This window comes from Rhizobium sp. P2_G9 (assembly GCF_056403475.1).
Genome location: NZ_JBFUFK010000002.1, coordinates 1 through 112,771 on the forward strand (window position 1 = coordinate 1; position 112,771 = coordinate 112,771).

General features: G+C 60.5%; 106 protein-coding genes and 1 pseudogene (1 of these 107 cut by a window edge). 53 read left to right on the forward strand and 54 right to left on the reverse strand.

Annotation, left to right across the window (positions count from 1 at the left end):
• The first annotated feature begins 384 nt into the window (after positions 1-384).
• From lhpI to AC1DYF_RS01660, 4 genes are all read left to right on the forward strand, one after another.
• Complete coding sequence (gene lhpI, locus AC1DYF_RS01645; protein ID WP_477874572.1) at positions 385-1,344, forward strand: bifunctional Delta(1)-pyrroline-2-carboxylate/Delta(1)-piperideine-2-carboxylate reductase; 960 nt, start codon at positions 385-387, stop codon at positions 1,342-1,344.
• Between the two features lie 5 nt (positions 1,345-1,349).
• A complete protein-coding gene (gene hrpB / locus AC1DYF_RS01650) occupies positions 1,350-3,812 on the forward strand; it encodes an ATP-dependent helicase HrpB (protein WP_477874574.1) in 2,463 nt (820 codons plus the stop codon).
• A 31-nt stretch (positions 3,813-3,843) separates the two neighbouring features.
• Entirely contained in the window at positions 3,844-5,127 is a 1,284-nt protein-coding gene (locus tag AC1DYF_RS01655) for an ActS/PrrB/RegB family redox-sensitive histidine kinase (RefSeq protein WP_477874576.1), read from the forward strand.
• A gap of 72 nt (positions 5,128-5,199) precedes the next feature.
• The gene (locus AC1DYF_RS01660) at positions 5,200-5,769 is read left to right on the forward strand and encodes an ActR/PrrA/RegA family redox response regulator transcription factor (RefSeq protein WP_477874578.1); all 570 of its coding nucleotides are present in this window, start codon (positions 5,200-5,202) and stop codon (positions 5,767-5,769) included.
• 3 nt (positions 5,770-5,772) lie between these two features.
• On the opposite strand, the gene AC1DYF_RS01665 is transcribed toward AC1DYF_RS01660, so the two are convergent.
• Positions 5,773-6,288, reverse strand: a complete 516-nt coding sequence (locus tag AC1DYF_RS01665) for an MmcB family DNA repair protein (protein ID WP_477874580.1) — start codon at positions 6,286-6,288, stop codon at positions 5,773-5,775.
• A 183-nt stretch (positions 6,289-6,471) separates the two neighbouring features.
• Between AC1DYF_RS01665 and AC1DYF_RS01670 the strand changes: the two genes are divergently transcribed.
• Entirely contained in the window at positions 6,472-7,131 is a 660-nt protein-coding gene (locus tag AC1DYF_RS01670; protein ID WP_477874582.1) for a L,D-transpeptidase, read from the forward strand.
• 146 nt (positions 7,132-7,277) lie between these two features.
• Here AC1DYF_RS01670 and AC1DYF_RS01675 read toward each other — a convergent pair whose 3' ends face one another.
• Together AC1DYF_RS01675 and AC1DYF_RS01680 are read right to left on the reverse strand one after the other, a co-directional pair.
• Positions 7,278-9,452 (reverse strand): malate synthase G, encoded by a 2,175-nt coding sequence (locus tag AC1DYF_RS01675; protein WP_477874584.1) that lies wholly within the window; start codon positions 9,450-9,452, stop codon positions 7,278-7,280.
• 101 nt (positions 9,453-9,553) lie between these two features.
• Positions 9,554-11,551: a hydantoinase/oxoprolinase N-terminal domain-containing protein gene (locus AC1DYF_RS01680; RefSeq protein WP_477874586.1), complete on the reverse strand. Its 1,998-nt coding sequence runs from the start codon at positions 11,549-11,551 to the stop codon at positions 9,554-9,556.
• 145 nt (positions 11,552-11,696) lie between these two features.
• On the opposite strand from AC1DYF_RS01680, the gene AC1DYF_RS01685 reads away from it, so the two are divergent.
• Positions 11,697-12,245, forward strand: a complete 549-nt coding sequence (locus tag AC1DYF_RS01685; RefSeq protein WP_477874588.1) for a hypothetical protein — start codon at positions 11,697-11,699, stop codon at positions 12,243-12,245.
• Here AC1DYF_RS01685 and AC1DYF_RS01690 read toward each other — a convergent pair.
• The 5 genes from AC1DYF_RS01690 to hslV all read right to left on the reverse strand — a co-directional run bounded on the left by AC1DYF_RS01690 (position 12,211) and on the right by hslV (position 17,284).
• Positions 12,211-13,602 carry a cytochrome P450 gene (locus AC1DYF_RS01690; protein ID WP_477874590.1) on the reverse strand — a complete coding sequence of 464 codons (1,392 nt, stop codon included), beginning with the start codon at positions 13,600-13,602 and terminating at the stop codon, positions 12,211-12,213. The genes AC1DYF_RS01685 and AC1DYF_RS01690 overlap by 35 nt on opposite strands.
• A 30-nt stretch (positions 13,603-13,632) precedes the next feature.
• Positions 13,633-14,592, reverse strand: a complete 960-nt coding sequence (locus AC1DYF_RS01695) for a DUF1402 family protein (protein ID WP_477874592.1) — start codon at positions 14,590-14,592, stop codon at positions 13,633-13,635.
• Positions 14,593-14,921: 329 nt separating this feature from the next.
• The gene (hslU, locus tag AC1DYF_RS01700; RefSeq protein WP_477874594.1) at positions 14,922-16,226 is read right to left on the reverse strand and encodes an ATP-dependent protease ATPase subunit HslU; all 1,305 of its coding nucleotides are present in this window, start codon (positions 16,224-16,226) and stop codon (positions 14,922-14,924) included.
• Between the two features lie 7 nt (positions 16,227-16,233).
• The gene (locus AC1DYF_RS01705; RefSeq protein ID WP_477874596.1) at positions 16,234-16,737 is read right to left on the reverse strand and encodes a GNAT family N-acetyltransferase; all 504 of its coding nucleotides are present in this window, start codon (positions 16,735-16,737) and stop codon (positions 16,234-16,236) included.
• The gene (hslV, locus tag AC1DYF_RS01710; protein WP_477874598.1) at positions 16,727-17,284 is read right to left on the reverse strand and encodes an ATP-dependent protease subunit HslV; all 558 of its coding nucleotides are present in this window, start codon (positions 17,282-17,284) and stop codon (positions 16,727-16,729) included. Before hslV ends, AC1DYF_RS01705 begins: the two co-directional genes overlap by 11 nt.
• 158 nt (positions 17,285-17,442) lie before the next feature.
• Here hslV and hisB point away from each other — a divergent pair, with 158 nt between their 5' ends.
• Genes hisB through coaA form a run of 7 tightly spaced genes read left to right on the forward strand, consistent with a single transcriptional unit; the run spans position 17,443 to position 22,061 of the window.
• A complete protein-coding gene (hisB, locus tag AC1DYF_RS01715; RefSeq protein WP_477874600.1) occupies positions 17,443-18,048 on the forward strand; it encodes an imidazoleglycerol-phosphate dehydratase HisB in 606 nt (201 codons plus the stop codon).
• Positions 18,049-18,051: 3 nt separating this feature from the next.
• Positions 18,052-18,519, forward strand: a complete 468-nt coding sequence (locus AC1DYF_RS01720) for a DUF2628 domain-containing protein (RefSeq protein ID WP_477874602.1) — start codon at positions 18,052-18,054, stop codon at positions 18,517-18,519.
• Positions 18,519-19,169 (forward strand): imidazole glycerol phosphate synthase subunit HisH, encoded by a 651-nt coding sequence (hisH, locus tag AC1DYF_RS01725; RefSeq protein WP_477874604.1) that lies wholly within the window; start codon positions 18,519-18,521, stop codon positions 19,167-19,169. The genes AC1DYF_RS01720 and hisH overlap by 1 nt, the downstream gene beginning before the upstream one ends.
• A 1-nt stretch (position 19,170) precedes the next feature.
• Positions 19,171-19,899: a 1-(5-phosphoribosyl)-5-[(5-phosphoribosylamino)methylideneamino]imidazole-4-carboxamide isomerase gene (gene hisA / locus AC1DYF_RS01730; RefSeq protein ID WP_477874606.1), complete on the forward strand. Its 729-nt coding sequence runs from the start codon at positions 19,171-19,173 to the stop codon at positions 19,897-19,899.
• Between the two features lie 13 nt (positions 19,900-19,912).
• Positions 19,913-20,689: an imidazole glycerol phosphate synthase subunit HisF gene (gene hisF / locus AC1DYF_RS01735; protein ID WP_477874608.1), complete on the forward strand. Its 777-nt coding sequence runs from the start codon at positions 19,913-19,915 to the stop codon at positions 20,687-20,689.
• 56 nt (positions 20,690-20,745) lie between these two features.
• Positions 20,746-21,069 (forward strand): phosphoribosyl-ATP diphosphatase, encoded by a 324-nt coding sequence (locus AC1DYF_RS01740; protein ID WP_477874610.1) that lies wholly within the window; start codon positions 20,746-20,748, stop codon positions 21,067-21,069.
• Positions 21,066-22,061 (forward strand): type I pantothenate kinase, encoded by a 996-nt coding sequence (gene coaA, locus AC1DYF_RS01745; protein WP_477874612.1) that lies wholly within the window; start codon positions 21,066-21,068, stop codon positions 22,059-22,061. The genes AC1DYF_RS01740 and coaA overlap by 4 nt, the downstream gene beginning before the upstream one ends.
• Here the strand turns inward: coaA and AC1DYF_RS01750 are convergent, their stop codons facing one another.
• The 6 genes and pseudogenes from AC1DYF_RS01750 to AC1DYF_RS01775 form a co-directional block, all read right to left on the reverse strand.
• Complete coding sequence (locus tag AC1DYF_RS01750) at positions 22,062-22,679, reverse strand: alpha-ketoglutarate-dependent dioxygenase AlkB (RefSeq protein WP_477874614.1); 618 nt, start codon at positions 22,677-22,679, stop codon at positions 22,062-22,064.
• A gap of 1 nt (position 22,680) precedes the next feature.
• The gene (locus tag AC1DYF_RS01755; RefSeq protein WP_477874616.1) at positions 22,681-23,109 is read right to left on the reverse strand and encodes a hypothetical protein; all 429 of its coding nucleotides are present in this window, start codon (positions 23,107-23,109) and stop codon (positions 22,681-22,683) included.
• A 58-nt stretch (positions 23,110-23,167) separates the two neighbouring features.
• The gene (locus AC1DYF_RS01760; RefSeq protein ID WP_477874618.1) at positions 23,168-24,052 is read right to left on the reverse strand and encodes a DMT family transporter; all 885 of its coding nucleotides are present in this window, start codon (positions 24,050-24,052) and stop codon (positions 23,168-23,170) included.
• 103 nt (positions 24,053-24,155) lie between these two features.
• Positions 24,156-24,365 carry a tautomerase family protein gene (locus tag AC1DYF_RS01765; protein WP_477874620.1) on the reverse strand — a complete coding sequence of 70 codons (210 nt, stop codon included), beginning with the start codon at positions 24,363-24,365 and terminating at the stop codon, positions 24,156-24,158.
• Between the two features lie 111 nt (positions 24,366-24,476).
• Positions 24,477-24,581 (reverse strand): annotated as a pseudogene (locus tag AC1DYF_RS01770) (SDR family NAD(P)-dependent oxidoreductase); the annotation flags it as partial.
• A gap of 9 nt (positions 24,582-24,590) precedes the next feature.
• Entirely contained in the window at positions 24,591-25,331 is a 741-nt protein-coding gene (locus tag AC1DYF_RS01775; protein WP_477874622.1) for an SDR family oxidoreductase, read from the reverse strand.
• A gap of 109 nt (positions 25,332-25,440) precedes the next feature.
• Here AC1DYF_RS01775 and AC1DYF_RS01780 point away from each other — a divergent pair, with 109 nt between their 5' ends.
• Positions 25,441-26,334, forward strand: coding sequence for a LysR family transcriptional regulator (locus AC1DYF_RS01780; protein ID WP_477874624.1), 894 nt, complete (start codon positions 25,441-25,443; stop codon positions 26,332-26,334).
• Between the two features lie 39 nt (positions 26,335-26,373).
• On the opposite strand, the gene AC1DYF_RS01785 is transcribed toward AC1DYF_RS01780, so the two are convergent.
• From AC1DYF_RS01785 to AC1DYF_RS01795, 3 genes are all read right to left on the reverse strand, one after another.
• On the reverse strand, positions 26,374-27,627 hold the full coding sequence (locus tag AC1DYF_RS01785) for a class I SAM-dependent methyltransferase (protein WP_477874626.1): 1,254 nt from the start codon (positions 27,625-27,627) through the stop codon (positions 26,374-26,376).
• A 219-nt stretch (positions 27,628-27,846) separates the two neighbouring features.
• Positions 27,847-28,281 carry an alternative ribosome rescue aminoacyl-tRNA hydrolase ArfB gene (gene arfB, locus AC1DYF_RS01790; protein WP_477874628.1) on the reverse strand — a complete coding sequence of 145 codons (435 nt, stop codon included), beginning with the start codon at positions 28,279-28,281 and terminating at the stop codon, positions 27,847-27,849.
• A gap of 157 nt (positions 28,282-28,438) precedes the next feature.
• Positions 28,439-30,049, reverse strand: coding sequence for a phosphoenolpyruvate carboxykinase (locus AC1DYF_RS01795; RefSeq protein WP_477874630.1), 1,611 nt, complete (start codon positions 30,047-30,049; stop codon positions 28,439-28,441).
• Positions 30,050-30,350: 301 nt separating this feature from the next.
• On the opposite strand from AC1DYF_RS01795, the gene AC1DYF_RS01800 reads away from it, so the two are divergent.
• From AC1DYF_RS01800 to AC1DYF_RS01820, 5 genes are all read left to right on the forward strand, one after another.
• Positions 30,351-31,082, forward strand: coding sequence for a response regulator transcription factor (locus tag AC1DYF_RS01800; protein ID WP_477874632.1), 732 nt, complete (start codon positions 30,351-30,353; stop codon positions 31,080-31,082).
• 65 nt (positions 31,083-31,147) lie between these two features.
• Positions 31,148-32,941 (forward strand): stimulus-sensing domain-containing protein, encoded by a 1,794-nt coding sequence (locus tag AC1DYF_RS01805; protein WP_477874634.1) that lies wholly within the window; start codon positions 31,148-31,150, stop codon positions 32,939-32,941.
• Entirely contained in the window at positions 32,941-33,402 is a 462-nt protein-coding gene (locus tag AC1DYF_RS01810) for an HPr kinase/phosphorylase (RefSeq protein WP_477874636.1), read from the forward strand. Before AC1DYF_RS01805 ends, AC1DYF_RS01810 begins: the two co-directional genes overlap by 1 nt.
• Before the next feature lie 140 nt (positions 33,403-33,542).
• Positions 33,543-33,944: a PTS sugar transporter subunit IIA gene (locus AC1DYF_RS01815; protein ID WP_477874638.1), complete on the forward strand. Its 402-nt coding sequence runs from the start codon at positions 33,543-33,545 to the stop codon at positions 33,942-33,944.
• 26 nt (positions 33,945-33,970) lie between these two features.
• Positions 33,971-34,243, forward strand: a complete 273-nt coding sequence (locus AC1DYF_RS01820) for an HPr family phosphocarrier protein (protein ID WP_477875121.1) — start codon at positions 33,971-33,973, stop codon at positions 34,241-34,243.
• Positions 34,244-34,272: 29 nt separating this feature from the next.
• Here AC1DYF_RS01820 and AC1DYF_RS01825 read toward each other — a convergent pair whose 3' ends face one another.
• Complete coding sequence (locus AC1DYF_RS01825) at positions 34,273-34,617, reverse strand: helix-turn-helix domain-containing protein (protein ID WP_477874640.1); 345 nt, start codon at positions 34,615-34,617, stop codon at positions 34,273-34,275.
• The gene (locus tag AC1DYF_RS01830; RefSeq protein WP_477874642.1) at positions 34,614-35,003 is read right to left on the reverse strand and encodes a type II toxin-antitoxin system RelE/ParE family toxin; all 390 of its coding nucleotides are present in this window, start codon (positions 35,001-35,003) and stop codon (positions 34,614-34,616) included. Before AC1DYF_RS01830 ends, AC1DYF_RS01825 begins: the two co-directional genes overlap by 4 nt.
• A gap of 273 nt (positions 35,004-35,276) precedes the next feature.
• Between AC1DYF_RS01830 and ahcY the strand changes: the two genes are divergently transcribed.
• The 7 genes from ahcY (at position 35,277) to trxA (ending at position 48,891) form a co-directional block, all read left to right on the forward strand.
• Complete coding sequence (ahcY, locus tag AC1DYF_RS01835) at positions 35,277-36,671, forward strand: adenosylhomocysteinase (RefSeq protein ID WP_477874644.1); 1,395 nt, start codon at positions 35,277-35,279, stop codon at positions 36,669-36,671.
• A 328-nt stretch (positions 36,672-36,999) separates the two neighbouring features.
• Positions 37,000-39,516 (forward strand): ATP-binding protein, encoded by a 2,517-nt coding sequence (locus AC1DYF_RS01840; RefSeq protein WP_477874646.1) that lies wholly within the window; start codon positions 37,000-37,002, stop codon positions 39,514-39,516.
• Entirely contained in the window at positions 39,513-41,027 is a 1,515-nt protein-coding gene (tsaE, locus tag AC1DYF_RS01845; protein WP_477874648.1) for a tRNA (adenosine(37)-N6)-threonylcarbamoyltransferase complex ATPase subunit type 1 TsaE, read from the forward strand. Before AC1DYF_RS01840 ends, tsaE begins: the two co-directional genes overlap by 4 nt.
• 6 nt (positions 41,028-41,033) lie before the next feature.
• A complete protein-coding gene (locus AC1DYF_RS01850) occupies positions 41,034-41,762 on the forward strand; it encodes a nucleotidyltransferase family protein (RefSeq protein WP_477874650.1) in 729 nt (242 codons plus the stop codon).
• 3 nt (positions 41,763-41,765) lie between these two features.
• The gene (gene addB / locus AC1DYF_RS01855) at positions 41,766-44,951 is read left to right on the forward strand and encodes a double-strand break repair protein AddB (protein ID WP_477874652.1); all 3,186 of its coding nucleotides are present in this window, start codon (positions 41,766-41,768) and stop codon (positions 44,949-44,951) included.
• Complete coding sequence (addA, locus tag AC1DYF_RS01860) at positions 44,944-48,486, forward strand: double-strand break repair helicase AddA (RefSeq protein WP_477874654.1); 3,543 nt, start codon at positions 44,944-44,946, stop codon at positions 48,484-48,486. The genes addB and addA overlap by 8 nt, the downstream gene beginning before the upstream one ends.
• 84 nt (positions 48,487-48,570) lie before the next feature.
• The gene (trxA, locus tag AC1DYF_RS01865) at positions 48,571-48,891 is read left to right on the forward strand and encodes a thioredoxin (RefSeq protein ID WP_477680040.1); all 321 of its coding nucleotides are present in this window, start codon (positions 48,571-48,573) and stop codon (positions 48,889-48,891) included.
• An 81-nt stretch (positions 48,892-48,972) separates the two neighbouring features.
• On the opposite strand, the gene AC1DYF_RS01870 is transcribed toward trxA, so the two are convergent.
• From AC1DYF_RS01870 to AC1DYF_RS01915, 10 genes are all read right to left on the reverse strand, one after another.
• Entirely contained in the window at positions 48,973-50,316 is a 1,344-nt protein-coding gene (locus AC1DYF_RS01870; protein ID WP_477874656.1) for a bifunctional folylpolyglutamate synthase/dihydrofolate synthase, read from the reverse strand.
• Between the two features lie 12 nt (positions 50,317-50,328).
• A complete protein-coding gene (accD, locus tag AC1DYF_RS01875; protein WP_477874658.1) occupies positions 50,329-51,258 on the reverse strand; it encodes an acetyl-CoA carboxylase, carboxyltransferase subunit beta in 930 nt (309 codons plus the stop codon).
• Positions 51,259-51,293: 35 nt separating this feature from the next.
• Positions 51,294-52,133: a tryptophan synthase subunit alpha gene (gene trpA, locus AC1DYF_RS01880; RefSeq protein WP_477874660.1), complete on the reverse strand. Its 840-nt coding sequence runs from the start codon at positions 52,131-52,133 to the stop codon at positions 51,294-51,296.
• Positions 52,134-52,135: 2 nt separating this feature from the next.
• On the reverse strand, positions 52,136-53,356 hold the full coding sequence (trpB, locus tag AC1DYF_RS01885; protein WP_477874662.1) for a tryptophan synthase subunit beta: 1,221 nt from the start codon (positions 53,354-53,356) through the stop codon (positions 52,136-52,138).
• Positions 53,357-53,366: 10 nt separating this feature from the next.
• Positions 53,367-54,020 carry a phosphoribosylanthranilate isomerase gene (locus tag AC1DYF_RS01890; protein WP_477874664.1) on the reverse strand — a complete coding sequence of 218 codons (654 nt, stop codon included), beginning with the start codon at positions 54,018-54,020 and terminating at the stop codon, positions 53,367-53,369.
• A 74-nt stretch (positions 54,021-54,094) separates the two neighbouring features.
• Positions 54,095-54,856: a M48 family metallopeptidase gene (locus AC1DYF_RS01895; protein ID WP_477874666.1), complete on the reverse strand. Its 762-nt coding sequence runs from the start codon at positions 54,854-54,856 to the stop codon at positions 54,095-54,097.
• 56 nt (positions 54,857-54,912) lie between these two features.
• Positions 54,913-55,512, reverse strand: coding sequence for a nitroreductase family protein (locus AC1DYF_RS01900; RefSeq protein WP_477874668.1), 600 nt, complete (start codon positions 55,510-55,512; stop codon positions 54,913-54,915).
• A 13-nt stretch (positions 55,513-55,525) separates the two neighbouring features.
• Complete coding sequence (locus tag AC1DYF_RS01905; protein WP_477874670.1) at positions 55,526-55,813, reverse strand: DUF2218 domain-containing protein; 288 nt, start codon at positions 55,811-55,813, stop codon at positions 55,526-55,528.
• Between the two features lie 107 nt (positions 55,814-55,920).
• Entirely contained in the window at positions 55,921-57,009 is a 1,089-nt protein-coding gene (locus AC1DYF_RS01910) for a mannitol dehydrogenase family protein (RefSeq protein ID WP_477874672.1), read from the reverse strand.
• 11 nt (positions 57,010-57,020) lie between these two features.
• Positions 57,021-57,902, reverse strand: a complete 882-nt coding sequence (locus AC1DYF_RS01915; protein ID WP_477874674.1) for a GntR family transcriptional regulator — start codon at positions 57,900-57,902, stop codon at positions 57,021-57,023.
• 189 nt (positions 57,903-58,091) lie between these two features.
• Here AC1DYF_RS01915 and AC1DYF_RS01920 point away from each other — a divergent pair, with 189 nt between their 5' ends.
• The 3 genes from AC1DYF_RS01920 to AC1DYF_RS01930 all read left to right on the forward strand — a co-directional run bounded on the left by AC1DYF_RS01920 (position 58,092) and on the right by AC1DYF_RS01930 (position 61,248).
• Complete coding sequence (locus AC1DYF_RS01920; protein WP_477874676.1) at positions 58,092-59,111, forward strand: zinc-binding alcohol dehydrogenase family protein; 1,020 nt, start codon at positions 58,092-58,094, stop codon at positions 59,109-59,111.
• Between the two features lie 178 nt (positions 59,112-59,289).
• Positions 59,290-60,600, forward strand: a complete 1,311-nt coding sequence (locus AC1DYF_RS01925) for a polyhydroxyalkanoate depolymerase (RefSeq protein WP_477874678.1) — start codon at positions 59,290-59,292, stop codon at positions 60,598-60,600.
• Between the two features lie 192 nt (positions 60,601-60,792).
• Positions 60,793-61,248 carry a DUF2852 domain-containing protein gene (locus tag AC1DYF_RS01930; protein ID WP_477874680.1) on the forward strand — a complete coding sequence of 152 codons (456 nt, stop codon included), beginning with the start codon at positions 60,793-60,795 and terminating at the stop codon, positions 61,246-61,248.
• A gap of 194 nt (positions 61,249-61,442) precedes the next feature.
• Here the strand turns inward: AC1DYF_RS01930 and gyrB are convergent, their stop codons facing one another.
• The 5 genes from gyrB to AC1DYF_RS01955 form a co-directional block, all read right to left on the reverse strand.
• Entirely contained in the window at positions 61,443-63,890 is a 2,448-nt protein-coding gene (gene gyrB, locus AC1DYF_RS01935) for a DNA topoisomerase (ATP-hydrolyzing) subunit B (RefSeq protein ID WP_477874682.1), read from the reverse strand.
• A 137-nt stretch (positions 63,891-64,027) separates the two neighbouring features.
• Entirely contained in the window at positions 64,028-64,405 is a 378-nt protein-coding gene (locus AC1DYF_RS01940; RefSeq protein WP_477874684.1) for a helix-turn-helix domain-containing protein, read from the reverse strand.
• On the reverse strand, positions 64,402-64,965 hold the full coding sequence (locus AC1DYF_RS01945) for a Smr/MutS family protein (protein ID WP_477874686.1): 564 nt from the start codon (positions 64,963-64,965) through the stop codon (positions 64,402-64,404). The genes AC1DYF_RS01940 and AC1DYF_RS01945 overlap by 4 nt, the downstream gene beginning before the upstream one ends.
• Positions 64,955-66,067, reverse strand: coding sequence for a murein transglycosylase A (mltA, locus tag AC1DYF_RS01950; protein WP_477874688.1), 1,113 nt, complete (start codon positions 66,065-66,067; stop codon positions 64,955-64,957). Before mltA ends, AC1DYF_RS01945 begins: the two co-directional genes overlap by 11 nt.
• A gap of 6 nt (positions 66,068-66,073) precedes the next feature.
• The gene (locus AC1DYF_RS01955) at positions 66,074-66,814 is read right to left on the reverse strand and encodes a Tim44/TimA family putative adaptor protein (protein WP_477874690.1); all 741 of its coding nucleotides are present in this window, start codon (positions 66,812-66,814) and stop codon (positions 66,074-66,076) included.
• Positions 66,815-66,910: 96 nt separating this feature from the next.
• Here AC1DYF_RS01955 and AC1DYF_RS01960 point away from each other — a divergent pair, with 96 nt between their 5' ends.
• Entirely contained in the window at positions 66,911-67,390 is a 480-nt protein-coding gene (locus AC1DYF_RS01960) for an FxsA family protein (protein ID WP_477874692.1), read from the forward strand.
• A gap of 198 nt (positions 67,391-67,588) precedes the next feature.
• Positions 67,589-68,074, forward strand: coding sequence for a protein-export chaperone SecB (gene secB, locus AC1DYF_RS01965; protein WP_477874694.1), 486 nt, complete (start codon positions 67,589-67,591; stop codon positions 68,072-68,074).
• 54 nt (positions 68,075-68,128) lie between these two features.
• On the opposite strand, the gene dnaQ is transcribed toward secB, so the two are convergent.
• From dnaQ to AC1DYF_RS01990, 5 genes are read right to left on the reverse strand one after another with little or no spacing between them, the layout of a single operon-like run.
• Entirely contained in the window at positions 68,129-68,854 is a 726-nt protein-coding gene (gene dnaQ / locus AC1DYF_RS01970; RefSeq protein WP_477874696.1) for a DNA polymerase III subunit epsilon, read from the reverse strand.
• Between the two features lie 3 nt (positions 68,855-68,857).
• Complete coding sequence (coaE, locus tag AC1DYF_RS01975) at positions 68,858-69,439, reverse strand: dephospho-CoA kinase (RefSeq protein ID WP_477874698.1); 582 nt, start codon at positions 69,437-69,439, stop codon at positions 68,858-68,860.
• Position 69,440: 1 nt separating this feature from the next.
• Positions 69,441-70,301, reverse strand: a complete 861-nt coding sequence (locus tag AC1DYF_RS01980) for a shikimate dehydrogenase (protein WP_477874700.1) — start codon at positions 70,299-70,301, stop codon at positions 69,441-69,443.
• The gene (locus tag AC1DYF_RS01985; RefSeq protein WP_477874702.1) at positions 70,294-70,893 is read right to left on the reverse strand and encodes a Maf-like protein; all 600 of its coding nucleotides are present in this window, start codon (positions 70,891-70,893) and stop codon (positions 70,294-70,296) included. The genes AC1DYF_RS01980 and AC1DYF_RS01985 overlap by 8 nt, the downstream gene beginning before the upstream one ends.
• Positions 70,894-70,913: 20 nt before the next feature.
• On the reverse strand, positions 70,914-71,732 hold the full coding sequence (locus tag AC1DYF_RS01990; RefSeq protein ID WP_477874704.1) for a pyruvate, water dikinase regulatory protein: 819 nt from the start codon (positions 71,730-71,732) through the stop codon (positions 70,914-70,916).
• A gap of 400 nt (positions 71,733-72,132) precedes the next feature.
• Between AC1DYF_RS01990 and hemE the strand changes: the two genes are divergently transcribed.
• The 8 genes from hemE to AC1DYF_RS02030 all read left to right on the forward strand — a co-directional run bounded on the left by hemE (position 72,133) and on the right by AC1DYF_RS02030 (position 81,086).
• On the forward strand, positions 72,133-73,170 hold the full coding sequence (gene hemE, locus AC1DYF_RS01995) for a uroporphyrinogen decarboxylase (RefSeq protein WP_477874709.1): 1,038 nt from the start codon (positions 72,133-72,135) through the stop codon (positions 73,168-73,170).
• Positions 73,171-73,172: 2 nt separating this feature from the next.
• Positions 73,173-73,706: a protoporphyrinogen oxidase HemJ gene (hemJ, locus tag AC1DYF_RS02000; protein ID WP_477874711.1), complete on the forward strand. Its 534-nt coding sequence runs from the start codon at positions 73,173-73,175 to the stop codon at positions 73,704-73,706.
• Positions 73,707-73,887: 181 nt separating this feature from the next.
• Complete coding sequence (rho, locus tag AC1DYF_RS02005; protein ID WP_477874713.1) at positions 73,888-75,153, forward strand: transcription termination factor Rho; 1,266 nt, start codon at positions 73,888-73,890, stop codon at positions 75,151-75,153.
• 312 nt (positions 75,154-75,465) lie between these two features.
• Positions 75,466-76,797: a tRNA uridine-5-carboxymethylaminomethyl(34) synthesis GTPase MnmE gene (gene mnmE / locus AC1DYF_RS02010; RefSeq protein ID WP_477874715.1), complete on the forward strand. Its 1,332-nt coding sequence runs from the start codon at positions 75,466-75,468 to the stop codon at positions 76,795-76,797.
• A 55-nt stretch (positions 76,798-76,852) separates the two neighbouring features.
• Positions 76,853-78,721: a tRNA uridine-5-carboxymethylaminomethyl(34) synthesis enzyme MnmG gene (mnmG, locus tag AC1DYF_RS02015; RefSeq protein ID WP_477874717.1), complete on the forward strand. Its 1,869-nt coding sequence runs from the start codon at positions 76,853-76,855 to the stop codon at positions 78,719-78,721.
• Positions 78,722-78,759: 38 nt separating this feature from the next.
• Entirely contained in the window at positions 78,760-79,365 is a 606-nt protein-coding gene (rsmG, locus tag AC1DYF_RS02020) for a 16S rRNA (guanine(527)-N(7))-methyltransferase RsmG (protein WP_477874719.1), read from the forward strand.
• Positions 79,366-79,377: 12 nt separating this feature from the next.
• Positions 79,378-80,166, forward strand: coding sequence for a ParA family protein (locus AC1DYF_RS02025; RefSeq protein ID WP_477874721.1), 789 nt, complete (start codon positions 79,378-79,380; stop codon positions 80,164-80,166).
• A 35-nt stretch (positions 80,167-80,201) separates the two neighbouring features.
• Complete coding sequence (locus AC1DYF_RS02030) at positions 80,202-81,086, forward strand: ParB/RepB/Spo0J family partition protein (RefSeq protein WP_477874723.1); 885 nt, start codon at positions 80,202-80,204, stop codon at positions 81,084-81,086.
• 65 nt (positions 81,087-81,151) lie between these two features.
• On the opposite strand, the gene holA is transcribed toward AC1DYF_RS02030, so the two are convergent.
• From holA to leuS, 3 genes are read right to left on the reverse strand one after another with little or no spacing between them, the layout of a single operon-like run.
• The gene (gene holA, locus AC1DYF_RS02035) at positions 81,152-82,201 is read right to left on the reverse strand and encodes a DNA polymerase III subunit delta (RefSeq protein WP_477874725.1); all 1,050 of its coding nucleotides are present in this window, start codon (positions 82,199-82,201) and stop codon (positions 81,152-81,154) included.
• A 31-nt stretch (positions 82,202-82,232) separates the two neighbouring features.
• Positions 82,233-82,760 carry a hypothetical protein gene (locus AC1DYF_RS02040; RefSeq protein ID WP_477874727.1) on the reverse strand — a complete coding sequence of 176 codons (528 nt, stop codon included), beginning with the start codon at positions 82,758-82,760 and terminating at the stop codon, positions 82,233-82,235.
• Positions 82,747-85,377, reverse strand: a complete 2,631-nt coding sequence (gene leuS / locus AC1DYF_RS02045) for a leucine--tRNA ligase (protein ID WP_477874729.1) — start codon at positions 85,375-85,377, stop codon at positions 82,747-82,749. Before leuS ends, AC1DYF_RS02040 begins: the two co-directional genes overlap by 14 nt.
• 159 nt (positions 85,378-85,536) lie before the next feature.
• Here leuS and AC1DYF_RS02050 point away from each other — a divergent pair, with 159 nt between their 5' ends.
• Complete coding sequence (locus AC1DYF_RS02050) at positions 85,537-86,193, forward strand: YggS family pyridoxal phosphate-dependent enzyme (RefSeq protein WP_477874731.1); 657 nt, start codon at positions 85,537-85,539, stop codon at positions 86,191-86,193.
• Positions 86,194-86,200: 7 nt separating this feature from the next.
• Positions 86,201-86,725, forward strand: coding sequence for a YcxB family protein (locus AC1DYF_RS02055; RefSeq protein WP_477874733.1), 525 nt, complete (start codon positions 86,201-86,203; stop codon positions 86,723-86,725).
• 265 nt (positions 86,726-86,990) lie between these two features.
• Here AC1DYF_RS02055 and AC1DYF_RS02060 read toward each other — a convergent pair whose 3' ends face one another.
• Positions 86,991-87,956, reverse strand: a complete 966-nt coding sequence (locus tag AC1DYF_RS02060; RefSeq protein ID WP_477874735.1) for a bifunctional helix-turn-helix transcriptional regulator/GNAT family N-acetyltransferase — start codon at positions 87,954-87,956, stop codon at positions 86,991-86,993.
• A gap of 153 nt (positions 87,957-88,109) precedes the next feature.
• On the opposite strand from AC1DYF_RS02060, the gene leuB reads away from it, so the two are divergent.
• Together leuB and AC1DYF_RS02070 are read left to right on the forward strand one after the other, a co-directional pair.
• Entirely contained in the window at positions 88,110-89,219 is a 1,110-nt protein-coding gene (gene leuB / locus AC1DYF_RS02065) for a 3-isopropylmalate dehydrogenase (protein ID WP_477874737.1), read from the forward strand.
• Between the two features lie 30 nt (positions 89,220-89,249).
• A complete protein-coding gene (locus AC1DYF_RS02070; protein WP_477874739.1) occupies positions 89,250-89,984 on the forward strand; it encodes a phosphatase PAP2 family protein in 735 nt (244 codons plus the stop codon).
• A gap of 52 nt (positions 89,985-90,036) precedes the next feature.
• On the opposite strand, the gene AC1DYF_RS02075 is transcribed toward AC1DYF_RS02070, so the two are convergent.
• A complete protein-coding gene (locus AC1DYF_RS02075) occupies positions 90,037-91,911 on the reverse strand; it encodes an MFS transporter (protein ID WP_477874741.1) in 1,875 nt (624 codons plus the stop codon).
• 347 nt (positions 91,912-92,258) lie between these two features.
• On the opposite strand from AC1DYF_RS02075, the gene AC1DYF_RS02080 reads away from it, so the two are divergent.
• From AC1DYF_RS02080 to AC1DYF_RS02095, 4 genes are all read left to right on the forward strand, one after another.
• Positions 92,259-93,023: a bestrophin-like domain gene (locus AC1DYF_RS02080; RefSeq protein ID WP_477874743.1), complete on the forward strand. Its 765-nt coding sequence runs from the start codon at positions 92,259-92,261 to the stop codon at positions 93,021-93,023.
• A gap of 51 nt (positions 93,024-93,074) precedes the next feature.
• Positions 93,075-93,359 (forward strand): hypothetical protein, encoded by a 285-nt coding sequence (locus tag AC1DYF_RS02085; RefSeq protein ID WP_477874745.1) that lies wholly within the window; start codon positions 93,075-93,077, stop codon positions 93,357-93,359.
• Between the two features lie 117 nt (positions 93,360-93,476).
• Positions 93,477-94,508, forward strand: coding sequence for an aspartate-semialdehyde dehydrogenase (locus AC1DYF_RS02090; protein WP_477874747.1), 1,032 nt, complete (start codon positions 93,477-93,479; stop codon positions 94,506-94,508).
• Positions 94,509-94,642: 134 nt separating this feature from the next.
• Positions 94,643-95,476, forward strand: coding sequence for a lytic murein transglycosylase (locus tag AC1DYF_RS02095; RefSeq protein ID WP_477874749.1), 834 nt, complete (start codon positions 94,643-94,645; stop codon positions 95,474-95,476).
• 156 nt (positions 95,477-95,632) lie between these two features.
• Here AC1DYF_RS02095 and AC1DYF_RS02100 read toward each other — a convergent pair whose 3' ends face one another.
• Positions 95,633-96,307 (reverse strand): carbonic anhydrase, encoded by a 675-nt coding sequence (locus tag AC1DYF_RS02100; protein ID WP_477874751.1) that lies wholly within the window; start codon positions 96,305-96,307, stop codon positions 95,633-95,635.
• A 15-nt stretch (positions 96,308-96,322) separates the two neighbouring features.
• Positions 96,323-97,198, reverse strand: coding sequence for a pyridoxal kinase PdxY (gene pdxY / locus AC1DYF_RS02105; RefSeq protein WP_477874753.1), 876 nt, complete (start codon positions 97,196-97,198; stop codon positions 96,323-96,325).
• Between the two features lie 216 nt (positions 97,199-97,414).
• On the opposite strand from pdxY, the gene AC1DYF_RS02110 reads away from it, so the two are divergent.
• Positions 97,415-98,743, forward strand: a complete 1,329-nt coding sequence (locus AC1DYF_RS02110; protein WP_477875123.1) for an MFS transporter — start codon at positions 97,415-97,417, stop codon at positions 98,741-98,743.
• Positions 98,744-98,804: 61 nt separating this feature from the next.
• On the opposite strand, the gene purH is transcribed toward AC1DYF_RS02110, so the two are convergent.
• From purH to htpX, 4 genes are all read right to left on the reverse strand, one after another.
• Positions 98,805-100,418, reverse strand: coding sequence for a bifunctional phosphoribosylaminoimidazolecarboxamide formyltransferase/IMP cyclohydrolase (gene purH / locus AC1DYF_RS02115; RefSeq protein WP_477874755.1), 1,614 nt, complete (start codon positions 100,416-100,418; stop codon positions 98,805-98,807).
• Between the two features lie 76 nt (positions 100,419-100,494).
• Entirely contained in the window at positions 100,495-102,099 is a 1,605-nt protein-coding gene (locus tag AC1DYF_RS02120; protein ID WP_477874757.1) for a heparinase II/III family protein, read from the reverse strand.
• A 243-nt stretch (positions 102,100-102,342) separates the two neighbouring features.
• Positions 102,343-103,710, reverse strand: coding sequence for an RsmB/NOP family class I SAM-dependent RNA methyltransferase (locus tag AC1DYF_RS02125; RefSeq protein ID WP_477874759.1), 1,368 nt, complete (start codon positions 103,708-103,710; stop codon positions 102,343-102,345).
• Complete coding sequence (gene htpX, locus AC1DYF_RS02130; RefSeq protein WP_477874761.1) at positions 103,707-104,729, reverse strand: zinc metalloprotease HtpX; 1,023 nt, start codon at positions 104,727-104,729, stop codon at positions 103,707-103,709. The genes AC1DYF_RS02125 and htpX overlap by 4 nt, the downstream gene beginning before the upstream one ends.
• Positions 104,730-104,850: 121 nt before the next feature.
• On the opposite strand from htpX, the gene AC1DYF_RS02135 reads away from it, so the two are divergent.
• Positions 104,851-105,051 carry a DUF1674 domain-containing protein gene (locus AC1DYF_RS02135; protein WP_477874763.1) on the forward strand — a complete coding sequence of 67 codons (201 nt, stop codon included), beginning with the start codon at positions 104,851-104,853 and terminating at the stop codon, positions 105,049-105,051.
• Positions 105,052-105,081: 30 nt separating this feature from the next.
• Here AC1DYF_RS02135 and AC1DYF_RS02140 read toward each other — a convergent pair whose 3' ends face one another.
• Complete coding sequence (locus AC1DYF_RS02140) at positions 105,082-105,468, reverse strand: ester cyclase (RefSeq protein WP_477874765.1); 387 nt, start codon at positions 105,466-105,468, stop codon at positions 105,082-105,084.
• A 246-nt stretch (positions 105,469-105,714) separates the two neighbouring features.
• On the opposite strand from AC1DYF_RS02140, the gene AC1DYF_RS02145 reads away from it, so the two are divergent.
• Both AC1DYF_RS02145 and AC1DYF_RS02150 read left to right on the forward strand, forming a co-directional pair.
• The gene (locus AC1DYF_RS02145) at positions 105,715-106,176 is read left to right on the forward strand and encodes a thermonuclease family protein (protein WP_477874767.1); all 462 of its coding nucleotides are present in this window, start codon (positions 105,715-105,717) and stop codon (positions 106,174-106,176) included.
• Positions 106,177-106,289: 113 nt separating this feature from the next.
• Positions 106,290-106,571 carry an excalibur calcium-binding domain-containing protein gene (locus tag AC1DYF_RS02150; RefSeq protein WP_477875125.1) on the forward strand — a complete coding sequence of 94 codons (282 nt, stop codon included), beginning with the start codon at positions 106,290-106,292 and terminating at the stop codon, positions 106,569-106,571.
• On the opposite strand, the gene acs is transcribed toward AC1DYF_RS02150, so the two are convergent.
• Positions 106,543-108,495 carry an acetate--CoA ligase gene (gene acs, locus AC1DYF_RS02155; protein ID WP_477874769.1) on the reverse strand — a complete coding sequence of 651 codons (1,953 nt, stop codon included), beginning with the start codon at positions 108,493-108,495 and terminating at the stop codon, positions 106,543-106,545. The two genes, AC1DYF_RS02150 and acs, sit on opposite strands and share 29 nt — an antisense overlap.
• A 219-nt stretch (positions 108,496-108,714) precedes the next feature.
• Between acs and AC1DYF_RS02160 the strand changes: the two genes are divergently transcribed.
• Positions 108,715-109,416 (forward strand): DUF1013 domain-containing protein, encoded by a 702-nt coding sequence (locus AC1DYF_RS02160; RefSeq protein ID WP_477874771.1) that lies wholly within the window; start codon positions 108,715-108,717, stop codon positions 109,414-109,416.
• A gap of 93 nt (positions 109,417-109,509) precedes the next feature.
• Here the strand turns inward: AC1DYF_RS02160 and AC1DYF_RS02165 are convergent, their stop codons facing one another.
• Positions 109,510-109,896, reverse strand: coding sequence for an ectoine synthase (locus AC1DYF_RS02165; RefSeq protein WP_477874773.1), 387 nt, complete (start codon positions 109,894-109,896; stop codon positions 109,510-109,512).
• Positions 109,897-110,020: 124 nt separating this feature from the next.
• On the opposite strand from AC1DYF_RS02165, the gene AC1DYF_RS02170 reads away from it, so the two are divergent.
• Positions 110,021-110,908, forward strand: a complete 888-nt coding sequence (locus AC1DYF_RS02170) for a LysR substrate-binding domain-containing protein (RefSeq protein ID WP_477874775.1) — start codon at positions 110,021-110,023, stop codon at positions 110,906-110,908.
• Here the strand turns inward: AC1DYF_RS02170 and AC1DYF_RS02175 are convergent.
• Positions 110,888-112,771, reverse strand: partial view of a propionyl-CoA synthetase gene (locus tag AC1DYF_RS02175; RefSeq protein WP_477874777.1) — the 3' portion only. The gene runs 36 nt beyond the window's last position; 1,884 of the gene's 1,920 nt are visible here — the last part of the coding sequence; its start codon lies beyond the right edge, outside the window — the gene reads right to left on this strand; the stop codon is at positions 110,888-110,890. The genes AC1DYF_RS02170 and AC1DYF_RS02175 overlap by 21 nt on opposite strands.

The following is a 112,771-nucleotide window of genomic DNA, read 5'->3' on the forward strand; positions in this document are numbered from 1 at the left end:
TCCCTGCTATCCCCGGTCAAAGCATGCTCACCAATGTCTTGGTAGTCTGCTCTTAATGTAACCTCCAGCGCCACAGTCTTAACCGTTTTGCAGGAGCGAGCTCGTTGGCCGCCAGAAGCAACCGCCGCCCCGTTCGATGTGCGGGGTTATAGGCTTGGCTTTTCGGGGAGTCAACGAACTTTTTTCGAGAAAGTGGATTTTCTTTCATCCCATTGAAAATAAATGGTTATCTCTAATTTTGACGATTTCCCCACGCATCTGAGCGCAATTTTTCTCATTCGCAGACCGAAATTTATAGGACTTTTGGCTATCGGCAATGAAAGCGGTTCGCGCGGGTGCTAAATTCCGTTTCTTGACGCCGCACGAAGACGGAAGGGGACTGAAATGCTGGTGCTCGACGAGGCCGAAACCAAGAATAAGCTGCCCTTTCCTGCGCTGATCAATTCCCTGAACGCCATGTTCCGTTCCGGGGCGGCCGCGCCAGCGCGCCATCATCATGCCGTCGATGTTCCCGGCGAGCCCGCGGCGACGCTCCTCCTGATGCCGGCCTGGGTGCCGGGCCGTTATGTCGGGGTCAAACTGGTGTCGGTGTTTCCCGGCAATGTTACGCGCGGCCTGCCCTCCATCCACGGCTCCTATCTCTTGACATCGGGGGTGACCGGCGAGTTGCTGGCCGTGCTGGACGGCGGTGAGCTGACAGCGCGGCGCACCGCGGCCGCCTCCGCGCTCGCATCCCGCTATTTGTCGCGCAAGAATAGCGCTGTCATGCTGATGGTGGGGACGGGCAGGCTGTCGCTCAATCTGATCGAGGCGCATTCGGTCGTGCGGCCCATCAATAAGGTAATGATCTGGGGACGGGATGCGCAGAAGGCCCGGGAATTGGCAAACCGCGCGGCCCGGCTCGGCCTGGAGGCAACCGTGGCCGACGATCTCGCGGCTGCAGCCGCCTCGGCAGACGTCATTTCCTGCGCCACGTTATCTGAGGCCCCATTGATACAGGGTGCATGGCTGAAACCCGGAGCGCATCTCGATCTGATCGGGGCGTTCAAACCATCGATGCGGGAAAGCGATGACGAAGCGGTGAAGCGCGCCACGATCTTCGTCGATACGCGGGCCGGAACATTGTCGGAAGCGGGCGATATCATCCAACCGATCCGGGCCGGCGTTATTTCCGCCGACGATATCGCGGCGGATCTTGCTGAACTGGCCGGCGGCGCTCATGCGGGCCGTGCGCGGGAGGATGAGATCACCCTGTTCAAATCGGTTGGCGCCAGCCTTGAAGACCTGGCTGCGGCAATGCTGGCTGTCGAGCAGTACGAATACAAGGCTTCCGAGGAGCTTTGAGCCGCATGAGCCGGGACCTGCCGCATTATCCGGTTTCCGATGTGCTTGAGGCGATTGGCAACGCGCTCGAATCGGGCATTTCCGCCGTGCTCTCTGCGCCGCCGGGCGCCGGCAAGACGACGATCGTGCCGCTTCACCTGCTCGACGCGCCCTGGCGCAAGGACGGCAAGATCATTCTCCTGGAGCCGCGCCGGCTTGCGGCGCGCGCGGCGGCGAATCGCATGGCGAGCCTGCTCGGTGAAAAGACCGGCGAGACGGTCGGTTACCGGATGCGGCTTGATTCGCGAATCAGCGCCAGGACACGCATCGAAGTGGTCACCGAGGGTGTGTTCGCCCGGATGATTCTCGATGATCCGGAGCTTGCCGGCGTCGCCGGCGTGATCTTCGATGAATTCCATGAACGCTCGCTCGATGCGGATTTCGGACTTGCGCTGGCGCTCGACGTGCAGCGGGCGCTGCGCGACGATCTCCGGATTCTGGTCATGTCGGCGACGCTCGATACGGCGCGGATCGCCGAATTGATGGGCGGGGTGCCCATTGTCGAGAGCCTCGGCCGCGCCTTTCCCATCGATATCCGATACCAAGACCGTGATTCGGCCCAGCCGATCGAGGATGTGATGGCGAAGGTCATCGCCGAAGCCTATCGGAGCGAATCCGGCTCGGTTCTCGCATTCCTGCCGGGTCAGCGGGAGATCACCCGTACGGTTGAGCGGCTGGAAGGGCGATTCGGGCCGGAGACGATCATCGCGCCGCTCTTTGGCAATCTTTCCCAGGCTGAGCAGGACCAGGCGATCAAGCCGCCGCCGCAGGGACAGCGCAAGATCGTGCTGGCGACCTCGATCGCCGAAACCTCGATCACCATCGACGGCGTGCGCCTTGTCATCGACAGCGGCTTGCAGCGGCTGCCAATGTTCGAACCGGCTACGGGGATTACACGGCTCGAGACCCGGCGGGTGTCGCGCGCTTCGGCGGACCAGCGCGCTGGGCGAGCCGGACGTACGGAGCCAGGGATCGCGATCCGGCTCTGGCTTGCCGGGCAGAATGCGGCGCTGGAAGCGTTTACGCCGCCGGAAATCCTGGCGACCGATCTCTCCGGCTTCCTGCTCGACCTGGCTTCCTGGGGGGTCGGCGATCCACGCGATCTTTCCTTTCTCGRCTATCCGCCGGCGCCGGCGATTGCGGAGGCGCGCAACCTGCTGGTCTCGCTCGGAGCGCTCGACAGCAGCGGGGCGATCACCGCGGATGGACGGCTCATTCGTCATCTGGCCTTGCCGCCGCGGCTGGCGGCGATGGCGGTGTCAGCCTCACATCACGGATATGGGCTGGCGGCGTGCGAACTCGCCGTGCTGCTGACCGAGCAGGGGCTGGGCGGCACTTCGATAGACCTTGATGAACGGCTGTCGCGATTCCGCAACGAGCGTGGCGAGCGGGCCGAATCGGCAAGGCGACTGGCGAAGCGGCTTGCCGAATCACTAGCAGAAACCCGCCGTGCGGCGGAGCCGACCACAGCCGGACGGCTGCTGGTGCATGCCTTCCCGGACCGGATCGCGCTGCAACGTGGCGGGCGCGGCCGGTTCGTCATGGCCAATGGCCGCGGGGCGGAATTGCCGGAAACGGAGCGGATGGCGCGGGCAGACATGCTGGTTGTCGCCGACCTGACGGGCAGGGCAGTTGCGCAGCGGGTGCTCGCCGCCGCAGAGATTTCCCGAGCGGAAATCAAAGAGGAATTGCCGGGAGCAATCCGGCGCGAGGACCAGAGTTTTTTCGATGCCGCGAGCCGGCAGGTGCGGGCGCGGCGCGTTACACGGCTGGGCGCCATCATCTTCGACGAATCGCCTTTGGCAAGGCCGACTGGAGCAAGTGCGGAGAAGGCACTGGCAGAAGGCATAAGGCAAATCGGCATCGGCGCCCTGCCTTTTTCCAAAGCCGGCCTGCAATTGAGGGAGCGAATCGCTTTCCTGCATCGCGGGCTCGGCGAGCCCTGGCCGGATGTCGGCGACGAGGCACTCGCCGAATCGCTTGAAGAATGGCTGATGCCGTTCGTCACCGAGATAAAAGGAATGGATTCGATCGGCGCGGACGCTCTTTATGAAGGGCTGATGAGTCGCGTGCCGCACGAATTGCGCCGCGACCTTGATCGGCTGGCGCCGACACATTTCGAGTCGCCGGCCGGCAATCGCCATGCGGTCGACTATAGCGGCGGAGAGCCGGCGATTTCGATCCGGGTACAGGAGCTGTTCGGGCTCAAGGCCCATCCCTCCATCGGCGGCGGCCGCATTGCACTGCTGCTCGAACTGACTTCGCCCGCACACCGGCCGATCCAGACGACGCGCGACCTGCCCGGCTTCTGGGCCGGGTCCTGGAGAGACGTGCGGGCCGACATGCGCGGGCGGTATCCAAAACACCCCTGGCCGGAGAATCCGGCCGAGGCGCCGCCCACGACACGCGCCAAACCGCGTGGTACATAGGCGCCCGTATATAGAGTGATTGGTGAAGGCCATGGCGGTTGAGACGGCGGTGATCAAACATCCGGAGGGGCGCAAGCTCCGGCTCGAGACGTTGATTCGCCTTCGTTGGCTGGCTGTGGTGGGTCAGGCGATATCGATCTTCATTGTCGCCGTGGTACTGCAGTTCTCCATTCCCGTCGTGGCCTGCATCATCTTTATCGCGCTCCTGGCCCTGGTGAACGCCTGGCTGCAGTTCACCTATCCTTCGACATGGCGCCTCGATCCGCCAGCGGCATTGGCGCTGCTCGCCTTCGATCTCCTGCAGATCGCCGCCCTGCTTTATGTGACGGGTGGACTGACCAATCCTTTCGCCTCGCTGATTTCGGTACCGGTGATCATTTCAAGCACGGCGCAGCCGCTGCGGGACAGTCTCGGGCTCGTCCTCGTCGCCGTGCTCTGCATCACCGCGCTAGCCTTTTCCCCTTTCTCGTTGCCCTGGTATCCGGGCACGACAGTGCCGTTCGAGCCGCTGCTGCTCGCCGGCATATGGTTCGCCATCGTCTGCACCACATCCTTCGCCGCCTTTTATTCCTATCGGGTGTCGTCGGAAGCGAGCCAGCTCTCAGAGGCGCTCGCGGCGACCGAACTTGTGCTGCAAAGAGAAATGCATCTTTCCGAACTGGACGGGCTCGCAGCCGCCGCCGCCCATGAACTCGGAACGCCTCTCGCCACTATTTCGCTCGTTGCCAAAGAGATGAGCCGCGAACTGGCGCCCGGCGACCGTTTCCATGACGATGTCCAGTTGTTGATCTCGCAAAGCGAACGCTGCCGGGACATCATGAAGCGGCTCTCGACTCTCTCCTCGGGCAGCGAACAGCATATGCAGCAGATGCCGCTCTCCTCGATCATCGAGGAGGTCACGGCGCCACATCGCGAATTCGGCATCGAGATCACAGTGGTCGAGGAAAACTTGCGGGCGGGCGAGCCGGTCAGCCGCCGCAATGCCGGCATCCTCTATGGCCTGGGCAATCTGATCGAAAATGCCGTCGACTACGCCAAGACCGAAGTCACCGTGCGCGTCTATCACGACCCGGCGATCGTGCGGATCACCATCGAGGACAATGGCGAGGGCTATGCGCCGGACATCCTGCAGCGCATCGGCGAACCCTATGTCACCCGTCGCAGTCCGCAAGCCAAGGCCGGAGGCCTGGGGCTCGGCCTGTTCATCGCCAAAACGCTACTGGAACGGTCCGGAGCGGAACTCACCTTCGAAAATTCGCCGGGCGCACGCGTCACCGTGACCTGGAAGCGTGAATTTATGGATGTTTCAACCTGATTTCGGTTGGCTAACCGGGTGCCGCTCCTATATTTGTGAGCAAAACAGTCTGATTAAAAAAGGCGTATGACCATGGACGACACAGTGACCAGAACCGATTCTTTGGATGTCATCGGTGCGGATGGATCGCTGCTGCTCGTCGAGGACGATGCACCTTTCCTAAAACGGCTGGCGCGTGCGATGGAAATTCGCGGCTTCAAAGTCGAGACCGCCGAGACCGTCAGCGAGGGCGTTGCCAGGGCCAAGGCGCGGCCGCCGAAATATGCAGTTGTCGATCTGAGGCTGGGCGACGGCAGCGGGCTCGACGTGATCGAGGCGATCCGCTCTCGCCGCGACGACAGCCGTATCGTGGTGCTGACCGGCTATGGCAACATCGCCACTGCGGTGACGGCCGTGAAGCTCGGCGCGCTCGACTATCTCGCCAAGCCGGCCGATGCCGACGAAGTCTTTGCGGCGCTGACGCGCAAGGCGGGCGACAAGGTGGAACTGCCGGAGAACCCGATGTCAGCCGACCGGGTCCGCTGGGAGCATATCCAGCGCGTCTATGAAATGTGCGATCGCAATGTTTCGGAAACGGCGCGGCGGCTCAACATGCATCGCCGCACGCTGCAGCGCATTCTCGCCAAGCGCGCGCCGAAGTAGCCTTTAAAGAATATCTTCGCCACCTTCGTTCGGATTGGCAATGCCGAGCCGGTCAGCGGCCCATTCGGCATGCATCAACCTTGCGGCAGCGATGCGCGAAAAACTGAGCGTGATCGCCTTGCGCGCCGCCGGCGACAGGCGATGTTCCGGCGCATCCCGAATCATCTCCGCGCCATAGCTGTCGGAAACGAATAGCCCGCATTCTTCCGGAAAGATGTTCGCCGATACGTCCGGTAGCGTGGCGAAAAACAGCCGGTCGCAATAGGCGCGGTAATCCGGCCATTTGCGGTCGACGCGGAAATCTTCGATCGAAGATTTGATCTCGACGATCCAGATCTCGCCTTTTTCCGACAAAGTGACGATATCGGCCCGTCTGCCGTTCGACAATCCAAGCTCGGGCAAGGTCGCATGCCTCATATCATAGAGCAGACGTTGCATGCCGCGACGCACCGAGAGTGCGCGCTCAGACTGCCTTCCATCCTTGAGCGGATTGTCGCCATGAAGAGAAATGATCGCCATCGATATTCCGGGCGCTCCGAAGGCGCAAATGTTGCAAAAAAGCCATGGCGGATTTTATTGCCGCAGCGGCTGGTTTCAGCGCTTTCGCATCTGCTTGCAAATAGCAATCCGATCGAAAATAAACCTATCTCAAAGATGGGCTCCCAACCATCCTTCCTCCACCCTGCAAGCCAAGAGAATCATATGCGCATCCGCAACGCGATTACGGCATTCGGCCTACTCCTGACCATGGGCCTTGCCTCCTGCTCCACCACATCGACCTCGACAGAGACGGCAAAGGTCGAAACCGACAAGATCTTCACTGATTCTTACGGCAAGGTTACCGACGACGGCTATGCGCTGCCAGCCATTCCGATCAAGCGCGTGGACAAAAAGTACCACCGCCAGATCGTCGATTATCCGACGGACCGCAAGGCCGGCACGATCGTCGTCGATACCCACGATCGCTTCCTCTACTATATTCTGGGCAATGGTAAGGCGATGCGCTACGGCATCGGTGTCGGCAAGCAGGGTTTTGCCTGGAAGGGTGAGGCTTACGTCGCCTGGAAGCAGGAATGGCCGAACTGGCATCCGCCGGTGGAAATGGCCGCCCGCAAGCCGGAAGTGGCCAAATATGTCGAGAAGGGCATGGACCCCGGCATCACCAATCCGCTCGGCGCCCGCGCCATGTATTTGTTCGACGACAAGGGTCACGACACGCAGTTCCGCCTGCACGGCACGCCGGAATGGGCTTCGATCGGCACCGCCGCTTCGTCGGGCTGCATCCGCCTGATGAACCAGGACGTGATCGACCTCTATAACCGTGTCCGTCCGGGCAAGAATGCGCGCGTCGTGGTGATGTGATTCGCCGCAAGGCGCAGGAACGGGGCCGTCGGAGCGATCCGGCGGCCTTTTGTTTTGCCATGGTTGCTGCGGCAATGCCCTTTTCTTCCGGCGTCAGCCGAACGATGCGGACATAGACGCCATGGCCGGCGCCGAAGACGACGGCTTCATGCTTCTCGCGCCAGCTTGGCCTTCAGTTCCAGCCGCCGCTTGTGCAGCACCGGTTCGGTATAGCCGTTCGGCTGGATGCGACCTTTCATCACCAGTTCTACGGCCGCCTCGAAGGCGACCGATTGGCCGAAATGCGGCGCCATCGGCCGATAGAGCGGATCGTCGGCATTCTGCTGGTCGACCACAGCAGCCATGCGCTTCATGGTCTCGAGCACCTGTGATTCGCTGATGACGCCGTGATGCAGCCAATTGGCCATATGCTGGGCGGAAATGCGCAGGGTCGCACGGTCTTCCATCAGGCCGACATCATGGATGTCAGGTACTTTCGAGCAGCCGACACCCTGGTCGATCCAACGCACGACATAGCCTAGAATACCTTGGCAATTGTTGTCGATTTCCGCCTGGATTTCCTCCGGCGTCCAGTTCGGCCGCGGAGCGACGGGGACGCTGAGAATGTCCTGCAGCTTGGCCTTCGGGCGATCCCTGAGTTTCTCCTGGACCGCCGCAACATTGACCTTGTGATAGTGCGTGGCGTGCAGGGTGGCGGCGGTCGGCGACGGTACCCAGGCGGTGTTGGCGCCGGCGCGGGGATGGGCGATCTTCTGCTCCAGCATTGCCGCCATCAGGTCCGGCATGGCCCACATGCCCTTGCCGATCTGCGCATGACCGGACAGGCCGCATTCCAGGCCGATATCGACATTCCAGTTCTCGTAAGCCGAGATCCACGGCGCCTGTTTCATGTCGCCCTTGCGGATCATTGGCCCGGCTTCCATGGACGTGTGAATCTCATCGCCGGTGCGATCGAGGAAGCCGGTATTGATGAAAACGACACGGTCCTTTGCCGCGCGGATACATTCGCGGAGGTTGACGGTGGTGCGCCGCTCCTCGTCCATGATGCCCATCTTGATCGTGTTGGGCTGCATTTTCAGCATCTGCTCGACGCGGGTAAAGATTTCCGAGGCAAAGGCCACTTCGTCCGGTCCATGCATCTTCGGCTTGACCACGTACATCGAGCCTTCGGCGGAATTCTTGCGGCGGCCATGCAAGCCGATGTCATAGAGTGCGATCAGCGCCGTGACGCAGGCATCCATAATGCCCTCCGGCACCTCATTGCCATGCTTGTCGAGGATGGCAGGATTGGTCATGAGGTGGCCTACATTGCGCACCAGCATCAGCGAGCGGCGCTTGACCGTCATCGAACCGCCCTCCGGCGTCAGATAGTCGACATCATCGTTGAGGCTGCGGGTAAAGGTCTTGCTGCCTTTGGAGACCTGCTCGGTCAGGTCGCCTTTCATCAGGCCGAGCCAGTTGCGATAGACGACAACCTTGTCGGCGGCATCGACGGCGGCGATCGAATCCTCGCAGTCCATGATCGCGGTGATCGCCGATTCGATCCAGACATCGGAAATATGCGCCGGATCGGATTTGCCGATTTCACTTCGCGAATCGACACGGATTTCGATCAGCAGACGATGTTGGCGCAGCAGGATCTGCGACTTGGCGCGATCATTGCTGAGATAGCCGACGAACTGGTCCGGATCGCGCAAGCCGGTCTCGCCGATTTCATTGACGACGAGGAAGGCGCCGTCGCGAATCACAAGCGACGTCACCCCCTGCCAGCTGCCGCCGGCGAGCGGCACCGATTCGTCGAGGAAGCGCCGCACCCAGGCAATAACCTTGGCGCCGCGGGCGGGATTGTAGCCCTTGCCTTTCTCTGCACCGTCGTCCTCGGGGATGGCGTCCGTGCCATAGAGTGCATCGTAGAGCGAACCCCAGCGGGCATTGGCGGCGTTGAGCGCGTAACGGGCATTCATGACCGGCACGACGAGCTGCGGGCCGGCAATGCGCGAGATTTCCGGATCGACATTGTCGGTGCCGATGGCGAATGGCGCGCCTTCCGGCACAATATAGCCGATATCGCGCAGGAAGGTTTCGTAACGCGCCATGTCCGACGGAGCGCCATTCTTCCTGTACCAATCATCGAGCTTCATCTGCAGCGCGTCACGCTTCTGCAGCAGCGCGCGATTTTTCGGCTCGAGATCGTGGATGATGTCCGAGATGCTTTTGAAATAGTAATCCGGCGAGACACCGGTGCCGGGCAGCGCTTCCGTCAGGAGAAAATCATAGAGCTCCCGATCGATCTTCAAGCCGTGCTGTTCCACCGTTTCCATGACATTCATCCCTTCAAGACTATCGCCTGAAGGTGGAATATCACGGGTTTACAGTCAATGGAGCAGCACCGTGCAGGATTTGTTCCCTAGGGGAATAAATGTCAGGTGATTTTTGGCCGGCCGGATGCGGTGGCGGTGAAACGGGCTTCGACCAGCTTGCGGCTGCCCTCGATCTCCGGCGCGTCGATTTCCTCGTGAAAACGCACGACCGGTTCGTCGGCGCCGCTCAGGATCGCCATTTCGATCGCCGTTCCCCTGGCGCGGACACGGGCCAGTTCGAACGTCTGCGTCTCTCCGATCATGCGCTCGGTCTGGCCGGCACCGGAAATCACATAGATGCCCTCTTCCGGCGAGGTCACCGTCACCGTGACCGTCTGGCTGATCTCGCCGGCGACTGCGCCGATGGCATTGGCGACACCGGCATCGGCGGGAATGACCGATTCGGCGTTCAGCATGTCGGCAATGGCCGGATAATAGACATGCGCCGAGGCGCCGAGGCCGATTAAGGGACGGTCGAGCGACAGGGCAAAGTGCACCACGCCGGACTTGCGGCCGAGCGCCCGATCGACCGGCACCGAATTTGCCGGGTTCACCCCTTCAACGCCGTCCTCGGAGAGTGCTGCCTGAAGAATCACTTCGGAGGACTGCCGCGTCATCCGCTTTTCGATCTTTTCGGCGAATTCTTCCGCCGAGCCAGCAATCGGCTTGCCCGAACCATCGCGAGCGCGCGAGCCCAATTCCAGCCCCAGCCGGGCCGCTTCGGCATTCCACTGACCCTGCCGGCCAAGCACATGCATGGCATCCGACGGCGTGACGCCGCAGACATGCACGAGGCCGCGCGCCACGAGCCGATCGAGCGAAGCCTTCTGCATCGAGGTTATCAGCAGGTCGTTGAGCGCGATCGGCTTGCTGCCTATCTTTTGATAGAGCGTTTCGTCCGCCGTCGACAAGCCGCTGGCGAATCGGTCCGGCAGGCCGGAGCGGACAGCGAATCGGCCGTCATGCCGGTTGGCATGCACGGCCTTCATCTGCCGCTCCAGTGCGTCGATGATTTCGTTGCCATGCAGATGCGCGACAAGGCTGAGCGGCAGGATGCGGCGCGGGCCGAGTGTCAGAGCGCCTTCGAGGCCGCGCGTATTCACATGCACTTCCGAATCACCGCCCAAGCCATAGGTGCGCATCGCCACAGCCTGCACCATGGTGCGATAGCCGCCGACGACGGCGCCTTCCTCATCGAGACGCGGGCGACCTTCGTCGAGGATGGCCACATCGGTCGTCGTGCCGCCGATATCGGAGACCACCGCATCGTCGAGGCCGGTGAGAAAGCGCGCGCCGACCAGGCTTGCAGCCGGGCCGGAGAGAATGGTCTCGATCGGGCGCAGCCGTGCCTCGGCGGCAGAGATCAGCGCGCCATCGCCACGCACCACCATCAGCGGCGCATTGATGCCGTGCGCATGAAGAAAATCCTCCGACGAGCCGATCAGCCGGTCGATCATCGACACCAGCCGCGCATTGAGCAGGGTCGTCAGCGCCCGGCGCGGGCCACCGAGTTTCGATGAGAGTTCATGACTGCAGGTGACGGGCAGATGGGTTCTTTCGCGTAGGAATTCGCGAACACGCAGTTCATGCGCCGGATTACGGACGGCGAAATAGCCGGCGACCGCGAAAGCGGTGACGGAATTGCCGAGCGAATCGATCTGGACTTCGAGATTGTTGAGATCGAGCGGCGTCTCATGCCCATGGACATTGTGGCCGCCCGGGAGAAAAATCACAGGATCGGTGCCAAGGGCAGCCTTCAATCCATCGCGTTCCAGGTCTTGCGGGCCGAAACCGATCATGATCAGACCAACGCGACCGCCTTGACCCTCGACCAGGGCGTTGGTGGCCAGCGTGGTCGACAGCGACGCAAGGCGGATGGAAGACGGATCGGTGCCAGTCTGGGTGAGCACGTTTTCGACTGCGCCTTTGATGCCCTCGGAGAGATCGTGGCGGGTGGTCAGCGACTTGGCCCTGGCCTTTACCCCTTCTTCGGGGCTGAAGAGCACCGCATCCGTGTATGTTCCACCAGTGTCGATGCCGAGAAGAAATCGCGAAGCCACGCCGTTATACCGTTGAGAAATGCTGCAAAGGAGCAGAAAGCCTTGAAAGGACCATGCCGTCGCGGCATGGCTTAGGGGATTTCGGCAGRCAAAGCCAGACCCGGATGCGGCAGTCTAGGGTGAAAACCGACATGGGGACGACGGAATGAGACCGACGAAAACGTGGACAAGCATGGTTGCGGCAGGATTGTTGCTGGCGCTCGGCTGCCCGGCGCTGGCGCAGCAGGACAATGACGGCGACGAATATACACCGCAACTGCCGGACATGCAGATCTATAAAGCCATGCTCGATGCCAATCGTCAGCCGGGCTGGGTGCAGTTCCGCAATTTCGCCGAAAAGGAACTGATCTATTTCACCCCATTGCAGACCATGCGCTGCCGGCTGAAAGAAGTCCGCTATTCGATCAACAGCGACAAGCTCGACAAGCGCTTTCCGCTCGGCACATGCGATCCGCAGCAGCCATATAACATGCCTGATAATGACGACGACGGCAGATATACCTATCTGCAGATGAAGCCGGGCAAAGCCAAGACGATAACCGTCCAGGTCGTCTGGGAAGACGGCGCCGGCAGTGAGATCGTCACCTATCGTCCCTGTGACAATGTCGGTGAAGGAACGTGCGCCCGGATCAAGAAGATCGCCAAGCCCGAATCGAAGCTCAGCGGGCCGACACCGTCATCGCAATCCCGTTGAGCGGCTGTGTCGTCAGGCGCTGCACCGGCCAGGGCTTCGTCTCCGGCGTGACGTCGAAGCGATAGTGGTGCATCAACACGGCAAGCGCGATCACCGCTTCCTGAAGGGCGAAGGTCGCGCCGATGCAGACACGCGGGCCGGCGCCGAAAGGCAGATATTGGAAGCGATGAATCTTGTCGCGGTTTTCAGGCAGGAAGCGTTCCGGCATGAAATGCCTGGGCTTATCCCAATAAAGCGTATGGCGATGCAGCGTCCAGGGCATGACCAGCACCGATTGCCCCTTCGGCATCGTGATCGTCCGCCCATTCTCATCGGTCCAATGGTCGTCTTCGAGCGGCGCACGATTGATCGATGGTGCCGGCGGATAGAGGCGCAGGCCTTCCTCGAAGGCAGCACGTACATGCGGCATCTTGTCGAGCCAATCGACCGGCTCGGCGTCTTCCGCCAGCACCCGGTCGATTTCCTCTTCCATCAGCGTGCGAAAATGCGGGCTTTCGGCGACACAATAGAGCGTCCAGGCGAGCGCCCGGGCCGTGGTCTCATGGCCGGCGCCAATGAAAGTCAGGATATTGTCCTCGATCTCGTCATGCGTCAGCCCATCCGGACCTTCCTGTCTGAGTAGCAAAGTGAGGAAATCGTCAGGGACCGGCTTGCCGCCGTCCATATCGGCGCGCCGCATAGCCATGGTCTCCGAAACGATGCCGCGGAAACCGGTCAGCGCCTTGCGTCCGGAAATCCGGGTGAGGCGCGGGACCCAGGCCGGCGCCTGCAACAGGTCCATCGGATCGATGCGACCCATATTGTGGAGCAGCGAATCAACCCGATCGGCAAAACCTTCGGTGCCGGTGGCGATATTGCCGGAGAACAGCGTTTCGGCGAGGATTTCATAAGTCAGCTCGGTCATGCCGACGGCAATATTGATCTCGGTGCCGTCACGGGCCGGCTTTTCATAGCGCGCGAGGAATTCCTGCGATTTCTTCAGCATCTGCCCGGCAAAGCCCCGGGCGTGGCGCGGCGTGAATACCGGCGCCACGGCTCTGCGCGAGCGCTTCCAGACATCGCCTTCCGCCGTCAGCAGGCCGTCGCGCAGGATTGGCCGGAGCACCATCTGGCGGATCGGCTGCATGCCGTATTGGGCGGCATTGTCGACGAGAACATGTTTGATCAGGCCGGGATGATTGACGATGGTGGTCAGCTGGCCGAAGAATTTCGCCTGGATATAGGGCAGCGTGTAGCTCGGCTGGCCCCAGAGCTCCAGCGGATTGCGAAACACGACCTTGATGATTTCAAGCCGCGACGGCGGGATGGTGCGCGGAATGGGGGCCGGCGGTTCGAAGGGTTCGGGGCGCATATCCATCAGACTGTCCTTTCCCCTCCAAACTTGAAATTAGAGAAGCCGCCTCAACTCTTCAAGCTTGTCGTTGATCAGCCAGCCGTAATAATTCTCTTCCGGCAGGATGAGATCACCGGCTGCGCGGCCCCTGTTCTTCGCTGCAAGTGCCGCGGCACGTTCGGCCGGATCGCCGACATTGTAGAGCGTCGCCGTCACGCCCGGATTCTTGGAAACGTCCATGCCAGCGATGCGCTTGTAGTCATCGATCGACATGCGGATCGAGGCGGCCATATAGGCGAGCGATTTGTCCGGATCCATGATCGCCGAATAGACGCCCGATGCATCGCTTTCATCGAGTTTCGGATAGCCGGAAATTTTTGTGACCAGATCGGAGAGCTCAAGCGCCGTCAGCGGGTTGATCTGGCCGAGCCCAAACGTCTGGCCGGCATAGAAAGGCTGGAAGAACACGGCCGAGAAGCGGTTGTTGGGGAAGCTTTCGCCATTCACCGTCTTGCCCTGGAATTTACGCTGCCAGACATGCTCGCGGCAAGTCCAGACGGCATAAGAGCCCGACTTGCCGTTGCATTCGGCAAATTCCGGACGGGCAATGAAGTCATCGATCTTCTCGTCATTATAGGCGAAGCGGAAGGAATTGCCGGCATAGGCCGCTGCCTTGACGTAATATTGCTGCAGGCTGTCATAGACGTCGACATTATAGGTGTGTTCGCCGACCAGGGCGCCGATCATATGGATCGGGTCGATATGGTAGGCCCGCGCCGTCATCTTGATCTTGGAGACCAGGTCCGGGTCGTTGGCGAGGAGATCGCGGACCTTTTCATATTTGTGCTCGAAGGTGGTGTGGCCTGCCTTGGTGCGGCGCGACGAGGCGCCCGGGATGTCCGGCTGTTCGGCATGGCGATTGCCCGGCGGCACGATGGTGACGGCCCGGGCAGTACCGGCAATGGACGTGGCAAGGCCGATCACGGCCACGAAAGTCAGCAGCAAACGGCGCAAGATGGGAATCCGCCCTTCAAGATCATGTTCCGCGCTGCGAATGGCCCGCAATCGTGTCAAAATCAAGAGGCGGATTGTCCCATCGGGTGGGGAATGTCTTGCTGGATTGTGTGTTGCAGGACTTGGCTTAGCCCTTCGAGGCATTTCAACGGCTGCGCCGTTAAAATGCGCCTCAGGGTGAGGGCGAGTTTGGGATACGCTGGGTGCCACAAGCACACCTGCAGCAAAGGGAGATTGGGGCACCCACAGCGCCCCACACTCCCCTCACCCTAAGGCGCTTTTTCGGCGCAGCCGGAAAAGCCTCGAAGGGTCCTGCCGAAAACTCAGCCTTACAGAATATACCGCGACAGATCAGTATTCCCCGCCAGCTCGCCGACATGGCTCTGGACATAGTCCGCGTCGATCTTGACCTCGCGGTTAGCCTGGTCCGGCGCTTCGAACGAGATGTCGTCGAGCACCCGCTCCATCACCGTCTGCAGCCGACGGGCGCCGATATTCTCGACACTGTCGTTCAGCTTGACGGCGACATCCGCCAAGGCGTCGATCGCATCATCGGTGAATTCCAGCTTGACGCTTTCCGTCTCCATCAGCGCGATATACTGGCGGATCAGGCTGGCCTCTGTCTCGGTCAGGATGCGGCGGAAATCTTCCTTGGTCAGCGCCTTGAGCTCGACGCGGATCGGCAGGCGGCCCTGCAGTTCCGGCAGGAGGTCCGACGGCTTCGAGACGTGGAAGGCGCCCGAGGCGATGAACAGGATGTGATCGGTCTTGACCGGCCCGTACTTGGTCGACACCGTCGTGCCTTCGACCAGCGGCAGCAGGTCGCGCTGCACGCCCTCGCGCGAAACACCGGCGCCGACGCCGCCATCACGCGCGGCGATCTTGTCGATTTCGTCGAGGAAGACGATGCCGTCGTTCTCGGCCGAAAGCACGGCCTCGCGGTTGATCTGCTCGCTGTCGATCAGCTTGTCGGATTCATCGGCGATCAGCAGCTTGTAGCTGTCGCGCACCGTCGTCTTGACCTTCTTGGAACGGCCGCCCATGGCCTTGCCGAGAATATCGGACAGGTTGAAGACACCGACATTGCCGCCCATCATGCCCGGCAGTTCGAAACCGCCCTGTGGTGCCTGGTCGGCAACTTCGACCTCGATTTCCTTGTCGTCGAGTTCATTGTCACGCAGCTTGCGGCGGAAGGAATCGCGGGTGGCGGGCGACGCGGTGGCGCCAACCAGGGCGTCGAGCACGCGTTCCTCAGCATTCTGATGCGCCTTGGCATTGACCTCGGCGCGCTTTTTCTCGCGCACCAGGCCGATGCCAACCTCGACGAGGTCGCGGACGATCTGCTCGACATCGCGGCCGACATAACCGACTTCGGTGAATTTCGTCGCCTCGACCTTGATGAAGGGCGCGCCGGCAAGCTTGGCCAGACGGCGGGAAATCTCGGTCTTGCCGACGCCGGTCGGCCCGATCATCAAAATGTTCTTCGGCATGACCTCGTCGCGCAGATCGCCGGTCAGCTGCTGGCGGCGCCAGCGGTTGCGCAGCGCAATGGCGACGGCGCGTTTGGCTTCGTTCTGGCCGATAATGTAGCGATCGAGCTCGGAAACGATTTCTCTGGGTGTGAATGTCGTCATCTTGTTCTCATTTCGTCTCGGCATCCAGGTGCATCAGTACCACGGTGCCATATTCTGTGTTGCGAATCTCGCCTCTTGTGAAGCCTGCCTTCTCACAAGCGCGAATGGCATTGCGATTGGCCGGGTCCGGATCTGTCACGACGCGGACGGCGCCCTCGTCGAACAGTTTTCGGCAAAACGTCCGGATCAGCGCCGACCCATGGCCAAGCCCGGTCAATTCCGCCACGCCGATGAACTGGTCGATGCCGAACGTGCCGGGCGGCTGGTCCTGATACGGATGGTCTATCTCCTCATGCGGATCATAGGACTGGATGTAGCCGATCGGCCGGCCCAGGAATTCGACGATGAACGGTTTCACCGGCGAACCATCGAGGATTTCGGCAATCTCGATCACCGCGTCATCGGCATCCGGCCACCAGCGCGATACATGCGGCGTCTCCAGCCAGCTTTTGAGCATGAGCAGATCACCCTGCTCCACCGGCCGGAAATCATAGACCGCATTACTCGGCATCGAGCTTTTCGACCACCACGTTATAGTTGGTGTAGACGCAGATGTCGGCGGCGATCTGCATGGCGCGGCGGGCGATTTCCTCAGCCGACTTGTCGGTGTCCATCAGCGCACGGGCCGCGGCGAAGGCATAGTTGCCGCCCGAACCGATGGCCATCGTGCCATGCTCGGGTTCCAGCACGTCGCCATTGCCGGTGACGGCCAGGGTGATTGATTTGTCGGCGACCAGCATCATCGCCTCGAGATGGCGGAGATATTTGTCAGTGCGCCAGTCCTTGGCAAGCTCGACGCAGGCGCGCTGCAACTGGCCGGGATATTGTTCGAGCTTGGCTTCCAGCCGCTCCAGCAGCGTGAAGGCGTCGGCGGTGGCGCCGGCGAAACCGGCAATCACCTCGCCCTTGGAGAGGCGCCGCACCTTGCGGGCGTTGCCCTTCATCACGGTTTGGCCAAGCGATACCTGACCATCGCCCGCCATCACCACCTGACCGTCCTTGCGCACGGTGATGATGGTCGTGGCATGCATGGTTCCATAGGGATTGTGTTCACTCATACTTAGTTCTCTTTAATCTCTTACGCCGCGTTCAAGGCAGCCTGTTGCGGCTTATGTAATGGGATGTGATATAAATGCAATGCCGGGGATAGGTCTGGATTCTTCCTCCCCGGCCTGTTAAGGCAGCCGAGATAAACCGCCAGAAACAGGCACTTTGGATGGCAGAAACCGCCCTGACCCGCACGGCAAACGTGTCGCGCAAGACCAATGAGACGCAAGTCTCCGTCACCGTCAGTATCGACGGCACCGGCACCTCGAAGATCTCGACCGGCGTCGGCTTCTTCGACCATATGCTGGATCAGCTGTCGCGGCATTCGCTGATCGACATGGAGATCGAGGCCAAGGGCGACCTGCATGTCGACGATCACCACACGGTGGAGGATACGGGCATCGCCATCGGGCTTGCGATCGCCAAGGCGCTGGGCGACCGGCGCGGCATTACCCGCTATGCGTCGCTGGATCTTGCCATGGACGAAACGATGACGCGCGCTGCGGTCGATGTTTCCGGCCGGCCCTTCCTCGTCTGGAACGTTGTCTTCACGTCGCCAAAGATCGGCACGTTCGACACCGAACTGGTGCGCGAATTCTTCCAGGCGCTTGCCATGAACGCCGGCATCACGCTGCATATCCAAAATATCTACGGCGCCAACAATCACCACATTTCGGAAACATGCTTCAAGGCCGTGGCAAGAGTTCTGCGCACGGCGACCGAGATCGACCCGCGCCAAGCCGGCCRCATCCCGTCAACCAAGGGCACGCTCTGACACATGGCCAGTTATTACGTCCTCACCCCGCCGGGCGCCACCAACCCTGAAAAGCAGACGCTTTTCATCCGCGATGGCTTTTCCTGGCTGGCCTTCCTATTTCCGCTGCCCTGGCTGCTCGTCCGCCGGCTTTGGTTGGTTGCCGGCCTTTCCATCGTACTTTTCCTGCTTGCCGTGCTGGCTGCGGAATATTTGAATCTGGATGGCCTGCCGCTCGCCTACACCGTCGTGCTTAGCCTGTGGACCGGGCTCGAAGGCGGCCATATCCGGGCGATGGCCTTGCAGCGCCGCGGCTGGGACCTGCAGGCGAGCATTGCCGCCCAATCGATCGACGAGGCAGAGGCGGTCTATTTCGACGAACTGCCGCAAACGAGCAGCAACGGACCCGCGCCCAGCTTCTCCGGCGGATCCGGATCGCATCCGACGCATACGGTGGCGCTCGGCCTTATCGGCCCTTACGGGGGCCGTTGATGCGTGTCGCGATCATCGATTACGGTTCCGGAAACCTGCGCTCCGCCACCAAGGCCTTCGAACGGGCTTCACGTGAAACCGGCGTCGACGCCGAAATCGAGCTGACCGACAAGGCCGATCGGGTTGCCATCGCCGACCGGATCGTGTTGCCGGGCGTTGGCGCTTATGCCGATTGCCGCGCCGGGCTCAATGCCGTGCCGGGCATGGTCGAGGCGCTCTGTGACGTGGTCGAAGCCAAGGCACGGCCTTTTCTCGGCATTTGCGTCGGTATGCAGCTCATGTCTTCGCGCGGGCTGGAGAAGACCGTCACTCAAGGCCTTGGCTGGATCAAGGGCGATGTCGTGCTGATGAAGCCGTCCGACGCCGAACTCAAGATACCGCAGATCGGCTGGAATACGCTGACACTGACGCGGTCGCATGCACTGTTCGACGGCATTCCGACCGGCGAAAACGGCCTGCATGCCTATTTCGTGCATTCCTATCATCTGGCAGCCGAGAACCCGAGCGACATTGTCGCCACAGCCGACTATGGCGGGCCGGTGACGGCCTTCGTGGCGCGCGACAACATGGCCGGTGCGCAATTCCATCCAGAAAAGAGCCAGACCCTCGGGCTTCGGCTGATTGCCAATTTCCTCAAATGGGCGCCCTGACATGATCCTCTTCCCCGCCATCGATCTCAAGGATGGCCAATGCGTGCGTCTGAAGCTCGGCGATATGGGCCAGGCCACGGTCTACAATCCCGATCCGGCGGCGCAGGCGAAAGCCTTCGAGGATCAGGGTTTCGAATGGCTGCACGTCGTCGACCTCAACGGCGCTTTCGCCGGTGAAAGCGTCAATGGCGCCGCAGTTGAGGCAATCCTGAAGGCGACGAAGAATCCGGTACAGCTCGGCGGCGGCATCCGCACGCTCGATCATATCGAGGCGTGGCTGGCCAAGGGTCTTGCCCGCGTCATCCTCGGTACGATCGCCGCGCGCGATCCGGCGCTGGTGATCGAGGCCTGCAAGCGTTTCCCCGGCAAGGTCGCCGTCGGCATTGATGCCAAAGGCGGCAAGGTGGCGGTCGAGGGTTGGGCGGAAGCATCCGAGCTCGGCGTCATCGAACTCGCCAAGCGCTTCGAAGGCGCCGGCGTTGCGGCGATCATCTACACCGATATCGATAGAGACGGCATCCTGACGGGCATCAACTGGGCTTCCACTTTGGACCTTGCTCACGCCGTCTCGATTCCGGTCATTGCCTCGGGTGGTCTCGCCTCGCTCGACGACATTCGCCGCATGGCCGAGCCGGACGCGGCAATCCTTGAAGGCGCGATTTCCGGCCGCGCCCTATACGATGGTCGCATTGACCCGACAGAAGCTCTAAAGATATTGAAGGCCGTATGAGCGGAGAAGCGAGATGACACTCAAGGCCCGCGTAATCCCCTGCCTGGACGTCAAGGACGGCCGTGTCGTCAAGGGCGTGTCGTTCGTCAACCTGGTCGATGCCGGCGATCCGGTCGAGGCGGCAATCGCCTATGACGCAGCCGGGGCCGACGAGCTCTGCTTTCTCGACATTACCGCGTCTTCCGACAATCGCGAGACGATCTTCGACGTCGTCGCGCGCACTGCCGAGCGGTGCTTCATGCCGGTGACGGTCGGCGGCGGTGTCAGGGCGCTTGCCGATATCAGAAAACTGCTGCTTTGCGGCGCCGACAAGGTTTCGATCAATTCGGCGGCGGTGAAGAATCCGGATTTCGTCGCCGAAGCGGCCGACAAGTTCGGTGATCAATGCATTGTCGCCTCGCTCGACTGCAAGAAAGTGTCTGCAGAGGGTGAGGCTGACCGCTGGGAGATCTTCACTCATGGCGGGCGCAATGCCACTGGGCTCGATGCAGTCGAGTTCGCCCATGCCATGGTCAGCCGCGGCGCCGGCGAATTGCTCGTCACCTCGATGGACCAGGATGGACAGAAGAGCGGTTATGACATTGCGCTGACGCGCACCATTTCCGACGCCGTGCATGTCCCCGTCATCGCCTCCGGCGGTGTCGGCACTCTCGACCATCTGGTCGAGGGAATCACCGAAGGTCACGCCAATGCCGTGCTGGCGGCGTCGATTTTTCACTTCGGCACCTATACGGTGGGGCAGGCAAAGCGCTATATGGCGGATCGTGGCATCGCCATGCGCATAGACTAGTTTTGTGTTATGCTTTTTCGGGCAGACTGTTCGGAAAAGCATCCTAAGGACATCCGATGAGCGATTTCACGCTTGCCGATCTCGAAGCCATCGTTGCAGCCCGCGCGCAGGCATCCCCCGACGAATCCTGGACAGCCAAGCTTTTTCACGCCGGCCAGCCGAAAGCCGCCAAGAAACTTGGCGAAGAAGCCGTGGAGGCCGTGATTGCCGCGATCGCCAATGATCGCAAGAATCTCACCGACGAAGCGGCCGACCTGCTCTACCATCTTCTCGTCGTGCTGAAGATCGCGGGCATTCCGCTCTCCGACGTCATGGCCGTGCTGGAAGCGCGCACCGCTCAATCAGGCCTGACCGAAAAAGCTGCCCGGGTAAAGGCATGAACCAGGAAATCCGCCTCAGGGATCCCGGTGAACCGCTCGACCATCTGGTCGACGATGATTATTCGCCGTTCAAGTTTTTCACCGCCGAGGAATGGGCGCATTTCCGCGCCGACACGCCGCTGACGCTGTCGGCCGACGAAGTGCAACGCCTGCGCTCGCTGAACGACCCGATCGATCTCGATGAGGTCCGGCGCATCTATCTGTCGCTGTCGCGCCTGCTGTCGGCGCATGTCGAATCGTCGCAGATGCTGTTCCAGCAGCGCAAGCAGTTCCTCAATCTTTCCAACGACCAGAAGACACCGTTCATCATCGGCATTGCCGGTTCTGTGGCGGTCGGCAAATCGACCACGGCGCGTATTCTGAAAGAGCTCTTGTCGCGCTGGCCGTCGAGCCCCAAGGTCGATCTTATTACCACCGACGGTTTCCTGCAGCCCAATGCCTGGCTGCAGAAGGAAAACATGATGGACCGGAAGGGTTTTCCGGAAAGCTACAATATGCCGGCGCTGCTCAAATTCCTCTCCGCCATCAAGGCGGGGCAGGGTGATGTGCCGGCGCCGCTCTATTCGCACCTGACCTATGACGTGCTGCCGGATCAGTTCCAGGTCATCGACGTGCCGGATATCCTGATCTTCGAGGGTATCAACGTGCTGCAGGCGCGCGACCTGCCGGCCGATGGCAAGATCGTGCCGATGGTGTCGGATTTCTTCGACTTTTCGATCTATATCGACGCCGAAGAGCAGCTTATCCATCGCTGGTACGTGGCGCGGTTCATGCGGCTTAGGGAAACCGCCTTCCGCAAGCCGGAATCCTTCTTCCATCGCTATGCGACGATTTCCGAACAATCGGCGCTAGCGATCGCCGAGGGTCTTTGGGCCAATATCAACCTGAAAAACCTCAAGAAGAATATTCTTCCGACGCGGCCGCGCGCCGACCTCATCCTGCAAAAGGGCGAGAATCACCTGATAGAGAAGGTGGCGTTGAGGCGTCTCTGATTATTTGGCAAGTGTAACGCGGCGAAGCGTCAGGTTGATGCGCCCCTCGCGCTTCAGCAATGCGGACGTGCCCGGATAGATTCGGTCGACGCCGTGAAAGGCGAGCCGGTTGTCACCGCCGATAATGACGATGTCGCCGCTTTCCAGCCGGAAAGAGATTGTCCTCTCCTCTCGCCGCACACCGCCGACCCGGAAAAGGCAGGCATCGCCCAGCGAGATCGACAGGACCGGTGCGGAAGGTTCCTTCTCGTCTTTGTCCTGGTGCAGGCCCATTTTTGCTTCGGGACCGTAATAATTGACGAGACAGGCCTCCGGCTGGATGTCGGTGCCGGAGGTTTCGTTCCAGATGTCGACGAGCATTTCGGGGATCGGCGGCCACGGCAGACCTGTGACCGGGTGCGTCGGCTGGTAGCGATAGCCACGTTCCTGGTCTGTCACCCAGCCGAGCGAGCCGCAATTGGTCATCCGCACCGACATCGGCTGTCCGCTTCTTGGCATGATCGGCGTGTAAAGTGGTGCCTGTGCCACAATTTCGCGAATTACCTCGACCAACGCCTCCTGCCGGTCGCGGTCGAGATAGCCGGGAATGTGGCGGACGCCCTTGGGAAAGACCAGCATTCTATTGCTGCCCGTTGATGACGGTTTCGGGCACCTGGTAGTTCTTGATCCACGCAGTCTGCGCCGCATCCATCGGACCGATAATGTCGTCGATGTGCACCCAATGACCCCTAACGAGACGGGCCAGCCCCAGAACCGTCAACCCGTCCATGTCATCCTCCTGGCCGGCAAAGGCCGTTGTTTCCGGATCGATCGGCTTGCCGCCGGGACGCTGCGGATCGGCCATGACGAAGGCCCAGTCGCCATCGGTGCGCATGGCCTGGATATTGAATTCGACCGGTCCACGCATCTGCGCTTCGATCGCCGGCCGGATCGCATCGAGGATTGCCACTCGTTCCGCCGAGCCCTTGGCGGGCTCGTGGATTTGACCGGCAAGCGCGAGCGCAGCCGATGTCAGTGACAGAAAAATGGCGATGATCAGCCTCGGCATGACGATTCCCTCCGGCGTGATTGTTATGTCGGGCGAGTGCCTTGGCAAAGGAATTTATTCAGAGGCTGATCAATGCCGTACCGGCCACCGCCAAGGCCGCACCCAGCCAGGCCGGCGGCGCAGGTGCCTTGCCGGTGCGCAGCCAGACCATCGGCAGGATCACCACCGGCGTCATCGACGACAAGGTCGAAACGATGCCGACATTGCCATGCGCCAGCGCTGCCATCAGCAGCGACATGCCGAGGCCCGTGCCGCAGACGGCTGCGGTGACGGCGAGCAGCAGCATTTTCGGCGAAAAATTGTAAGGCTGCTTCCAGGCTTGCAACGGCAGGAAGGCAAGGAGGGTGAAGACGATCGCGGCCAGTCCTGAACGAATCGCCATGGCGGTGAACGGCTCGGCGCCTGCCGCCATGGCCGGCCGCGCAAACAGGCTGCCGAGCGCCTGGCCGAGTGCGGTGACGACGCCCAGTGCGATGCCGAACCACGGTACTTTCTCACCGGACGTCACAGCGGGATCGCTGCGGCCCGGCAAGCCGATTGCCATGATGATGCCGGCGAGAACGAGGACGATGCCGCCGCCCTGGCGCAGGCTGATCGTTTCACCGAAGACGAAATAGCCGAGCGCCAGCGCGAAAGGCGAGGTGAGCGAGAAGAGCAGCGCGGTCCGCCGCGGGCCGATCGAGTAGATGGTGGCAAAATAAGTAGTGCTGGCGATGATGATGCCGAACAGGCTGGAGCAGGCGAGATAGCTCAGCGCTTCCCATGTGATCGTCCGCCAGCCGCCGAGAACCAGTGACACAGCCGCCGTCATCAGGAAAGCGGCGGTCAACTGCCAGCGCGCCAGGCGCAGCACATGAACACGCCCCCTGAGTTCACCGATCAGCATGCCGCTGGTCGCGATGCAGGTCGCCGCAGCAATGGCGAGGATTTCGGAAAGGAACATGCAGAGTCGTCGATCGAGAAGATGATTCGCTATCGCATGAAGCCAAACGGCCGGCAAGCGCTCCCGCCGGCCGGCTGACCTGTGATATCGCTGAATGCAACAGCTATTTTGCCCGATAGGCATCAGGGATGACGAATACTTCGTCGGCGCGACCGTAGCCGCCATCCTTGACCTCCTCGATCAGCACCATCGTGTGCGGTCGGGCGGCTTCGGTGAAATAATCGACCATCATCGCCGTGGCGCGATGAACCAGTTCTTCCTTCTGGGCCTTGTTGAGCGCGCCTTCCGGCGTCTTGATATTGACGAAGGGCATGATGTTTCCTTTCCTGTTTCAGCGGGTTGGATGGAGGAGTCCGGTGAAGCCGATCCGCTCCAGGAACTGGGCGCGGACGCGGTCGGGCCGGCCGCCATGGGCGGAGAGGTCGCGCATAGAGGCATAGACCTGGTGGCCAGCCCGGGCGAGTGCGCGGGCCATCATGGCGCCAAAACCGCTTGCAGCCCCGGTCACGAGAACGATCTTCTTTTCCATGACATTACCTCAGATCACACCGCCATTGGCGCGGATCGTTTGGCCATTGACCCAGCCGCCGTCGCGGCCGGCGAGGAAGGAGACAAGGCCGGCGATATCGTCCGGCTGGCCCAGGCGGCCGAGCGGGTTCATACCGGATATCGCCTTGACCTGTTCGTCGCTCTTGCCGTTGAGGAAGAGATCGGTCTCGACGGGACCGGGTGCCACGGCATTGACGGTGATGCGGCGCGATCCGAGTTCCTTGGCGAGAATGTGGGTCATCGCTTCGACGCCGGCCTTGGTCGCGGCATAGACGCCGTAGGTCGGCTGGTAGAGGCCAACGACGCTCGAAGAGAAATTGATGATCCGGCCGCCTTCCCGCAGGCGCTTGGCACCTTCGCGCATGCCGCGGAACACGCCACCGAGATTGACGGCGACCTGGCGTTCGAAGGCGGCATCGTCGGTGTCTGCGATGCGGGACAGCTGCATCATGCCGGCATTGTTGACCAGCACGTCGGCACCGCCAAAAGTCTTCTCCGCGGCGTCGAACAGCGTGGCGATGCCATCTGCACTGCCGATGTCGGCGCCGACCGCGACGGCGCCGCCGCCTTTCGCCTCGATCTCGGCGACGACTTGATCGGCCGCGGCCTTGCCCGAGACATAGTTGACGATCACGGCAAAGCCGTCGGCGGCCAGGCGCTTGGCGATTGCGGCACCGATGCCCTTGGATGAGCCGGTGACGATGGCGGTATGTGTTTCAGTACCAGACATGATCTTGTCTCCTTGCTTCAATCTGATGAGACAAAGGTATTTGTTCACGTTGATATAGACAATCACAGGATATTTGACATCTGAATTCGGCTGTGGTGAACAATGGCATATGGACCGTCTTGACCGAATGCAGCTCTTCGTCCGCATCGTCGAACGCCGCAGTTTTGCGGCCGCCGCTGCGGATATGGCGCTGGCACGTTCCACCGCGACCGAAGTGATCAAGCAACTCGAAGCGCAGATCGGCGCACGCCTGCTCGAGCGGACGACACGGCATGTGAAGCCGACGCTCGATGGCGAGGCTTTTTACCGGCGCTGTCTGTCCATTCTTGCCGAAGTGGAAGAGGCCGAAAACATATTCCTCGATGCCCAGCCGCGTGGATTGCTCCGGATCGATGCGCATCCGCTCATGACCCGCACCTTCCTGCTGCCGCGGCTGCCGGAATTCCTGGAGCGACATCCACTGCTCGACCTGCATATCGGCCAGGGTGACCGGCTGGTGGATTTGGTGCGCGAGGGAGTCGATTGCGTGATCCGCGCCGGTGCGCTGGAGGACAGCGGCATGATCGCCCGCAAGCTCACCGATATCACGGAAATCACCTGTGCGAGCCCCAGCTATCTCGAAAAGCACGGCATGCCGACATCGCCGGACGGGCTTGAAGGACACCGAATGGTCGGCTTCATGTCGTCGCGTACAAGTGAAGTCATGCCGCTCGAATTCACCATCCGAGGCGAAACACGGCTCGTGCGCCTGCCGAGCCGAATCACCGTCAACAATTCGGATACGATGGCCGATCTCGCGCGGCTCGGCTTCGGCCTGATCCAGGCGCCGCGCTATCGGCTGGTCGAGGATTTGCGCGACGGATCGCTGATCGAGGTGTTACCGGACTATCCGCCAACGAAGACGCCACTATCGGCGCTTTACCCGCAAAACCGGCAATTGGCGCCGAGGCTCCGTGCCTTCCTGACATGGGCAGCGCAGATTTTCGCCGAGGCGGAGCTTTAGACGCTTCACAATCAGACGTGCAGCGTCAATCAAGGCGGATCAGAACATCACTTTTTCCAGAGGTTTGCGCGTCTTTTCAAACGCCAGCAGCGCTGCCTCCCGCTCGGCAATATAGWTGCGGGCATAAGGCACCGTGTCCTGGTGGCGGGCCAGCTGGATCTGGAACACAAAGAGCCGGTCATGGCGGAAGGCGACTTCCGAGACTGCGAGATAGAATTCCCACATGCGGAAAAACCGCTCGTCGTAGAGCGCGACCGCATCCGCCTTCCGGGCGACGAACCGTTCCCGCCATGCCCGGAGCGTATGAGCATAGTGCATGGGCAGGACTTCGATATCCTTGATCAGCAGTCCGGCTTTTTCGATCGCGGGCAGCACTTCGGCGATCGACGGCATATAGCCGCCAGGGAAGACGTATTTCTCGATGAACGGGTTGGTCGCGTAGTTCGGCCGCGTGCGGCCGATCGAGTGCAGCACCATGACGCCCTGCTTGTCGAGGATGGAGGCTATCTTGCTGAAGAAATGCCGGTAATTGCCGATGCCGACATGCTCGAACATGCCGACCGAGACGATGCGGTCGAAACGGCCCTCGAGGTCGCGATAGTCCCTGAGCTCGAAGCGGACCCGATTGTCAAGGCCGCGCGTCAAAGCACGGTTGCGCGCGACTTTGAGCTGTTCCTGGCTGAGCGTTATGCCGGTGACATCGACATCCGCCGCTTCGGCGAGATAAAGCGCCATGCCGCCCCAACCCGAGCCAATATCGAGAACATTCTTGCCGTCCTCCAGCAGCAGCTTGGCGGCGATGTGGCGCTTTTTGGCAAGCTGGGCTTCGGCAAGGCTGATGCCGGGCGGCTCGAAATAGGCGCAGGAATATTGCCAGTCTTCATCGAGAAAGAGGTCGAACAGCTTGGCGCTCAGATCGTAGTGATGCGAAACATTGTGAAGATTACGATTGATCGGCACGCGCGATCGGATCTGCGCTGCAGCGATGCGCGCCAGTCCGTGGGTGACCATCCTCAGCGTCGCGGCTTTCTTGATGCCGTTGCGACGCACCAGCGACAGGAAGTCGAAAATATTTCCTTCTTCGACGATGAAGCGGCCATCCATATACATTTCCCCGAGCCGTAGCGCCGGGTCGCGGCCGATCGCCCGCTCTGCTGCTGTGTCGGTGATGCGCACCACGATCGTGTCTTCCGAACCGTCGCCGAACGTCTGCGTTTCGCCAGACGCTCTGATGAGCTTCAGCGAACCCTTCCTGACGATTTTGGCGATCATTGCAGCGATATCCAAGGCCATGCTTCCCCCAAAGCTGGTGATCCCGATATGCTGGCTTCCACTTTCCATGGATGAAAGACGAGCCAGCAGCCTTAACGTGCCTGAAAAGGCAGCCTAGGACAACCGCTACCGCATGTTTCCCGAGATGAGTCCCCGTTTCAGGACAAGGTTATGCGCAAAAAACGAAGAGCGAAAGCGCGTCACTTCAATCCATAACGACGCGACGCGCTTTGGCGGTAGCTATTCGTCATCCACCTTGCCCCTTGCCTTCTTTACATCTGACCGGCCGGCCTTGGCCTTGAGGCGCCGTTCCACGGAGCCGCGGGTGGGCTTGGTCGGGCGACGCGGCGGAGGCGGCGGCTGATTGGCTTCAAGGATCAATTCCTTCAGCCGTTCGCGCGCGTCCTCGCGATTGCGGTCCTGGGAGCGGAATTTGGCGGCAAAGATGACGACCACGCCTTCCTTGGAAAGCTTGCGCCCGAAGACACGGCGGGCATTGAGCCTGACGCGTTCGGGCAGTGATGGCGAATGCAGCAGATCGAAGCGGAGCTCTACGGCGGTGGCGACCTTGTTGACGTTCTGGCCGCCCGGCCCGGACGCCAGGACGAAATTCTCCGTCAACTCCCAGCCGGCAATAGCGATATTGTCATCGATGTAGAGCGTGTCGGCGGCCATGGAAAACTCCTTGCCGCTTCCTTGCCATGAAAGGCAGCGGGCCGGAAGAGCACCGACAAGCAAAACCCGGCGTGGTCGGCGCCGGGTTTCACGTGAATCCATTCTACCATCTCGTTCGAGAGGCGGCCTCCCTCCGCCTCTCGAACGAAAGTCTGGACTATTCAGCCGCGATGCGCATGCCCGGCGCCGCGTCACGGACAGAGCCATCGACGTGGTTCTCGAACTTGGCGAAATTGGCGACGAACATGTCGACCAGCTTGCGGGCCTGAGCGTCGTAGGCAGCGCCGTCAACCCAGGTCGAGCGCGGGTCGAGGATCTTGGTCGAGACGCCCTCGACGGCAACCGGAACTTCGAAGCCGAAATTGTGGTCGCGGCGGAAGATCGCATCGTTGAGCTTGCCGGACAGGGCTGCCGTCAGCAGCGCCCGCGTGGCCTTGATCGGCATGCGTGAACCGGTGCCATAGGCACCGCCGGTCCAGCCGGTATTGACCAGCCAGCAGGTGACGCCGTGCTTGGCAATCAACGCCTTGAGCAGATTGCCGTATTCCGCCGGATGACGCGGCATGAACGGGGCACCGAAGCAGGTCGAAAAGGTTGCTTCCGGCTCGGTCACGCCCTTTTCCGTGCCGGCAACCTTGGCGGTGTAGCCGGAGAGGAAGTGATACATGGCCTGGTCCGGCGTCAGCCGGGCGATCGGCGGCATGACGCCGAAGGCGTCAGCCGTCAGCATGATGATGGTTTTCGGATGATTGCCACGGCCGCTTGCCGATGCGTTCGGAATGAAATGCAGCGGGTAGGCGGCGCGGGTATTTTCCGTCAGCGAGTTGTCAAAAAAGTCCGGCAAGCGGTTGGCATCGAGCGGCACATTTTCCAGGACCGTGCCGAAACGTTCGGTCGTGGCATAGATCTCCGGCTCGGATTCGCGCGACAGTTTGATGGTCTTGGCATAGCAGCCGCCTTCGAAATTGAAGACACCCTGCTCGCCCCAGCCATGCTCGTCATCGCCGATCAGCGTGCGGTTGGGGTCGGCCGAGAGCGTCGTCTTGCCGGTGCCGGATAGGCCGAAGAACACCGCCGTGTCGCCGTCGGCGCCCATATTGGCCGAGCAGTGCATCGGCATGACGCTCTTGGGCGGCAGCAGATAATTAAGCGCGGTGAACACCGATTTCTTCATCTCGCCGGCATAGGAGGTGCCGCCGATCAGGATCAGGCCATTGGTGAAATCGCAGGCGATCACGGTCTCCGAGCGCGTGCCGTGACGTGCCGGATCCGACTTGAAGTCGGGCAGATCGATGATCGTCAGCTTCGGCACGAAGCTTTCGAGGTTTGACCGATCGGGCCGGATCAGAAGGTTGCGGATGAACAGCGAGTGCCAGGCAAATTCGGTGACCACACGGGTGGGCAGGGCATTTTCAGGGTCGGCGCCACCGATCAGGTCCTGCACATAGAGCGATTTGCCTTTGGCATGCGCCAGCATGTCGGCTTTGAGCGTCGCGAACTGCTCCGGCGACATGGCGCGGGTATTGTCCCACCAGATCTGGCTGTCGGTGTTTTCATCGCGAACGACGTGCTTATCCTTGGGCGAACGGCCGGTATGTTGGCCGGTCAAGGCCCGGAGAGCGCCATGAGCCGTGAGCACCGCTTCGCCGTTGCGGATCGCGTCCTCATAGAGTTCCGCCTCGGAATAGTTGTAGCGAACCGACACCAGATCGATGAATCCCTGCGCTTCCAATTTGAGATCCTGGTTCGTCATTCCGAGCTCCTCCATGGCGTGTTCCTTTCCCAATGAGATAGCCGATTTGTTGAGATAGACAGAAAAATTTTAAAAATACAAGCGTTTAAAATTGGATTAAGTTAATAGTATCAATGATTTAATCGATTTAAAAAATCAGACTTAATTTTAAATCGTTTGAATCAGAGACTTAACAGATACCGCCGCCACCCAATGTCGCAGGCAAACCGCGCCAGGCAAAAACAAAGTCCAAAAGGGTTTGCCACAATTTGTTCCACGTTTATACTCATGCATGCGCCGCTGACCTCTGCGCGGACATTCGAAAATGGAGACTTTCATGGCGACAATCGCCCTGGTCGACGACGACCGGAACATCCTGACCTCGGTATCGATTGCACTTGAAGCCGAAGGCTATAAGGTCGAAACCTATACGGATGGTGCCTCGGCGCTCGACGGATTGCTGCAGCGGCCGCCGCAGCTCGCCATCTTCGACATCAAGATGCCGCGCATGGACGGCATGGAGCTGTTGCGCCGGCTCCGGCAGAAATCCGACCTGCCGGTGATCTTCCTGACGTCCAAGGACGAGGAGATCGATGAGCTGTTCGGACTGAAGATGGGCGCCGACGATTTCATCACCAAGCCGTTTTCGCAGCGCCTGCTGGTCGAGCGCGTCAAGGCGGTCATGCGCCGCGTGGCGAGCCGCGAAGCGGCAGCGGCCGGCGGTGCCATGCCTGCCAAGCCCGGCGCGGTGCAGACGAAATCGCTGGAGCGCGGCCAGCTGGTCATGGACCAGGAACGCCACACCTGCACCTGGAAGGGCATACCGGTGACGCTGACGGTGACCGAGTTTCTCATCCTGCACGCACTGGCGCTTCGGCCGGGTGTGGTGAAAAGCCGCGACGCCTTGATGGATGCGGCCTATGACGAACAGGTCTATGTTGACGACCGCACCATCGACAGCCACATCAAGCGGCTGAGGAAGAAGTTCAAGATGGCCGATGACGATTTCGACATGATCGAAACGCTGTATGGCGTCGGTTACAGGTTCCGCGAAAGCCCAGGCGCCTGATAGTATAGGCCTGATAGTATCGTGAGAGTGATTCATGCCGCCACGGCGGCAAAGGCAAGCACGCAATGACCACCGTTGCGGATGTGGAGAACATCRGGAAGCAGGATCGTCCGGCCTTGGCGAAAGCCCGGGCGCGGCGGCGTTCGCGCTTCTATCGAGGCTTTGTCTATATCCGGCGGCTGTTTGGCCATGCTCTGTTTTCCAGCCTGACGCGACAAATCCTGTTCTTCAATCTCGTCGCACTGGTCGTGCTCGTTGGCGGCATCCTTTATCTCAATCAGTTCCGTGAGGGCCTGATCGATGCCAAGGTCGAAAGCCTGCTGACCCAGGGCGAGATCATCGCCGCCGCCGTGTCGGCTTCGGCACAGGTGGATACCAATTCGATCACCATCGACCCGCAGAAACTGCTCGAGTTGCAAGCGGGGCAATCGATCACCCCGGTGCCGAGTGATGAGGACCTGGAATTTCCGATCGATCCGCAGAAGATCGCGCCAGTGCTCCGGCGCTTGATCTCGCCGACGCATACCCGGGCGCGCATCTTCGATCCCGACGGCAGCCTGATCCTCGATTCCCGCTTCCTCTATTCGCGCGGCCAAGTGCTGCGCTTCGACCTGCCGCCGGTCAGTGACGAAAAGCAGTTCAGCGACAAGTTCGCAGCCTGGTTCAACCGCCTGCTGCAGCCTTCCAACCTGCCGCTCTACAAGGAAAGCCCCGGCGGCGATGGCCTGATCTATCCGGAGGTCAAGAATGCCCTGACCGGCGTGCGCGGCGCCGTGGTACGCGTGACCGAAGGCGGTGAGTTGATCGTCTCCGTCGCCGTGCCGGTACAGCGCTTTCGCGCCGTGGTCGGCGTTCTCCTGCTCTCCACCCAGGCAGGCGACATCGACCAGATCGTGCATGGCGAGCGCCTCGCGATCATGCGGGTGTTCGGCGTCGCCACCATGGTCAATGTGATTCTGTCGCTGCTTCTGTCGTCCACCATCGCCAATCCGCTCAGGCGGCTGGCGGCGGCGGCGGTGCGGGTGCGGCGCGGCGTCAAGTCGCGCGAGGAAATCCCGGATTTTTCCTTCCGCCAGGACGAGATCGGCAATCTGTCGTCGGCCTTCCGCGACATGACCAATTCGCTCTATGACCGGATCGCCGCAATCGAAAGCTTCGCCGCCGATGTCAGTCACGAACTCAAGAACCCGCTGACCTCCCTCAGGAGCGCCGTCGAAACCTTGCCACTGGCCAAGAGCGACGATTCGAAGAAGCGGCTGATGGACATCATCCAGCACGACGTGCGGCGTCTCGACCGGCTGATCTCCGACATTTCCGACGCCTCGCGATTGGATGCCGAACTGGCCCGCACCGACGCCAAGAAACTCGAGATGGATAAATTGCTGGAGAGCCTGATCGATATTGCCAGCCAGGTGCGCTCCAAGAGCAAGAAGGTCAAGGTGACCTTCGATGTCGACCGCAAGAGTGCTGGAAAGACCGGGTTCGCGGTCACGGGCTATGAATCGCGCATCGGACAAATCATTACCAATCTGATCGAAAATGCCCGTTCTTTCGCGCCCGATCCGGGCGGGCTGATCGCCGTGAAGCTGCGCAAGGACGGCGGCAACTGCATTGTCGAAGTCAACGACAATGGTCCCGGCATCGAGGCCGAGAATATCGACCGCATCTTCGAGCGTTTCTATACCGATCGGCCCAATAGCGAAGATTTCGGCCAGAATTCCGGCCTCGGCCTGTCGATCAGCCGCCAGATCGCCGAGGCGCATGGCGGCACGCTGGTGGCCGAGAACATCTTCGATGCAGCCGGCCAGCGGATTGGCGCCCGCTTCGTGCTGACGCTGCCGGAGAAAGGCCAGGGCTGATGCCACGCCTTTTTCATGGCACCGCGCTCGTCATCGGCACGACTGGATTGATCCTTGTCGGCCCTTCCGGCAGCGGCAAATCGGGCCTCGCAGTCCGTTTGATGGCCGCGGCCAGGCGTTCGGGGCATTTTGCTGCGCTGGTCGCCGATGACCAGGTGTTCATCGACTGGGTGAATGGCCGCGCGATCGCCACCGCGCCCGAGACGATCAAAGGCATGATCGAGCTCTATGGCAGCGGCATCGGTAAAATGCCGACGACCGATCGCGCGATATTGCATCTTGCCCTGCAACCTGTGGCCGCTGATTCGGCGACCCGCATTCCGGAGGATGGCCGGCGATGGCCGCCGGGGGAGGCAGACACGCTTCCGCTCGCCTTCATCGACCGTGCCGTGACCGATCCTTTCGACCGGCTGACTGTCCTGATTTCAGGCTTTCCGATCGCCGGCTGTTTTCAACTTTGAAACAAATCGTTTCAAAATTTATAGGCAGGGACTTGAACTTCCGACTTTCCTTGCCAGAATGACCGCCGGACAGTGGACGGGGCACTGCAATTCGGTTAACAGCGCGCCCTTATATCCAGCGATGAGGAGCTGTACCGCGTATGATCGGACTGGTGCTTGTGACGCATGGGCGTCTGGCGGAGGAATTCCGCTCCGCGCTCGAACATGTGGTGGGCGCACAGAAGGCCATCGAAACGGTTTCCATCGGTCCCGAAGACGATATGGATGCGCGCCGCCAGGATATCGTCGATGCGGTCAGCAAGACGGATGACGGCAATGGCGTGATCATCCTCACCGACATGTTCGGCGGCACGCCCTCCAACCTGTCGATCTCGGCCATGTCGCGCGGCAATACCGAAGTGATCGCCGGCGTCAACCTGCCGATGCTGATCAAGCTGGCCGGCGTCAGAACCGAAAACAACATGCAGAAGGCGCTTTCGGAAGCGTCCGAAGCCGGACGGAAATATATCTATGTCGCCAGCCGCGTCCTGAGCGGTAAATGAGACCAGAGCGAGGCGCCCTGACCCGTATGACGCTGGAAAAAGAGCTCCTGATCATCAACAAACGTGGGCTGCACGCACGCGCCTCAGCCAAATTCGTCCAAACCGTCGAACCCTTCGATGCCGATATCACGGTGTCCAAGGACGGGATGACGGTGGGCGGCACCTCGATCATGGGCCTGATGATGCTGGCCGCCGGGCCTGGTTCGTCAATCATGGTCAGCGCCTCCGGCAACCAGGCGCATGAAGCGCTCACCACAATCGAGGCGCTGATCGCCGACAAGTTCGGCGAGGAGATGTGACGGCAGGGTCCCCTCGGTTACACCGCACTTCAGGCGGTGGCAGCGCTTAGGGTGATTGTTCCAGGCTCTCCGCTTTTCGGATGCGGCTTCACGACGATCTCTACGTCCTGCTCGAATGCGGTCAGCATTTGCATGAGGCGACCCACAGACCATCCCCTGAATTGGCCCCGAAGGATATGCGAAAGGTCACCCTGACTGATGCCGATAAGCTTCGCAGCGGCGGTCTGAGTGAGTTTCCGGGCTTTGATAAGCCGATGAAGCACAATCACCACCTGTGACTTAAGAAGGGTCTCCTCCGCATCCGGGAGGCCCAAATCCGCAAATATATTGCCGCTGCTCGCCTCGATAGCTACCGGCTCTTTCTCGGTTGTCATGGCTCCCGTCCTCCTTTGTTACAGTGCTCGCGATAATGCTCTTCGGCGGCCCGCAGGCGTTGCTTGACGAGGTCGATGTCAGGTTTGGGGGTTTCAGCGCCCTTTTTCGCCTTTTTCTGAAAGACGTGAAGCACATAGACCGCTTCGGCAAAGCGAATCGTGTAAACGGCCCTATAGGTGTCACTGTTGTAATCTTTGACGATTTCCAGAACCGATCGCCCACCAAAACCTTTCAACGCCTTGGCATCGATGGGCTCCTCGCCACATTGAACTCGATGGATCGCATGGCCGAAATGCTGACGCACATCCTCCGGCAAGCCTCGAATGTCCTTCGCGGCGGAGCCAACGAAGAAACATGCTTTTTGCGGCACGGTCGGCGGAATCATGAGACGATTATGGATAAATACCCATAAATGTCAACCAAGGATGAAAGATAAGTGATCATGCCGTCCCACAAGGCGAAGGTCGCCGGGATCCCACAAGGCATGAATTCATTGTGGCAGCCTGGACGCCTCATAAACACATAAAGATTTCTTTATATCATTCTTGCCTTCTCTTCCGAACGCTGGTAAAGGGCTCGCATGCCAAATTCCGGCGGGTCTTCCGCCGCTTTCCCACGCGCGATCAATCGCGGCGTGTCATCTAGCTGGAGAACAAGCATGGCCAACGACTATCTGGTTGCCGATATTGCGCTCGCCGATTTCGGCCGCAAGGAACTCAACATCGCCGAAACCGAAATGCCCGGCCTGATGTCGGCCCGCGAAGAGTTCGGCAAGACTAAGCCGCTCAAGGGCGCACGCATCACCGGTTCGCTGCACATGACCATCCAGACCGGCGTGCTGATCGAGACGCTGGTGGCGCTCGGCGCCGAAGTCCGCTGGGCCTCGTGCAACATCTTCTCGACCCAGGACCACGCTGCTGCAGCGATCGCCGCCGCCGGCATCCCGGTCTTCGCCAAGAAGGGCGAGTCGCTGATCGAATACTGGACCTATACCGATCAGATCTTCCAATGGGCCGATGGCGGCGTCTCCAACATGATCCTCGACGATGGCGGCGACGCCACGATGTATATCCTGCTCGGCGCCCGCGCCGAAGCCGGCGAGAACGTGCTGGCGAATCCCGGCTCGGAAGAAGAGGAAGTGCTCTTCGCCCAGATCAAGAAGCGCCTGGCGGCTTCGCCGGGTTGGTTCACCAAGCAGCGCGATGCTCTCAAGGGTGTCACGGAGGAGACGACGACGGGCGTGCATCGCCTCTATCAGCTGCAGGAAAAGGGCCTGCTGCCCTTCCCGGCGATCAACGTCAATGACTCGGTCACCAAGTCGAAGTTCGACAACAAGTATGGCTGCAAGGAATCGCTGGTCGACGGCATCCGCCGTGGCACCGACGTGATGATGGCCGGCAAGGTCGCCGTGGTCTGCGGTTACGGCGATGTCGGCAAGGGTTCGGCCGCCTCACTGCGTGGCGCCGGCGCCCGCGTCAAGGTCACCGAAATCGATCCGATCTGCGCGCTGCAGGCGGCTATGGACGGCTTTGAAGTCGTCCGCCTCGAAGACGTCGTCTCCAGCGCCGACATCTTCATCACCGCCACCGGCAACAAGGACGTGATCCGCATCGAGCATATGCGCGAGATGAAGGACATGGCGATCGTCGGCAATATCGGCCACTTCGACAACGAGATCCAGGTTGCGGCTCTCAGGAACCTCAAGTGGAACAATGTCAAGCCTCAGGTCGACCTGATCGAGTTCCCCAAGGGCAACCGCATGATCCTGCTCTCGGAAGGCCGCCTGCTCAATCTGGGCAACGCCACCGGCCATCCGTCCTTCGTGATGAGCGCCTCTTTCACCAACCAGGTGCTGGGCCAGATCGAACTCTTCACCAATGACGGCAAGTACACGAATCAGGTCTATGTGCTGCCCAAGCACCTGGACGAGAAAGTCGCCCGTCTACACCTTGAAAAGCTTGGCGTAAGCCTCACCGAGCTTTCGGACGACCAGGCTGACTATATCAGCGTCGAAAAAGCCGGCCCGTTCAAGGCGGAACACTACCGCTATTGATTTTCTAAAAATCGACCTACTAAATCTGGTGGCCGTGTTGTTTATGACAGCACGGCCTCTTTTTTGATCCAATCACTTTGCGAAGAAAGTCTGGCATTGTATTGTTTTTGCACATGATTCGATTGTTGCTGATTTCGGCCAAAATGCGGCTGGCGGAAAAATAAGCTTCAATCCACCGGGCTGACGTATTTGTCGTCCAAGAAAGATCATGGGTTCCCGAATGATTCTGGGGCCCCCGCCGGACATGCGGCCGGCGGAAACCGCGATCCATGGATCGGGCTGCAGCAGGCAGCATGGCAGAAGACAGGGCAGACGGGGACTGGTCTAGATGGCGGAACACAACAAGGCATTGGTGCGACGTGGAAGGGCTCGGGAGCGGAAATCCCGATCGGGCCTCTCGCTGACGCTCAAGAAGGCCTTGTTCTCGGCAAGCGCCTTGATTCCAGCGGCGGCCGAAGCGGCGGAAGTCGTTCCAGGCCGCTTTTCCTCCGTCAACATCATGGGGATCGCTGCGGCCGCCGGGCTGGTGTCGGTCTCGCTGATCGCCGCCTTCGCGCTGATGCGCAAGCGCAACGTGATGGAAAGCGAGAATCGCCAGATCCGTACCGCGCTTTTCGATGCGCGCAGCAAGATTTCCCGCTACGAATCGCTGATCGCGGACAAGAACCGTCGCATCGTCATCTGGGACGGCCAATCGAGCCAGGCCGAATTCCTCGGCCAGTTGCCGCCGGAAACCGGCGCGCCGGCCAATGACCGCGATTTCCTTGCCTTCGGGCGCTGGCTGAAGCCGCGCTCTGCCGGCGACCTGGAAAGAGCCATCGACCAGTTGCGCAGTCATGCGACCAGTTTCGACATGGTGATCGAGACGAGCCGCGACGAAGTGCTGGAGGCACAAGGACGAGTGTCCGGCGGCCGCGCCTTCGTCCGCTTCGTGGCGCTCAACAATCTGCGCGCCGAACTGGCCGAGCTGCAGATCGAGCGCGAGCAGCTGAATAGCTCGATCCGCACCTTCCAATCGCTGCTCGACGCCATAGACATGCCAAGCTGGCAGCGCGACAAGCAGGGCGCGCTCACCTGGGTAAACGAAGCCTATGGCGAAGCGGTGTCCGCCGCCAGCCCCGAAGCCGTCCTCAAGGAAAGCCGCGAACTGCTGGAGACGGTGACGCGCGAAAAGATCAAGGCGATCGCTACACCCGATAACCCGTTCCGCGACAAGGTCGGCACGGTGGTGGCCGGGAGCCGTACCTTCTACGAAGTGGTCGACGTGCGCACGCCGAACGGCTCGGCCGGCATTGCCGTCGACGTCTCGCGCTCTGAAGCCATCCGCGACGAATTGCGCCGCACGATCAAGAGCCATGCCGAAACGCTCGATATGCTGGCGACGCCGGTGGCGATCTTCGACGAGCGGCAGAGCCTGCAATATTATAATCAGGCCTTCCGCCAGCTCTGGGACCTCGATATTCCCTTCCTCGAATCCTATCCGACCCATGGCGAGCTGCTCGACAAATTGCGCAACCAGGCCAAGCTGCCGGAGCAGCTCAACTGGCGGAACTGGAAGGAAAGCGTACTTTCCGTCTATCGCGCCATCGAGCCGCACAATGACCTCTGGCACCTGCCGAATGGACAGACCTTGCGTGTCTTTGCCACGGCCCGGCCGCAGGGCGGCGCCACCTGGGTGTTCGAGAACCTGACAGAGAAGGTCGATCTCGAAACCCGTTACAACACGCTGCTCAAGGTGCAGGGCGAAACCATCGATCATCTGGCCGAAGGCGTGGCGGTGTTCACCCCCGATGGCAAGGTCACGTTCTCCAACCCCGCTTTCCGGGCGCTCTGGGGCATTACGGCGGAAGAGGCTGCGCCTGGCACGCATATTCGCGCCATCGAGACAGCCTGCCTGCCGTCTTATGAGCAGCCGGACGGTTGGAAGACGTTCACGCGCATTATCACCAGCTTCGACGACCAGCGCGCCCAGGCATCCGGCAAACTGGAGCTCAAGACCAGGCTGGTGCTCGACTATGCAGTGATCCCGCTGCCGAACGCGCAGACCATGCTGACCTTCGTCAACGTCACTGACAGCGAACTCGCCGAACGGGCGCTGAAGGAGAAGAACGAGGCCCTGCAGAAGGCCGACGAGCTCAAGAACGCCTTCGTCCAGCACGTTTCTTACGAGCTGCGCTCGCCGCTGACCAATATTATCGGTTTCACCGATCTTCTGCGCACGCAGGGCATGGACCCGCTCACCAACCGGCAGCAGGAATATCTCGACCACATTTCCAATTCGTCTTCGGTGCTGCTGACGCTGGTCAACGACATTCTTGATCTTGCAACGGTCGACGCCGGCATTATGGAACTGCATTATTCCGATGTGACGATCAACGACCTGCTCGACGAGGTGGCGATGCAGATTGCCCATCGGCTGCAGGAAAACCAGGTGACGCTGAAGATCACCGCCGATCACGATCTCGGCGTCATCCTCGCCGACCACCAGCGGCTCAAGCAGATCTTCCTGAAACTGCTCGCCAATGCGGCCAATTTCGCCCCTGACGGCAGCGCCATAGGCCTCAAATGCTGGCGCGAAGGCAGCGATTTCCTATTCACGGTCTCCGATTCCGGCCCCGGCATGGCGCCGGACATGCTGGCAAAGATTTTCGATCGCTTCGAATCCGACAGCCGCGGCGGGCGCAAGTCGGGCGTGGGCCTCGGTCTTTCGATCGTCGAAAGCTTCGTCAACCTGCATCACGGCTCGATCGAGGTCGACAGCGCACCGGGCCTCGGCACGCGCGTTACCTGCCGTATCCCGACCGGCGTGTTGTCGGCATTGTATCAGGAGAAATCCGCCGGATGACGGATTTTTCTGTATATCTGGCGGATGATGCGGCAACCGCCGCATTCGGCGAAGACCTGGCACTGACCGTCAAACCGGGGGACTGCCTGGCGTTGTCGGGCGATCTCGGCGCCGGCAAGACGGCACTCAGCCGCGCATTGATTCGCGCACTCGCCAATGATGACGACCTTGAAGTTCCAAGTCCGACCTTCACGCTGGTTCAGAGCTACGAGCTGAGAACTCCGGTCAGCCATTTCGATCTCTACCGTCTAGCGGACGAGAGTGAACTGGTCGAACTGGGCCTGGAAGAATCACTCGAAAAGGGTGTCGCGCTGATCGAATGGCCTGATCGCGCCGGCGATTCGCTGCCGAAACAATCGGTGCAAATCTCGATCATTCACGAGAATGACGGCCGGCGACTGACACTTTCGACTGGAAACCAGCGCTTCGCCGATCGGCTGAAGCGGGTCATGGCGATCCGCCGATTCCTGGAAGACCGGGGTTATCATGGCGCCCATCGGCGCTTCCTGACAGGCGATTCATCGCTCCGGGCCTATGAACGCGTCCTGACTGCCGGCGGCGAGCCCTATGTGCTGATGGATTCGCCGGCGCGCTCCAACGGTCCGCCGATCCGCGACGGCAAGCCCTATTCCCAGCTCGTGCATCTGGCAGAGAATGTCAGACCGTTTATCGCGGTTGATAAATATTTGAAAGATATCGGCCTTTCGGCACCCGCCATCTACGAGAGCGATATCGTCCAGGGCATTTTGCTGATCGAGGACCTCGGCAACGAAGGTGTGATCGATGCGGAAGGCAAACCGATTCGGGAGCGTTACGAAGAAGCGGTGCGCTGCCTGGCGGATTTCCACAAACTGCCGATGCCGGAACGATTGCCGATCGGCAATGGCGAAGACCATGTTTTGCCGAGCTTCGAGCGTTCGACGCTGAAATTCGAATGTGAGGTGCTGCTCGACTGGCATATCCCTTGGCGGCGCGGAGCGCCTGCAAGCGAGGCCGAACGCGCCGAATATCTCGATATCTGGGACCACTTGATCGATGAATTACAAAGCGTCGAGAAACAACTGGTTTTGCGTGACTACCATTCGCCGAATCTCATCTGGCTCAAGGAGCGAAAGGATTTCGACCGGATTGGCATCATTGATTTCCAGGATGCGATCATCGGTCCATCCTCCTATGACGTCATGGCGCTCAGCCAGGACGCTCGGGCGACTGTGCCGCGGCCGCTGCGCGACCGGTTGATCGAGATCTATATGGATGCGCGCGAAAAAGCCGGGCCGTTCGATCGCGACCTGTTCCTGAAATCCTATGCGATCATGTCGGCGCAGCGCGCCTGCCGCCTGAACGGCCTCTGGGTGCGGCTGATGAACCGCGATCATCTGCCCGGTTACATGCGCCATATGCCGCGCACGCTCTGGCATTTGACCATGTCTTTCGAACATCCGGTGACAGCCCCCTTGCGCGATTGGTGCAAGCGGGCTGGAATCCCGACAGCCGAATCACCGGAAACCTGAACATCCATGATTGAAAATGCGATGGTGCTGGCAGCGGGCCTCGGGACCCGCATGCGGCCAATTACCGATACGATCCCCAAGCCTCTGGTGAAGATCGCCGGCAAGCCGTTGATCGACTATGCGCTCGACCTGCTGAAGGAAGCCGGATCCAGCCGCGCCGTGGTCAATGTGCATTATCTCGCGGATCAAATGCTCGCCCATCTCCAGCATTATCCGGGTCTGGACATCCTGATTTCGGACGAGACCGCCCTACTCCTGAATTCCGGCGGCGGGCTTGCCAAGGGCCTGAAACTGCTGCCGAAAGAACCGGCCTTCGTGATGAATTCCGATCTCTTCTGGATCGGTGAAAGACCTGGCTGCGAGAGCAATTTGCGGCGACTGGCGAAACTCTTCGATTCCGCGCCGATGGATATGGCCATGCTCTGCGTCCGGCTCGAGGACACGACCGGCCATGACGGCAAGATCGATTTCTCGCTGCTGGACGATGGCCGGCTGGTGCGCTATCGGCCGGATGAGGGAGAAGGCGTGATCTATGCCGGTGCAATGGTCGTCGATCCGGCTATGTTCGACGACGCGCCGGAGGGACCGTTCAATCTCAACATCTATTTCGACAAGGCGATTGCCGCTGGCCGGCTTTTCGGCATGATTCTCGACGGCCATTGGGTGACGGCCGGTACGCCGGAAGCGATCGGTGCCGCCGAGGCCGCGGTCGAACGCTATTCGGAAAGGGTATAGAAAATGTCCGGCGGCCGCGTCTTCACCATCCCGCCCGGCGCGCCCTTCCTCAAAACCCTGGCGCGGTCACTGGCGGACGGATTGTTGATCCCGAGCTTCCGGCTGACGCCGGATAATCCGATGAGTTTGGCACGCGCGACGATCTACGTGCCGACACGGCGCGCGGCGCGGGCGCTGCGTTCCGAATTCGTCGACCTGATGGATGGCCGCTCCGCCATTCTGCCGGTCATCCGGCCGCTTGGCGAAATCGACGATGATGCCGGCTATTTCGACGAAATCCCCGATAGCAATCTCGACCTGCTGCCGCCGGTCGCGCCGCTGACACGGCTGATCGAGCTGGCGCGGCTGATCCTCATCTGGCGCAATCGGCTGCCGGACATGCTGCGCGACATCCACAATGATTCGCCGCTGGTGGCGCCGGCCAGCCCCGCCGATGCGATCTGGCTGGCGAAGGCGCTGGCCGAATTGATCGATCAGGTCGAAACCGAGGAAACCGGTTGGGAGGGGCTCGACAGGATCGAGCTCGGCGACCGGGCACTCTGGTGGCAGCTGACCGGCGAATTCCTGAAAATCGCCAGCGCCTACTGGCCGTCGCGGCTGGCGGAGCTCAACCGCTCCTCGCCGGCACTGCATCGCGGCGAGGCTATCCGCGCCGAGGCACGACGTTATGCGCGAGAGCGGACGCCGCATCCGGTGATCGTCGCCGGCTCGACCGGCTCGATCCCCGCCACCGCAGACCTGATCACGGCCATTCATGATCTCGAATGCGGCGTCGTGGTCCTACCCGGTCTCGACCAAACGATGAGCGACGCGCATTGGCAGCTTGCCGGCGCCATCCAAACCGACGGCACGACCAGCATCGACCCCGCCAGCCGCAGCCACCCGCAATATGGTCTCTTCCATCTGTTGCAGAAGCTTCGTACGTTGCGGCGCGATGTCATTGCACTCGTTGACGAACCACGGGAATTGCAGGCGCGGGGCGCCGCCGTCTCACAGGCCTTTACGCCGGCCGAAGCCGACGTCAATCATCGCCAGTGGCGTGAAGACGGAACCAAAGGCGATGCGACGCGACTGCAGGACGCCTTTGCAGACATCGCTCTGATCGAGGCCACCAATGAGCGTGAAGAGGCGCTTTCCATCGCCATCGCGCTTAAGCTCGCACTGGCCGGCAATGACCAGGCGCAGGCAGCGCTGGTGACGCCGGATCGCGATCTGGCGCGCCGCGTGACGGCCGAGCTCAAGCGTTTCGGCATCGAAGCGGACGATTCGGCCGGCACGCCACTGATCTCTTCGCATCACGGCGCGCTCGTCCAGCTCCTGCTCGAATGCGTTCTGCGGCCCGGCGATCCAGTGGCGCTGATAGGCCTGTTGAAACATCCGCTGATCCAGCTCGGCCGCAGCCGCGCCATTCTGGAAGGCGCGGTCAACCGGCTGGAAATGCTGACCATGCGTGGCGGCACAACGCTCGCCAATCCCTCGCAATTGACGCCGTTGATCGGCATTGCGATCGCGGAATTGCAGGAGAACAGGCACAAAAAGCAGTGGCAGGCGCATCTCGTCGTGCTCGATCACCTCGATGAGCTGACGCAGCTGGGTGCCACGATCGAGAAGGCAGTCGAACCGCTGGCGGCACTGCTGGCCCGCTCCGAAGACGGGCGTTCCTCCAGCCGCTTGTCCCTGAACCAGTGGGCGGAGGCGACCGGGCGGGTGCTGGAAAGTTTTTGCGCCGACGAGAGTGGCGATCTCGGCAGTCTCTGGGGCTGCGACGCCGGTCTGGCCCTTGCCAACCTGTTGCGCGACCTGATCGACACCGGCGATACGCTGGAAGCCGATGGGCCGCAATGGATTGATGCGATGACGGCGCTGATCGCCGGCATTGGCATCAGGCCGAAATCGGTCGACCATCCGCGCGTGATGATCTGGGGCACGCTGGAGGCGCGACTGCAGAGTGTCGATACACTGGTTCTCGGTGGCTTGAACGAAGGTGTCTGGCCGGGTCAGACCGCCAACAATCCCTTCCTGTCGCGGGCGATGAAGACTGAGATCGGCATGGAGCCGCCGGAGCGACGCATCGGCCAGGCGGCGCATGATTTCGTCATGGGCCTCGGCACGAAGAAGCTGGTGCTGACGCGCGCGGTACGGCAGGGCGGCGCGCCGTCGGTCGCCTCACGGTTTTTGCAGCGGCTGCTGTCGGTCGCTGGCGACGACTTCGGCAGGGTCGTGATTGCCGCGGGCGATCGTTACAAGGAGATTGCCGGCACGATCGACCTCGGGCAAGACCAGCCGTTTTCGCCGCGACCCGCGCCGACGCCCGACGCCAGTCTGCAGCCCAAGGGTTATTCCTTCAGCGAGGCTGGGCGGCTGCGGCGCGATCCCTATGCGATCTATGCGCGACGGGTCCTCAAGCTCGATCCGATGGATCCGTTCAACCAGGATCCGGGGGCACTCGAGCGAGGTAACATCTACCACGCGGTGGTCGAGCAGTTCACACGCGAAGGTATCGATCCCCGCGCCCCAAATGCTTTCGTCGCGATCCAGGAAATCGCCCAGGACGTCTTCGACCAGGCGCAGTTGCCGCTGCATATCGATGCCATCTGGAGGCCGCGCTTCATGGACATGGCGCGCGAATTCCTGACATATGAGGCGGCGCGGCGATCCGATATTATCAGCACTTCTGTCGAAATCGATGCGCGGATGGAAATGCCGGGGCTGACGGTCTCCGGCCGTGCCGACCGCATCGATATCCGCAAGGATGGCAAGGCGGATATCATCGATTACAAGACCGGGCTTTCGCCCTCGGTGAAGGAGGCAAGGTCGCTTCTCGATCCGCAGCTGTCGCTGGAGGCTGCCGCGCTCAGGGCCGGCGCTTTCAAAGGGTTGAAGGCGCTGGATACGGAAAACCTGATCTATGTGCGGTTGCGTCCCGGGCGAAATTTCAAGGCGGAACCGGTCAACAACGACAAATCCCAACGCACCCGGCCAGAGGATCGCAAATCGGCGGAGGATCTGGCCACCGAATCGATCACCCAGCTCGCCAAACTCACCGAAGCCCTGAAAACCGGCCGGGCCGGCTTCAAGTCGCGAGTCGCCCCCTTCCGCGACCGTGACTATGGCGGCGACTACGACCATCTCGCCCGCGTCGCCGAATGGTCCGCGGCGGATAGCGAGGAGGAGGCCGGCGATGAATGACACCATTCGCGACAGGCTGGCGCTGACCGCGCTGGACGAAACCACCCGGCGTCAGCGTCTTGCGTCTGGTCCTTCGCGCTCGGTCTGGGTGTCTGCCAATGCCGGGTCCGGCAAGACGCACGTGCTGACTCAGCGCGTCATCCGCCTGATGCTCGCCGGCACACGGCCATCCTCGATCCTCTGCCTCACCTATACCAAGGCAGCGGCCTCGGAAATGTCCAACCGGGTGTTCGAGCGGCTGTCGCACTGGACCTCGCTTGATGACGCGGCGCTGGCTGAGGAAATCTCCGAGATGGAAGGTGCCCGGCCGGACCGGATCAAGCTCGGCGAGGCGCGAAAACTGTTTGCCCGGGCGCTCGAATCGCCGGGCGGGTTGAAGATCCAGACAATCCACGCCTTCTGCGAAGCGCTGCTGCACCAGTTTCCACTGGAGGCCAATGTCGCCGGTCATTTCAGCGTCCTCGACGACAAGGCCGCTTCGAGCCTGCTCTCCGAGGCTCGCCGCATCCTGTTGACCGCCACACAGGCGAAAAACAATCCGGCACTGGCGAAAGCCTTCTACGACGTGCTCGGCATTGCCGATGAAAGCGGTCTCAATCGCTTGCTCAGCGACGTCATCAGTCAGCGCACGGCAATCCGCCGCTTTCTTGCCTTTGCCGCGCCGCGCGGCGGCTTTGCGACAGCGCTGGCCCAGTCGCTGGGGTTGAAGGGTGGCCAGACGCTCGAGGATATCGCCCGAAAAGCCTGGCCGCTGCCGGGCCTGGCTGCAGGTCAGGTACAGGATTATCTGGCGCTCGCCAATTCCACCGGTGGCGTCAAGGTGCAGGAAACGGCTTACAAGCTCAACCTCGCTGTGCATGAAAACGAACCGGAAAGCCGGCTGGAATTGTTGCGCTCCACTTTCCTGAAACAGGACGAGACGCCCTATGCCGATGCCAGCTTTTCAAGCGCGGCGATGCGCAAGGTCAATCCCGGTCTTTGCGATCGTGTCGCAGGTCTGCGCGACTTTATTCAGACGGTCTGGCAGGAATACAAGACATTTCGGATGTACGAGGCGACCGTCAGCGCGCTGACATTGGCCGAGCAGTTGATCGACAATTACGAACAGCTGAAGAAGGAACGCAGCTTCCTCGATTTCGAGGATTTCATTACCCGCACCGAGTCGCTGCTGAAGAAAGAGGACATCGGCCCTTGGGTGCACTATAAGCTCGACCAAGGCATTGACCATATCCTTGTCGACGAAGCGCAGGATACCAGCCCGACACAATGGCAAATTATCAACTCGCTTAGTGACGAGTTTTTTGCCGGCGCTGGTATGAGGCTGCTGACCCGAACCATGTTCGTCGTTGGCGACGAAAAGCAATCAATCTATTCATTTCAAGGCGCCCGACCTGAAAGATTCGCGCTCGAACGCCGCGCCACGGGAGAGCGTGCCAAGACAGGTGGCCAGGAATTTGAGCCGGTCAGCCTCTACGTTTCCTTCCGTTCAACCGAGGATGTGCTGACCGCCGTCGACAAGGTGTTCGAGAACCCCGACAATGCCCGCGGGCTGAGTTTTGAGCAGGAGGCGGTGGTGCACGAAACCAGCCGCCAGGGTCAGGCCGGTACAGTCGACATATGGGAGACGATCGCCGACGAGACGGAAACCGAGGAGGACGAGGACTGGCTGGCGCCGTTCGACCGGCTGCCCGAACAATCTTCCGCTGTGCGGCTGGCGCAGCGCATGGCTGCGTCTATTCAGGAAATGATCGGAAAGGCGACACTGAACACGCGAAAGGGACCGCGTGCCATCGTTGCCGGCGACATTCTTGTGCTGGTGCGCAAGCGTGACAGCTTTGCCGCGGCTCTGGCGCGCGAGCTGAAGAGCCGCCGCAATATTCCCGTTGCCGGCACCGACCGGCTGGTTCTAGCGAACCACATCGCCGTGCGCGACCTGATGTCGCTCGGCCGGTTCATTCTCCTGGTCGAGGATGATCTGTCGCTGGCGGAACTGGTGAAATCGCCGCTCTTCAATCTCGACGAAGACCGCCTTTTCGAGCTCTGCGCCAATCGGAACGCGTCCGAAAGCGTCTGGCAGAAGCTGAACCGGCTGGCAGGGACTGATCCTGTCTGGAGCTCGATGCGCGACGTGCTGGAGCGCTGGCGCCGGTCGGCACGGACGCTTCGAGTCTATGATTTCTATGCCACTTTGCTTGCCGCCGACGGTGGGCGGGCGAAATTCCTGGCTCGTTTCGGCAGCGAAGTGAGCGATGTGCTCGACGAATTCCTCAATTTCGCCCTCGATCATGAGCAGGCTGGCCTGCCGGGGCTGGCCGCCTTTATCGCCACGCTGGAACAGGATTCGCCGGAGATCAAACGCGAGCAGGACAAAGGCCGCAACGAAGTGCGGATCATGACCGTGCACGCCTCCAAGGGTCTGGAAGCGCCGGTGGTTTTCCTCGTCGACGGCAGTTCGAAACCGTTCGACAAGACGCTGCTGTCGAAGCTGCGGCTGATCGAGGATACCCGCGTGCCGGTGGCGATTCCTGTCTGGTATCCCGGCAAGGATTTTCTCAATCCGACGATCAGCGCCGATGACCTGCGTCTGGAACAAGCAGCCGAGGAAGAATATCGTCGGCTGCTCTATGTCGGCATGACACGCGCCTCGGACCGGCTGATTCTCTGCAGCTTCCGCAAGAAGCGCGATGTCGATGGCACCTGGGCGAAGATGACAGCCGCAGCGCTGAGCGGCGACGGTGCACGCTGCACGGAGGTGACGTTCCGAGCCGGTGCATTGGAATGGCAGGGCTGGAAATGGCGGCACAGCCCGGAAAGCGAGAACGTGGCGGCCGCCCCGGTCGAGGCTGTCGAGCGGAGCCAGGCGGAGCCTCCCGCAGCACTATTTTCACCGCTGCCGGCCCAGAGGCACCTGCCGAGGCCGCTTGCACCGTCCGGGGCGCATGTGATCATTGACGAGCAGGAGGGCGAGACAATCGTTCCATCCGCCTTGTTCGCCGAGAAGCAGCCGGCGGGACATGCGCAGATTCGCGGCAAGCTTATCCATCGCCTCTTGCAGACGCTCACGGAGTTCGCACCGGAAGACCGGGCGACGGCGGCAGAACGCTATTTGGCTCGCGCCGTGCCGCATTGGTCCGAGAGCGAGCAGCGGACATTGACCAACCGCGTGCTTGCAATCCTTGAGGAGCCGCAGTTCGCCGTTCTGCATGGCGAGAATTCACAGGCCGAAGTGTCGATCATGGGAATGATTCATATCGGCGGCCGTGACTATGCGGTCTCCGGCCGTATCGACCGGATGGGTGTGGATGGAGACGACGTCTTCATCCTTGACTACAAGACCAATCTGGTGCCGCCGGCGACCGCTGACGACATCCCCTTCGCGCATCGGGCGCAGCTGGCGCTCTATCGCGAGGTTTTAAAACCTATTTTTCCAGGCAAAACCGTGCATTGCCTGCTGATCTACACCGAGGGGCCACATCTTTATTCTTTGGGCGAAGCGGAACTTGGAAAAGCCCTGCTTGCTATTTCAAGCCAATGATTTACCCATTGAATATCAAGCGGCACATACACACATATTGTTGCAAGTTAGAGGCGGGCGGTGCCCGCATAGAAGGAGAGCATCATGGCAACCGTGAAAGTCGACACCAACAATTTCCAGACAGAAGTCCTCAATTCGGCCGAACCCGTGGTCGTTGATTTCTGGGCGGAATGGTGCGGCCCCTGTAAGATGATTGCTCCGGCTCTGGAAGAGATCGCCAATGAGATGAACGGCAAGGTGAAGATCGCCAAGCTCAATATCGACGACAATCCGGAGCTCGCTGCCCAGTTCGGTGTGCGCTCCATCCCGACGCTCGCGATCTTCAAGAACGGTCAGGTCGCCGACATCAAGGTCGGCGCTGCGCCGAAGACCGCGCTCAACGCCTGGATCAACGGCGCTGCCTGATTCACGTGAAACAATTCTGTGGAAAAGCTCGGTCATTGGCCGGGCTTTTTTATTGAAGGTTAACGGGAACCGGGATGGCCGCTATTCCGGCAGCGTTCCATTCTCTTCCAAAATATTACCGGCGAAATAAAGCGATCCACCAATGAGGATGCGCGGTGGCCGTTCATTTTCCTCGATCTCTGCGGAAATGTCGCTCAGCGCTGCGGCGGCTGATGCAGCCGGTGCGGCAACAAGACCGACTTCTGCCGCATCGCTCGCCAGCGCCACAGGGTCGAGACCTGAATCCGAATTGCGGATCGCCACCGTAAAGACCTTTCGCGCCAACCCCTGGAAGGCCTCGAAGTAGCCTTTTGGATCCTTGGTATTGATCATGCCGGTGATCAGATAGAGCGGCCGCGGGTCACGCTCCTCAAATGCCACCATCGCCTCTGCCACGGCGCGGCCGCCATGCGGGTTATGGCCGCCGTCGAGCCAGACTTCGGCGCCCACCGGCGCGAACGGCATGAGATCGCCGGTCTTCAGGCGCTGCAAGCGGGCCGGCCAGGAAACATTCTTCATCGCGCGCGCGACGATGTCGGTCGTCAGTCTGAAGCCAGCGCTCTTGATCGCGCGGATTGCGGCGGCGGCGTTGGCATGCTGATGCCGTCCGGGCAGCGCCGGAAGCGGCAGATCCATAAGCCCGTCCTGATCCTGATAGACCAGCCGGCCATTTTCCTCATAGGCCAGGTAATCCTGGCCATAGACTTGCAGCCGGCCTCCTGCCTTCTCGGCCGTTTCGACCAGCAGGTCCAGCGCCGCCTGCTCTTCCTGGCGACCGACGACGACCGGGCGCCCCTTTTTGATGATACCGGCCTTGGCCTTGGCGATATCGGTGATCGTTTCGCCGAGCCAGGCCTGGTGATCATAGGCAATCGGCATGATCAGCGAAACGGCAGGATCGGTGATGACATTGGTGGCGTCGAACTCGCCACCCAGCCCGACTTCGACGATCGCGGCATCGGCCGGATGTTCCGAAAACAGAATGAACAGGACCGCCGTCAGGATCTCGAAAACCGTGATCGACTGCCCGGCATTGGCCTTTTCGGCGCGCAGCACCGCATCGCACAGTTCGTCGTCGCTGACCAGCCGGCCGCTGCCATCAGGCACACCGATGCGGTAGCGCTCGTGCCAGCGCACCAGATGCGGCGAGGTATGGACATGGGCGGAAAGGCCGGAAGCTTCGATCAATGCGCGGCTGAAAGCCGTCGCGGAACCCTTGCCGTTGGTGCCGGCGACATGGATGATCGGCGGCATTCGGTCCTGCGGTCGACCGAGGTCTTCCAGCAGACGGACAATCCGGTCGAGCGACAGATCGAAACCGCGCGGATAGATGCCGAGCAGCCGCTCGATCTCCTGTTCGGCGCGGCTGGGCACGGAATTCGACATGCTTTCGTCCGATTATTCGGCAGCCAGGGCCAGGACCGGCTTGCCCGCTTCGAAGCCCTCTTCCAAATCCTGCTCGACACCCGCGCCCGGCAAGCCGGTCATCATGCGGGTGAGGCGGGCAAGCGTGCCGGGAATGTCGTGGCGCTTGATGACCATGTCGACCATGCCGTGTTCCAGCAGATATTCAGAGGTCTGGAAGCCATCCGGCAGCTTTTCGCGGATCGTCTGTTCGATGACGCGTTTGCCGGCAAAGCAGATTTCAGCGCCTGGTTCGGCGAGATGCACGTCACCCAGCATCGCGTAGGAAGCGGTGACGCCGCCGGTGGTCGGGTTGGTGAGCACGACGAAATAGGGAAGGCCGGCTTCCTTCAGCATTTCCACGGCAACCGTGGTGCGCGGCAGCTGCATCAGCGACAGGATGCCTTCCTGCATGCGGGCCCCGCCGGAAGCCGGGAAAATCACCAGCGGACAACGCTCATGAATGGCGCGCTCGAAAGCCTTGATGATCGCTTCGCCGGCGGCCATGCCGAGCGAGCCGCCCATGAAAGCGAATTCGTGGATCACGGCGACCATCTTGACGCCGCGCACCTGCCCGAGGCCGGCGAGGATCGTGTCTTCCTGGCTGGTCTTGGTGCGGCCGTCCTTCAACCGGTCGGCATAGCGCTTGGAATCGCGGAAACGAAGCGGGTCCTGCGCCACTTTCGGCTGCGGCAGGGCTTCGTAGATACCATCATCGAAAAGATCGGCCATGCGATCCTTGGCCGGCATCTTCATGTGATAGCCGGAGCCGGGAATGACATATTTGTTGGCTTCCAGCTCCTTGTGGAAGACCATTTCCCCGGTTTCGGGGCACTTGATCCAGAGGTTCTCCGGAGTCTCGACCGCAGGACGTCCGAGCATCGAGCTGATCTTCGGCCGGACGAAATTGGTAATCCAGTTCATGGCAGTGAACTCCTTTTCCGGATCATATGGCGATATTATTCGGCGGCCGCAAGGCGAGCGCTACGGACACCGGATGATAGGCCGTTAACGAAGGTGACGACCGCCTGCACCGTATCTGCGCTGGCATGACCGTCTTTATCGAGCGAAGTGGCAACCTGATTGACGATAGCGGTACCGACGACGACGCCATCGGCGGCCGCGCCGATCAGGCGGGCATGTTCAGCTGTCTTGACGCCGAAGCCGACACAGACCGGCAGGTCGGTGTGACCCTTGATGCGACGGACAGCGGAAGCGATCTTCGACGGATCAGGCAAGGCCGAGCCGGTAATACCGGTCATCGACACATAATAGACGAAGCCGGATGTGTTCGAGAGCACCTTGGGCAAGCGGCGATCGTCGGTGGTCGGTGTCGCCAGGCGGATGAAATTGATGCCCTTGGCCAGCGCCGGGATGCAGAGTTCGTCGTCCATCTCGGCCGGCAGATCGACAATGATCAAGCCGTCGATGCCGGCTTCGATCGCCTCGTCGAGGAATCTGTCGACGCCGTGGACATAGATCGGATTGTAATAACCCATCATCACCAGCGGCGTGGTCTGGTCGGCCTTGCGGAATTCGCGGGCCATATCCAGCGTTTTCACCAAGGTCTGGCCAGCCTTGAGCGCCCGCTGGCCGGCCATCTGGATCGCCGGGCCGTCGGCCATCGGGTCGGAGAAGGGTGCGCCGAGCTCGATAATGTCGGCGCCGGCGCCCGGAAGCGCCTTCATGATCGCCAAAGACGTCTCATAATCGGGATCGCCAGCCATGAAGTAGGTCACCAGAGCCGGACGGCCCTCGGCCTTCAAATCGGCGAATTTTTTGTCCATGCGTGCAGTCATTCTCAGAGCCCCATTCCCAGAATCTTGCCGACGGTAAAGATATCCTTGTCGCCGCGACCGGAGAGGTTCATCAGGATGATCTGGTCTTTATCCATTTTCGGTGCACGTTTGATCACTTCGGCAATAGCATGGCTCGGTTCCAGTGCCGGAATGATACCTTCGAGCTTGGTGAGCAATTGGAAGGCTTCAAGCGCCTCGGTGTCCATGATCGGCACATATTCGGCGCGGCCGATATCATGCAGCCAGGCATGTTCCGGACCAATGCCCGGATAGTCGAGGCCGGCGGAGATCGAATGGCCTTCGAGAATCTGGCCATCGTCATTCTGCAAGAGATAGGTGCGGTTGCCATGCAGCACGCCGGGCGAACCAGCAGTGATCGAGGCGCAGTGCTCGACGCCCTGGAGGCCGTGACCACCGGCTTCGACGCCGACGATCTTGACGCTATCGTCATCGAGGAAGGGATGGAAAATGCCGATGGCATTGGAGCCGCCGCCAACAGCCGCAATCACCATATCAGGCAGCTTGCCCTCGGCTTCCAAAAGCTGCGCCTTGGCCTCGGTGCCGATCACCGACTGGAAGTCACGCACCATTTCCGGATAGGGATGCGGGCCGGCCGCGGTGCCGATCAGGTAATAGGTGTCGTCGACATTGGTCACCCAGTCGCGCAACGCCTCGTTCATCGCGTCTTTGAGCGTGCCGTTGCCGGCCGTGACCGGCACGACCTCTGCCCCGAGCAGTTTCATGCGGAAGACGTTCGGTGACTGACGCTCGACATCGGTGGCGCCCATATACACGACGCAAGGGTAGCCGAAGCGCGCGCAAACAGTGGCCGAGGCCACACCGTGCTGGCCGGCGCCGGTTTCGGCGATGATGCGCGTCTTGCCCATCCGCTTGGCCAGCAGGATCTGGCCGATGCAATTGTTGATCTTGTGCGAACCGGTGTGGTTCAGCTCTTCGCGCTTGAAATAGATTTTCGCGCCGCCGAGGTGCTGGGTCAGGCGTTCGGCATAATAGAGCGGGCTCGGGCGGCCGATATAGTGGGCGCCAAGCGACTTCAGTTCGGCCTGGAATTCCGGGTCGGTCTTGGCCTTTTCCCATTCCGCCTGCAGATCGAGGATTAGCGGCATCAGCGTCTCGGCGACGAAACGGCCGCCGAAAATCCCGAACCGGCCGTCTTCATCGGGACCGGTTCGAAGTGTATTGGGTTTGAAGGCCTCGTTCACTGATGTCTCCCTAGGCCGCCTGCATTGCCTGGCGCACGGCGGCGAAAAATGCGTCGATCATGTTCAAATCCTTGACGCCCGGGCTCGACTCCAGGCCGGAGGAGGCGTCGATGCCCCGCGGGCGGGCGATGCGCAGTGCTTCGCCGATATTGTCCTTGTTGAGCCCGCCGGACAAAAAATAGTCGATGGACGGGTCGAGGCCGACCAACAGGTTCCAGTCGAAGGACACGCCATTGCCACCTGGAAGTTCTGAATTCTTCGGCGGTTTGGCATCGAACAGGAACCGATTGGCAATCCCGTCATAGGGCTCGATCTTCCGGAGATCGTCGGCAGTCTGGATCGACAGTGCCTTGATCACCGGCAGGCCGGTCACGGCCTTGAGGTTGAGAATGCGCTCGGGCGTTTCCCTGCCGTGCAGCTGCAGCATATCGGGGCGAAGGAGATCGATGATCTCGTCGAGATCATCGGGGTCAGCATCGACGGTAACGGAGACGATCTTGGCCTTGCCGCGCACGCGGTCGGCCAGCCGGCCGGCATCGGCGGGCTCGATATAGCGAGGGCTCTTTTCAAAGAAGATGAAGCCGATATGCGTGGCCCCGAGCGCCACCGCGCGATCGACCGCTTCCTCGGTCTTCAGCCCGCAGATTTTGATATCGAGTGTCATTTGGCCCAAGTCGCACGAAATGCCTGCGAAGTCGAGTGTTTTTGCGCCGCAAATGCGCTGACATTACGTCAGTTTCAGCTTCCGAAGTCATGGACGTGAAGCAACGCGCCGTTCCTCTTCAACCAATGCTTGGCTTCGAGCGATTGCGGGCAGAGTTTTTCGCAGATCGCCCAGAACCTGTCAGAATGGTTCATTTCGGCAAGATGGGCCACTTCGTGCGCCGCGAGATAGTCGATCACATAGGGCGGCGCCATGACGATGCGCCAGGAAAAGCTCAGGTTTCCGTCATGGGAACAGGAGCCCCAGCGGCTCTTGGTGTCCTTGAGGGTGATTGAACTGACCTTTTTGCCGATCGCGCCAGCATGGGCCGCAGAGCGTTCAGCGAGGTCCTTGCGTGCCTCCGCCTTGAGAAAATCCTTAAGGCGGCGGGAAAGATGATCTTCGGCGCCGCCAACCAGCAGCACTTTTTCACCTTCGATCTCGACCGCTTCGGTCAGGCCGCGCAGCTTGCCGGTGCGCTCGACGCGATGCGGCACGCCGCGCAGCGATACATAGCGGCCTTCGGTCAAAGCATTGTTGCGGGGAAAACGGGCGAGCTTGGTCATCAGCCAGCCCTGATGACGCGCCAGGAAATCATCGATCTCGCGCGGCTTGAGGCCGCGCGGAACGGTGAGTTTCAGGGATTGGCCGCCGGGATCGATGCGTAGCGTCAGACGACGCGCCCGCGCATCGGTCTTGATCGTCAAGGGTAGCTTGCGCCCCTCGATCTCGATCGTGCGCGTTTGCTGGGCGCCCGGCCGCTCCGGTTTCTGCAGAAAGGTCAGTCGCGAAAGCATGCGCGAGACCTAGCAGATTCGACTGCGATCATAAACGGTATTCTCGGGGCACCCGCTCAGGCCTTGAACTCGCCCTTGAAGACGATTTCCGACAAAGGCTTGCGCTGGCTTTGCACTTCGCGGCCACGAAAACGCTCCGACAGCATCTCTTTCGGCGCAAGCCGGCCAACGGCGATGGCAGCCTCGACCAGGTATTCGGACTCGGGGATACCGAGTTCGGCGCTGATCTTGTCGGCATGGATGCCGGCCATCGGGTGGGCGATATAGCCCAGCATCGTTGCTTGCAGCGTGAAGGTCTGCATCGCGGCTCCGGCATCGAGCGAATGCGTCCGGTTTGGACGCGGCTCGGAACCGTCCTTCGGCATGGTGTGAAGTTTCGACGCCACGATCACCAGAGCCGAAGCATTGACCACCCAGGCACGGTTTCCCTCGACCAGGAAGTCGAGATATTGCTCCCAATTGGCGTCATTGCGCATGGCATAGCTGAAGCGCCAGGGCTGGTGGTTGCTGGCCGACTGCGCCCAGCGGGCGGCTTCGAACATGGTGAGCAGATCGCTTTCCGGCATCGGTTCGCCCGGGAAAGAGCGCGCTGCCCAGCGTTCGAGGAAGACCGGATCAATCGGGTGATCGGCCTTGCGATTGTTGATTTCAGTCATCTCCTGCCTGCCCTTACGCCGACTTCCGCCAGGCGAATTCAAGCTCTTCGCGAAAAGCGAAACGCTTCAGGTGATCCGCCACGACCGTTTCCATCCGCTCCAGAGCGTCATCATCGGCGGTGAGTGCCAGATGCAGTTCTGCGGCGTCGGCCTGGAGGTCGAGCCGCGCGCCCGAGGGAAATTCCACCCGGCCCTTTTCCGGATCGAATTCGGTGGTCATCTTGTGGGACCAGTGCTTGCAGAGCTGTTGCAGGTAGCGGCTGGCATTTTCGGTTTTCACATCGGCACGGGCTTCAACCATCGGAGATCCTCTTTCGCAAAATCCCCCCGTATGTGGTCGAAAAACAGCCCTTCGCCAAGGTGCAATGCAGCGACAAATCGTTCACTGGATGGCGATTGGCAGCAATCTCAGCCGGCTGAGGCCAGAAGTGCCTGAAGCGCAGGCGCGCGATTGCCGGACCAAGCGAGGAATCCACCCGCGCGGCGGCGGATTTTTTCCGCATGATTGTCGGCGATATCGGCCAGGCGATGGTTGAGGAAGGGGTTTTCGAAGCGCTCGATTGTCTGCGCCACGTAGGTTTCGGCTTCGCTGCCCATGCCCATGCGGGCAAAACCGGGCACCACGTCTTCGCCATAGAGACGCGCCAGCCGTTCGCGTTGGTCCGGGATTGCCAGGATCTCTCGCACGGTCAGGTCGCGCGGCAGGTCCGATTTCAGCCAGCCGTCCGTGAGGAAAGTGTGGCCGAGATTGAGGATGAAAAGCTTGAGATGGGCGAAGGAGGAAATATCGTCGGTAACGACGATCGAGGGATGCGTGCACGGCAGGACCTGACCCGGCCGGCTCTCGATTGCCCAGAGCGCATAGGGTTCGGCCACTGCGCCGGCAGGTTCGAGCGCTTCGGAGACGATCCGATCGACGAGAGTATTGGAGAAAATCACCGAGGAATCGAGCCATTCGAGGAAGGATGGCCTGAGGCCCCAGCGTTTTGCCAGTGTCCGGACAATGTCTCCCAGCACGTCGCCGTTGCGGCTGACAAGCTCCGCCGGCAATATGGTCAGCGGTTCGCCGCCGCGGTCGAAACGATAGTAGAGCAGTTTGGCAAGCTTGCCGGGAAACGAGGCTGGAACGCTTGCCGGATAAGCGCTCTTCTCGGCGGATATGTCATATCCCTTGTCGGCGGTGTTGCAGATCACGACTTTCGCTTCGTCGCCAAAAATCCGCTCGGTCTCGTCCCAGTCGGAATGCGCCGAGATCGCCCGTTTCACCGAGGTCACAGCCGTCACCCTGTCGACCACCGCGCCATCCTGCTTGCCGCGGATATGGACTGGAAAACCCTCCGGCGACGCCAAAGCTGCAAGTCTGTGGCTACGCTCGGCCGAACCGGTCGTCTGCACGACGGTGATGCCGCCCAGCGCGTCTTCGGCCTCGCTGACGAACAAATCGGCATGGGCCTGCAGGAAACGGCTGGTACCGAACTGGAGGATGGGCGTCCGCATTGCAAGTCTCCTCAATGGGGCACGGATTGCATCAAGGTCTCGCGCGCCGAACGCAGATGGAGGCGACAGGCCTCATCGATCCTGGCCGGGTCGCGCGAGCGCAGAGCTGCGATATAGTCGAGATGTTCGCGCAGCGCCCGCTCGTTGCGAATACGCGCGAAGGCTTTGTTCCACTGGTAGTGATAGTGGAAGATGAAGGCAATGACGTCGTAGAAATCGACGACGAAACGGTTTCCCGACGCCTTGTGCACCAGGAGATGGAAGCGCTCGTCGAGCGGCGAGAAATCCTTGTAGCGGCGGTCGATATCCGCGAGCATCTCGCGATGTTCTTGTTCGATTGCCTCCAGGTCGGCCCAGGCGGGATGGCTGGCGGGCAGCATTGCAAAGGCCGCGGCCGAGYGCAATTCGAACATCTCGCGCACTTCCGTCAGTTCGAGCGCGAAGTCCATGGTGAAACCCTTGAGCACCCAATGGCTGTTCGGCCGCTTTTCAATCAGGCCGAAGCGCGAGAAACGGATCAGGAATTCGCGGACGCTGGTGGTGCCGGCGCCGATCTCGCGCGCCAGTTCCGTCTCATTGATCTGCGTGCCCGGTTCGACCTGGCCGGTGAGAATCCGGCGCATGAAGCTGCGCTCGATGATTTCATTGAGCGAGTTGGTTTCGTCGTCGGGGAAATAATCCTGGTCCTGCGGCGGGCGCAGAATGACTTTCTGCCGCTTGTCCCAGGTGATCAGCCCGGAATCGCGCATGCGCGACAGAATCGCGCGAACCGTGGTGCGGCTGATGCCGTATTTCTCTCCGAGTTCCGGCTCCGAGGGCAGGTTTTGCCTGCCATCGAGATCGCCCAGGCAGCGATTATAGGCTTCCTTGAACACTGTGTTCTGCCGAGCCATGCAGCACCTACTCCCGTCTTTTCGTTCCCTTTACGACGCGCGGCAGCGGCGCGCGTTTTGTCATTGACGGCTAATTGTATATTGTAGATAAAAGACAAAATCAAATATGCAGAATGCTGTTCGCACAGCTTGGCCCTATCCGAGGCGGACCGCAGGCCGCAAGGGATTGCCCACAAAGGAAATTTCCAAATGAAAGCAGTGATCTGCAACGCGCCTGGCGATTTGGCGGTGATCAATCGAGATGCGCCGGGCGCGCTCAGGCCCGGCGAGGTGCGGCTTGCCATCAGTCATATCGGCATTTGCGGCACGGATTATCACATCTATGAGGGCAAGCACCCCTTTCTCGAATATCCGCGTGTGATGGGACATGAGATTTCCGCGCATGTGCGCGAGGCCCAGCCTAGTTCGGCCCTTCGCGAAGGCGACCTGGTGATCGTCAATCCCTACCTCTCCTGCGGCAAGTGCATCGCCTGCCGGCGCGGCAAACCGAACTGCTGCATGGCGATCAAGGTGCTGGGCGTGCATACGGACGGCGCCTTCTGCGAAGAGATCGTGGTGCCGGAGACCAATGTCTATCCGGCCGGCAATCTCAGGCCGGAACAGGCGGCGACTGTCGAGTTTCTCGCGATCGGTGCGCACGCCGTGCGCCGCGCCGGCTCCCAGCCAGGGGCGAAGGCGCTGGTGATCGGCGCAGGCCCGATCGGGCTCGGCACGGCGTTGTTTGCCCAGATTGCCGGCTATGACGTCACGATGATGGACATGAGCGAAGAGCGGCTAGAAGTCGCTGCCGACCGTTTCGGCTTCGCCAGCGCGATCGATGCGTCTGGCGATGCGTTGAAATCAGGCATGCAGATCAGCGGCAATGAGGGTTTCGAGGCGGTTTTCGACGCCACCGGCAATGCGAGATCGATGAATGCGGCGCTGCCCTTCGTCTCGCATGGCGGCGTGCTGGTCTTCGTCAGCGTGGTCAAGGACGATATCATTTTCGCCGATCCGGAATTTCACAAGCGCGAAATGACAATGATCGGCAGCCGCAACGCCCTGAAGGCAGACTTCGAACATGTCGCGGCGTCAATCGCATCGGGTGCTATAGATACAAATAAGCTGATTACCCATCGCACCGATTTCACTGCGGTGATCGGCGATCTGCCGCGCTGGGCGCATCAAAAAACCGGGCTCATCAAGGCGGTTATCCAGGCGCAAGCTTAACGGCGCATCCTCCTGATCACGCTTTGGATTGCAATCGTCATACTTTTTGATGTTTTGCACCGAAACAGGCCATATTGTTTCTTGTCGATCAAGACGGAACTGTTACAATTTGTTTTGTGTTGAACAAATTAGCATATGTTAAATAAAGCAAAACAACGCTGGAAGTGTGCAGGCTCTAATGTTCTATCAGTTCTATGAGTGGGGCCACGCGGCAATGGCCCCCGTCCGTGCCACAGCAGAAACCATGCGGGCAGCATACAAGAATCCGTTCAATCCGATCTCCTATACTTCCTTCGGCCGCTCGATGGCGGCAGGATTGGAAGTGTTCGAGCGCGCCACGCGACGTTACGGCAAGCCGGAATTCGGCCTGGCGCAGACCGTGATCGGCGACAAGACAGTTTCGGTGCACGAAAAAGTCATCTGGTCGAAGCCGTTCTGTGATCTCCTGCATTTCGAACGTTGTCTGCCAGCCGGCCATAACAGCTACGATCCGAAAATCCTCATCGTCGCGCCGATGTCCGGCCATTATGCGACGCTGCTGCGCGGTACGGTCGAGGCGCTGTTGCCCTCCGCCGACGTCTATATCACCGACTGGAAAGACGCGCGCATGGTGCCGCTCTCCCAGGGTCTGTTCGATCTCGACAGCTATATCGACTAYACGATGGAGATGATCCGTTTCCTCGGGCCGGACACGCATGTCGTGGCCGTCTGCCAGCCTTCGGTGCCGGTTCTGGCCGCCGTGGCGCTGATGGAGGAAGCCAATGATCCCTTGTCGCCGGCATCGATGACGCTGATGGGCGGACCGATCGATACGCGCATCAACCCGACCGCCGTCAACAAGCTCGCCCAGGAGCGGCCGCTGAAATGGTTCGCCGACAATGTCGTCATGGATGTGCCATGGCCGCAGCCCGGCATGATGCGCAAGGTCTATCCAGGCTTCCTGCAGCTCTCCGGTTTCATGTCGATGAATCTCGACCGTCACATGATCGCCCACAAGGATTTCTTCGTCCATCTGGTGAAGAACAATGGCGACTCGGCGGAGAAGCATCGTGAATTCTATGACGAATATCTCGCGGTCATGGACCTGACGGCGGAGTTCTATCTGCAGACCGTCGACACCGTGTTCATCAAGCATGCGCTGCCGAAGGGCGAGATGACGCATCGTGGCCACCGGGTCGATGCGTCTAAGATCCGCCGCACGGCGCTGCTCACCGTCGAAGGCGAGAATGACGACATTTCCGGTGTCGGCCAGACGCACGCAGCGCAGACGCTTTGTTCGGGCCTGACGGAGTCGATGCGCATGCACTACCTGCAGCCGGATGTCGGGCACTATGGCGTCTTCAACGGCTCGCGCTTCCGCCGGGAAATCGCGCCGCGCATCGTTCAGTTCGCCCGCGACCATCGCCGCTCCGACGAGGTCGTCAGCAGCAATGTCGTCGCCCTGACCAAGCCGGTGCCGCGCCGCCGGACGCCCGGCGCTACGGCCTGAAGCTTCCAAACATGTCAAAGATGGCTGGCAAATCAAGGGTTTGCCAGCCTTTTCGTATGCGGAATTATCCCCGGATTATCAACGCTTTGTTCGATTTTAGCGAACGACATTCTTGAAGGTGCTGTTTTCCTTCCCACATCGATTACACCGGTTCGCACGGGGCGGCCGGGGTTACTATGAGGAAAACGACCCATGTACCGCAGCGCACTCTTACGGCCCGACTGGACGCCGGCCACCATCGGTCTGATGGTGCTCGGATTCATTGTCTTCTGGCCGCTTGGATTGGCCATGCTTGGCTACATTCTGTTCGGCGAACGCCTGCATGCTTTCAAACGTGAAGCCAATGAGAAGTTCGACGGTTTTACCCATTCCTGCCGCGGCGCCTCGCGCCAGAACGGCGGCCATTCCAGCTGGGGCCGGCACCATCATTTCTCCAGCGGCAATATGGCTTTCGACGACTGGCGCAAGGCCGAGATCGAGCGTATCGAGGAAGAACGCCGCAAGCTCGACGAGATGCGCGCCGAATTCGACAATTACATGCGCGAACTTCGCCGCGCCCGCGACCAGGAAGAGTTCGACCGCTTCATGCGCGAACGCAACGCTAACAGGAACCAGCCGCAGGATCCGCAAAACGGTTTTTCCGGTTGATGGAATAGGGCTGGCGGAACCGCCTTTCCGTCGTGCCCGACGCCGCCTGGAGACAGGCGGCGTTTTTGGTGAGGGTCACTCGATTTGCAGGGGCCGCGCCCATCCGCCCTCCCTGCTCTATTGTTTCACGTGAATCCAAAAACAAAAGGCGCCAGATCGCTCCGACGCCTTTTGTTTCTTGAAATGATCCGGGATCAGATATCCAAGTTCGCCACGCTCAGCGCGTTATCCTGGATGAACTCGCGCCGTGGCTCAACTTCATCACCCATCAGCCGGGTGAACAATCCATCGGCATCTGTAGCGTCCGTAACACGCACCTGCAGCAGCGAACGGACATTCGGGTCAAGCGTGGTTTCCCAGAGCTGCTCGGCGTTCATCTCGCCGAGGCCTTTGTAGCGTTGCATGGTCAGGCCCTTGCGGCCAAACGCGAAAATCGCCTCAAGCAGCCTGCTTGGGCCGGAGATTTCCACCGATTCTTCCTTGCGGTTCAGCTTCGGCGGGACGCCATAAATCTCCTTCAGCCGCGCTGCCATCTGGTCGATCAGGCGTGCGTCCTGCGAACCAATCAGCGCCATGTCGATGAACAGCAGTTCCTTGACGCCACGCACCATGCGCTCGAAGTTGAGGTTGCCGCTGTCGCTGATATTGCCGGACCAGCCGCGCTCGGTTTCCTCGGCAATACGGTCGAGACGCTGGGCGATCTCACCGATCACGCCTTGGCTGCGCGTGCGGTCGACCATCAGCTCGGCATTGAGGCCGCCGGCGATCGCCGCCTGCTCAATGAGCGGCCGGCTATAGCGCGAATGAAGGCCAGCGAGGAGGTTGCGCAGTCGGATTGCGTCTTCGACAATGTCTCGCAGATCAGCGCCGGCACGCATCTCGCCATTGGCGAGCGTCAGCGTTACATCCTCGAGACCGGCATTGATCAGATATTCCTCGAATGCGCGCTCGTCCTTGAGATAGGTCGAGGACTTGCCGCGGCTCACCTTGTAGAGCGGCGGCTGGGCGATATAGATATGGCCGCGCTCGATCAGCTCCGGCATCTGCCGGAAGAAGAAGGTGAGCAACAGCGTACGAATATGGGCGCCGTCGACATCGGCGTCCGTCATGATGATGATCTTGTGGTAGCGCAGCTTGTCGGGGTTGAAGCCATCGCGGCTTGTGCCGATCGGAATACCCGTGCCCAGCGCGGTAATCAGCGTGCCGATCTCCTGGCTGGAGAGCATTTTGTCGAAGCGAGCGCGCTCGACGTTGAGAATCTTACCGCGGAGAGGCAGAATCGCCTGATTTTCCCGCGAACGTCCCTGCTTGGCCGAGCCACCTGCCGAATCACCTTCGACGAGGAACACTTCGGATTTGGTCGGGTCACGTTCCGAGCAGTCAGCCAGCTTGCCCGGCAGCGAGGCAATATCGAGAACGCCCTTGCGGGTCGTCAGATCACGTGCCTTGCGCGCAGCCTCGCGCGCCGCCGCCGCCAAAACAACCTTGTCCATCACCACTTTGGACTCCGTGGGATGTTCTTCCAGCCAGTTGCTCAACGCCTCGCTGACCAGGTTCTCAACAACCGGCCGGACCTCGGACGAGACCAGCTTGTCCTTGGTCTGCGAGGAGAACTTCGGATCCGGCACCTTGACCGACAGCACTGCCGTCAGACCTTCGCGACAATCGTCGCCTTGCAGCCCCACCTTCTCTTTCTTGATAACGCCTGAGGTCTCGGCATAGCCCGTGATCTGCCGGGTCAGCGCAGCGCGGAAACCGGCAAGATGCGTGCCGCCGTCGCGTTGCGGGATATTGTTGGTGAAACAAAGCATGCTTTCGTGGAAGGTTTCGTTCCACCACATCGCCACCTCGACGGTGATGCCATCCTTCTCGCTACGGATGGAGATCGGCTTGCCGAGCAGCGGCTTCTTATCACGGTCGATGAAGCGCACGAAGGCTTCAAGGCCGCCGTCATAAAGCATCTCCTCCTGCTTGACATCGGAGTGGCGACGGTCGGCCAATATGATGCGGACGCCGGAATTCAAAAAGGCGAGCTCGCGCAACCGCCTCCCCAGCGTCGCATAGTCGAACTCGATATGGGTAAAGGTTTCGGAGCTTGGTGTGAAGGTGACCTCGGTGCCGGACTGATCCGCTGGGCAATCGCCGGTGATCGCCAGCGGGCCGTCGGCCACGCCATGCGTGAAGCTCATCTCATGGAGATGGCCCTTCTGGTAGATCTTCAGGGCAAGCTTGACCGACAGCGCATTGACGACCGAGACGCCGACGCCGTGCAGACCGCCGGAGACCTTGTAGGAATTCTGGTCGAACTTACCGCCGGCATGCAGCTGGGTCATGATGACTTCGGCCGCGGAGACGCCCTCGTCATGCATGCCGGTGGGGATGCCGCGACCATTATCGGTGACGGTCACCGAGCCATCGGCATTGAGCGTCACCGTCACCAGATCAGCCCAGCCGCCCAGCGCCTCGTCAATGGCATTGTCGACGACCTCATAGACCATGTGATGCAGGCCCGAGCCGTCATCCGTATCGCCGATATACATTCCGGGGCGCTTGCGCACGGCGTCGAGGCCCTTGAGGACCTTGATGCTGTCGGCACCATATTCAGTACCCGCCGGGACTGCTTCTTCGGACGATCCGGTCATGAAAATCTTTCTCTTTTCAATTGAATTCGGAGGTCTCCCCAGACGCTCCGAATCACTCGTGAAGGTGTATTTGAATATAGGTATTTTGCCGCGTCAGGCCAAATCCTAGCCAGAAAATTGCGGCAGAAAACCGTGTTTCAGCCGCGTTTTTCCCGGGAATTCTCTGCTCTCGACAATAAATCCGTCATCTGACGGATGGTCTCCAGCGGCAACTCGCGAATCTCACCGGCAAGCCGGTTGGCCAAGGCTGTATATTCCGCCGGCAAGCCTGTCGTATCAACCACAACGCGTGGATGCGAGATCGCCGCGACACGGAAAAGATCGTCCGCTTCGTCCCAGATGATGTGCAGATAGCCGGCGACACGCTGCAGGAAATCAAAGCCCGGACGGCCGCGCTTGCCGCTTTCGAGCGCCGAGAGATAGGCCGGCGACACACCAAGCGCCTCGGCCATGGCCTTCTGGGTAATGCCGCGCTCCGTGCGGATTTTCCGCACTGCCTCGCCGAACGGCGTCATTTCTCCTCCCGCGCCGGCCTGGAAAGGCGGACATAGAGCGCACCCTCGCCGCCATGGTTCTGCGCCGAGGTTTCGTAAGACGAGATCAGATGGCGGAATTCCGGCTTGGAGAACCACATCGGCACCGCTCGCTTCAGCGCACCGTCGCTGCCCATCGATGCGCCCTTGCCGGTGATGACAAGCACATGCCTGAGACCGCGCTCATGCGCCCGGACGATGAAACCATGAAGCAGAGCATGCGCCTCGGATTGAAACAGGCCGTGCAAATCGATGCGCGCTTCAAGTTCCAACCGACCCTTGGCGAGCTTGCGCTTCACCGGCCTTTCCAGCGGCTGATGACGGCCGGATGGTTTCTTTGGCGGCTCTGCAGGCGCCTCGGTCATGGTGACGGCTTTTATCGGCGGCACTTTCTGCGCTGCATTCGCGGCTGTCTGCGCTTCCAGCTCCCCCTCGAATTCCTCGATCGACTTCATACGGCCGGGCATGGGCCGGGTGCTGCGAGCCACCTTGCCCCACAGGATCCGGTCGTCGTCCGTCAATGTCTTCTTGCTATTGCGCATGGATGAAATTTGCCGCGATCGTCTTTGGAATCAATATATAGAAGTCCGCGTCGTTTTTCACATTGCCGGCGAGATTTCCAGCCGCTTCACCGGAGCCGGTGAAGATATCGCCGCGCGCCGGACCAATGATCGCGGTGCCGGCATCGAGTGCAAGCATCAGTCGCTGCAGTGGCCTGCCGCCGGTCAAATGCTTGAGGCTTTCGCTGCGGATATAAAAGGGCGAGCCGAATGTATGGATCAGCCTGTCGACGGCGATCGAGCGCATCGGCTCGAGCTGCACCTTGGCGGCGGCAATCGGCCCCAGTTCGGGATCATCGACCGGCGCGTCGCGAAAAAAGACGTAGGAGCGATTCTGCCAGAGGATTTCATTCTGGCGATCCGGGTGATCTGCGAGCCATTGGCGGATCGATTGCATCGAAACGTCAGCCAATGGGATTTCGCCGATATCTGCGAGATGCCGACCGATGCCGGTGAAAGGGTGGCCGGCCTTTGCCGCATAGGTGATACGGCGGATCGCACCATCCGGATAGCGGAGCCGGGCCGCGCCCTGGACATGAGCGAAGAACACGTCGACGCGGGATTTTGCCCAGGCGATTTCCAGTCCCTTGTTTGCCAGCGCGCCTTCGTCGATTGCCCGCCGATCGGAAAAGACGCCGATGCCATCCTTCGTCCGACGCCCGAAGGCATAGGACGGGTCCATTTCCACGGGACGGTTGGAATCATCGACATCCATGAGATCTTCGGGACGGCGATAGAAAGGATAGCACCAGGTCGAATCCGGCGCGTCCCGAACCTCGACCTCGGGCTCGTAGAACGCGGTGACGAAGCCTGGCTTGCCATGATTGCGGCTGATCAGGAAAGGCTGAAACCGACTTTCAAAGAAAGCCCTCGCCGCTTCGGCCGAGCCTGGATGCATGCCGGCGGCCTCGGTGAAAACCGCTTCGAGCGCCTCTGAGGGAATGCCGACTGCGCCCGTGCGATACGGCTTGACGTCGCGCATGTGCCGAAGACATCGTGCCATGACGGCAAAAAGGCTGGAAGGGTCATCCTCCTCCCAGCCTGGCAAGGCCGCGAAGGCCAAAGGCGTCAGCCGAAAATCCATGAGGCCTCAGCCCTCGGACTGGGTCGAGACAAGTCTCCAGTTCGGATCGCGGGAGCGCGTGTCGCGGGCGAAGGTCCACTGGTCCTTCACCTCGGCGACCGTCTCGGCATTGCCGTCAACCACGTCGCCGGCGGCATTGTAGGTCGCCGAAATCAGCTGGCTGACGATACGCATGGTGATCGTCGCTTCCGATCCCACCAGATCGGCCGAACTCATCTCTGCCCTGCCGACGCCGACGAAGCTCGACTTGACCTTCTCCCCGGCCTTCTCGCGCTCGCTGATCGCGGCATTGAAGCCCTCATAGACTTCGTTGGACAGCAGATTCTTCAGCGTCTTGCGGTCGCCATCGGCGAAGGCCATGACGATCATTTCATAGGCGGCCTTGGCGCCATCGACGAACTGCTTCGGATTGAACGACGAATCAGCGTCGAAGATGCGGCGCAGGCCCGCATTCAACTCCGTGCCTGGTGCGGCAAAGCTGTCAATCTCCTCATAGCGGTTGTCGACACTGACCGGACCCGCGTCCCCCGGCTGCGACGCTGTCGGACCAGACGTCCGACGCGGCAGCGTGATCACCTTGCCATCATCGGAAGGGGTGGGCGCGGAACGATCCGTATCCCTGCGGGTAAACGGGTCATATGGCGGCTTTTCACTGCCCGTCCGCTTGCCCAGTACGCTCCTCAGATTGAGAAAAATCAGCGCTGCGACAATCAGAAAAAACAGAGTGATGATACTGTCGGTACCCATATTGTAGCCTTGGCCCTTTGCTCTTCATTTTCTCGACTTGCTTCCCATATAGTCGTGATTTCAATATCATTCAAATGAATGGAGAAGGAACCGGCCATGCCTGCAATCGTGCCGCTGTTCGTATTGCTCGCCTTTCCAGTCCTGGAAATCGCGACCTTCGTCTATGTCGGTCAATGGCTCGGCGTATGGAAGACGGTTGGCCTGGTGGTGCTTGCGGCGATCCTCGGCGTGGCGATTCTGCGCTATCAGGGGCTCGGTGCGCTCCGAAAAATCAATCAGGACATCAAACTGCATCGACCGCCGGCGCGGGGCATTGCCAATGGTTTCATGATCGTCATCGCCTCCTTCCTGCTGATCATTCCCGGTTTCCTCAGCGACGTTGCCGGGCTGCTGCTGCTCGTGCCGCCGGTGCGGCAGCTGATCTGGCGGCTTGTCGGCCGCCGTATCAATGTCAGCTACCACACGCGTTACCGGCGCGGCCGGCGGCAGGACGATTTCGTCGATCTGTCGAAAGACGACTATAGGCGCAACGACAATTCTCCCTCCTCCGGGCCACGGCTCAGGGGGCCTGACTGATCCCGAATCACCTGCGAGAGCCGAGGGTTGTAAGCCTCGGTGCGAAGTGCTAGATGGCAGGGCCCCTGTGTCGGGCAGCATCCGGCCGCGACCTGTTCCATGACGCGAACACTGGTTCGGTGCCGAAGAGCCTGACATGTGAAATTCCATCCGGCGGATCGAGGAGTGTGGATCCGCCCAGGCTTCGAGGACCAGCCCATGGCAGATGAAACCGCAAACGGCGGCGACGACCAGCGTCAGCCTTCGATCAATATCCTTGCACAATATACCAAGGATTTCTCCTTCGAAAATCCCGGCGCACCGCGCTCGCTGCAGGCCCGTGAACGGGCTCCGCAGATCAATATCTCCGTCAACGTCAATGCCAATCCGATGTCGGAAACCGATTTCGACGTGGTGCTGACGCTCGACGCTTCGGCCAAGGACGGCGACAAGGTCGTCTTCCATGCCGAACTTGCCTATGGCGGCCTCTTCCGGATTTCCGGTTTCGCCCAGGAGCACATGCTGCCGGTGCTGTTCATCGAATGCCCGCGGCTGCTCTTCCCCTTCGCCCGCCAGATCGTTGCCGATGCCACCCGCAATGGCGGTTTCCCGCCGCTGATGATCGACCCGATCGATTTCGCCGTCATGTTCCAGCAGCGCATGGCCGAAGAGCAGGCCAAGGCTCGCGTCGCCGCCAACAACTGACCAACTTGGTCGGATTTCTTTTTGATGAGCGCCCGGATCGATGATCCGGGCGTTCTATTTTGCGATCTCTGGTGTGACCGTGGTTTCCGAATATTTCAGCCAGATCGCCTTGTCGCCCATCTTCTTGACAAGCTCGGCATGAGCTTGGACCTCTTCGATACGCAAGCGCGAACCGAGCGGGAACGGACGAGGCCGGAGCTGCACCGCCCTCTCCTCGGCTCGCGAGCCGCCGCCTCGGTTCTCCGCCGCACCAAAACCAAAACCTGCCTGCCGACCGCCGATCAGCTCGATATAGACTTCGGCCAGCAGTTCGGAGTCCAGCAGAGCGCCGTGTTTCAAACGGTGGGAATTGTCGATGCCGTAGCGTCTGCAGAGCGCGTCGAGCGAATTCGGACCCATGGGATGCTTGCGGCGGGCGATCTGCAGCGTATCGACCACCTTGGTGTTCGGGATCGGCGGCCGCCCGAGGCGGGCGAGTTCCGCGTTGATAAAGCCCATATCGAAGGTAGCGTTATGCGCGATCCACAGCGCATCGCCGAAGAATTCGGCGATCTCGTCGGCAAGCGCGGCGAAGTTCGGCTTGTCCATCAGGGATTCGTCGCTGATGCCGTGGATGGCAAGTGCGTCCGGGTGCACCTTGCGGCCATCTGGATTGATGAACAGGTGGATGGTGCGGCCGGTCGGGAAATGATCCCTCAGCTCGACGCCACCGATTTCGATGATCCGGTCCTCACGCGAATCGAGGCCGGTGGTTTCCGTGTCGAAGATGATTTCCCGCATTCGCTACGCCTTCAATTGCATGAGTATCTCGCCGACACGCTGCCTTGCATGTTCAAGCCCCTGCCCCGTGTCGATGATGAAATCCGCCCGCCTGCGTTTTTCCGAATCAGGCATCTGACGAGAAAGAATCATCTGAAATTTTTCCTCTGTCATCCCGGGCCGTTCCATCACGCGTGCCTTTTGCACATCTGCATCGGCGGTGACGACGACAACCTTGTCGACACGCGCCTCGGCGTGGTTTTCATAGAGCAACGGTATGTCAAGCACCGTCACCGGTATGCCGGCCTTTTCAAAAGCCTCGACCTGCTCTCTCTCCTTGCGCCAGACGAGCGGATGAACGATCGCCTCGAGCGTCTTGAAGCCGGCTGGTTCGGCGGCAAGTTTCGCAGCCAGCCGGCTCCGGTCGACAACACCGTCCACGACGGCGCCGGGAAAAGCTGCTTCGATCGGCGCCACCGCCTCGCCACGATAGAGATCGTGGACGATGGCATCCGCGTCGATAACCGGCACGCCATGATCCCGGAACATCTGCGCCGTCGTCGATTTGCCCATGCCGATCGAACCGGTGAGGCCGAGCCGGATCATCTTAGTGGTGCCCCAGGTCGGCGACGATTTTTGCCCTGAGTTCCTCGGTCACGACAGGCCGGCGGCCGAACCATTTTTCAAAACCCGGCACTGCCTGATGCAGCAGCATGCCGAGCCCGTCTGTAATCCGCCGACCCTGCGCCTCCGCCTGCTGAAGGAAGGGAGTCATCAACGGCACGTAGACGATATCGGTGACCAGCCCGTCATCGGCCATCGGCGAGAAATCGATCTCCGGCGCTTCGCCGTCATCCATGCCGAGCGAGGTCGTGTTGACGAACAGGTTTGCGCCATCGAGGCGTTCGGCCAGTGCTGCGATCGGCGCGGCATGGATCCGTTCGCCAAATCGATCGGCAAGTTCCTGCGCGCGCTCGACGGTACGATTGAGAACATGGATTTCGGCGAAGCCGCGATCGCGAACGGCCTGGATGATCGCCCGGCTGGCGCCGCCAGCGCCGAGGATCACGGCGATGTCCTTCTTTCCATCCCAGCCCTGGGCTCGATCATCGAGATTGGCCAGGAAACCGTAACCGTCGGTATTGGTCGCGCGCAGCCGGCCTTCCTGCTTATAGAGGGTGTTGGCTGCCCCGAGTTCGCTGGCCAATTCATCCGGTTCGTCAGCAAGCGTGAAGGCTCGCTCCTTGTGCGGGATTGTCACATTGCCGCCGGCAAATTCCGACTCAGCCGATTTCAGTCGGCCGATGAAGGCGGCGAATTCATCCGGCGCGACATCGACGGCGCGGTAGCCGCCTGCGATCCCAAACATTTTCAGCCAGTATCCATGGATTATCGGCGAGCGGGAATGCTTGATCGGATGACCGCAGACGAAGGCCTGCGTTAACGATGTTTCACGTGAATCACGCATCGATGACACCCAGGTTGCGCAAGCCGGCCAGCAGCCTCAGCATCGGCAGGCCGAGAATGGTGAAATAGTCGCCTTCGATAGTCTCGAAGAGCTGGATTCCGGGACCCTCGAACTGATAGGCGCCGACGCTTTGCAGAATGCTTTCGCCCGCCATGTCCAGGTAGGTTTGCAGGAAGGACGGCGAGATCGTCCGCATGGTCATCACGGCGATCGACACGTCCGACCACAATATCGAACCCCCGAAGGCAATCGCCACACCGCAGTTGAGATGATGCGCCTCGCCCGACAAGGCGCGGATATGGTCACCTGCCTCGCCTATGCTCAGCGGCTTGTGGAACAGCCGCATGCCGAGCGACAAGACCTGGTCGGAGCCGATGACATAGGCGTCCGGATAGCGATCCGACACCCATTGCGCTTTCGCACGCGCGAGCTCGAGCGCAACATCCGGCGGCTTGGCGTAGCGTGTGGACAGACTAGCCTCTATGGCACGCTCGTCAATTTCCGCCGGGATCGATTCATATTGCAATCCCGCGTTTGTCATCAATGACTGCCGGGAGGCACTCTTGGAGGCAAGGATCAATTTGGCGTTCATCGCTATCGGTCCAGATTGCATCATCTCAGTCTCGGGCGCAGGGCGACGATAGCCGCGGCAGTTTCCTCAATCGATTTCCTGGTCACGTCGATGACCGGCCAGTTGTGACGCGCGCAGAGCTGCTTGGCATATTTCAGCTCCTCGGCAATCATCGACCGGTCCGTATAGGAATCCTGGTACCCGATCGCCGACCCTATCACGCGATTTTGCCGGACCTGTGAAATATGGTCGATCTGCGCGATCAGGCAAACGATCAATGGCTTGGTCGCGGCAAACAGTTTTTCCGGCAGCTTCAAACCGTTTACCACGGGGATGTTCGCCGTCTTGATGCCGCGATTGGCAAGATAGATCGCCGTCGGCGTTTTCGACGTGCGACTGATGCCGAGCAGCACGACGTCGGCTTCATCGATATCATGCGGCAGCTGACCATCATCATGGTCCATGGTGAAGTTGAGCGCTTCGATGCGCTTGAAATAGCCGGCGTTCAGCGCATGTTGTGCACCCACCCGGCGCCGCGACGGCGCACCCAGATAGGATTGGAAGATTTGCAGCACGGGCTCGATCACCGACACGCAGGGCACGCCCATCTCCCGGCAGGTCTGATCGATGACCGCCGCCAGTTCCTGATCGATGACGGTGTGCAGCACGATGCCGGGCGCGGCGTCGATCTCCGCCAGCACATCCGTCACCTGCTTGCGGTTCCGGACCAGCGGATAGACATGTTCCACCGCCATGCTGTCACCGAACTGCGATGCCGCGGCGCGGCCGGCCGCGATCAGAGTCTCGCCTGTCGAGTCAGAAATCAGATGCAGATGAAAGAACTTTTTCTTGTTTTCCACGCTATAGAGTCCGGCCTGTTGATGGCGGTGGACAAAGCACCGATTTCTTCCGTCCGATTTCCTCTGTCGGGGAAAACCTGCGATTTGTCCACAGCGCTTCGCCGCGCGGAGAGTTTTGCGCCGCGCCTGTGCAAAAATCCATTAACCGAAAGTTAACTCTATTGCATTCATGGATTATCCACAGCAGCCAGCCAAGAGCGACGCCTACTAGCCTCTTGAATCTCAAAACGGAATCCGAAAGCCACCTTATTTCCCACAGAGAGTTTCAGATAGAGTACACGTTGATGTCAGGGCGCAGGGGGCTCTGGAAAACAGACTGAGACACTTTAATCCTTGAATCTCACCGACTCTTAAGAAATAGCAAACCTTTATAGATCCTTTATTTTTTAAGAGGTGGGATGTGGAAAAGCCGAAACGGGCGATCATGGCGGTGCTGGAGGGCGAGACCGTCACGCCTCCGCCTGTCTGGCTGATGCGTCAGGCCGGTCGCTATCTTCCCGAATACCGGCAGACGCGATTGCAGGCGAAAACCTTCCTCGAGCTCTGTTACACGCCGGAGCTTGCGACAGAGGTGACGTTGCAGCCGATTCGGCGATATGGTTTTGATGCCGCGATATTGTTCTCCGATATCCTGGTCATTCCCGATGCCTTCGACCGCAATGTCCGCTTTGTCGAAGGAGAGGGGCCGAAACTTGATCCGATCGATGTCGCCGGTGTCGATGCACTGACCATGCCCGATATCGAAAAGCGTCTAGCACCCGTCTTCGAGACGGTGGCACGGCTCCGTTCGCTGCTGTCGGCCGAGACGACATTGCTTGGTTTCTGTGGGGCGCCCTGGACGATCGCCACCTACATGATTGCCGGCGAGGGAACGCCGGACCAGGCGCCGGCGCGGCTTTTTGCCTATCAGCATCCGAAAAGCTTCGAAAAGCTGCTGGCATTGATTGCGGAAGCCTCGGCACGTTATCTAGTGGCGCAGATCGATGCTGGCGCCGATGCAGTACAGATCTTCGATTCCTGGGCTGGCGTGCTGGGCGACCGGGAATTCGAAACTCATGCCGTCAAGCCTGTGCGCAAGATCATCGATGCCGTGCGGGCCGAGCGGCCGCAGGCCCGGATTATCGCTTTTGCCAAAGGCGCGGGCTTCAATCTGAAGACCTATCGGCAGGGCACGACGGCCGACTGCATCGGCCTCGATTGGACCGTACCGCTGGATTTCGCGGCCGAGCTGCAGAAGGCAGGCCCGGTGCAGGGCAATCTCGATCCGCTGCTGATGGCGGCGGGTGGCGCGGCGCTGGATGCTGGGGTGGATCGTATCCTTGAGCGACTTGGTCATGGGCCGCTGATCTTCAATCTCGGCCACGGAATCACGCCGCAGGCCGATCCGGCTAATGTGACACGGCTTCTGGACCGCCTTCGCGCCTATCGGGGGACTTGATCATGGCGACATCGCCTTCCCCCTCGGGAAGCAAGGCCTGGCTGCGCGCCGGCATCGGGCTCTCCGTTTTCGTCATCGTCATGGCTCTGATTGCGGCGCTCGATCCCGACAATCTCTATCTCTGGATCAAGGCTTTCCACATCATGGCGGTGATCGCCTGGATGGCTGGCCTCCTCTATCTGCCGCGGTTGTTCATCTATCACCTCGATACCAAATCCGGCTCGGAAGCGTCGGAACTATTCAAGCTGATGGAGGGCCGGCTCTACCGAATCATCATGACGCCGGCGATGATGCTCGCCTGGTTGCTCGGCCTTTATCTCGCCTGGACCGTGTTCCGCTTCCAAGGCGGTTGGCTGCATATCAAGCTTCTTGGCGTCGTGCTGCTGACTGCCGTGCATGTTTACTACGGCCGCAGCTATCGCGCTTTTCTACGCGATGAAAGACCTGGTAGTCAGCGCCATTGGCGGATCATGAACGAAGTGCCGGCGCTGTTGATGATTGTCATCGTGCTGATGGTGGTGTTGAAACCTTTCTGATATATCTTGCTAATCCACGGCATTTCTGGCAGACCGGTCTTGCGATGACGCAGACGAAGCATTATTTTTAAGACAGTGCTTCACCGCATCGCGGCGTGTCCCCATCCCCCTCGCACATGCCTTTCTCTCAGAACCGGTGTCGGTTTATCTCCCCCTACCCCAACACGTTGTGGTCCCCTTTATGGCTGAAATGAAGCTTCAGGAACTTAAGAATAAAACAGCAACCGATTTGCTTGCTTTCGCCGAATCAGTGGCCGTCGAAAACGCGAGTGTGATGCGCAAACAGGAATTGATGTTTGCGATCCTCAAGAATCTCGCCGCCCAGGAAGTTGAAATCATCGGCGAAGGCGTGGTCGAAGTGTTGCAGGACGGCTTCGGCTTCCTCCGCTCGGCCAATGCCAACTATCTCCCAGGTCCGGACGATATTTATATCTCTCCCTCGCAGATCCGCCGCTTCTCGCTGAAGACCGGCGACACGGTCGAAGGCCCGATCCGCAGCCCCAAGGAAGGCGAACGCTATTTCGCGCTGCTGAAAGTCAATACGATCAATTTCGAGGATCCCGAAAAGATCCGCCACAAGGTCCATTTCGACAATCTGACACCGCTCTATCCGAACGAGCGCTTCAAGATGGAACTGGATATCCCCACCAACAAGGACATGTCGCCGCGCGTCATCGATCTCGTGGCGCCACTCGGCAAAGGCCAGCGCGGCCTGATCGTTGCGCCGCCGCGCACCGGTAAGACGGTGCTCCTGCAGAACATCGCCCATTCGATCACGGCGAATCACCCCGAATGCTATCTGATCGTGCTGCTGATTGACGAACGTCCGGAAGAAGTGACGGACATGCAGCGCTCGGTGCGCGGCGAGGTCGTCTCCTCGACCTTCGACGAGCCGGCGGTGCGCCACGTCCAGGTCGCCGAAATGGTTATCGAAAAGGCCAAGCGCCTGGTCGAGCATGGCCGCGACGTTGTCATCCTGCTCGATTCGATCACCCGTCTCGGCCGCGCCTACAACACCGTCGTACCGTCCTCCGGCAAGGTGCTGACCGGCGGTGTCGACGCCAATGCCTTGCAGCGGCCGAAGCGGTTCTTCGGCGCCGCGCGCAACATCGAAGAAGGCGGTTCGCTGACGATCATTGCAACCGCGCTGATCGACACCGGCAGCCGCATGGACGAAGTCATCTTCGAAGAATTCAAGGGCACCGGCAACTCGGAAATCGTGCTCGACCGCAAGGTCGCCGACAAACGCATCTTCCCGGCTATGGACATCCTCAAGTCCGGCACCCGCAAGGAAGACCTGCTGGTTCCGCGCCAGGATCTGCAGAAGGTCTTCGTGCTCCGCCGCATTCTCGCGCCGATGGGCACGACCGATGCGATCGAATTCCTCATCGACAAGCTCAAGTCGACGAAGAACAACGGCGATTTCTTCGATTCGATGAATACCTGATTTTGATCTTCCACTTCGGCCCGGCATCCCACGCGAAAGCGGCTTGAGATGCCGGGCCGTTTCGTTTATGGACCCCACTCCTTCGTGCGATCACCGGATTTCTGACGCTTGAGCTTCATATTGCCGCTACCTCTCGCGCCTAAAAGCATGTCTCCCGAAAGTGGTAACCGGGTTCGGGAGACGCGCAAAAATGAAGAGCTAAAGCGCCGGGAGCGAATCCCGGAGATCGCGACGCGCTTTAGAGTCACTATTTTTGGCATGCTGACGCAGAACGCATACCGCGCTTCTGGAAAAGCATGCCTGGGGTAAAACATGTCGCGTGCTCAAGACACGATCTATGCTCTGTCGAGTGGCGCGCCGCCATCGGGCGTCGCCATGATCCGGATTTCCGGACGCGACGCAGACATGGCGCTTGAGGCTATGTGCGGTCCGCTGCCCCAGCCAAGAATAGCGAGCCTTCGCCGGATTCGTGACCAGGACGGCAATGTCATCGACAAGGGCGTCGTCCTGGTTTTCCCGTCGCCCAATTCCTTCACCGGCGAGGACTGTGCCGAACTCCAGCTTCACGGCGGACGTGCCGTTATCAACGCCGTTCTGGCGCGGCTGGCTCAGCTCGGCTTGCGCATGGCCGAGGCCGGTGAGTTCTCCCGTCGCGCCTTTGAGAATGGCAAGCTGGATCTTGTGGAGATCGAAGGTCTGGCCGATCTGATTGCCGCAGAAACCGAGATGCAGCGCCGTTTGGCGATCGAGCAGAGCGACGGCCGACTGTCGGCGCTCTATCAGGGCTGGATGCGGCAACTGACCCGGGCGCGGGCGCTGATAGAAGCGGCCCTGGATTTTCCGGAAGAAGACGATATCCCCGGCGATGTCAGCGACAGCGTCTGGGAACAAGTTTCCGGCCTGGCTGACGACATTCGCGATCATCTTGGACAGCAGAAGTCGGCCGAGATCATTCGGGACGGTTTCAAAGTGGTCATCGCCGGCCGGCCAAACGCCGGAAAATCAAGTCTCCTCAATGCCTTGGCTCGGCGCGATGCGGCAATCGTCACCGCTCTCCCCGGAACCACGCGCGATATCATCTCCGTGGACATGAATATTGGTGGTTTTCTCGTGACGCTCACCGACACGGCGGGTCTGCGCGAAACCGCCGATGTCATCGAAGTCGAAGGTATCCGCCGCACGCGCCGCTCATTGCAAGGCGCCGATCTGGTGCTTTTGTTGAAGGATATCCGTGACACTGGCCCCGATGAAGAAATTGGTGTACAGGCTGCCGTCGAGAGAATTGTGACGAAGGTCGATCTGGCAGAGAATCACCCTGGCGCGATGGATAGCGCCGGTGCCGCAGCAGCGATCTCTACATTGACTGGCGAAGGAATCGATTCACTTACGAAACGAATCCTGGCGCATGTCGAACGCGCTACGAGCATGCCGGGTGGCGCCACAGTGGTTCGGGAACGCCAGGCGGCGTTGTTGCGGGAAGCCCTGGAAATCCTCGAGAGGAGCGTCAGGGACCACGCACTGAATATCGAAGTCAGGTCCGAGTATTTGCGGCAGGTATCGCATATCCTCGGGAAGCTGACTGGGTTTGTCGACGTCGAAGAGCTGCTCGGGGTGATTTTCTCGGAGTTCTGCATCGGAAAGTGATCGGCGATCCATTTCGCGTGAGACCTCATGTGTGGGCTCGCAGAAGGACAGTGATATGAATACGCATTTTGATGTCATCGTCGTTGGGGGCGGTCACGCGGGCAGCGACGCCGCCGCGGCTGCGGCTCGATTCGGAGCCAGAACGGCTTTGATCACCCATAAGCGCGAGACGATCGGCGTCATGTCCTGCAATCCAGCCATTGGTGGATTGGGAAAAGGTCACCTTGTCAGGGAAGTCGATGCGCTCGACGGTGTGATGGGGCGCGTCGCCGATGCAGCGGGTATCCAGTTTCGCATGCTGAACCGGCGCAAGGGTCCCGCGGTCCGTGGCCCACGGACGCAGGCGGACCGAAAGCTCTATCGTCTCGCCATGCAATCGACCCTCTCCGAATATCAGAATCTGGAGATCGTCGAGGGTGATGTTTATGATCTTCGTATCGCCGACGGTTCGATCAACGGTGTCGTGCTCGCGGATGGCCGCGAATTTGGGTGCCGTTCCGTTGTCCTGACGACGGGCACATTTCTGCGTGGCTTGATTCATATCGGAGATCGCAAGATTCCGGCTGGCCGCGTTGGAGAGGATCCTTCTCTAGGCCTTTCAGGCACGCTTGCGCGGGCTGGATTTTCCCTGGCGCGGTTGAAGACGGGCACTCCGGCGCGCCTGGACGGCAAGACGATCGACTGGGATTCTGTCGGGCGCCAAGGCGCTGATGACGATCCCATCCCGTTTTCGTTCATGACCGAAACGATTGTCAATCGAAAGATCGAGTGCGGTGTGACGAGAACGACTCCGGAGACCCACAAAATCATCTCGGAGAATATCGGTCGCTCGGCGATGTATTCCGGGCAGATCGAGGGCATCGGTCCTCGCTATTGCCCGTCGATCGAGGACAAGATCGTTCGCTTCGGCGAGCGCGACGGGCATCAGATCTTCCTGGAGCCGGAAGGACTGGATGACGATACCGTTTATCCGAACGGGATCTCCACCTCGCTGCCTGAGGACGTTCAGGAGGCCTTTATCCACACCGTTCCGGGGCTGGAAAAAGTTCGAATTCTACAGCCGGGCTACGCTATCGAATATGATCATGTCGATCCGCGAGAGCTCCATTTCTCCCTCGAAACGAAACGGCTGGCCGGGCTTTTTCTCGCCGGCCAGATCAACGGCACGACTGGCTATGAAGAGGCCGCAGCCCAAGGCCTGGTCGCTGGATTGAATGCAGCGCGCAAGGCCGGTGGGTCGGATGCGATCGAATTCAGCCGGACACAGTCCTATATCGGCGTGATGATCGATGATTTGACGTCGAAGGGTGTTTCGGAGCCCTATCGCATGTTCACGTCCCGGGCGGAATATCGTCTGTCGCTGCGCGCCGACAATGCGGATCAGCGCCTGACGCCGCTCGGCGTCGAGCTCGGCATTGTCAGCCATGAGCGGCGAGAGAAATTCGAAATCTGGGCCGAAGAGCTCGATTGGGCGCGGGACTATGCGCAAAATGTCGCTCTGACGCCAAAGCAAGCGGCGGCATTCGATCTCAAGCTGAACCAGGATGGACAGAGACGGTCGGCCTATGATCTTCTGTCCTATGCGGATATCGATTTCGTCCGGATTGCGTCAATCTGGCCTGATCTGCAGAAAACATCCCGGCGCGTTCGAGAGGCGCTGGAGATCGAAGCCGCCTATCATGTCTATATGGACCGCCAGGCTTCGGACATTGCTCAGGTCAAGCGAGAAGAAAGCCGCAGAATTCCCGATACTCTTGATTTCGCCGCGTTGTCAGGGTTGTCAAACGAACTAAAGCAGAAGTTGCAACGGCACAAGCCGGCAAATATTTCGCAAGCGTCTCGAATTGACGGCATGACGCCTGCCGCGATATCGCTTCTCTTGGTGGCGATACGCCGTCAAGGCGACGAGCGGATCGCCTCCTGATTGCAACATTTGAGAGTCTGATCCTAGTGACAACCGTAATGAGTGTTTCACGTGAAACGCGGGACCGCTTGGAGCGTTTTGCGGCGCTGTTTCAAAAATGGTCGCGCAGCATAAACTTGGTCGCTTCTTCGACGCATGCCGAGCTTTGGGATCGGCATATTCGCGACAGCTTACAGATTTATGCGCTGTCGCCCGGCGCATTCTCCTGGGTTGATCTGGGCAGCGGCGGCGGCTTTCCTGGAATAATTACTGCCATTTGCCTCGCCGAACTCGGCGACGGTTGGGTCCACCTGGTCGAAAGCAACCACAAGAAGGCGTCCTTTCTCAGAATGGCGCTGCTTGAAACAGGCGCTCGAGGTTCCGTTCATTCGACAAGAATTGAAACGGCTACGGAATTGCTCCCGTCTTGCGATCGTGTTTCGGCGCGGGCGCTCGCAGACCTGGATAGTCTTTGCGAATTTATTGAACCTTGGGCGACGCGAAATCAGAATCTCAAGGCATTTTTTCATAAAGGCCGGGATTACCGGCGCGAAGTCGAAATTTCGCATAGGCGCTGGAAATTCGATCTGGTAGAACATTCCAGTGTGATTGAAAGCGACTCTGTCATCCTTGAGATCAGCGATCTCACACGGAAGTCAATGTAATCGGTGGGCGGTATGAGAAAGAATCGTATCATTACCATCGCCAATCAGAAGGGTGGCGTCGGTAAAACGACGACGGCCATCAATCTGGCGACTGCGCTGGCGGCGATTGGCGAGAGTGTCCTTATTGTTGATCTGGATCCTCAGGGGAATGCCAGTACCGGTCTCGGCATCAATCGGCGGGACAGAAAGCTGTCGACCTACGATCTGCTTGTGGGCACACATAGCATAGCCGAAGTGGCGATTGCGACCGTGGTTCCCAATCTCTTCATTGCAGCATCCACGATGGACCTCCTTGGTGTTGAAATGGAGATCGGTCGTGAGAGCGACCGTGTATTCCGGCTCAAAAAGGCGCTCGCGGGCGGTGGCGCGGAGGCCTACGACTATATTCTAGTAGATTGTCCTCCCTCGTTCAATTTGCTGACAATGAATGCCATGGCCGCGGCGCAGTCGGTTCTGGTGCCGCTGCAATGCGAATTTTTCGCGCTTGAGGGCCTTAGCCAGCTGCTGGAAACCATCGATCAAGTACGGCAGACGGTCAATCCAACGCTGGATATCCAGGGCATCGTGCTGACAATGTTCGATGCCCGTAACAATCTGGCGCAACAGGTTGTTTCGGATGTACGAGAACATCTCGGTGAAAAGGTCTATCACACGCTGATCCCCAGAAATGTCCGCGTCTCCGAGGCTCCCTCCTATGGCAAGCCGGCGATCCTCTACGATCTCAAATGTGCCGGCAGCCAAGCCTATCTTCAACTCGCGTCGGAAGTCATTCAGCGAGAACGGCAGAGCAAAGCTGCCTGATTTGATTCACCTCCGAAATAACTGGTGCATGCGTTATGAACGATGATCCCTCAAAACGCCGTCTCGGCCGTGGACTTGCCGCACTCATTGGAGAGATGGACCAGCCGTTGACAGCGGCTCCAGGCCGTCCCGCGATCAGCGCGGACCGCAAGGTTCCGATCGAACTGATCAGCCGTAATCCGAAGAACCCGCGAAAGAATTTCTCCGAGGACGAATTGCAGGATCTGGCGTCTTCGATCCGGCAGCACGGGATTGTGCAGCCGGTCGTGGTGCGTACGGTCGGCGACAGTAAATACGAGATCATCGCTGGCGAGCGCCGCTGGCGCGCGGCCCAGCTGGCGGGGCTTGTCGAAATTCCGGTGATCATTCGCGATGTCGATGATCGCACGGCGCTCGAACTTGCAATTGTCGAAAACGTTCAGCGCTCCGACCTCAATCCGGTCGAAGAGGCGATGGGCTACGAACAGTTGATTGCAGAGCATGGCTACACGCAGAATGATCTTGGCGAAATCATCGGCAAGAGCCGGTCGCATGTCGCCAACAGCTTACGGTTGTTGAAACTGCCGGATCCCGTGCGCCAGATGCTGTTCGACGGTAGCCTTTCCGCCGGTCACGCACGCGCTCTGATCCCGACGTCCGATCCTGTGGCGCTGGCCAAGGCGATCGTCAACAAGGGGCTTTCCGTGCGCGATGCCGAGCGGCTGGCGCAGAACGACATCAAGGCGCAGAGCAATCCCGCCGGCACCGAACCCAAAGCGCCGGAAAAGGATGCCGATACGATGGCGTTGGAGCGCGATCTTTCCAACCGGCTCGGCCTGCAGGTCAAGGTGTCCCACAACGGCGAGGGCGGACGCCTGGTGATTGCCTATAAGTCCCTGGAACAGTTGGAGCAGATCTGCCGACTGCTTGAGCGAGTCTGATAGCGGATCGTATTGATCTATAGAATCGAACTGTGCCCGGGCTGGATGCGGTTTCCCTTGCCGCGTCAGCGACGGGTACTCTTGTTTCTCTCGGCAATCAACGTGGTCGCGAGCAGGGTTTGCATCGCGATCGTATCTTCCAGGGCGGCGCGCTGGCGTGTCTGCAGGATGGCAGACTGCAGCCGGTTGAGTTCGATGGAAATGGCCGTGGATGTCCAATTCCGCAGCGCGTTCTCGATGATCGGGCGACGTCGGAAATGCAGCGATCGCGCGTGTTGGTTCAGTGCATCGCCTGTGGAGATTTTCCGGGCATCCATGTCGGAGCGCATTACGTCCAGCAACTGAAATTGTCTCTGGCAGCCCTGGAGAATCAGGAACACGCTGGTTTTCGAGGCGATGACTTTCTGCGTGGCATGCAGGAAGCCGGCTTTATCACCCTGGAGAATGGCGTCAACGGCGTCATCGGTGGAAATGGCGCTGGCATCGCCAATGATATCAAGCACATGCTGCAGTTTGATGATAGGCTCGCCCATGGCGTAGAGCGCGAGCTTGCGGATTTCACCACGGGAAGCGATGCGATCCCCGCCGAGACTTTCCAGGAGAGACTGCCGGGCGTCCGAATCGATTCGCAGCTGAAACGAAGTTAGTTCTTCGTCGATCAAAGCGTTCAGGCTCTTCGTGTCGTCGGCGTAACAGGGTATGGCGACCGCGGCGTGACCACTCTCGGCGGCCCTTCGCAGATTGGCACCCTTCTTCAGGTCGCCGGCCTCGATGATGATCCAGGCATTTTCCGGCGCCTTCTCGGAGAGTGCCGCGAGCGCCTCCGACAGGTTCTTGTCGGCGCCGGCGCCTTTGATCCAGATGAGTTTCTCGCCGCCGAACAAGCCGGTCGAATAGGCTTCATCGAATAGACGGCCGGGGTCACCGGCCAGGTCCGATGCGTCGAGGCGCATGAAGGAAAAGGCGTCGTCGGTGCTGACGCCTGTGATCTTGACGAGTTCGCCGGCGCGTTCGGAAACCAGGCCCCGATCAGGGCCGTAGACCAGGAAGATGCGATAATCGCGGGCGCGCCGCTTCACGAATTGGTCGAATTCGTGGGCCTTGATCTCCGCCATGCGTCAAAATCCAGAAAAACCAGGTGGTTCGTCAGCGCGACATCCAGACCGCGAGGTCGGCGCGGATGAGTTCGGCGAGTTCGCGAGCGGAGCGGTCTTCGGCATCCTTGATGGCGCGCAGCTTGGCATATTGCTGGCCGGGGAAGTCGACGAGCGCCACGGAAGAACGATGGCCGGTGCGCAGGACTTCGCCGGTGGAAATGCGCTTCAGCGTGAAATCTGCCTTCAACACCAGACGGCCGGCGCGCGGCAGATCAGTGGTCAGGTCGAGCAGCACGCCGACATTGCGTTCGACGAGCTTGATATCGACCTGATATTCCGGGTTGGCGGGCTCGCCGGCGCCGCCGGATGTCAGGAAGATCAGATCGTTGCGCAGTTGCAGTTCGACACGCGTGTCCGCTTCCGAAAACACGATCGATTTCAGCGCCGGATCCACCTTGCTATCCGTGGCATAAAGCGGTCGCACGGTGCAGCCGCTCACCAGCAGCAGAAGCGGCAGGACCAGCGCCGCCAGGAGAGTTTTTGCGCCGGACCGGACTTTCAGCTCAAACCACGACATTCACGATCCTCTGCGGAACCACGATGATCTTCTTCGGCATCTTTCCGTCCAGCGCGGAACGGACGCTGTCGAGCGCCAACACTGCTTCTTCGACCGAACTTTGATCCGCATCGCGCGCGATTGTCAAATCCGCCCGCTTCTTGCCGTTGATCTGCACCGGCAGCGTGATGACGTTTTCAGCCACCAGCGCTTCGTCATAGGCGGGCCAGCCGGCTTCGCAGACCATGCCGGTATTGCCGAGCAGGCCCCAGCACTCTTCGGCCAGATGCGGCGTCATCGGCGCAACAAGGCGGACCAGGATTTCCACGGCCTCTCGGGCGGCTGCGATTGTCACCGCGTCCGCCTTGCCGGAGGCAACCTGGGTCAGGGGTGCCGCAAGGGCATTGACCAGTTCGTAGATGCGGGCGACGGCCTTGTTGAAGCCCAACCGCTCATAGTCATATCCGACAGCCTTCAGCGTCTTGTGGGCAATCTGCGAGATGGCCAGCGCTTCGCCATCCTGAGCCGGCTTGCTTTGTACGCCCCTCAAAACGTCGGCCGCTTCGGAGACCAGCCGCCAGACGCGCTGGACAAAACGGTGCGCGCCCTCGACGCCGGCCTCGGTCCAGATCACGTCGCGATCGGGCGGCGAATCGGACAGCACGAAAAAGCGAGCCGTATCAGCACCATAGGAGCCGATAATGTCGTCGGGATCGACGACGTTCTTCTTCGACTTCGACATCTTTTCGATCGAGCCGATGGCGATCGGCTCGCCGGTGTCCATATGCGAGGCGATGCGCTTGCCGTCGATCTCGTCGACCTTGACGAAGGCCGGCTCGATCCATTCGCGGCCATGGCCTTCGCCGCGGCTATAGGTCTCGTGCACGACCATGCCCTGGGTGAACAGGCCCTTGAACGGCTCGTCGAGACCGACATGGCCGGTCTCGCGCATGGCGCGGGTGAAGAAGCGCGAATAGAGCAGGTGCAGGATCGCATGCTCGATGCCGCCGATATATTGGTCGACCGGCAGCCAGGCATTGGCGACGGCAGGGTCGGTCGGCGCATCTTCCCAGGGCGCGGTGAAGCGGGTGTAATACCAGGAGGAATCGACGAAGGTGTCCATCGTGTCGGTTTCACGACGCGCGTCGGCGCCGCATTGCGGGCAGGCGACGTGGCGCCAGGTCGCATGGCGATCGAGCGGATTGCCGGGCTTTTCGAAGTCGACATCGTCAGGCAGTTTGACCGGCAAGTCCTTCTTCGGCACTGGCACGACGCCGCAGACTTCGCAATGGATGACCGGAATCGGGCAGCCCCAATAGCGCTGACGCGAAATGCCCCAGTCGCGCAGGCGGAAATTCACCTTGCGTTCGCCTTGCGGCTGGTCGTGGATGAAATGACTGGCCAGGCGATTGGCAACCTCTTCGAAGGCGGCATCTGTGGTCATGCCGTCGAGGAAACGCGAATTGATCATTACGCCGTCGTCGACATAGGCGGTGTCGGTGACCTTGAACTCGTCCTTGTTGCCATCCTTCGGCATCACCACCGGCACGACCGGCAGGCCGTATTTGTTGGCGAAATCGAGGTCGCGCTGGTCGCCCGACGGGCAGCCGAAAATGGCGCCCGTGCCATATTCCATCAGCACGAAATTGGCGATGTAGACCGGAATCTGCCAGTCGCGGTCGAAGGGATGCAGCACGCGGATGCCGGTGTCGACACCCTTTTTCTCGGCTGTCTCCAAGGCAGCGACCGACGTGCCGGAACGGCGGCATTCCTCGCAGAACTCGGCGATCGCCGGATCGCGCTCGGCGGCAGCCTTGGCGACCGGGTGATCAGCCGAGATGGCCAGAAAGGAGGCGCCGAACAGTGTGTCCGGGCGGGTCGTATAGACCATGATGTCGCGGAGATCGCCGATCGTGTTGCTCGGCACCGTCTCCCAGCGAACGGTCAGGCCTTCGGAGCGGCCGATCCAGTTCTTCTGCATCAGCCGGACCTTTTCCGGCCATTGGTCGAGCGTGTCGAGCCTGTCCAGCAGATCCTGGGCGAAGGCGGTGATCTTGAAGAACCATTGCGTCAGCTCGCGCTGCTCGACCAGCGCGTCGGAGCGCCAGCCGCGGCCATCGATGACCTGCTCGTTGGCGAGCACGGTCATGTCGACTGGGTCCCAATTGACCTTGGAATTCTTGCGATAGACCAGGCCCTTTTCCATCATGTCGAGGAAGAGATGCTGCTGGCGGTGATAGTAGTCGACGTCGCAAGTGGCGAATTCGCGCGACCAATCCAGCGAAAGTCCCATGGATTTCAGCTGCTTGCGCATGGCGGCGATGTTGTCGTAGGTCCAGGATTTCGGATGGACCTTGTTCTTCATCGCCGCGTTTTCGGCCGGCATGCCGAAGGCGTCCCAGCCCATGGGATGCAGCACGTTGAAGCCGCGGGCGCGCTTGTAGCGGGCGACGACATCGCCCATGGCATAGTTGCGCACATGGCCCATATGGATGCGGCCCGACGGATAGGGAAACATTTCGAGGACGTAATATTTTTCACGCGGGTCGGTGTTATCGGTTTCGAAGACTTTCGCCTCGGCCCAATGCTGCTGCCAGCGCGGTTCGACCTCGCGCGGATTATAACGTTCTGATGCCATGTGATGCTGTCCGGAACCCAGAATTCTCGAATAAATTTGGGGCTGACCTTCATCATGAAAGCCGCGTCGCGTCAAGTTTTTCGGCGGAATGGATCGGCCCGGTCTTGGCAATCATATGGTGGTTCCGCTACGGAGAAACCAGAAGTTTTGGAGTATGACATGTCGGTCGTCGAACAGTTCAACGAAGTCAAGGCGAGGATGGAAAAGGCCGCGGAAGAGGCGGGACGCCAGGATCGCGCCGACCTCGTCGCGGTGACAAAGACATTCTCCGCCGAGCATATCCTGCCGGTGCTCGAAACCGGCCATCGGCTCTATGGCGAAAACCGGGTGCAGGAAGCCGAAGGCAAGTGGCCGGAGCTCAAACAGCGCTTTCCGGATATCGAACTGCATCTGATCGGCCCGCTGCAATCCAACAAGGCGGCGGATGCAGTGGCGCTGTTCGACGTCCTCGAGACGGTCGACCGCGAGAAGATCGTCCGCGCCATCAAGGCGGAGATCGACAAGCAGGGCAAGGCGCCAAAACTCTATGTCCAGGTCAATACCGGCCTGGAGCCGCAGAAGGCGGGGATTGCCCCGGATGACACGCTCGCTTTTGTCACATTCTGCCGCGACGAACTTTCCCTCAGAATTGAAGGGCTCATGTGCATTCCGCCGGCGGATGAAAATCCGGGGCCGCATTTCGCCCTGCTTGGCAAGCTGGCGCGAGAATGCGGTGTAGCGAAACTGTCCATGGGCATGTCGGGGGATTTCGAGACGGCGATCGGTTTCGGTGCGACCAGCGTGCGGGTCGGATCGGCAATTTTTGGGCATAGATAGGTGAAATATGGGCGAGAGCGTGATTGTAGATAGCTCAGTTACCTTTACTCTCACGCCGGACGATTTCGTTCGAGCCTATCAGCTGGCCATGATCAAGCGCTACCGGCAGCCGCGGACTTGGCTGCGGTACGGGGTCTGGTTTGTCGGGGTACTGGCACTTGTCGTGCTGTCGAACAACAAACTCATCCAAAATCCCGTCTTCTTCATCACCGTCTTTGCAATAGGCATATGTCTCAGGCTGCTCTTATGGTACTTCGTTTTCGTTCCATCAAATGCGCGCAAACGGTTTTCTGAAAGCAAGGCATTTCTTGGCCTAATCACGTATTCCTGGTCTGAGCAGGAAATACAGTTCTTGGGCGAACTCAGCAGCGCTCGACTTCCGTGGAAGGACATGGCCGATCACGCGGAAAACGACGGTATGCTGTTGTTCTATCCAACGCCGCAAGTCATGCATATCGTGCCGAAGCGAGCTTTCACTGAGGCTCAGATCGCGGATGTAATTAACTGTGCCTCTGCAAATATGGATTGGTAGCGGTTTGTCCGCTTTCATCCACCCTCATCGAGGTGACCATGCGCGATGGACCCTTCGAGGCCCCATTCCGCTTCGCGTCATGGGGCGCCTCAGGGTGAGGGGAGATTGGGGTGCTAGCAGTGCCACAAGCACTCTCGCAGCAAGGGGGAGATTGGGGCACTTACGGCGCCACACACTCGCCCTCACCCTGAGGCGCTTTTTTGACGCAGTCGGAAAAGCCTCGAAGGGTCCGTGCCAACCTCAAAACGCTGCTGGGAGGCCGCCCCTACACTCCAGTCGGCATCTGCCGCACGAAGCGCTGCTCCGGCAGATCGAACCCCCATTGCGTTCCCTGCCATTCCTCGGCCAATTCAAAGCCGAAGGACTCATAAAGCTTCCGCGCTGCATTCAGCCCTCTGAACGTCCAGAGATGAATTTCCGGAAATCCCTGCGCATCACAGAATTTCATCGCTTCCGCCACCAGCTTTCGCCCGGTGCCCGTCCCACGCAAATCGTCCTCGACGATCACCCAGCGCAAATGCGCCTTGCCTTCGCCTAGGTCCTCACCATCAATGGCGATCGATCCCTTGATCTGGCTGGCCTCTACCGCAAGCCACATCTGGTTGCCGGGGCGGCCGAGACGGGGGATGAAATCGGCAAGGCCGTCGGCGATCTTGGCTTCGAAGACCGGCGGGAAATTCCAGTCGTGGGCATAATAGCGGCCATGCATTTCAGCGATCCGGCCAATAGCCCCCGGCAGGAAGCCGGTGACGATCTCAATCTTTCTGCCCGTGTCCGCTGCTTCACCACCGCGCGTCATGCTAAGCGCGCCGGCATAGGCGGAAAGTCCACCGATCACCCGCGTCCGGGCGCTGTCCTCTAGTGAACTCAGCGCGCGGTCGACAAGCGCATTGGCGTATCGGTCGATCTCGCCGAGCAGCGTTCTGCCGGGCGGGGTAAGCGCCAGGAGCTTGGCGCGACCATCGGTCTCGCTTGCGATTTCCGAGATCAGTCCGCGATCGACGAGCCGTGCCAGCATGCGGCTAACGGTGGATTTCTCCAATCGCAGCGTCTGGCCGAGTTCTCCGGCCGTCAAACCATCATGATTGCCGATTTCGATAATGGCATGCACAGCGGATGGCGAAAGATCGGTTTCGGCCAGCGTCGGCCGCATGAAGCCGAGGTCGCGCACCATGCGGCGGGAGGCATCGCGGACGGAAAGGATATCGGCACGGGTCAGGGCGGCATTCACGGCAGGACCTCGAATATAGTTGTATATTACAACTATATTCGAGGCGGTAATGTCTGACAAGAGCGTACTGCAAATCCTCGCATCGGCTTGAAAACCCGGATGTTGCGGACTAAGAGACGCCAGCCTCAACTCCAACCTTCAGAAAGTCTGGCAATGTCACGCACGCTTTTTCTGCTGCCCGGTGACGGCATCGGCAAGGAAACCATGGCGGAAGTCCGCAAGATCATCGCCGCGATGAACGAAAAGTTCGGCGCGGGTTTCGAGACCGATGAAGGTCTCGTCGGCGGCTCGGCCTATGATGCGCATGGCAAGGCGATTTCGGAAGAGGATATGGCCAAGGCGCTCGCCGCCGATGCGGTTCTGTTCGGCGCCGTCGGCGGCCCGAAATGGGATGGCGTGCCCTATGACGTGCGGCCCGAGGCCGGGTTGCTCCGGCTGCGCAAGGATCTGGCGCTGTTCGCCAATCTGCGCCCGGCGATCTGCTATCCGGCGCTCGCCAACGCTTCTTCGCTCAAGCCCGATGTGGTCGAAGGCCTCGACATCCTCATCGTCCGCGAATTGACCGGTGGCGTCTATTTCGGCTCGCCGAAGGAGATCATCGATCTCGGCAACGGCCAGAAGCGCGGCATCGATACCCAGGTCTATGACACATTCGAGATCGAACGTATCTCGTCGGTTGCCTTCGAGCTGGCGCGCACGCGGGGCAACAAGGTCTGCTCGATGGAAAAACGCAATGTCATGAAGTCGGGCGTGCTGTGGAACGAGGTCGTGACCCAGACGCACAAGGCGAAATATCCTGATGTGCAGCTCGACCACATGCTCGCCGATGCCGGCGGCATGCAGCTCGTCCGCTGGCCGAAACAGTTCGACGTCATCGTCACCGACAACCTGTTCGGCGATATGCTCTCCGACATCGCCGCCATGCTGACCGGCTCGCTCGGCATGCTGCCGTCGGCATCGCTCGGCGCCCCCGATCCGAAGACCGGCAAGCGCAAGGCGATGTACGAGCCGGTGCATGGTTCGGCGCCCGACATTGCCGGCCAGGGTATCGCCAACCCGATCGCCATGATCGCCTCGTTTGCCATGTGCCTGCGCTATTCCTTCAACATGATCAAGGAAGCCGACACGCTGGAAAAGGCCATCGCCAATGTGCTCGACGAGGGCATCCGCACCGGCGACATCATGTCGGAAGGTGCCAAGAAGGTCGGCACAACCGAGATGGGCGATACGATCCTGGCGGAATTCCTCAAACTCTCTGCTTGATTTGCCGGAAGGCCGACGCATATCTCTGGAATGACAGAGAAAAAGCCCGGTCTTCTTGCACTCTACAGAGATCGCTATCGCGCCACGCAAGCGGAGCATCGGCCTGTGCCGGTGCTCTTTCCATTCCTGGCGGCTGTTGTTCTGGTGGCCGCTGCCTTCCTGTTCCTGGATCCGATCGCAGTTCGGCTCTATGGCCACTGGCCGGCCTGGCTCGCCGATCCTGCCGCGCATGTGACGGATGTCGGCCGTTCGTGGTGGATACTCACGCTGGCAACGTTGGTGGTTGTCGGTGCCTGGGCTTTTCAAAAATTGTCAAAGAGTGCGCGCGGCGGACAGATTGCGGCGCGCCTCATTCCGATCGCCATCTATATCCTTGTCTCGGTTGGCCTTGCCTCCCTGATCGTCAACACGGTCAAGCGGGTGATCGGGCGGCCGAGACCCGTGCTCTTTGCCGAGGATGGGCTGTTTTCCGTGCACCCCCTGAGCTGGAATTTCAACCTGGAGAGCTTTCCATCGGGTCATTCGACGGTGAATGGCGCGCTGTTCATGGCGCTGTCGCTGCTTTTTCCGCGCTTTCGCTGGCCGCTGCTGGTTTTGGGTTTTTGCTTCGCATTGACGCGCGTCTTCGTCGGCGCGCATTTTCCAAGTGACGTTACGGCGGGCTTTGCCTTCGGCATGTGGTTTTCGTTTGCCATGGCCTTGCTGTTTTCCCGCTTTGGCATCCTGTTTGACGGCAGCGGTGGAAAACTGTTGGTGCGGACATGAAAAACCCGGCGCAATCGCTCGCGCCGGAAAAGTCTTGGGCAGGGGAACGAACTCAGATCGTATGGATGTTGTTGTTCTTCGTCTCGCGCAGGAAGAGCGTGCCGATCACCAGGCTCATGACTGCGATGACGATCGGATACCAGAGACCGTAGTAGATATCGCCCTTCGCGGCGCTGAGCGCGAAGACGATCGCTGGAASCAAGCCGCCGAACCAGCCATTGCCGACATGATAGGGCAGCGACATGCCGCTATAGCGGATGCGGGTCGGGAACATCTCCACCAGCATGGCCGCGATCGGGCCGTAGACCATGGTCACATAGATCACCAGCACGAAGAGGATGGCGATGCACTGGAACCAGTTGATTTGCGCCGGATCGGCATAGATCTTGAATTCGCCGCCGCCCGGCACTTTGTAGACGGGAAGGCTGGCTACGCCATTGAGGTCCGCGGCAGTCATGATCTTCTCGCGGATCAGTTTGGCGGCCGACATGGTTTCCGGCGCCACGGCCCTGACCTTGGCCTCGTCGAGGTCGAGTTCTGGATTGGCGGCGAGGAAGGCGGCGATCTTCGGCTCAGCCACCTGGGCAGGAGCGCGGGTTAGCGGATAGCCTGCGGTCTTGAGCGCCGTGAACGCAGCTTTCTCGAACTTGGCCGTGTTGGCCTTGGCGTCGCCGCCTGTGTTGACGAAACTCGGGATTGTCGCATCGCCGATCTTGACGGAGGCCACCGTGCCGGCTGCGGCTGGCACCACGGCATAGGAGACCGAGTTCTTGGCAAGGAAGGCAGTCGCCACGTCGCACGACGTGGTGAACTTGCTGGTGCCGGTCATGTTGAACTGGAACGAGCAATCTGCCGGATCGGCGGTCACCGTCGCATGGATATTCTGCTGGGCGGTGTAGAGCGCGGGATTGCCGGCCCAGGTCAGCGCCTTGAACAGCGGGAAATAGGTCACGGCGGCAAGCAGCAGGCCGAGCATGATGATCGGCTTGCGGCCGATCTTGTCTGACAGCCAGCCGAACACGACGAAGAAGATCGCGCCGAGGCCGAGCGCCACAGCGACCATGATGTTGGCCGAGGCGAGGTCGATCTTCAGCACGTTCTGCAGGAAGAACAGCGCGTAGAACTGGCCGCCATACCAGACGACGGCCTGGCCGGCGACGGCGCCGAACAAGGCGAGCAGCGCAATCCTGGCGTTTTTCCATTGGCCGAAAGCCTCGGTCAGGGGCGCTTTCGAATGGGTGCCTTCTTCCTTCATGCGTTTGAACACCGGCGATTCGTTCATCCTCATGCGAATCCAGACCGAGATACCCAGCAGGATCGATGAAACGATAAAGGGAATGCGCCAGCCCCATTCGGCAAAGCCGTCCTTGCTCATCATGAACTGCACGAGCAGGATGACGATCAGCGACAGGAACAGGCCCATTGTCGCGGTCGTCTGGATCCAGGACGTATAGAAGCCGCGGCGGTTGTCGGGCGCATGTTCGGCGACATAAGTCGCCGCACCGCCATATTCGCCACCGAGTGCAAGGCCCTGCAACAGGCGAAGCGCGATCAGGATGATCGGCGCGGCAATGCCGAGCGTGGCCGCGCCGGGCAGGAGACCGACCAGGAAGGTCGATGAACCCATGATCAGGATCGTGACCAGGAAGGTGTATTTGCGGCCGACCAGGTCCCCCAGGCGTCCGAACACCAGGGCGCCGAAAGGCCGCACCAGGAAGCCCGCGGCGAAGGCGAGCAAAACGAAAATGTTGCGGGTCGTCTCCGGATAGGAGTTGAAGAAGGCAAAGCCGATATAGGTGCCGAGCGAGCCGTAAAGATAGAAGTCGTACCATTCGAAGACGGTGCCGAGGGAGGAGGCGAAGATGACCTTCTTCTCCTCCGACGACATGGGCCGCGATTGGGCCATGGACATGGTCATGTCTGCCATTGCAAATCCTCCAAAGTGCCGGCGCAGCAACCCTCCTCAAGGCTTTCCTCTGCGCGGATTGCAAAAAGATGGCAGAATTCGGCCGCACGCGGCAGCCTTGCTTTATGCTTATGACGAAAGTCTTAGGTGCAGTGCGGGATGGAAACGGATGGCTCCTGCAGGCAACAATCCTTGTCATCGCAACGCCTCGGAAGCCCAGTGCGGACCGGTTTTTCCTGGACGCCTCTATGCCAGCCCGGAAAGCTTGAAGCATGCTGCCTGCGCTAGGCTAAAGACATCTCGCCAAGCCGCTGGCCAGCCGCTCGCATCAGCGCGGCGGACGATCAGATCAATGAAGCAGGACCGCAATGAACGCATTGTTATTGGCCTCATGTGTCTTCGTGATCCTCGGATTGTCGATGTCAGCCGGCATGGCCGTTCGCGATCGGCTTCCGGCGCATCACCTCAATACGGATTCGAAAGAGGTGATGCAGCTGGCAACGGCGGTTGTCGGAACGCTCGCAGCGCTGGCCCTTGGCCTGTTGATCGCTTCGGCCAAAACCGCTTATGACGATGCCGAGCGCGACCTCAAGGCAACGGCGGCCAACATTGTCCTCCTCGATCGCGTCATGGCGCAATATGGATCGGAAACCCATGACACCAGGCTCCAGCTGCGCAAGCTCATCCAGAACCGGCTCGACCGCGGTTGGAGCATCCAAACGAGCGATCAGGTAGGGGCCGGGACGCCACCGGAATTTCAGGACATTGAAACCATTCAGGCCGGCCTTCGGTCGCTCGACCCGCAGGACCATGCCCGAAAATTTCTCCAGAGCCGGGCGCTCGACGTGTCGGGAAAAATAGCCGAAGGCCATTGGCTGCAGGTCGAGACCGCGGACGAGGGCCTGCCATGGGGATTCTTCGTCGTTCTGATCTTCTGGCTCGCATTGCTGTTCGGGACCTTTGGGCTGCAGGCGCCCCCGAACGCCACGGTGATGATCATCAACACGATCTGCGCCTTGTCGGTGGCCGGCGCCATTTTCGCGATCTCCGACATGGACAATCCCTATGCGGGTTTCATCCACATATCCGATGCGCCGCTGCAGGGCGCGCTGACGCGGTTGGGGCAGTCCTGACATCCGGCCTCCGAATTCCAGGTGACATGATCGCCTTTTGCAAACTTTGCCATGCGAATGATCCCGAGCTGGCGGCATATGGGTCATGGCAATTGCGGCGTATGCCTATGGTTCCCGGTCATTGACGACTGCCTGGCGGCGTTGATGGCCGGCTTTTCCCTTGACTTGCCGGGAAAACACGCTACAGGAAATCCCGTTGAAAGGGACCACTTCATGACGGGTTGCTTGAGAGCGCCGGTTTCCATGTACCGTTCGGACATCATGTCCGGCGCAGGTTCGCTTTTTTCTCCTGAATACAAAACCAGGGCCACCAAAACGACGACGAAAACCGTCTGACGTTCCTGGCCCGCCGCTCTCTCCCCGGCTCAAGGCCGGGAGCGGGACCTGACGCGGTTTTGGCGATCAAGGTCCGATCTCATCAACCGGTGGAGAGAAAAGAAAGAGACGATCAAAATGGGTTTCAAGATTGCAGTCGTAGGCGCCACCGGCAATGTCGGGCGCGAAATGCTCAACATCCTCGCCGAGCGCGATTTCCCGGCCGACGAGGTCGTGGCGCTTGCCTCCGCGCGCTCGCATGGAACCGAGGTTTCCTATGGCGACAAGACGCTGACGGTCAAGAATCTCGAAAACTACGACTTCAAGGGTACGGACATCTGCCTGATGTCGGCTGGCGGCGCAGTATCGATGAAGTGGTCGCCGAAGATCGGCCAGCAGGGCTGCATCGTCATCGACAATTCCTCGGCCTGGCGTTACGACGCCGAAGTGCCGCTGGTCGTGCCGGAGGTCAATCCGGATGCGGTAGTCAACTTCCGCAAGAAGAACATTATCGCCAATCCGAATTGCTCGACTGCGCAGCTCGTGGTGGCGCTGAAGCCGCTGCATGACCATGCCAAGATAAAGCGCCTCGTCATCTCGACCTATCAGTCCGTGTCCGGCGCCGGCAAGGACGGCATGGACGAGCTTTTCAACCAGACCCGCGCCGTTTTCGTCGCCGATCCGATCGAATCGAAGAAGTTCACCAAGCGCATCGCCTTCAACGTTATCCCGCATATCGATGTGTTCATGGAAGACGGCTATACCAAGGAAGAATGGAAGGTGCTGGCCGAGACCAAGAAGATTCTTGATCCCTCGATCAAGGTGACCTGCACGGCCGTGCGCGTGCCGGTGTTCATCGGCCATTCGGAATCGGTCAATATCGAGTTCGAGCGCGAGATCACTGCCGAGGAAGCCCGCGAGATTCTGCGTGACGCACCCGGTTGCCAGGTGATCGACAAGCATGAGAATGGCGGCTACATCACGCCCTATGAAAGCGCCGGCGAGGATGCGACCTTTATTTCGCGCATTCGCGAGGATGCGACGGTCGAGAATGGCCTGAATATGTGGATCGTCTCGGACAATCTGCGCAAGGGTGCGGCGCTCAACGCCATCCAGATCGCGGAACTTCTTGTTAACCGTGGCCTGATAAAGGCCGCCAAGGCAGCCTGAATCCAGTAGGGATGAATAAAACCCGCCCGGCAAACGTCTGCTTGGCGGGTTTATCCTTTGTAAAATTTAGGGCAGGCTAATCTTCAGTTCGGGCGATTCGACCTGTGACGGCCGGATCGACAATAGAGGACATCATGATCACGACACGAAAACTTGCTGTCGCATTCGCATTTCTCGCTGCTTCTTTCTCCATGACCTCCGGCGCGCTTGCCGCGTCCTGCAGCAAGACATCTGCCGGCTTCGACGAATGGAAGACCGAGTTTTCCGCCGAGGCTGCGGGAAAGGGCATCAACAAGCAGACGCTCGACCGGGTCATGGCCGCCATCATCTACAATAAGGCGACGATCCGTGCGGACCGCGGCCAGCATTCGTTCAAGCTGTCGCTGGACGAATTCATGCGCAAGCGCGGCTCGTCTACCATCGTTGCCCGTGGCCGGCAGATCAAGCGCGCGAATGCGGCGCTGTTCGCTTCGATCGAGAAGCGCTTCGGCGTTCCGGCGGGTCCGCTGATCGCCATCTGGGGCATGGAGACCGGCTTCGGCAGCTATATGGGCCACGAGAACACCTTGTCCGCTGTGGCAACGCTCGCCTTCGATTGCCGCCGCAGCCCCTATTTCACCGACCAGTTCTATGCGGCGCTGAAGCTCACCGAACAAGGTACGATCTCGACAGCGTCGCGCGGTGCCGCCCATGGCGAAATCGGCCAGACACAGTTCCTGCCGAAGAACGTGCTCACTTATGGCGTCGATGGCGATGGCAACGGCCGCATCGACCTGATCGGTTCCAAGGCCGACGCGCTTGCTTCGACGGCCAACCTCTTGCACGGCCATGGCTGGCGCGCCGGCGCCGGCTATCAGAAGGGCCAACCGAATTTCGCCGCCATCAAGGGCTGGAACGATGCTGCCGTCTACCAGCAGGCGATCGCCATCATGGGTGCCCAGATCGATGGGGACACGAAGGGCGAGTGAGTTAGGCGGGCCTGTTTCTCGGGCCTCGTCAGATTGAATATGCAAAATCGCCCGCGCTGATAGCGCGGGCGATTTTGCTTGGTGGCCTATGTTGCTTGATTTCGTGAGAGGCGTTTTTTGGCGTAGCCGGAAAAGCCTCGAAGAACCAATCCCAAACTACCCCTCGCCTTCCTCCGACACTGTCTCCTCTGCCAGCTGTGGGCGGCTGAAATCGCCGGTCTCCGGGTCCATTATCCAGAGCTCACCGGTGGAGATGTCGAACCAGGCGCCGTAGATCGCCAGCTCACCGCGCTTTTCCAGTGCTGCGATATCCGGAAATGTCCGGAGGTTCTCGATCGAATTGCGGATCGAGATGCGCTCCAGCGCCCGCTGCCGCTCAGCCGGGGTCATGAATTTGTATTGCGTCACCTCTTCGGCGGCCGGCCGCAGCAGGCTCATCCATTTGCCGATGAAATTGCCCGGCGACAGCGGTTCCCCATCGTTGTTGAGCGCCGCGCGGATGCCGCCACAGCGTCCATGGCCCATGACGACGATCTCGCGGATTCTGAGCCCCTGTATGGCGAATTCCAGCGCTGACGAGGTGCCGTGATAGTGCTCGTCCGGACCGTAGGGCGGCACCATATTGGCGACGTTGCGGACGACGAACAGTTCGCCCGGGCCGCAGTCGAAGATCGTCTCCGGCGCGGAGCGCGAGTCGCAACAGGCAATCATCATCGTCCGCGGCTCCTGGCCCTCGGACGCGAGCGAGCGATATCGATTCGATTCGGCCGAATAGCGGCCGTTCATGAAAGAGCGATAGCCGTTGAGCAAATGATCGGGAAACGAACTCATGGGACTTCCTTTCTGCTACCTCTTTTTCGCGCGGGACGGATGCATGAGATGGCGGAGCTGGACCATCGCCATCGGTGTGGCAAAACTCGAATAGTCTTCCGACAGCATAAGCTCGTCGGCGCCGCGCTTGACCGAGCGAGCGAGGATTTCGAACACCGCCGCGGTGGTCATCTGCAACGCCCGTTCCTCGTCCTCGCCGCTGAGCAAGCGCGACAGGAAGAGCGCGGCGGTGAGGTCGCCCAGGCCGTTCGGCGGATTGTCGACCATGCGGTGCTCGGCGAGCAGCGCCAGTCGGTCGGTGAGCAGCAGATTGCCGACGCCGCCCGACATCATCGGCACGGCGGAGGTGACCAATACGCGGCGCGGTCCCAGCATCAGCGCTGCTTCCATGATTTTGGTATTGGTTTCGAGTGGGGCGCCGGAGAGCCAGGCGAGCTCATATCGGTTCGGCGTGGCAATGTCGGCCAGCGGCAACAGCTGGTCGCGGATGGCCACCGCGATTGGTTCAGGCACGTAGAGCCCCTGCAAGTCGCCGATGACAGGATCGCAAAGGAAGAGGAAATTTGGGTCTCGTTGCTTGAAGGCGCGCGCCAGCCGTGCAACCGCCGCGACCTGTTCCGGATCGCCGAAATAGCCGGTGATCAAAGCCTTGGGGCTGTCGGCCCATTTGGCAGCAATGATGTCATCGATCGCCGCTGAAAATTGCGCCGGCGGCACTGGAATGCGCGTCGAGCGACCGTGGCCGGGATGCCAGGGCAAGATGACGGTGGGCATCGACCAGACAGGATGGCCCATGGTCTCGAGGCTGAAGGCAACAGCGCGGTTTCCCACCGATCCGCGCACGACATGGCTGGAAATGGCGATGATTTCCGCCGGGCTTGGTCTGTCCATATTTTTGTCCTTACTCCCGGGCCTTTGATTGCCGCAGCGCAGCAAAAAGTCAACCGGATTCGGCTGCGGCGCTTTTGCCAGTCGCATGCGGCTCTCGTCTTGCCTTGTTCACGCCAAAATGCCAAGTTCGCCACGGCAAGTGAAGGGGGCGAGCAAGTGGCTGATATTGCTCAGAGAAGCGACAGGCGTGCCGGGCCGCTGGCCATCTTCGGCTGGATGATGTTCGACTGGGCGGCGCAACCCTTCTTCACTGTGGTGATCACCTTCGTCTTCGGCCCCTATTTTGCCGCCAGGATGGTCGCCGACCCGGTGGCCGGCGCATTTGCCTGGAGCAATATCGGCACGATTTCGGCTGTGTTCATCGCCGTGCTCTCGCCCGTGCTCGGCGCCGTCGCCGACGCCACCGGCAACCGCAAATTCTGGATCGGTTTCTTCGCCATCTTCCAGATCGGCGCGACCACGGCGCTCTGGATCGCGGCGCCCGGCAGTTCGGTGGTGTTGATCGGGTTTCTGATCGTCGTTGCTTCCATCGCCGCCGAATATTCCATCGTCTTCAACGATTCCATGATGCCGCGGCTGGTCGGCAGTGAGCAGATCGGCAAGATCTCAAACATTGCCTGGGGGCTTGGCTATGCGGGCGGGCTGATCGCGCTGTTCTTCGTGCTGCTCTGCCTTGCCGGCAATCCGGCGACGGGCAAGACGATCATCATCGGCATGACGCCGCTTTTCGGTCTCGATCCCGCCACCGGCGAAGATGCACGCATCACCGGGCCGCTTGCAGCGATCTGGTATTTTGTCTTCATCCTGCCGATGTTCCTGTTCACGCCGGATTCCTCCAAGCATGTGCCATTGCTGCCGGCGGTTCGTCAGGGGCTCGGCGAACTTCGCGAGACGTTGCGGCGGCTGTCGCACCGGCCGGGATTGATGAAATTCCTGATCGCCCGAATGATCTATCAGGACGGCGTCAATGGCCTGCTCTTCCTGGGCGGTGCCTTCGCTGCCGGCATGTTCGGCTGGGGCACGACGGAGATCGGACTCTACGGCATCATGCTGGCGACCGTGGCGATCTTCGGCTGCCTGGCCGCCGGCTATCTCGACTCCGCACTCGGATCGAAGCCTGTGGTGGTGGCCAGCCTCGTCGTCCTGAGCATCGCCACATTCGGCAATATCTCCACCGGGCCGGGCTTCACCCTCTTCGGTCTGGTGCCGCTCTCGACCGCCGACAGCGGCGGTCTGTTCGGCACCGCGGCGGAACAGGTCTACATTGTCTATGGCGCATTGATCGGCCTGGTCTTCGGCCCGGCACAGGCCTCGTCGCGTTCCTACCTGGCGCGCAGCGTCGATATCGACGAAGCCGGTCGCTATTTCGGCATCTATGCCTTTTCAGGCCGGGCAACGGGATTCATGGCCACACTGGTCAACAGCGTCTTGATTGCGCTGACCGGATCGGCGCGCGTCGGCATGGCTTCGCTGATCGCGTTTTTTGTCATTGGACTGGCGATCATGGCGTTTACGCCTTATCCGGCGAAAGAGGAAAATAAATAGCCTACGATTGGATTTCCATCGCAGGCTATTTTATTTCGCGCAAGTTCTTGAGCGAACAGTCTTAATGCCGGAAATGCCGCATTCCGGTAAACACCATGGCGACGCCATGCGCATCGGCGGCATCGATCACCTCCTGGTCGCGCATCGAGCCGCCAGGTTGGATGACCGCCGTGGCGCCGGCGCCGATCACCGACAGCAACCCGTCGGCGAAGGGGAAGAAGGCTTCCGAGGCCGCAGCCGAACCGCGCGTCAGCGGCTGTGACCAGTTATTTGCCTTCGCCGCTTCTTTGGCCTTGAGGCCGGCGATGCGAGCGGAATCGACGCGGCTCATTTGGCCGGCGCCGATGCCGGCGGTCTGGCCATCCTTGGCATAGACGACGGCGTTGGATTTCACATGCTTGGCGACCGTATAGGCGAATTTCAGGTCTTCGAGTTCCTGCGCTGTCGGCGCACGCTTGGTGACGACCTTGAGTGTGGCGTCGGCGATCACGGCATTGTCGCGGGCCTGCACCAGGAGGCCGCCGGAGACGGTCTTGGCAGTCAGGCCGGCCGTGCGCGGATCGGGCAGGCTGCCGGTTACGAGAAGCCGCAGATTGGGCCTGGCGGCAATGATCGCCTTGGCTTCGGTGCTGACCTCGGGGGCGATAATCACCTCGGTGAACAGCTTGACGATCTCGGTCGCTGTGTCGGCGTCCAGTAGTGAATTGAGCGCGATGATGCCGCCGAAGGCGGAGGTGGAATCGCAGGCCAGCGCCTTGATATAGGCCTCCTTCAGGCTCGCACCTGTCGCCACGCCGCAGGGATTGGCATGCTTGATGATTGCGCAGGCCGGGCCATTCCCCGGTGCGAATTCGGCCACCAGTTCAAAGGCGGCGTCCGTGTCGTTGATATTGTTGTAGGAAAGCTGCTTGCCCTGGATCAGCGTCGCATTCGACACGCCCGGCCGCGTGTCGCCGGTGACATAGAAGGCAGCCTTCTGGTGCGGGTTTTCGCCATAGCGCATTTCTTCGCGCAGGACGCCGCCAATGGTGCGGTAGCGCGGCGTCTCGACGCCGAGATCCTCCGCCATCCAGTTGGCAATTGCCGTGTCATAGGCTGCGGTGCGGGCATAGGCCTTCTGGGCCATCAGCTGGCGGAAGTGATAGGGCACAGTGCCTTCGGCCTGCAGCAGTGCGATGAATTCGGCATAGTCGGCCGGGTCGGTCAGCACGGTGACATAGGCGTGGTTTTTCGCCGAAGCGCGGATCATGGCCGGGCCGCCGATGTCGATATTCTCGACGCTTTCCGGATAGTCAGCGCCGCGAGCCCGAACTTCTTCGAAAGGATAGAGATTGATCACCGCAAGATCGATGCCGCCGATACCATGTTCGGCCATCGCCGCCTGGTGCTCGGCATCATCGCGGATGGCGAGCAGACCGCCATGCACCTTGGGATGCAGCGTCTTGACCCGGCCATCCATGATCTCGGGAAAGCCGGTGACCTCAGAGACATCGGTCACCGCCACGCCGGCATCCGTAAGCGCCTCATAGGTGCCGCCGGTGGAAAGGATTTTTACGCCTTTGCCGGCAAGTGCTGTGGCCAGTTCAACGATGCCGCTCTTGTCTGAGACGGAGAGCAGCGCCGTCTTGATCTCCACGCGATCGGGTGCCGGAATGCGCTTGGAGTGGACTGCCATGATGATCTCCTGCCTGTGAATGGACGCCGTGGCGTTAGCACAGCGAAAGGCGGGATAAAACCCTCAAATCGGCAGATCAGGAATGCGGAGCGGCCTTCTTCATCAACACCCATTGCACTTCCGGCAGCTGTGCAGGGGCGAAGGCAAGTTCGATTTGCCTGGAAGCACGGATGCCGCTCGGATCGGCGAAGAACACGTCATCCTCGACAGCGAGTTCGACATCGATGGAGGACAGCGTCCAGCACTCGCCGTCCGGTGCCAGGAGCTGCACTTCATGCGCATCCACGGTCTTGATCTCGATCTGCGGATGGATATGGAAACGGATGACGGCCTGGTCCGTGGATGTTTCCGCGGGATCGCCGTTCTCGGCGGTTTTCAGCCGGTCCTTGCCGCGGATCATCGTGCCGGTGGAATTGATCTGGATGGCGCGCTCGTGGATCAGCCCGAAGAGTTCGAGATAGCCGTCATGCGCCGCCGTCACTCCGCCGCCGTCGCCATCGCTATCGTGCCGCTCCAGCAGCACTTCGCTGACGCCCTCGGAGAAGGCGCCGCCCGCCGCCGATCCCTTGCCAACCCGGCTGGACGACGTGTCGTTGAGCGTCAGTGTCGAATGCGCCGCGGTGGCCCGCGCCAGCTGCCGGTAGTGATCGCCCGCAAAGCGGGGAGAACCGGAATTGATGATGTAGCGATGCTTGCCCGACGAAAGCTCGAATGACAGGCAGCCGGCATGGGCCGTTCTCGACAGTTCCGCCGATTGCGCCACGCCGGTATCCATCAGGATCACGGTGTCGCCGATGGTCAGCCGCTGGTAGCCCGCATGTGGCAGCGCCTTGAAGGGCGTACCGGCCGTTTCGTCATAGCGCAGCACCGACATCAGCTCGTTGGCAAGCGTCGTCGTGGCGCCGTTGAACAGTGCCAACTCGCCGCCCTGATGGCGGAAGAAGCGCAGCGCCGGATACATGCGGTCGATCGCCGGGATCAGCCGCGGTGGCAGGTCGATGCCGAGATTGACATAGGTTTGTCGGAGCGGCAGCAGGTCGAGCAGGAGTTCGAGGCCGGCGCGCGGATTACGCGAGACATGGCCGCCATCGGCAAGAATTTGCCGGTCGAGTTCGGCATCGAGCATCTGCGCGGCCCGCCGCACCACACGCGGTGACGACGGAATGGCCATCGAGGCCGCGGCCAGCGCGATCCGCACCCTCAGCCGCGATTCGCCTTCGGGCAGGAAATCCGCCGTCTTTTCGAGATAGCTGACATTGGTCGCCAGGCTGCGCAGGAAGCGGCGATAGAAGGCGATATCGGCGTTGCGCAGCAGCACGGTGGAATGCGACAGCCAGGCAATGACGCGCTGCGCCACCGTATCGGCCTCCCAGGCCGGGCCGCTGGCCCGGCGGCCGGGACCGGCCAGCCATTCCTCGGCCAGCCGCCGGGCGACAATGGCATGGCTGTCTGACTTCGAAGCCCGCACATGCCGCAGCCATGAAAAGCTGTGCAGACGACCGGCGAATTCCCGTGAGGGCAGTTCCATGGCGAAGGGGGACTGCCCTTCCGTGGACAGGAGCCGCCCGGCCAATGGAAAGCGGCCTTCGGCGATCTCCGCGGCGACGAAGGAATCTGCAGCTCTAAGATCGGTCGGGGCAACGACAAGTCTGTCGGGCACGCGCTTGAGCGACGGCAGCATATCGGCGCGCCATACTGCAAAACGCAGCGAGGCCCGACGAAGAACTTCTCCGACAGAATGTGACAGGGTTCCTGGCCGCTTCGGTCCGCTCATATCGAATGTTAGTAATATCTTCGGATGGTAATCAAAATATTAATCGCGACGCGGCGAAAAGTCCGCCTTTGGAGCATCCGCACAGCAATAAAGTTTTTTTGCGGAAATCTTGCGAAATGAGCAGTTTCTTGGACACGCGCGCCGGCATCTCTAATTCTTGGCCAGCACGGCGGCAAAGAAACCATCCATTCCGCCCAACATGGCAGGCGTCGTGCGGATTTCGCCATGTATGTTGATTGCCTGTTCCAAGCCCGGCCAATCCGTCTGCGAAAGCGGTATCCGTGTAATACCGGGATGATTGGCCAGGAATTTCTCGATCAGCTCCTCGCCTTCCAGCGGATCGAGCGAACAATTCGAGAAAACGATTCGTCCCCCGACTTTTGTCAGCGACAGCGCGCTGTCGAGCAGCCGGTACTGCACGTCGGCCAGTTTTTCGATGTCCGCCGGGCCCTTGGTCCAGAGGACATCGGGATGGCGGCGTATGGTGCCAGTCGAGGAGCAGGGGGCATCGAGCAGGACGGCATCGAAGAGTTCTTCCGGCTGGAATTCTTCCAGTCGCGCCTGCATGAGATTGGCTTCGAGCTGCAATCGGGCGAGATTGGTTGCGAGCCGCTTGAGCCGGCTTGCCGACTGTTCGACGGCAGTGACGTCGGCTCCCTGGACGATCAACTGTGCCGTCTTGCCGCCCGGGGCGGCGCAGAGATCGGCGACGCGCTTGCCGGCAATGTCGCCCATCAGCCGGGCAGGGATGGCTGCGGCCGCATCCTGCACCCACCAGGCGCCCTCGGTAAAACCGGGAAGATCGGTCACCGCGCCTTCGAAACTGTCGAGCCGCACCGAACCGGTCGGCAGCAGCGTACCGCCTAGCGTGTTTGCCCAATGTTGAGGGTTCTGCTTGATGGTGAGGTCGAGTGGCGCGAGTTCCAGGAAGGATGCAGCGATTGCGGCGGCTGTGTCAGCTCCATAGGCGGTTTCGAGCCGCTCCCGAAACCAGGCGGGGAAGACGGAAGTCCCGGCTCGCACTTTCTCCAGCGCTTCCGTTTTCTCGCGCGACAGGCGGCGTAGAAGAGCATTGACGAGATTGGCGAAGCGGGTCGAACGCGGATCGTGTCGCGCCTGCTCGACCGCGATATCGACAGCGGAATGATCGGGCACGTCGAGGAAAAGGATTTGTGCAGCAGCGACAGCGAGGATGTGGCGCAGATGTCTTGCGCCGTCGGGCAGCGGCTTTTCGAGGAATCCATCGAAGATGGCGTCGATCCAGGAGAGATGCCGGAGTGCGGAGTTGAGAATCGCCCGCACCAGCGCTCTATCCTGCATGGAGAGCGCCCGAAAGGCGGCGTTGCCATGATCTTCGTCGATCATGCCGTCGAGCGGCGTCTTCTGCTCGACTGCGGCGCTCAGCATCTTGGCCGCCGCCGCGCGGGCGGCATAACCCGGTTTGGTGGGCTCCGACACGCGGTTTTGAGGCTTGCCTGATCTCGGCTTTGGTTTCGGGCGCTGCCCGGATTCGGTCATGGAGAATAAGGCCCTTCCGGCGGCTTGCGGTCACCACGACCCCATTGGATATTGGGTGTCGAAGCGGGTTTCGGCGCCGGTCTATCAGCCGCGGGCGTCTCCGTCGAGCGGCCCCAGGGGCCGGCAGGCGCATTTTCCGTCTCGTGCGGCTGGTTCACCTGCTGCTGGCCACGCATCTCCTTGGCCAATTCCTCAAGTGCTGCGATGCGGTTCTCGGTGCTCGGATGGGTGGAAAACAGGCTGTCCATTCGCTCGCCGGAGAGCGGGTTGATAATGAACATATGCGCGGTGGCTGGATTTGCCTCGGCATATTCATTGGGGATCTGATGGGCATCGGCCTCGATCCTGCGCAGCGCCGAAGCGAGCGACAGCGGCTTGCCGGAAATCTCGGCGCCGCGCCGGTCGGCGGAATATTCGCGCGTACGGCTGATCGCCATCTGCACCAGCATGGCAGCGAAGGGCGCCACGATCATCGCCACCAGCACGCCGACAAAGCCGAACGGATTGTTGCGGTCATCGCGCGAACCACCGAAGAAAAAGGCGAAATTGCCGAGCATCGAGATCGCGCCGGCAATGGTCGCCGTGATCGTCATGGTCAGCGTGTCGCGATTCTCGATATGAGCAAGTTCGTGCGCCATGACGCCGGCGACTTCGTCGGGCGTGAGGCGTCGAAGCAGGCCGGTCGAGGCGGCGACGGCCGCATTTTCCGGGCTGCGGCCGGTGGCAAAGGCATTCGGCTGGTCGGAATTGATCAGATAGACGCGCGGCATCGGCAGGTTGGCGCGCGCCGAGAGATCGCGGATGATGCGGTAGAATTCCGGCGCGTTGTGCTCGTCGATCTCCTGTGCGTCATAGGACGACAGCACCATGTCGCCGGAATTCCACCAGGAAAAGATGTTCATGCCGGCGGCGATGACAAGCGCGATCAACATGCCGCTCTTGCCGCCGATCAGGAAGCCGACGCCCATGAACAACGCCGTCAGGAAGGCGAGCAGCATGGCGGTGCGGACGAAATTCATACCTTTCTCCTCTGTGTCGGAAACAAAGTGTCTCCGGGGCACGGTTTTGCACTCTCGATTTTGTTGTCCTATAGAATGGGATGACGCGGGGGAGAGTTCAATACGCTTCGAGGTGACCGCCATGAGCACGGCCGACAACGACAACGACCAATCCGGTAAGCGCCCGCTGCCGCCGGCGGCTATTCGCGCACTGAAAGAGGCCGAGGAACGCCGCCAGGCTGAGAAACCGTTCGAGATGCCGAAGGAAGTCGGCGGTCGTGGCGGCGCCGACCCTGCCCGGTTCGGGGACTGGGAGGTCAACGGCCGGGCGATCGATTTCTGATCCGGACCGGATCGTCTGGCGGTGCTGCACCTAAAGCTGGGCTTCGATCGCCTGCTTGTCGACGATCGACCAGACTTCAACGATCCTGCCGTCCCGGAATTTGTAGAAGACGTTTTCGGTGAACGACACCTTCTTTCCGTTCACGTCGAGACCGAGGAACCGGCCTTTCGGGCTGCAATCGAACGCGAGCCGGCTGGCTATGAATGGCGGATTGCAGACCAGCAGTTCGATATTGAAAGCCAGGTCTGGAATGTCGTCGAAATCGTTTTCCAGCATTTGCCGGTACCCGGTCAGGCCGAATAGCCGGTCATTGTGACGCGCGTCACCGGCGACGAATTGGCCGAGATTTTGCCAATCCTGGCGGTTCAGGCAGGCAATGTAGCTGCGATAGATTTCGGCGAGTTCGGTTTCGGTCATGGGGGCCACCTTTCCGGTGTCGTTGTCGAGCCTCTTTTCAAGCAGACAGTATCCCAGATTGTCCGACCATAAGCCGCCATTGCAAGTTCCATAGGCCGGGGTTTGGTCGTTTATCGAGTGGCAATACGTGGATTTCCATTTGCGGCCCCGTTTCTTAGGCCGGCGGCTTGCCGGCGCCTGTCGCAGCTCCGCATCAAGGATATAATTCCTATTGACGCGCAAAGTTACAAGGAATAAATTCCTTGTATGATGATCTCGCGATTTTCCATTGCCGTCCTGATCTTGCCGCTGCTGCCCGGCGCGGTCTCGGCCGAGACGCGAGACCAACGTTATTACATCGCTGGTCCCGTCGAAGCGGACCTCGTCTCGGTCATCGATGGCGACACGGTGATGGTCAATGCAAGGCCCTGGCCGCAGCAGACCGTATCGGTCCTGGTCCGCATTCGCGGTATAGATACGCCGGAACTGCGTTCGAAATGCGAGAATTTCCGTCAACTGGCGCTGGCGGCAAAGGACGTGCTGGCGGAAGCGCTGGCAGCTGGAGGCGGCAGGCTGGCACTATCGGATATTTCAGGTGACAAGTATTTTGGCCGGGTGGTTGCCAGGGTCAGTTTCAACCACGGCCATGACGCCGGCCAGACAATGCTGGCTGCGGGGCTCGCAAGGCCATATGACGGTGGCAGGAAGCCAAAGGAAGGGTGCAATTGAACTGGTTGCAGATATAGCTGGACTTTCTCCCTGGATTGCGGTTGCCTCTGAATAGGGGCTTTTCCATGCAATTTCGAGCCGATCCCGCAACAAGCCCGCTTCTTGCCGCCATGATGGTCCTGCCGTCGTTTCATGGTGACACGATTGTCGTCCTCGCCCGCGGGACCTGCAAGCAGGTCAGCTCCTGCGAGGAGGCCGTCGCTCTCTGGTGCGGCGGCTACAGTCGTGCGGATGCCGACAATGATGGCATTCCCTGTGAGAATGTTTACCATTCCGTCGAGCAGGTCGAGGAAATCAAGCGGCGGCAAGGCTGTCCGGACATGCCCCCCAATAGACTGTTTGGGAAGGCACGCGCGGAGTGGCGACTTAGCCCTTCTTATTCTGCCGATTGCTGATCAGCTCCTCGACCACGCCGGGATCGGCGAGCGTCGAAATGTCGCCCAGCGAGCCAAAGTCATCCTCGGCGATCTTGCGCAGGATGCGGCGCATGATCTTGCCGGAGCGTGTCTTGGGCAGGCCCGGTGCGAACTGGATCTTGTCGGGCGAGGCGATCGGGCCGATTTCCTTGCGGACATGGCCGATCAGCGCCTTGCGCAGGTCCTCGGTCGGCTCAACGCCGGCCATCAAGGTAACATAGGAATAAATACCTTGACCCTTGATGTCATGCGGATAGCCGACGACGGCGGCTTCCGACACATCGTGATGCGAGACCAGCGCCGATTCCACTTCCGCCGTGCCGAGGCGATGGCCGGAGACGTTGAGCACGTCGTCGACGCGGCCGGTGATCCAGTAATAACCATCCTCGTCGCGGCGGCAGCCGTCACCAGTGAAATATTTGCCCTTGTAGGTGGAGAAATAGGTCTGGATGAAGCGCTCATGGTCGCCATAGACGGTGCGCATCTGACCCGGCCAGCTGTCGGCAATGCAGAGATTGCCGTCGGCCGCACCCTCGAGGAGCTTGCCTTCATTATCCACCAGTTCCGGCTTGACGCCGAAGAAGGGCAGCGTTGCGGAGCCCGGCTTCAGGTCGGTGGCGCCGGGCAGCGGCGTGATCATATGGCCGCCGGTCTCGGTCTGCCACCAGGTGTCGACGATCGGTGAGCGCGCGCTGCCGACCACATGGTAATACCATTCCCAGGCTTCCGGATTGATCGGCTCGCCCACTGTGCCGAGCAGGCGCAACGAGGCGCGCGAGGAGCGTTTGACGAAATCGTCGCCGGCGCCCATCAGCGACCGGATGGCCGTCGGTGCAGTATAGAAGATATTGACCTTGTGCTTGTCGACCACTTCCCAGAACCGGCCGGCATCCGGGAAGGTCGGGATGCCCTCGAACATCAGCGTCGTGGCGCGATTGGCGAGCGGGCCATAGACGATATAGGAGTGGCCGGTCACCCAGCCGACATCGGCCGTGCACCAGTAAATATCGCCGTCATGATAGTCGAAGACATATTCATGCGTCATCGAGGCCCAGACAAGATAGCCGCCGGTGGTGTGCAGCACGCCCTTCGGCTTTCCGGTCGAGCCTGATGTGTAGAGAATGAACAGCGGGTCTTCCGCTTTCATCTTCACCGGCGGACAATCGGCTTTCACGCTTGCGGTTTCGGTGTGATACCAGAGGTCGCGACCCTCAGCCCAGCCGGTCTTGCCGCCCGTGCGGCGCACGACCAGCACGTTCTTGACATGCACATGGTTGCGCGCGGCGATGTGGATCGCCGCGTCGGTGTTTTCCTTGAGCGGCACCGGTTTGCCGCCGCGCAGGCCTTCGTCGCAGGTGATGACGAAAGTCGACTGGCAATCGATGATCCGTCCGGCGAGCGCTTCCGGGCTGAAGCCGCCGAACACGACAGAATGGATGGCGCCGATGCGCGCGCAGGCGAGCATGGCATAGGCCGTTTCCGGGATCATCGGCATATAGATGGTGACCCGGTCGCCTTTCTTGACGCCGTGCTTTTTCAGCACATTGGCGAGGCGGCAGACATGGTCGTAGAGCTCGTTATAGGTGATCTTCTTGTCGATATAGGGATTGTCGCCTTCCCAGATGATCGCCACCTGCTCGCCATGCTTCTTCAGGTGCCGGTCGATGCAGTTGTAGGAAATATTGGTCTGGCCGTCCTCGAACCACTTGATCGACACCTTGCCCTTGAACGAGGTGTTCTTGACCTTGGTGAAGGGCTTGAACCAGTCGATGCGCTTGCCATGTTTCGCCCAAAAACGGTCCGGATCCTCGACGCTGTCCTGGTACCAGCGCTGGTATTTATCCTTGTCGATCAGTGCTCTATCCTTGGCGGACTTCAGCACGGGATAAGTCTTGGACGACATGCATTCCTCCCAGATCCAAAATGTGAAGCGCCTCCCGGGCGCTTTTRTGGTACATACATAGCAGCAAGTTTTGGCGCAGCAATGAGACTTTGGTCAATCGAATCTCAAAGAATTGCAATTACGCGACACTTGCTATATAAGCCGGCCGATTTCCCGGACATTGTGGATGACACAAACGGCCTGCGACCCCGGCGCAGGTGGCTTAGAAGGACTATATCCATGGCTCAGCAAACGCTTCTCATGCCCAAGGCAACTGCCGTCTGGCTGGTCGACAACACGGCGCTCTCCTTTGACCAGATCGCCCAGTTCACCAAGCTGCACCCGCTTGAGATCAAGGCGATTGCCGATGGCGAAGCTGCGCAGGGCATCAAGGGCCTGGATCCGATTTCCACCGGCCAGCTGTCGCGCGACGAAATTGCCCGCGCCGAAGCCGATCCGATGCGCAAGCTGAAGCTTTCCGATCCGAAGGTCCGGGTGCCGGAATCCAAGCGTAAGGGCCCGCGCTATACGCCGGTTTCCAAGCGCCAGGACCGCCCCAACGCCATTCTCTGGCTGGTGCGCAATCATCCGGAACTCAAGGATGCGCAGATTTCCCGCCTGGTCGGCACGACCAAGACGACGATCCAGCAGATCCGCGAGCGCACCCACTGGAATTCGGCCAACCTGACGCCGATGGATCCGGTGACGCTCGGTCTCTGCTCGCAGATCGACCTCGACATGGAAATCGAAAAGGCCGCCAAGAACCGTCCGTTCCAGACTGCCGAGGAAATGGGCGCGACGCTGGAATCGGCTCGCGAGACTGAGCGCGCCCCGGTCAGCCACGAGGACGATTTCAAGGAAATCGATGCCGATGCCGTGTTCGCGAAGCTGAAGTCGATGAGCGGCAAGCGCGATGAAGATGAGGAGGAGGATCGCTACTGATCCTCACGTCGTTTTAGAAATGGCAGGCGGCTTGATCGGGCCGCCTTTTCTTTTATTTGCAGAAAATATCCATGCAGATTGTGATGCCGCTTTTCAGTAAGCCGATCCCTGTGCCGCATCGAGGCTGTGGCGCTCCCGGCCGGTCAATGGCGGGTTGAAGACGCTGACCAGGATCAGGTCCTTGTCCTTGCCGCCGCGCAGAAAATGCTTGTCATGCTGGTCGAGCACATAGATGTCGCCGGGACGGATCGGGTAGACATTGCCCTCCATGTCTTCCACTTCACCCTCGCCGGCAATGCAGTAGCACGCTTCCAGATGGCGACGATATTCGAGCAGGGATTCGCTGCCGGCCGCGACAATCGTGTGGCAGACGGTGAAACCCATACCGTCGGTTTCGGTGAGCATGCGGTGGCTGGTGCCATTGCCCCAATTGACGAAGAAATCCGTGGTTTCGACATCGGCAAGGCTGCGCTTGAACATAACTTATCTCCCAGTTTTATTGACATATGACGCCGCCTTGGCGACGTCGCATGCCGAAAGCTAAGCCGGAACCGCAGCCAAGACTAYTGATCTGTTTTATTCAATAAGTTAGTTTTCCTCACATATGGATCTGCCACCAGCCAATGCCCTTCGCGCCTTCGAGGCCGCCGCGCGCCTGCTCAGTATTTCGCGGGCTGGTGATGAATTGAATGTGACGCATGCGGCGATTTCGCATCACATCCGCCATATCGAGGATTGGATCGGCCAGCCGCTGCTCCGGAAATCCGGCCGCGCCATCGCGCTCACTGAGACGGGACTGGCCCTGAGCCTGGTGGTGACCGACAGCTTTCGCCAGATCGAGGCACAGTGCCGCGCGATCCGCCGGCCCGGCGCCGGTCATGGTCTGACTATTGCCTGCATTCCGTCGATTGCCGCCCGTTGGCTGATCCCGGCGCTGGCGGATTTTCGCTCGGCCCAGCCGGAATTGGCACTCAGGGTCGTCTATGCCCGGGCGAGCGACCGCCTCGGCGACCTCGACGCGGATGTGCTGATCACGCTGACAGCGGGCGACGAACGCGGAACGTTGAATCACAGGCTTTTCTCGCGCGCCAATCGGCCGGTGGCGAGCCCACATTATCTGGCGCGCCGACCGGCGCCACTCGTCACTGTGATGGACATCGCCTCCGCCGACCTGCTGCATGATGAGAATCCGGCCAACTGGGCCGATTGGTTCCGCACAGCTCATGTACCATTGCCGCCGCTCAACGGCCCGATCTTCCAAGATTTCAACCTGCTGGCCACGGCCGTGGTCGCGGGCCATGGTGTGGCGCTCTGCCCGGTCGATGTCTTTTCGCGTGAAATCGCCGCCGGCGATCTCGTCGTGCTCTCGGACATCGCCACCCTGGAAAGCGAAAGCTACTTCATGGTCACTTCGGCGCGGGCATCGCATGAAACCCGCGCCTTCACCGGCTGGTTTTCGGCTCTGCTCGCCTCAGCGCGCGGGCTGGCATAGGCCGCGCGCCTTGAGCGCCTCGGTGATTTCCGTGAGGATGGCAGGATCGTCGATCGTTGCCGGCATTTTCCACGGTTCGCCATCGGCGATCTTTTGCATCGTGCCACGCAGGATTTTGCCTGAGCGCGTCTTCGGCAGCCTGCCAACGCAAAGCACCATCTTGAAGGCTGCGACGGGACCGATCTCCCGGCGCACCAGCGACACGACCTCCTGTTCGATCGCCGACGTTTCCCGTGAAACATTGGCCTTGAGCACCAGGAAGCCACAGGGGATCTGGCCCTTGAGCGCATCGGCGATACCGATCACGGCACTTTCGGCGACATCGGGATGGGTGGCACAGACCTCTTCCATCTGTCCGGTCGAAAGACGGTGGCCGGCGCAATTGATGATGTCGTCGGTGCGGGACATGATGAACAGATAGCCGTCCTCGTCGCGATAGCCGGCATCCGCGGTCTTGTAATAACCGGGGAATTCATCGAGGCAAGCTTTGTGGAAACGCTCGTCGGCATTCCAGAAACTCGGCAGGCAGCCGGGCGGCAGCGGCAGCTTGATTGCGATATTGCCGAGCGCGCCAGGCGGCACGGCATGGCCGGCATCGTCGAGCACGTCGACCTGGTAGCCCGGCATGGGCAGGCTGGTCGAACCATATTTCACCGGCAGCGTCTCGATGCCAAGCGGATTGGCCGCGACCGGCCAGCCAGTTTCCGTCTGCCACCAGTGATCGACGACGGGTATGCCGAGCTGGTGCTCCGCCCATTTGAGTGTTTCCGGATCGGCCCGTTCTCCGGCAAGGAATAAAGCGCGCAGATGCGGCATGGGATATTTGCCGACCAAATCGCCGTTGGGATCGTCGCGGCGGATGGCTCGAAAGGCAGTGGGTGCAGTGAAGAACGCGTTGACGCCGTGCTCGGCAATGACGCGCCAGAAGGCGCCGGCATCGGGTGTGCCGACCGGCTTGCCCTCATAGAGCACGGTGGTGCAGCCGGCGAGCAGCGGACCGTAGATGATATAGGAATGGCCGACCACCCAGCCGATATCGGAGGCCGACCAATAGACCTCGCCCGGCTTGACGCCATAGATATTCTGCATCGACCAGCGCAGCGCGACCATATAGCCGCCATTGTCACGGATCACGCCCTTCGGCTGGCCCGTCGTGCCGGATGTGTAGAGAATATAGAGCGGATCGGTGGCGTTCACCGGCACGCAATCGATATTGTCCCCGCCTTCAGCGCGGATGCGGGCGATAGAATCGGAAAAATCCACGTCGCGACCGGGCTGCATGTCCGCCGCAAGCTCGGGCCGCTGCAGCAACAGGCAATGCTGCACCTTGTGGCGGGCAAGCGCGATGGCCTGATCCACCAGCGGCTTATAAGCGACGCTGCGGCCCGGTTCGAGCCCGCAACTCGCGGTGACAATCAGCTTCGCCTGGGAATCGTCGATACGGGTTGCCAGTTCCTGGGCGGCAAAGCCGCCGAACACGACGGAATGGATCGCGCCGATGCGGGCGCAGGCGAGCATGGAAAACAGTGCCTCGGGAACCATCGGCATATAGATGATCACCCGATCGCCCTTCTCGACACCCAGCGAGCGCAGCACACCGGCCACCGCCTTGATCTCGGCGAGCGCTTCCGCATAGGTGAAACTCGCCTTCCGGCCGGAGACGGGACTGTCGTAGATGATCGCCTTCTGGCCGCCGCGACCGGCGGCGACATGCCGGTCGATACAGTTGAAGCAAGTATTGGTCATGGCGTCCGGAAACCAGCGGCCGTAAGCGCCGGCTTTGGGATCGAAAATCTGCGTTGGAGGCTCGAACCAGTCGATTGCTCCTGCCGCCGTCCGCCAGAATGCCTCCGGATCACGCCG

What these genes read in the sequence shown, in the direction of transcription:
- lhpI (WP_477874572.1), top strand. Translation starts at nt 385, where the DNA reads ATGCTGGTGCTCGACGAGGCCGAAACCAAGAATAAGCTGCCCTTTCCT.
- AC1DYF_RS01655 (WP_477874576.1), top strand. Translation starts at nt 3,844, where the DNA reads ATGGCGGTTGAGACGGCGGTGATCAAACATCCGGAGGGGCGCAAGCTC.
- AC1DYF_RS01660 (WP_477874578.1), top strand. Translation starts at nt 5,200, where the DNA reads ATGGACGACACAGTGACCAGAACCGATTCTTTGGATGTCATCGGTGCG.
- AC1DYF_RS01665 (WP_477874580.1), bottom strand. Translation starts at nt 6,288, where the DNA reads ATGGCGATCATTTCTCTTCATGGCGACAATCCGCTCAAGGATGGAAGG.
- AC1DYF_RS01670 (WP_477874582.1), top strand. Translation starts at nt 6,472, where the DNA reads ATGCGCATCCGCAACGCGATTACGGCATTCGGCCTACTCCTGACCATG.
- AC1DYF_RS01675 (WP_477874584.1), bottom strand. Translation starts at nt 9,452, where the DNA reads ATGGAAACGGTGGAACAGCACGGCTTGAAGATCGATCGGGAGCTCTAT.
- AC1DYF_RS01685 (WP_477874588.1), top strand. Translation starts at nt 11,697, where the DNA reads ATGAGACCGACGAAAACGTGGACAAGCATGGTTGCGGCAGGATTGTTG.
- AC1DYF_RS01690 (WP_477874590.1), bottom strand. Translation starts at nt 13,602, where the DNA reads ATGGATATGCGCCCCGAACCCTTCGAACCGCCGGCCCCCATTCCGCGC.
- hslU (WP_477874594.1), bottom strand. Translation starts at nt 16,226, where the DNA reads ATGACGACATTCACACCCAGAGAAATCGTTTCCGAGCTCGATCGCTAC.
- AC1DYF_RS01705 (WP_477874596.1), bottom strand. Translation starts at nt 16,737, where the DNA reads ATGCCGAGTAATGCGGTCTATGATTTCCGGCCGGTGGAGCAGGGTGAT.
- hslV (WP_477874598.1), bottom strand. Translation starts at nt 17,284, where the DNA reads ATGAGTGAACACAATCCCTATGGAACCATGCATGCCACGACCATCATC.
- AC1DYF_RS01720 (WP_477874602.1), top strand. Translation starts at nt 18,052, where the DNA reads ATGGCCAGTTATTACGTCCTCACCCCGCCGGGCGCCACCAACCCTGAA.
- hisH (WP_477874604.1), top strand. Translation starts at nt 18,519, where the DNA reads ATGCGTGTCGCGATCATCGATTACGGTTCCGGAAACCTGCGCTCCGCC.
- hisA (WP_477874606.1), top strand. Translation starts at nt 19,171, where the DNA reads ATGATCCTCTTCCCCGCCATCGATCTCAAGGATGGCCAATGCGTGCGT.
- hisF (WP_477874608.1), top strand. Translation starts at nt 19,913, where the DNA reads ATGACACTCAAGGCCCGCGTAATCCCCTGCCTGGACGTCAAGGACGGC.
- AC1DYF_RS01740 (WP_477874610.1), top strand. Translation starts at nt 20,746, where the DNA reads ATGAGCGATTTCACGCTTGCCGATCTCGAAGCCATCGTTGCAGCCCGC.
- coaA (WP_477874612.1), top strand. Translation starts at nt 21,066, where the DNA reads ATGAACCAGGAAATCCGCCTCAGGGATCCCGGTGAACCGCTCGACCAT.
- AC1DYF_RS01750 (WP_477874614.1), bottom strand. Translation starts at nt 22,679, where the DNA reads ATGCTGGTCTTTCCCAAGGGCGTCCGCCACATTCCCGGCTATCTCGAC.
- AC1DYF_RS01755 (WP_477874616.1), bottom strand. Translation starts at nt 23,109, where the DNA reads ATGCCGAGGCTGATCATCGCCATTTTTCTGTCACTGACATCGGCTGCG.
- AC1DYF_RS01760 (WP_477874618.1), bottom strand. Translation starts at nt 24,052, where the DNA reads ATGTTCCTTTCCGAAATCCTCGCCATTGCTGCGGCGACCTGCATCGCG.
- AC1DYF_RS01765 (WP_477874620.1), bottom strand. Translation starts at nt 24,365, where the DNA reads ATGCCCTTCGTCAATATCAAGACGCCGGAAGGCGCGCTCAACAAGGCC.
- AC1DYF_RS01775 (WP_477874622.1), bottom strand. Translation starts at nt 25,331, where the DNA reads ATGTCTGGTACTGAAACACATACCGCCATCGTCACCGGCTCATCCAAG.
- AC1DYF_RS01780 (WP_477874624.1), top strand. Translation starts at nt 25,441, where the DNA reads ATGGACCGTCTTGACCGAATGCAGCTCTTCGTCCGCATCGTCGAACGC.
- arfB (WP_477874628.1), bottom strand. Translation starts at nt 28,281, where the DNA reads ATGGCCGCCGACACGCTCTACATCGATGACAATATCGCTATTGCCGGC.
- AC1DYF_RS01795 (WP_477874630.1), bottom strand. Translation starts at nt 30,049, where the DNA reads ATGGAGGAGCTCGGAATGACGAACCAGGATCTCAAATTGGAAGCGCAG.
- AC1DYF_RS01800 (WP_477874632.1), top strand. Translation starts at nt 30,351, where the DNA reads ATGGCGACAATCGCCCTGGTCGACGACGACCGGAACATCCTGACCTCG.
- AC1DYF_RS01810 (WP_477874636.1), top strand. Translation starts at nt 32,941, where the DNA reads ATGCCACGCCTTTTTCATGGCACCGCGCTCGTCATCGGCACGACTGGA.
- AC1DYF_RS01815 (WP_477874638.1), top strand. Translation starts at nt 33,543, where the DNA reads ATGATCGGACTGGTGCTTGTGACGCATGGGCGTCTGGCGGAGGAATTC.
- AC1DYF_RS01820 (WP_477875121.1), top strand. Translation starts at nt 33,971, where the DNA reads ATGACGCTGGAAAAAGAGCTCCTGATCATCAACAAACGTGGGCTGCAC.
- AC1DYF_RS01825 (WP_477874640.1), bottom strand. Translation starts at nt 34,617, where the DNA reads ATGACAACCGAGAAAGAGCCGGTAGCTATCGAGGCGAGCAGCGGCAAT.
- AC1DYF_RS01830 (WP_477874642.1), bottom strand. Translation starts at nt 35,003, where the DNA reads ATGATTCCGCCGACCGTGCCGCAAAAAGCATGTTTCTTCGTTGGCTCC.
- ahcY (WP_477874644.1), top strand. Translation starts at nt 35,277, where the DNA reads ATGGCCAACGACTATCTGGTTGCCGATATTGCGCTCGCCGATTTCGGC.
- AC1DYF_RS01840 (WP_477874646.1), top strand. Translation starts at nt 37,000, where the DNA reads ATGGCGGAACACAACAAGGCATTGGTGCGACGTGGAAGGGCTCGGGAG.
- tsaE (WP_477874648.1), top strand. Translation starts at nt 39,513, where the DNA reads ATGACGGATTTTTCTGTATATCTGGCGGATGATGCGGCAACCGCCGCA.
- AC1DYF_RS01850 (WP_477874650.1), top strand. Translation starts at nt 41,034, where the DNA reads ATGATTGAAAATGCGATGGTGCTGGCAGCGGGCCTCGGGACCCGCATG.
- addB (WP_477874652.1), top strand. Translation starts at nt 41,766, where the DNA reads ATGTCCGGCGGCCGCGTCTTCACCATCCCGCCCGGCGCGCCCTTCCTC.
- addA (WP_477874654.1), top strand. Translation starts at nt 44,944, where the DNA reads ATGAATGACACCATTCGCGACAGGCTGGCGCTGACCGCGCTGGACGAA.
- trxA (WP_477680040.1), top strand. Translation starts at nt 48,571, where the DNA reads ATGGCAACCGTGAAAGTCGACACCAACAATTTCCAGACAGAAGTCCTC.
- AC1DYF_RS01870 (WP_477874656.1), bottom strand. Translation starts at nt 50,316, where the DNA reads ATGTCGAATTCCGTGCCCAGCCGCGCCGAACAGGAGATCGAGCGGCTG.
- accD (WP_477874658.1), bottom strand. Translation starts at nt 51,258, where the DNA reads ATGAACTGGATTACCAATTTCGTCCGGCCGAAGATCAGCTCGATGCTC.
- trpA (WP_477874660.1), bottom strand. Translation starts at nt 52,133, where the DNA reads ATGACTGCACGCATGGACAAAAAATTCGCCGATTTGAAGGCCGAGGGC.
- AC1DYF_RS01890 (WP_477874664.1), bottom strand. Translation starts at nt 54,020, where the DNA reads ATGACACTCGATATCAAAATCTGCGGGCTGAAGACCGAGGAAGCGGTC.
- AC1DYF_RS01895 (WP_477874666.1), bottom strand. Translation starts at nt 54,856, where the DNA reads ATGCTTTCGCGACTGACCTTTCTGCAGAAACCGGAGCGGCCGGGCGCC.
- AC1DYF_RS01900 (WP_477874668.1), bottom strand. Translation starts at nt 55,512, where the DNA reads ATGACTGAAATCAACAATCGCAAGGCCGATCACCCGATTGATCCGGTC.
- AC1DYF_RS01905 (WP_477874670.1), bottom strand. Translation starts at nt 55,813, where the DNA reads ATGGTTGAAGCCCGTGCCGATGTGAAAACCGAAAATGCCAGCCGCTAC.
- AC1DYF_RS01910 (WP_477874672.1), bottom strand. Translation starts at nt 57,009, where the DNA reads ATGCGGACGCCCATCCTCCAGTTCGGTACCAGCCGTTTCCTGCAGGCC.
- AC1DYF_RS01920 (WP_477874676.1), top strand. Translation starts at nt 58,092, where the DNA reads ATGAAAGCAGTGATCTGCAACGCGCCTGGCGATTTGGCGGTGATCAAT.
- AC1DYF_RS01930 (WP_477874680.1), top strand. Translation starts at nt 60,793, where the DNA reads ATGTACCGCAGCGCACTCTTACGGCCCGACTGGACGCCGGCCACCATC.
- gyrB (WP_477874682.1), bottom strand. Translation starts at nt 63,890, where the DNA reads ATGACCGGATCGTCCGAAGAAGCAGTCCCGGCGGGTACTGAATATGGT.
- AC1DYF_RS01940 (WP_477874684.1), bottom strand. Translation starts at nt 64,405, where the DNA reads ATGACGCCGTTCGGCGAGGCAGTGCGGAAAATCCGCACGGAGCGCGGC.
- AC1DYF_RS01945 (WP_477874686.1), bottom strand. Translation starts at nt 64,965, where the DNA reads ATGCGCAATAGCAAGAAGACATTGACGGACGACGACCGGATCCTGTGG.
- mltA (WP_477874688.1), bottom strand. Translation starts at nt 66,067, where the DNA reads ATGGATTTTCGGCTGACGCCTTTGGCCTTCGCGGCCTTGCCAGGCTGG.
- AC1DYF_RS01955 (WP_477874690.1), bottom strand. Translation starts at nt 66,814, where the DNA reads ATGGGTACCGACAGTATCATCACTCTGTTTTTTCTGATTGTCGCAGCG.
- AC1DYF_RS01960 (WP_477874692.1), top strand. Translation starts at nt 66,911, where the DNA reads ATGCCTGCAATCGTGCCGCTGTTCGTATTGCTCGCCTTTCCAGTCCTG.
- secB (WP_477874694.1), top strand. Translation starts at nt 67,589, where the DNA reads ATGGCAGATGAAACCGCAAACGGCGGCGACGACCAGCGTCAGCCTTCG.
- dnaQ (WP_477874696.1), bottom strand. Translation starts at nt 68,854, where the DNA reads ATGCGGGAAATCATCTTCGACACGGAAACCACCGGCCTCGATTCGCGT.
- coaE (WP_477874698.1), bottom strand. Translation starts at nt 69,439, where the DNA reads ATGATCCGGCTCGGCCTCACCGGTTCGATCGGCATGGGCAAATCGACG.
- AC1DYF_RS01980 (WP_477874700.1), bottom strand. Translation starts at nt 70,301, where the DNA reads ATGCGTGATTCACGTGAAACATCGTTAACGCAGGCCTTCGTCTGCGGT.
- AC1DYF_RS01985 (WP_477874702.1), bottom strand. Translation starts at nt 70,893, where the DNA reads ATGAACGCCAAATTGATCCTTGCCTCCAAGAGTGCCTCCCGGCAGTCA.
- hemJ (WP_477874711.1), top strand. Translation starts at nt 73,173, where the DNA reads ATGGCGACATCGCCTTCCCCCTCGGGAAGCAAGGCCTGGCTGCGCGCC.
- rho (WP_477874713.1), top strand. Translation starts at nt 73,888, where the DNA reads ATGGCTGAAATGAAGCTTCAGGAACTTAAGAATAAAACAGCAACCGAT.
- mnmE (WP_477874715.1), top strand. Translation starts at nt 75,466, where the DNA reads ATGTCGCGTGCTCAAGACACGATCTATGCTCTGTCGAGTGGCGCGCCG.
- mnmG (WP_477874717.1), top strand. Translation starts at nt 76,853, where the DNA reads ATGAATACGCATTTTGATGTCATCGTCGTTGGGGGCGGTCACGCGGGC.
- rsmG (WP_477874719.1), top strand. Translation starts at nt 78,760, where the DNA reads ATGAGTGTTTCACGTGAAACGCGGGACCGCTTGGAGCGTTTTGCGGCG.
- AC1DYF_RS02025 (WP_477874721.1), top strand. Translation starts at nt 79,378, where the DNA reads ATGAGAAAGAATCGTATCATTACCATCGCCAATCAGAAGGGTGGCGTC.
- AC1DYF_RS02030 (WP_477874723.1), top strand. Translation starts at nt 80,202, where the DNA reads ATGAACGATGATCCCTCAAAACGCCGTCTCGGCCGTGGACTTGCCGCA.
- holA (WP_477874725.1), bottom strand. Translation starts at nt 82,201, where the DNA reads ATGGCGGAGATCAAGGCCCACGAATTCGACCAATTCGTGAAGCGGCGC.
- AC1DYF_RS02040 (WP_477874727.1), bottom strand. Translation starts at nt 82,760, where the DNA reads ATGTCGTGGTTTGAGCTGAAAGTCCGGTCCGGCGCAAAAACTCTCCTG.
- leuS (WP_477874729.1), bottom strand. Translation starts at nt 85,377, where the DNA reads ATGGCATCAGAACGTTATAATCCGCGCGAGGTCGAACCGCGCTGGCAG.
- AC1DYF_RS02050 (WP_477874731.1), top strand. Translation starts at nt 85,537, where the DNA reads ATGTCGGTCGTCGAACAGTTCAACGAAGTCAAGGCGAGGATGGAAAAG.
- AC1DYF_RS02055 (WP_477874733.1), top strand. Translation starts at nt 86,201, where the DNA reads ATGGGCGAGAGCGTGATTGTAGATAGCTCAGTTACCTTTACTCTCACG.
- leuB (WP_477874737.1), top strand. Translation starts at nt 88,110, where the DNA reads ATGTCACGCACGCTTTTTCTGCTGCCCGGTGACGGCATCGGCAAGGAA.
- AC1DYF_RS02070 (WP_477874739.1), top strand. Translation starts at nt 89,250, where the DNA reads ATGACAGAGAAAAAGCCCGGTCTTCTTGCACTCTACAGAGATCGCTAT.
- AC1DYF_RS02080 (WP_477874743.1), top strand. Translation starts at nt 92,259, where the DNA reads ATGAACGCATTGTTATTGGCCTCATGTGTCTTCGTGATCCTCGGATTG.
- AC1DYF_RS02085 (WP_477874745.1), top strand. Translation starts at nt 93,075, where the DNA reads ATGCGAATGATCCCGAGCTGGCGGCATATGGGTCATGGCAATTGCGGC.
- AC1DYF_RS02090 (WP_477874747.1), top strand. Translation starts at nt 93,477, where the DNA reads ATGGGTTTCAAGATTGCAGTCGTAGGCGCCACCGGCAATGTCGGGCGC.
- AC1DYF_RS02095 (WP_477874749.1), top strand. Translation starts at nt 94,643, where the DNA reads ATGATCACGACACGAAAACTTGCTGTCGCATTCGCATTTCTCGCTGCT.
- AC1DYF_RS02100 (WP_477874751.1), bottom strand. Translation starts at nt 96,307, where the DNA reads ATGAGTTCGTTTCCCGATCATTTGCTCAACGGCTATCGCTCTTTCATG.
- pdxY (WP_477874753.1), bottom strand. Translation starts at nt 97,198, where the DNA reads ATGGACAGACCAAGCCCGGCGGAAATCATCGCCATTTCCAGCCATGTC.
- AC1DYF_RS02110 (WP_477875123.1), top strand. Translation starts at nt 97,415, where the DNA reads ATGATGTTCGACTGGGCGGCGCAACCCTTCTTCACTGTGGTGATCACC.
- purH (WP_477874755.1), bottom strand. Translation starts at nt 100,418, where the DNA reads ATGGCAGTCCACTCCAAGCGCATTCCGGCACCCGATCGCGTGGAGATC.
- AC1DYF_RS02120 (WP_477874757.1), bottom strand. Translation starts at nt 102,099, where the DNA reads ATGCTGCCGTCGCTCAAGCGCGTGCCCGACAGACTTGTCGTTGCCCCG.
- AC1DYF_RS02125 (WP_477874759.1), bottom strand. Translation starts at nt 103,710, where the DNA reads ATGACCGAATCCGGGCAGCGCCCGAAACCAAAGCCGAGATCAGGCAAG.
- htpX (WP_477874761.1), bottom strand. Translation starts at nt 104,729, where the DNA reads ATGAATTTCGTCCGCACCGCCATGCTGCTCGCCTTCCTGACGGCGTTG.
- AC1DYF_RS02135 (WP_477874763.1), top strand. Translation starts at nt 104,851, where the DNA reads ATGAGCACGGCCGACAACGACAACGACCAATCCGGTAAGCGCCCGCTG.
- AC1DYF_RS02140 (WP_477874765.1), bottom strand. Translation starts at nt 105,468, where the DNA reads ATGACCGAAACCGAACTCGCCGAAATCTATCGCAGCTACATTGCCTGC.
- AC1DYF_RS02145 (WP_477874767.1), top strand. Translation starts at nt 105,715, where the DNA reads ATGATGATCTCGCGATTTTCCATTGCCGTCCTGATCTTGCCGCTGCTG.
- AC1DYF_RS02150 (WP_477875125.1), top strand. Translation starts at nt 106,290, where the DNA reads ATGGTCCTGCCGTCGTTTCATGGTGACACGATTGTCGTCCTCGCCCGC.
- acs (WP_477874769.1), bottom strand. Translation starts at nt 108,495, where the DNA reads ATGTCGTCCAAGACTTATCCCGTGCTGAAGTCCGCCAAGGATAGAGCA.
- AC1DYF_RS02160 (WP_477874771.1), top strand. Translation starts at nt 108,715, where the DNA reads ATGGCTCAGCAAACGCTTCTCATGCCCAAGGCAACTGCCGTCTGGCTG.
- AC1DYF_RS02165 (WP_477874773.1), bottom strand. Translation starts at nt 109,896, where the DNA reads ATGTTCAAGCGCAGCCTTGCCGATGTCGAAACCACGGATTTCTTCGTC.
- AC1DYF_RS02170 (WP_477874775.1), top strand. Translation starts at nt 110,021, where the DNA reads ATGGATCTGCCACCAGCCAATGCCCTTCGCGCCTTCGAGGCCGCCGCG.